Source organism: Pseudomonas sp. NPDC088322, from assembly GCF_044740745.1.
GTDB lineage: Bacteria > Pseudomonadota > Gammaproteobacteria > Pseudomonadales > Pseudomonadaceae > Aquipseudomonas > Aquipseudomonas shirazensis.
This window is the reverse complement of the sequence record NZ_JBIURK010000004.1, coordinates 113442-228381: the sequence shown is the minus strand read 5'-3', so window position 1 is coordinate 228381 and position 114940 is coordinate 113442. Positions and strand designations below refer to the sequence as shown.

Sequence of the window (114940 nt, the reverse complement as noted above, 5' to 3'; positions counted from 1 at the left end):
GAAGCACAGCACCTGATCGCCCACATGGTAGGCAGCGTTCGGGCAGAAATCGCTTGAAGCAATCACCGTGGCGCCTTTGGGCAGCTGAGTGACCTGATCCTGGTGGCTGATCAGCAGGGTCAACTCGGTTACCTGCGGGTCCATCCATGGCGCATGCGCAGCCAGGGTGTAGCGGTGCACGCCCACGCCCCAGCCACGGTCGGCACGTTCGGCCTTGCCGCCGAGCACCAGCGCCAGCAGTTGGTGGCCAAAGCACACACCGAGCAACTTGTCGCCACGCTCGTACAGCTTGAGCAGGTACGCCTTGAGGGTCTGGATCCACGGATCATCGCCGAATGAGTCGGCCTTGCTGCCGGTCACCAGATACGCATCGAAGCGCTCGTCCTCGGGGGGATAGTCGCCGTTCATCACGTTGTACACACGAAACTCGGCCTGGTTGACCGACTGACGCAAGAACAGCTGCTCGAACATCCTGCCGTAACCCTGGTACTGCGCCGTCAGCTCTGGCCGCAGGACGTCGGTTTCAAGGATGCAGATGCGTAACGACATAGCGATAGTCCTGAACGACACAAGGAGGGTTTGGCTGTAGAGACTGCCGCGAAAGACACGTACAAGCAAGTAGGCTGTACTGACGAACGGTAAGGGGTGTCACCCTTGGTAACCCCCATCGCGCAGCGGTCTAGCCCAGACATATCGGGCTGCTGGCAAGTGGCCTTAAATGAAACTTGAATGACAAAGCCCGAACTTAGAACAAAGGGTTCTCAAACATGCATAACCTACACCCTACTGTTGGATGTATACCCAAAAGCAGGAGGCCAGCAGAACCGGCGTGTAGCCACGCCGCTGTGATCGACCCGACCCGGCAAAGGGAAGCCAACGGCTATTCAGGAATAACAACAAGAAGGCGGTCCGCCATGTTCAGACAATCAAAAGTACGCCAAGCCGGACTCATATTGTTCGCTACCACCTTGCTGCTGATCTTGCCGAACCTTTCTCGGCTGTTTGGCTGACAGCTTGTGTGGCTATTTCAGACACTGCATAGGTAATCTGCCGATCTCACCGGTTGGAGATTACCTATGCGCATCACCTTCGCCCTGCTGGCACTGCTGCTCAGCCTGCCCGTGGCTGCGGCGCAGCTGAACCTTGAGCTGGGTGAGCGCACGCGCCATTGGCAAACTGCTGAGCTGCTTGCCCATCCGCAGGCACGTGATATCGACATCCCGGCAGACGTCGCCTACAAGCGGCCCATGCATTACCGTGTAGTGCCCTTGGCTGTGTTGCTCGAGGGCGTGCAGCCAGGCGAACACCTGCAGGCCATTGCGCTGGATGGCTTTGCTGCCGAGATGCCCGCTGCGCCGCTGTTGGCCAATGGCCCCGCGCAGGCGTGGCTGGCGGTAGAGGACAGCGCCAAGCCATGGCCCGCACTGGGTAAAGACCAGCCGAGCGCCGGGCCGTTCTATCTGGTCTGGAGCAACCCTAAGGCCAGTGCCATCCGCCCGGAGCAATGGCCCTTCCAGATCGCCACCATTCGCCGCCTGGCAGCGGTCGAGCAACGCTTCCCGGCACTGCTGCCCGAAGCCGGCCTGCCCAGTGACGACCTGGTACGCCAGGGCTTTGCCCTGTATCAACAGAACTGCATGGCCTGCCACCGCCTCAATGGCGCCGGTGATGCGCAGTTCGGTCCGGACCTGAATCGCCCCTACAATCCTACCGAGTACTTCCAGCCGGCGTTTTTGCGCAAATACATTCGCGACCCACAAAGCTTGCGCCAGTGGTCGCAGGCAAAAATGCCTGGCTTTGCCGAAAGTGTATTGAGTGAACAGGAACTGGACGCGCTGCTGGCGTACCTGACGCACATGAGCAAGCGCAAAGGGTGAGCCGCAGGTAGAGCCATTCGCGAGCGCACTCGCGAATGGCCATGGCACTTAAGCGGTTTGCCGCTCGTGCTTGACGCCCCAGCCTTCGACTTCGCCACCGAGGGGTGAAACCACCCCCTCGAAGGCCTCTTCGAAGGCACCGATGCCGCGGTAGGTTGCATACATGATCTTGCTCAACTCAAGGTTCCAGCCGCCATCATCACGTTCTCGTACCTGAGCATTCAACGACTCGCCACGAAACCGCCCGGCCGCCTGGCGGGCGCCGCTTTCATCTGGAAATACCGCATAGAACTCGATGGGGTGGATCTGGGTGAAGTCAAAACCGCCAGCTTTCATCTGGCGCAGGACATTGCTGCTGATGTCGTCGTTCTGGCTGCTCATGAATCGTCCTCCTGAATAATGCAATGGATAGACTTTCCGTGCACTACGCACCTGCCGGCGCCGGTAAGGGCCGCAAACAAGCCGAGCTGATCGAGCTGATGCAAGACGCGAAGAAAACCGCGTCGGCCCGCAGAAGAGGCCGATGCGTGAGACTAGCGTAGTGCTTATCGCAGTACTACGCCAGAGGGGCTGCTCAAGGCAGTTCGCGGATGTCGCTGATGGTTACGCCGTTCTGCTCTTTGAGCCAGCGTGCCGTCGGCGCGTCGCTACGGTCCTGGAAGTCATTCAAATCCAGTTCATTCAAAAGCGGAAAAAGCTTGGTGCGTATTGCGCGTGCCGCCTCTTCATCACTGGGACGCTGATCGCCGGTAAGCAGCAGCGTCGTCGGTTCACCTTTCTGGTCGGCAAAGATGACTTCCCACTCTTTCATCGAATAACCCTCGGTGGATACGGAATTGACTGACATCCGTTCTAGCTTGACCACTGGCTGCAGAAGTTGTTCAGCGCGCTCGCCAGGCGCACATGAAAAAGGGCCCGCCGGTTACCCGGCGAGCCCTTCACGGTGCCTCAGCGCGCCCTATTTGGGCGTGCCGTGGACCACGCCTGCGGTGTTGTCGAGCAGGCTCTTGGTAGCGGTCTGGATGTAGGCTTCGAGGTTTTTCAGCAGTTCGGGCTGATCCGGGCTTTCGATCAGTTCGGCCTTGAACTCGCTGCCCAGCTGGTAGCGGTACATGCGCGGGGTCATGTCCTTGGACTCGATCAGAATGCGGTCGCCCTTCACCAGGCCAACGATCTGCTCGCTGCCCGACGGTTTGATCATGCCCACACCCTGATCGCCTTCCGGCAGGTTGAGCAGGTCACGGCCCCAGCACTGATGACGGGTCTGGCCACCCAGGCGGCCCATGATGGTCGGCACGATGTCGACCTGGGTGCCGACGGTGTGGTCGACCGCGCCGAACTTCTCCTGGATGCCCGGACCGATCAACAGCAGCGGCACGTTGAAGCGGCCCAGATCGAGCTCGGTGACCTGTTGATGGTTACCAAAGCCGTGGTCGCCAACGATGACGAACAGGGTTTCCTTGAAGTACGGCTCTTTACGCGCCTTCTCGAAGAACTGGCCCAGCGCCCAGTCGGAATAACGCATGGCGGTCAGGTGCTCGTCGAGACGGCCCTGGCCGGTCACAGGCTCTACGGGCAGGTCTTTGGGCAGCGCGTACGGCGTGTGGTTGGAAAGCGTCTGCAGCAAGGCGTAGAACGGTTTCTTGCCGTAGTTTTTTGCCAGCTCTTCGGCACCACGGTCGAACATGTCCTGGTCGGACACACCCCAGGTTGGATCGGAGAACACCGGATTGACGAAGTCATTACGGCCGATAAAGGTGGTCATGCCCTGGTTGCCGAAGAAACCGGACTGGTTGTCCCAGGCAAAGTCGCCGTTGTAGACGTACACATCGTCGTAGTCGCGGGCACTGAGCAGCGCCGGCAGGCCGGACAGTTTGTGGCCACCCTCAGGGGTCTGCATCAGGTATTCGAAGCCTGGCAGGTTGGGGAAGCACGCCATGGTGGCAAACATGCCCTGATGGGTATGGGTGCCGTTGGAGAAGAAGCGGTCGAACAGCAGACCCTCCTTGGCCAGCTTGTCGAAATACGGCGTGATGTTGTTGGGGCTGCCCAGCGCGCCCACCGAGTGACCGGCAAAGCTCTCCATCAGGATCACCACGACGTTCTTGATCGGCAGGGTGCGCTCGGCTGGCGGTACGAAATCACGGCGGATCGCAGCTTCGTCGGCATCGACCAGGGTGTCGTGCGGCGTCAGCAGCAGGTCACGCACAGTTTGCTGTGCCACTTGCTGATCGAGCACCGGCTTCCAGACATTGGCGCGATCTTCGCCGAAGCGGCTCTTGGCAGCGTCGATCAGGGTCAGGGTGCCATTGAGGCCCAGCTGGTTGATGAAGTTGGAGTCGGTGGTGAAGGCGTCGCCCCAGCGCATCGGCGGGCCTTGGCGCAGGGTGCCACGGGCGGCAATCACGGCAATCAGCAGGATCACCATGAATACGGCCAGGCGGTAATACCAGGCCACAGGCGGGCGCGGGTTGCCGTGCAGCGCGCCGCTGGCAGGCCGGGTCAGCCGATCGATGCCTTTGAACAATAGGCTCAGCAGCCAGGTGCCGATCACCCAGGCGAGCAGATAGCGCACCACCGGGAAGCCGTACCAGAGCATGCTCAGGACGGTTTTCGGGTCTTCCTTAACGTACTGGAACACCAGTCCGTTGAGGCGCTGGTGGAACTCGCGATAGAAGTCCAGCTCCATCAGGCCAAGGAACATGACCACGCTCGAGGCGATCGTCAGCCACACGCGGAATACACCACGCGCTGCCATCGCGGCCGGGCTGAGGATCGCCAGCAGCAGCGGGATGCTCAGGTACACCACCACCCGCAGGTCGAAGCGCAGGCCATTGAGGAAGCCCTCGGCAACTGTGGAATACGGCGTATCGCCGATCATGTCGCTGTTGTAGGCCAGCAGGCCAAGGCGTACCAGGCTGAGCATCAGCATGATGACCAGGCCGCAGAGCAAGGTGTAGGCCAGGTGCGATTGCAGGGTTGGCGCGGAACGAACCGGCACGGCCCGTTGTTTCAAGGCATCCGTGTTAGCCATGAATGGGGAGATCCTAGGAGTTTGCGGGAAGGCGACAGCGCCCATAAGCCCTGCCAGCGGTCGTGGCGATAGGGCAAACGCGGCATTGTGCGGCGCGGATTCTGGTTAATCCAGTGTGAAAATTGTGTCACGAAGCAGCGACTGCGCAGTCAGCCCCGTGCTGACACGGGGCTGACTGCCGCCAAGGGTCAGACGCGCACGTTGCCGCGCGGCCCGGCGATGGCCCAGATGATCAGGCCCACTACTGGCAGCACCAGAATCAGCAGGATCCAGAGCAATTTACTGCCCGTGGACCCGCCGCTTTTGACCACGTTGATGATCGCCCAGATATCCAGGGCAAGAATGATCAGGCCGATCAGGCCGTTGAATGTCGATCCCATGCAGATACTCCCCATAAAGTCATGTCCGGTGAGCATAGTCGCCTATCACGTCGATAGAAGGGAATCCTTGGCGAGCAAGCGCGGTCACTGCTTAGACTGCTTCATCCATTGCTCAGAGGTTCGCATGCCCCCCGCTCACACCGACAGCGCCGTCGACAGCCCGACCGTTTCCCGCCTGTTCAGTAGTCTGCGCCAGCATGCGCAGGCGTCGCCGTGGCTGAGCTTCGGCCTGGGGGTGGCCTTGCTGGCCATCCTCGGCTTGCTCGGCGCCAGCATGTGGAATGCGGTCAATGGCGATCACTCGGAGAACCTGCACCTGGCCGTCCTAGGTGGCCTCGCCGGCTTTGGCGCGACGGCGCTGGGCGCGGTATTGGCGGTGGTGCTGCGCGATGTCAGCTCTCGTAGCCAGGATGTGATGCTTGGCTTTGCCGCCGGCATGATGCTCGCGGCCAGTTCGTTCTCGTTGATTCTGCCGGGGCTGGAAGCAGCCCGGGAAATTACCGGCAACGGCGCAGCAGCAGCACTGACCGTGGTGGTCGGCATGGGCCTGGGCGTGTTGCTGATGCTCGGCCTGGACCGCTTCACCCCGCATGAGCACGAAACCGTCGGCCGGCAAGGGCCGGAGGCCGAGCGGATAAATCGGGTGTGGCTGTTCGTGCTGGCGATCACCCTGCACAACCTGCCCGAGGGCATGGCCATCGGCGTCAGTTTCACCAATGGCGACATGGCTGTCGGCCTGCCGCTGACCAGCGCGATTGCCATTCAGGATATTCCCGAGGGCCTGGCAGTCGCCCTGGCCCTGCGCGCGACCGGGCTGTCGAACTTCAAAGCGGCGCTGGTTGCCGTCGGCTCGGGCTTGATGGAACCGCTAGGCGCGGTGATCGGCCTGGGCATCTCTACCGGCTTTGCCCTGGCCTACCCGATCAGCATGGGCCTGGCGGCTGGCGCGATGATCTTTGTGGTGTCCCACGAAGTGATCCCCGAAACCCACCGCAATGGCCACCAGACTTCGGCAACGCTGGGCTTGATGGGCGGCTTTGCGGTGATGATGTTTCTTGATACCGCGCTGGGCTAACCCCGGCGCGCGGTCCCCGGCTCAGACGTGGACGGCGACCTTCAAGGCTTCCAGTGCCGGCTCGACCTTGATATTCAGTTGCTGGCCCAGCTCCAGCACCCGCGCCAGGTCATGCTGGCCAACCATGACCATCTGCAGCTCCTCGTCCAGTAACTGGCTGAAGTTGAGCAGTACATAGCCGCCGGCTTCCTTGTTCAAGGCAGCCATCTGCACCTGAATGCGGTTGAGCGCAGTCAGCGCCTCGGTCTTGGCCAGTTGCTTGGGCTTGAGGTTGAGGGCGACGCTGCTGTCGAACGACTCGCTGATCGCCTGGAACAACTCCTGATAGCTGTCACCGATGAACACCACCGTCTCCGGCAAGCTGCCGAGCACGATCCACTCGCCCAGCGGCATCGGGTAGCTGTCGTCGTAGTTGATGTCTGGGTTGGCAGCGAGGAATGCGGCGGGGTCGGCGTAGGCCTGAGCGGCCTCGTCGGCAATGCGCTCGATCTCGTCATCGGGCATGCAGCCGGCACCGATGAGGCTGATGAATTCGCGCAGTTGGTCTTTCATGTGGGGGCTCTGCAAGGTGAAAAATGTCACCAAGGATAGCCGCAAACGCCCCCTGAGGGTTAGCCGGCGAGCGCCTGCAAGCGTGCTGCGGTGTCGGCCGCACCCATGGTCTGCGCTGCTGCCAGGGCGTTGGCACCGCGCACATCCTGGCGTACCGGGTCTGCGCCCTTGGCCAGCAGGAACTCAAGAATTTCGCTGCGGTTGAACATTGCCGCCAGCATCAACGCCGTACGCCCGTCGGCAGCGGCGGCATCCACCGGTACCCCATGCTCGATCAGCAGCTCGATCATCGGCAGGTCACCCTTGAACGCCGCGCCAGCAATCGGCAACTGGCCGTTGTCGTTGGCAATCAGCGGATCGGCGCCGTGCTCGAGCAGCACGCGCACGGCCTGATGATGGCCGTGGTAGCTGGCAAGCATCAGCAGGGTATCGCCCTTATGGTTACGCAGGTTGACCGGCAGGCCGCTGTCGAGCAGGCGCCCTAACATGTCGGCGTCGCCACGGCGGGCGCGGTCGAACACCTCGTCGGCAAATGCGGCTGCTTCATCGTCATTCATGGTGGCGGGCTGTTGGTCGGACATCTGTAACCTCCTGGCAAAATGGATGGCCCAAGTGTTGGTGAGGCACTGCCAGTGGGTCAAAGGTTCAGATTCTATGGGGGCAAGAGGCTGCGGCTATGACCTTGCAAAATGCACTGTGCAAATTGCATGACCTTGCACACTGCACGAGGCGCAAAATCAATAATAGGTTCAAGCTGCTGATTTTAAAGGGTTTTTTCACATGGCAAAAGCTGGCACGGTCACTGCAACCATCAACTCAACGTCTGCACACACATTCAGCCAGGAGTTGATATGGACCTTATTCAGCAAAAATTCGCCTCGGTCTTTTCCGCCTACTCGGTCAACACTCAGCCACGCCCTGACGGCGGTATCCTGCTGACCCTGCGTGCTGCCGATGGCAAAGTTACCCGCCGTGTACTGACCTACGGTCAAATGCACAGTGCCGAGCAGCTGTCGTGGGCCATCAGCGCTATCCGCCGCGACCTGGCTGAACAAGCCAGCGAACTGCCGATGATCAACATGCTGCAAAGCCAGCAGCGCTTTGCACTGCCGACTTATCGCTAAGCAAAAGCACCTGCGCGAAGCTGATCCTGCACAGCCTGTTCAGGCCTTACAGGAGCAGCCTTGCAGCGCTGGCGAGGGCGCAATCCTCGCCAGCACTATCCTTCAGAGTTCGTCCATCCCCAAAAATTCCCTTGCTTCCGGATCCCCGGTGAATTGTGCTTGCACACCTTGCTGATCGCGGAACAATCGCGCCGCCAGGCAAAACGGCGAGTTACCCAGATCAATCCAGCGTCGCGTCTGTGCCGGCACGTGCAACACATCGCCCTTCTCACATACCACCGCAAAAACAAATTCGCCTAGACGCAGAGCCATTTGAGCACGTCCGCTGATTACGGCGAACAGCTCGTCGCTGCTGTGCACATGCTCGTCGCGCAGGTCGATCTGCGACTCGATGGCACCTGCCTGATTGAGCAGGCTGACCGCGCTGAAACCGTTGGCGGTCAGCAACTGATCGAGCGGCTCACGCCAGGCATCGAGCACCTGATCATCCGGCGTACCTGGACGGATACGTACATCTGCAGGTTGCCGGGCAAAATGCACGCCGTGCTCGGCCAAGGTGGCGGCGATGTCGTCGTGGTGGGTCAGAACCTTGTTCGGCTGGCCGGGGCTGGCGGGGTGGAAAACACTGAGGATGCTCATCAGGGGCTGTTCCTGCTATCGGTCATTCGAGTGGCAATGATACCGGCTGCGGCAAAGGCTGCGACGCTGGCCATACCAAAGGTGAAGTTGGGGCCCAGCAGGTTCCAGCTGTAGCCCGCATACAATGCGCCAAGCGCGCCGCCAGTGCCGGACAGCGCCGCATACAGCGCCTGGCCCTGGCCTTGCTGGCGGGCGCCGAAGCTGGCCTGGACGAAGGCGATCGAGGCGGCATGGAAGCAGCCGAAGGTGGCCGCGTGGAGCAACTGCGAAACGATCAGCACGCCAGCATGGTCGGCCAGACTACCTAACAGCAGCCAGCGCAAGCCCGCCAGAACAAAGCTGACCAGCAGCACCTGGCGCACCGAGAAGCGCGCGAACAGTCGGCTCATGGCCATGAACATCAGCACTTCCGCAACAACCCCGAGTGCCCACAGCAAACCGATGCTGCCGCGGCTGTAACCCAGATGCTCCAGGTGCAGGGTGAGGAAGGTGTAGTACGGGCCGTGGCTGAGCTGCATCAACGCCACGCACAGATAAAAGGCAATCACCCCTGGCGCCAGTAGCTGGCGACCGAATCCCCCTGCCCTGCTGCGTTCGGCGTTCTCCACCGGCTGGGCGTTAGGCACCCACAGGCTGGCGCCGAAAATCCCGGCCATGATCGCCACCAGCGCCAGCGGGTAGATATCCAGGCTCAACCATTCAAACAACTGGCCCAGTCCCACCACCGCCAGAATAAAGCCGATCGAGCCCCACAGCCGCACCTGGCTGTAGCGCGAGGTCTGGCCATGTAGGTGGGCCAGCGTAATCACCTCGAACTGCGGCAGTACCGCATGCCAGAAGAACGCATGCAGGGCCATCACCAGCGCCAGCCAGGCGTAGCTCTTGCCGAAGAAGATCAACGAGAAACTGGCCAGGGTCGCCAGCGCGCCGAGGCGCACGATCAACAGCCGCTGACCGCTGCGATCACCCAGCCAACCCCACAGGTTGGGCGCCACGCAGCGCATCAGCATGGGGATCGCGACCAACTCGCCAATCCGCGCCGGAGAAAATCCCAGATGATCGAAATACAGCGCCAGAAACGGCGCAGTAGAGCCGAGCAATGCGAAGTAACAGAGGTAGAAACTGGACAGGCGCCAGTACGGGATGGGCGGCATGGGCGGGGTCGTCATGTACTGCCGTTGGCGGCCCGCACGCAGGCCGCCCGTGGCGAGCGAAATTTACAGCTGGCGCAGGACCGGGGTCGTTACCTGCACATTGGCGTTTTGCGCGCGGTGGCGCAGCAGATGGTCCATCAGCACCAGGGCCATCATCGCCTCGGCGATCGGCGTGGCGCGGATGCCAACGCACGGGTCATGGCGACCCTTGGTGATGACCTCCACCGGATTGCCATGGATATCGATCGACTGGCCTGGGGTGGTGATGCTCGAGGTCGGCTTCAAGGCCAGGTGGGCGACAATCGGCTGGCCCGAGGAGATTCCGCCGAGAATGCCGCCGGCATTGTTGCTGAGGAAGCCTTGCGGGGTCAGCTCGTCACGGTGCTCGGTGCCGCGCTGGGCGACGCTGGCAAAGCCGGCGCCGATTTCCACGCCTTTGACCGCGTTGATGCTCATCAGCGCGTGGGCGAGTTCGGCATCGAGGCGATCGAAGATCGGCTCGCCCAGGCCAGGCATGACGCCTTCGGCAACCACGGTGATCTTGGCCCCGACCGAGTCCTGGTCGCGGCGCAGCTGGTCCATGTAGGCCTCGAGCTCCGGTACTTTGTCCGGGTCGGGGCTGAAGAAGGCGTTGTCTTCGACGCTGTCCCAGGTCTTGAACGGGATTTCGATCGGGCCGAGCTGGCTCATGTAGCCACGCACGGTGATGCCAAGGCCGGCCAGGTATTTCTTGGCGATGGCACCTGCCGCTACACGCATGGCCGTTTCGCGGGCCGAGCTGCGCCCGCCACCACGGTAATCACGCTCACCGTATTTGTGGTGATAGGTGTAGTCAGCGTGGGCCGGGCGGAACAGGTCCTTGATCGCCGAGTAGTCTTTGGACTTCTGGTCAGTGTTGCGGATCAGCAGGCCGATCGAGCAGCCGGTGGTGCGCCCTTCGAACACGCCGGAGAGGATTTCGACTTCGTCCGGCTCCTGGCGCTGGGTGGTGTGACGGCTGGTGCCAGGCTTGCGCCGGTCGAGGTCGCGCTGCAGGTCGGCCTGGGAAATTTCCAGACCTGGCGGACACCCATCGACAATGGCGACCAACGCCGGGCCATGGCTTTCGCCAGCGGTGGTAACAGTGAACAGCTTGCCGTAGGTATTGCCGGACATGGACGCTCCGCGAAATCAGCCTGAATGGGGTGCAGCGGGCAGTATACGGAAAGCAGCCGCCCTGCGACGAGTCTGCGGGCTGATTTGTTGCCTGCAGCCGCCAGAACCTTCGTCAGAGCGCTGGGTCAAACCCTCAACTCACTACGAAGCCCTGCCCATGCTGCGCCTCACCGCCCTGCTTCTGCTGCTGTGCAGCACCCTCGCCAATGCCGCCGCCCCGACCGTTCTGCAACGCCCGATCGAACTCGATACTGGCCATGGCGTGCTGTACGGCAGCCTGCTGTTGCCACAACAGGACACCCCGCCGCCGGTGGTGCTGATCATTGCCGGCTCCGGGCCGACCGACCGCGATGGCAACAACCCGGCGGGCGGGCGCATCGACAACCTCAAGCGGCTGGCCTTGCTGCTGGCCGGCGAACACATCGCCAGCGTGCGCTTCGACAAGCGTGGCGTCGCCGCCAGCCAGCCGGCGACTCCAGACGAACGCAACCTCAGCGTCGAGGCATATGTGGCCGATACCGTGGCCTGGGCGCACAAGCTCAAGGCCGACCCGCGCTTCGGCCCGCTGATTCTGCTCGGCCACAGCGAGGGCGCGCTGATTGCCACCCTGGCCGCTGAGCAAGCCGGCGCCAGCGCCGTGATCAGCCTGTCCGGCAGCGGGCGACCGGTGGCCGAGGTCATCCGTGAGCAACTGGCCCAGCGCCTGGCGCCGGCGCAACTGGCCCAGGGCACCGCATTGCTCGACAGCCTGCAGGCCGGGCAGACCAGCCTCAACGTGCCGGTGCCACTGCGCCAGGTGTTCCGCCCGACCGTGCAGCCATACCTGATCTCGCTGCTGCGTCAGGACCCGGCCGCAGCGTTCGCCCAACTCAAGGTGCCGGCGCTGATCATCCAGGGCCGCAACGACGTGCAGGTGGATGTGGCCGACGCCGAACTGCTCAAGGCGGCCAAGCCCGATGCGCAACTGGTGTTGATCGATGGCATGAACCACACCCTGCGCATCAGCCCGCGGGACATCAGTGGCCAGCGGGAAACCTACCAGAATCCAGAGCTGCCGCTGGCGCGCGAACTTGGCCAGCGGATCGTCGCTTTTATCCGGCAATTGCCACCAGCCTGAGTAGATCGCCCTCAGGTCTTGCCTGCGCCTGCCGATAAGCAGGCATTGGCCCGCGTTTGACTGGCCGACCCCGATTCGAGGACGACCGTGATGACCGATGCCCCAGCCGCCGAGGCGACCGCAGAGCCGCAAGCCCCGGAGAGCGCCCCGCTGCCTTGGGCGGATCTGGCCGCCGAGCACTTCCAGTTGCTGCGCCTGGCGCCATTGCCCACCGACCGCCACACCGGCCCGCGACCGCTGCGTTTCGTGCAGTTTGGCTATGCCGAGCGCCACAGCAAAGAGCACAGCCTGCTGCGCATGCAGATCACCCTGCCGGGACAAAAGGTGCGCAAAGAGCAGAATCAGCTCGACATCCGCGTCGATCACCAGCTGCAACGGGTCTCGATTGGCAGCGAAAACGGGCTGCAGATGGAGCCGCTCAACCGCGGCCTGGGCCGGTTTCTGTTTGCTCAGGCGGTGCAGTGGCTGCAGGCCAACTGGTCGCACTACCAGATCGAGACGGTGGCACTGCCAAACAAGGACGCACTCAACGAAGACACCCGCCTGCGCCGCGACAATGTGCTGCGCTGCGTCGGTGTTGAAGTCGAGTACGTAGAAGGGCAACTGCTCAAAGGGCGCACGCCCGCGCTTGCCGTCAGCCAGCTCAAGGGCGGCTGGAACACCGAGAAAGTCCAGCGGGTGGACATCCTCGAGTCGGCCGGCATGCTGCAACAGGCCGAGCAGACCTTGCTGGAGAAAGAAGCTCAGATCCGCGAGCGGGATGAACGCGTGGCCAAGTACCGTCGCGAAGACGGCGGGCTGCGCTTCACCATCACCTGCCTGGTGGCCTTTGCGGTGTTCCAGGCAGGCCTGCTGATCTGGATCGCTACACGCTGATCGGCTAGCCAGGCGGGGCCGCAAAGCGGCCCCAAAACAATCAACTCAGACCCGCGCCTGGAACAGCTCCTGGTGCTGACGGCACTGCTCGGCAGTCAGCATGAACACGCCATGGCCGCCCCGCTCGAACTCAAGCCAGGTGAAATCAACCTCGGGGTACAGCGCCTCGACGTGGACCTGGCTGTTGCCCACTTCGACAATCAGCAAGCCCTTGTCGGTCAGGTGCTCGGCCGCTTCGGCGAGCATGCGCCGCACCAGGTCCAGGCCATCGTTGCCGCAGGCCAGGCCCAACTCCGGCTCGTGGTGATATTCAGCCGGCATGTCGGCGAAGTCTTCGGCATCGACATACGGCGGGTTGGACAGGATCAGGTCGAAGCGCTGCCCCGGCAGACCGGCGAAACCATCGCCCTGCACGGTGAATACACGCTGATCGAGGCCATGCCGCTCGATGTTCTGGTTGGCCACTTCGAGAGCGTCGAAGGACAGGTCGGCCAGCACCACCTCGGCCTCGGGAAACACGTCAGCCGCGACGATACCAATGCAGCCAGAGCCGGTGCACAGGTCGAGAATGCGCGCAGGCTCCTGCGCCAGCCATGGCTCGAAGCGCTTTTCCAGCAGCTCGCCAATCGGCGAACGCGGCACCAGCACGCGCTCATCGACAATGAACGACATACCACAGAACCACGCTTCGCCGAGCAGGTAAGCGGTCGGCACGCGGTCTTCGATGCGGCGCTTGAGCAGGTGCAGCAGGCGCACGCGCTCATCGTCTTCCAGGCGGCAGTCGAGGTAGCTGTCGGCGATTTCCCACGGTAGATGCACCGAGCCCAGCACCAGCAGGCGGGCTTCGTCCCAGGCATTGTCGGCACCGTGGCCGAAGAACAGCTCGTTCTCGTGGAAGCGGCTGACCGCCCAGCGAATATGGTCGCGCAGAGTGCGCAGGCGTGAAGTGATCACGGGGGACTCCTTTTCAGACAGCCTGAAAGTCTAACAGGCCCACTCGCTGAAATGTTCCACCAACGCCCTGCCGGTGGGACAGATGCCAGTAATTGCATCGCTTGCGATGTCAACCATTCCCATTGGCCGCCAAGCAGGGGACAATAGCCCGACAAAAGCCCTGCTCAAGGAGCCCTTGATGTCTGTTCCAACCACGATGTTCCGCCTCAGCGGCCGCGACTATCCGCCGGCCAAGCTGGGCAACGCCAGCCTGATCATCATCGATGCGCAGAAGGAGTACCTCAGTGGTCCCCTGCAACTGTCGGGCATGGACGAGGCCGTGGCCAACATCGCCAGGTTGCTCGACGCGGCGCGCAAGGCTGGCCGGCCGATCATCCATGTGCGCCACCTGGGCACCGTTGGCGGCCTGTTCGATCCACAAGGCCCGCGCGGCGAGTTCATCGAAGGCCTGGAGCCACGCGGTGACGAGATCGTCATCGAAAAGCGCATGCCCAATGCCTTCAAGAACACCTCACTGCACGAAACCCTGCAGAACAAGGGCCATCTGGACCTGATCGTGTGCGGCTTCATGAGCCATTCCAGCGTCAGCACCACGGTGCGCCGCGCCAAGGACTATGGTTATCGTTGCACGCTGGTCGAAGATGCCTCCGCCACGCGCGATCTGGCGTTCAAGGACACGGTCATTCCAGCGGCACAGATTCACCAGGGCGAAATGGCCGTGATGGCCGACAACTTTGCCTGTGTTGCACCGACTGCCAGCCTGGTCTGAGCACGGTTAGGCGCCTGCCGGGCGGGCGGAACCGGGTGACTGCAGGTGGGTCGAATGGCCGATAGCGCAGAGGAAATCCGCAATGAAGCTTTCTGACAGTTTCGACGCCAAGCGCCTGCGCTCGCGCCCGCCGCGCAACTGGACGGCGCGGTTGGGCGCTGGCCTGTCTGTGCTGATCGCGACCTTGGGCATCCTGTTGATGATGGCCGGGTTTGCCGGTTTGCTGGGCAACTATGCAGCGCTGGCGGATTTGAATGCCAACCGGCCGCTGGCAGCGACCGTGCTGGGTGGCGGCGTGTTGTTGCTGTGGCTGGGGGTTTGGTTGTGGCGGCGCAGCCGGATTAGGTTGCGCCGTGGCCGTGAATTGAACATTGCCCCGCACTTGATGAAGAAGCACGACTGACGTTCCTCGGGGCCGCTTTGCGCCCCTTTCGCGACACAAGGCCGCTCCTACAGCGACCGCGTCAGGCTGGGTGGACGCGGCCCCTGTAGGAGCGGCCTCGTGTCGCGAAAGACCAGCAAAGCTGGCCCCTGCTGCCTCCCGCTGATCCGCAGACTCGCGTAAACTCCCCGGCCCACGTGGAGGCCTGCATGCAAGACGATGACTTTTCCCTGTTCCATGCCGAAGTGCGCGGCGTAAAGCCGATCAAGCATGACCGCGCCGAGGTCGGCAAAGCCAAGCCTGACCGCAAGCAGCTGGCCGGCCTGCGCCAGTCCGCCACGGTACGCAGTGATCAGCCGCTGGTGGTTGACGGCATGTCTGACCAGTTCGTCATTGACGTAGCCGCCGAAGACGAGCTGTCATGGCGCCGCGATGGCGTGCAGGAAAGCCAGCTGCGCAAGCTCAAGCTCGGCCAGATCGCCTTTGAAGGCAGCATCGACTTGCACGGCATGAGCGTCGAGAAAGCCCGCGAGATCCTCTGGGCGTTTCTCGCCGAAGCCACCAAGCTGGAAGTGCGCTGCGTGCGTGTGACCCACGGCAAGGCGGCGCGCCTGGACGGCAAGCGGCCGATGATCAAGAGTCACGTCAATACTTGGCTGCGCCAACACCCCCAGGTACTCGGCTTCACCTCATGCCAGGCGCGCCACGGCGGCACTGGCGCGGTATACGTGATTCTGAAACGAACCATGCTCGACGGCCGCGACGAATAACGCCGCGCTTGCAGCGCCGTCGTTGCCGCCGTACCCTTGCGTATTTGCGTTTACTCCCACAGGTAGATCCATGTCCCTGGAACAGAACTACACCGAGATCCTCAGCCAGATTGGCGAGGACGTCTCCCGCGAAGGCCTGCTCGACACGCCAAAGCGGGCCGCAAAGGCCATGCAGTACCTTTGCCGCGGTTATCAACAGACCCTGGAAGAGGTCACCAACGGCGCGCTGTTCACCTCCGACAACAGCGAGATGGTGTTGGTGCGGGACATCGAGCTGTATTCGATGTGTGAACACCACATGCTGCCGTTCATTGGCAAGGCGCATGTAGCCTACCTGCCCAAGGGTAAAGTGATCGGCCTGTCCAAGGTCGCGCGGATCGTCGACATGTACGCCCGCCGCCTGCAGATCCAGGAAAACCTCAGCCGCCAGATCGCCGAGGCGATCGAGAAGGTCACTGGCGCTGCCGGCGTGGCCGTGGTTATCGAGGCCAAGCACATGTGCATGATGATGCGCGGCGTCGAAAAGCAGAATTCGAGCATGATCACTTCGGTCATGCTCGGTGAGTTCCGCGCCAATGCCGCGACTCGCAGCGAGTTTCTCAGCCTGATCAAGTGATCGGCTGGTGATCCCGAACCGACCCTGATGGGTCGGTTTTTTATTTGTTCAGGAGTTGCCCATGATCGTCAAAGCCCTGCGGGTCGGCCTCGGCCAGCTTATCGTGTTCGGTGACTTGATCAGCCGCCCAGCCAAGCGCAAGCGCAATGCCGCTGCCCAGGCTGCGGTCGAGCAGCAGGCCAAGGGCCTGGCTTTGTACCAGTTTCATGCCTGCCCATTCTGCGTGAAGACCCGGCGTAACCTGCATCGGTTGAACGTGCCGGTGGCGCTGCGTGATGCCAAGAACGACCCGCAGCATCGCCAGGCGCTGCTCGAAGGCGGCGGCCGAGTCAAAGTACCGTGCCTGCGCATCGAAGAAGCCGGGGAAGTGACCTGGATGTATGAGTCCAAGGCGATCATTGCCTATCTGGATCAGCGCTTCGGTACAGTCTGAGGCTGCCGGGGCTGGTTCGCAGCCCCGATCTACGCTGCCCTCACTCCCCCATCGGCACATGCCGAGGATGCTCGGCCACCCGCGCCAGCCACTCGCGCACCGCAGGGTAGCCAGCCAGGTCAAAGCCGCCCTGATGCGCCACGTGGGTGTAGGCATACAGCGCCACATCGGCAATCGAATACTGCTCGCCGACCAGGTATGGGGTCATCTCCAGCTGCTTGTTCATCACCTTGAGCGCCTTGTAGCCGCCCTTGTGCAAGCCTTTGTATTCTTCCAGGCGGTCATCCGGCAGGCCCAGGTAGTACTGAATGAACCGCGCCACGGCGATGTACGGCTCATGGCTGTACTGCTCGAAGAACTGCCACTGCAACACTTGCGTTCGCAGGCGCGGCTCGGTCGGCAGGAACTCGCTGCCATCGGCGAGGAAGTTGAGAATCGCGTTCGACTCCCACAGGCAGGTGCCGTCTTCAAGCTCGAGCACCGGCACCTTGCCGTTAGGGTTCTTGGCGAGAAACTCCGGGGTTTCGGTCTCGCCTTTGAGAATGTCCACCGGGTGCCATTCAAATTCATGCCCGAGCAGGTTCAGCATCAGCTTGACCTTGTAGCAGTTGCCCGATTTGTAATCGCCGTAAACCTTGTACATCGCCCCTTCCCCTCTGCGCAGTTGTCGACCGTGGGCCAATAGTTGGCGACTGTACGGCTAAAAGCAATGGTCGCTGTATGGCAAGGATCAAGCTTGGCCGCGTTAGCCTGCAAAAAATACTTACATGTACAAGGACAGCACCATGACCGATGCCACCTCAGCGCGCCTGCGGCCCTTGGCAGACAGCTCCCCCTCCGCGGTGGTCGCCGGCTTCATCGCCATGCTTACGGGCTACACCAGCTCGCTGGTGCTGATGTTCCAGGCCGGCCAGGCGGCCGGGCTGACCACCGCGCAGATCTCATCGTGGATCTGGGCGCTGTCGATCGGCATGGCGATCTGCAGCATCGGTTTGTCGCTGCGCTACCGCACACCGATCACCGTGGCCTGGTCGACCCCGGGCGCCGCGCTGTTGATCACCAGCCTCGGCGGCGTCAGCTACGGCGAAGCCATCGGCGCCTACATCACCTGCGCGGTGCTGGTGCTGATCTGCGGCCTGACCGGCAGCTTCGAGCGCCTGGTCAAGCGCATCCCGGCATCGCTGGCCTCGGCGTTGCTGGCAGGCATCCTGTTCAAGATCGGCAGCGAGATCTTCGTCGCCGCACAACACCGTACCCTGCTGGTGCTGGGCATGTTCTTCAGCTATCTGCTGGTCAAGCGCCTGTCGCCGCGCTACTGCGTGCTGGCTGCGCTGGTGGTCGGCACGGCGTTGTCGGGGGCGTTGGGCCTGCTCGACTTCAGCCACTTCAACCTGCAGGTGGCTACACCGGTGTGGACCACTCCAAGCTTCTCGCTGGCAGCAACCATCAGCATCGGTATCCCGCTGTTTGTGGTGGCGATGACCTCGCAGAACATGCCCGGCGTGGCCGTGCTGCGCGCCGACGGATACCAAGTGCCGGCCTCGCCGCTAATCACCGCCACCGGGTTCGCCTCACTGCTGCTGGCGCCGTTCGGCTCGCATGGGGTCAATCTGGCGGCCATCAGTGCGGCAATCTGCACCGGCCCGCATGCCCATGAAGACCCGAACAAGCGCTACACCGCGGCAGTCTGGTGCGGGATTTTCTACGGCATTGCCGGGGTATTTGGCGCGACCCTGGCCGCGCTATTTGCCGCCCTGCCCAAAGAGCTGGTGCTGTCGATTGCGGCACTGGCGTTGTTTGGCTCGATCATGAACGGCCTGAGCGTGGCCATGAGCGAGCCACGTGAGCGCGAGGCGGCGTTGATCACCTTCATGGTCACCGCCTCGGGGCTGAGCCTGTTCTCGATCGGCTCGGCGTTCTGGGGGATTGTTGCCGGGGTGATTACCCTGCTGATCCTCAACCCGCGCAGGGCTTGATACGGCCTGTCTTCTTGAATGCCGGTCAGCAATGCTGGGGCTGCTGCGCAGCCCTTCGCGGGCAAGCCCGCTCCCACAAGGTTCGCGGAGCCCTGCCGCTCTCGGGCAATGCAATACTCTGTGGGAGCGGGTTTACCCGCGAAGGGTCGCAAAGCGGCCCCGACGATCTCAAGCCATTCAGGAGAACCTACAAACGGAAATGCCCAACCATCCCCTTGAGCTCATCGCCCAACTGGGCCAGCTCGACACTGGAACGGGCATTGCCCTGCATCGCCAGCGCGGCCTGATCGGCGCTGCCGCGGATCTGCGTGACGCTGCGGCTGATCTCGTCACTGACCGAGCTCTGCTGCTCGGCGGCAGCGGCAATCTGCTGGTTCATCTGCTGGATCTGTGACACCGCCACCGCGATGCTGGCCAGGGCGCTTTCAGTCTGCAAGGTGTCGGCAACCGCCAGGCGCACCAGCTCGGTACTGCCACGAATCTGCGCCACCGACTGCTCGGCATTGCCGCGCAGACTGGCGACCAAGCGCTCAATATGCTCGGTGGATTGTTGCGTACGCTTGGCCAACGCCCGCACCTCATCCGCGACTACCGCAAAACCGCGACCCTGCTCGCCCGCCCGCGCCGCCTCGATGGCGGCATTCAGCGCCAGCAGGTTGGTTTGCCCAGCAACGCTCTTGATCACTTCAAGCACATCGCCAATGGTATGAATCTCGGCACTCAAACTGTCGATGCCGGCGCTGGCCGCTTCTGCCGCCACGGCCAGCTGCTCGATGCGCTGCAGGCTCTGACGCACCACCTGCTGGCCCGAGTCGACCTTGCCGTCGGCGACTTCGGCCGCCTGCGCCGCCTGTTCGGCATTACGCGCGACATCGTGCACGGTCGCGCTCATCTGCTGCATGGCGGTGGCGACCTGCTCGGTCTCCTGCTGCTGGCTGCCAACTTCACGATTGGTCTGTTCGGTGACCGCCGACAACGACTGGGCGCTGCCGGCCAATTGCTCGATACCCTGTTGCAGGCCGCTGACAATGCCACTCAAGCCCGCCGCCATCTGCTGCATCGCCAGCAGCAGTTGACCGACCTCATCGCGGCGCGGCGGCTCAGCCTCGCCGGCCAGGTCACCGGCGGCGATCCGCTGGGCGCGACCGATGACTCGCTGCAACGGGCCGACGATCGCCCGGGTGATCAACCAGGCCGCCAGCATGCCGACCAGCAGCGCCAGCGCGGTGGCAATGGCAATCGCCACGCCGTTGCGCTTGAGCTCGCTGTGCATGGCCTGCTCCTGGCTGGCGTAGGCCTGGTCGACCGCGCTGGTGGCCTGGTTGGCGCGCGCCTGCAACTGCGCCTTGATGCCCTGCTCTTGCGCAAGCAGGTCGGTGTATTCATTGAGCTTGTCGGCAAAGCTGGCGATATGCCCGGCGACCTCAGCGAGCACACCTTGATAGCCGCTGTCGGCAACTGCGCTTCTGAGTTGCTCGACCAGGCTGGCCGCCTCGACGGTCTGGGCGATGCGGCCACTGTTGACCTCCTCGCCTTTGCGGCTTTGCTCCAGGCGCACACGGGCCTCGTCCATCGCCTGCAGCATCAGGCGCGAGACGGCTGCCACCTGCGTGGCCTGATCGAGGAACTCGCTGCCTTGCTGGCCCTGGGATTGTTTCAGGGTGTAGGCGCCGTCATCAGCCAGGCCGGCCTGGAGCACGTCGAGGTTGTTGGCCACGCTTGAGACCGACCAACTGGCCGTGTCCAGCGCCAGCTCCTTGGCCTGCACCGCCTCGACAAAGGCGTCGAACGCCTGGCCATAGGCGCTCAGATCCGCTTCGGTGGCGCTCAACTGGGGCACGCCGCGGGCTCGCTCAAGAAGATTTTGCAGGCCGCTGCGCAGTTTGTCGGCCTCCTCGCTGTCGGAACGCAAGGCAAAACCCTGCTCATGCTGGCGCAGGCGCAGCAGGTCGCTGTTGAACTGAGTCATCTGCCGCAGGCTGTCGAAGCGCTGGCTGACGCTGTACAGCGAAGCCACGCCAATCGCCGCCACCGCCAAGGTCAGCAGCAGCACCAGGGCAAAGCCCAGGCCGAGTTTGCGGGCCATGCCCAGGTTGGCCAGAACACCGTGCTTGCTCGCCGTCATTGCTCATCCCCCGGTTGCGAAGGCCAAGAGTGACAACGCCGCCAGCCCCCTCACAAGGGATTGACGCCACAATAGTGTCAAATAGCTATGTGATGTCGCCCGGAGCATGATCGAGGTCGCCTTTGGCCTCACCCGCCGCGCGCAGGAACCCCTGGGCGCGCACGTCCTGAGCATAGGCGACATTGATCCGCAGCCAGTCGCTGCTGTACCCCTGATAATTGAACGCAGCACCCGGCGTGAGCAGCACCGAATGCGCCAGCGCCAGGCGCTCGAGGCTGGCAAAATCGTGCCCGGGCGCCCGCAACCAGACGAACATGCCGCCATTGGGCTCGGCGAACACCTGCCAGCCATATGCCTCGAGCTGAGCCAACAGCCTGGCCCTGTGCTGACCCAGACGCACACGCAGACGCTGGGTGCTCTTGCGATAACTGCCGTTGGCCAGCATCTGCGCCAGCACCTGCTCGGCAAACCGCGAAGTGCCGATGCCGCTGACCATCTTCAACTCGGCCAGGCGCGCGATCAACGCTGCATCGGCGACCACATAGCCGACCCGCAGCGAACTGCTCAAGGTCTTGGAAAAGCTCGCCAGATAGATTACCCGCTGCTCACTGTCGAGGGTCGCCAGCCGTGTCGCCGGGCCTTCCTGAAAGTCGGCATAGATGTCGTCTTCGATGATCCGCAGGTCATGCTCGCGGGCCAGTTCCAACAGGCGGTAGGCGATCTTGGGCGTGAGGCTGGTGCCGGTCGGGTTGTGATACAGGCTGTTGATGAACAGGCAGCGCGGCCGGTGCTCGACCAGCAGGCGCTGCAGCGCGTCCAGATCCGGCCCATGGACGGTACGCGGCACGGCAAGCATGTTTACCTGGTGGCTGCGCAGCAGGTTGAACAGGTTGTAGTACCCTGGGTTTTCCACCAGCACCGTATCGCCCGGACGCAGCAACGCGCGCACCAGCAGGTCGAGCGCCTGACTGGCGCCGTGGGTGGTGACAATGCGCTCGGTGCCTGCGGCGATATCCAGCCGTTCCAGACGCTTGTGCAACTGCTCGCGCAGGCTGGCCAGGCCGAGCGGCGGCGCGTAGTCGAACAGGTCGGCCGGGTTGCCACGGCTGACCTGGCGAATGGCCTGGGCCAGTTCATCTGCGGCGCGCCAGGCCGACGGCAACCAGCCGCAGCCGAGCTTGAGCAGTGCCTCCTGGCCTTCATCGAACTGCCGCCACTTACCATCGACCGTCTCGCCCCACAGCGCTGCGTCCTGCTCAGGCAGCCCGGCCTTGCGCTCGGCGACGAAAAAGCCGGTGCCGTGGCGCGCCTCCAGCCAACCGCTGGCCACCAGCCGATCGTAGGCCTCGATCACACAGGCGGCGCTGACCCCGTGGGTTTTCGCCAAAGCCCGGATCGACGGCAGCCGCGCGCCCGGACGCAGGCGTTGCTGCTCGACCCACGCTTGCAGCTGGGTGGTGAGTTGCTGAACCAGCGACACGGCGCTGAGGCGATCGAGGGTGAGGTGCATAGATCAACTGTTCGCGATTTTTATGCGAACAGTTAAGCATAAATGGCTGCCCGCTGTGCCTTGTTGCGCGCCCACAGCAAGCGCAGCCTGCAGCCAGTACCCGTTCAATCAAGGACCTGCGTCAATGCGCGACCGCCACGCCCCCGCCCTGCTCGCCTTCGCCCTGTGCATCATCACCCTTGCAGTCAACCTGCAGGCGCCGCTCTACACCACCTATGCCGACCTCTCCGGGCTGGGCGCGACGGCTACCGCCGTGGCGTTTTCCGCCTATGTGCTGGGCGTGCTGCCGGTGCTGCTGGCTCTGGGCGGGCTTGCCGACCGGATTGGCCGGCGGCCGATGATCATCGCCGCGTTGAGCTTGTCGATCATTGCCACCCTACTCGCGCTCAGCCTACCCAGCCTGTACAGCATTGGTGTCGCGCGGCTGCTGCTGGGTATCGGCACCGGCCTCGCCTCGGCTACCGCTACGGTGTACATGAGCGAACTGCTGCCTGCCGAGCGCAGCAGCAGCGCCGCCAGTTGGGTCACTGCCAGCACCTCACTGGGCTTTGGCCTGGGCGCTGCGCTGACCAGCCTGTGCCTGCTACGCGGGCCCAGCCTGAGCCCGGCCAGCTTTTATCTGCACATGCTGCTGGCCGCGCTCGCGCTGATACTGGTCTGGCGCCTGCCGGAGCCACGCCAGGCAGCACGCGCGGCCATGCTGCGCCTGCCTTGCTACCCGCCCGGCAGCCTGGTCTATGGCTGCGCCATTCTGCTCGCCTGGGCCTGCGTCGGGCTGGTCACCGGGCTGCTGCCGGCAGTACTGCGTCAGCATGATTTGAGCGCCTGGTCAGGGTTTTCCACGTTCTGCGTGATCAGCTGCGGTGTGCTGTTTCAGCCCTTGGCCAAGCGCCTGCCAAGTGCCACGGCGGTGCTGCTCGGGCTGGCCATCCTGCCCTGCAGCTATGCGCTGCTGGCCTGGGGCGCAGAACGCGGCGCGCTGCTGGCAGTGCTGCTCGGCGCCGTCGCCGCCAGCAGCGCCTGTTACGGCTTTATCTACCTGGGCGGGCTGGCGGCGGTGAATGAACTGGCCAGCGAAGAAAAGACCCGCGCCACTGCTGGGTTCTTTTTGTTGGCCTATGTCGGCTTCAGTTTGCCGGTGATCGTTACCGGCTTGATCGGCGACTGGCTGGGCATGCGCATGGCGTTGATGCTGTTCGGCATGGCATTGCTGGCGGGCAGTGTCGCTATCGCCGTCGCGCTGGCTCGGCAACACAGCCATCGTCTTGGATCCAAAAAAGAGCACAGTGCCTATAGGACAAATCTGAAAGAAATGTGAAAATAGTGTGAATGTTTGTAAAACCGATCTATTCAGCAAGGATGCAGTGTGTCACCGGACCCAAGTACCTGGCCAAAAGAGTACCCCTACACTCTCAAGCATCGCCGGACCACGCTGCACTTCCAGACGCCACTGGCAGAGCACACCCGTACGGCCCTTGAACGCCTGGTCGAGCGCGCCCGCGTGCCCGGCGCCAAGCGCATCAGTGCACCGCTGGACTGTGAGCGCAGCCAGCTGTTCGCCAAGCGCGAACAGCTCGACAGCCTGAAGAAAAAGTGGCGTGTGCAGCGCGGCGCGGCGCGCAGTGATGGCACCTATGACTGGGCCGTCGAAGAAATCATCAATACCTACAAGGCCCATCAACGCGGCGCCCCGGTGCCCGAGCTGGTGGGCTTTGGCTACACCCGCTCCCGGCTTGGGCTGGTGCAGGACCTGTTCGTCATCACCCGCCTGCTGCAGGGCTACAGCGATGGCCTCAGCGTGCTGCAGCAAGACCCCAGCAGCGTCTACCGTGTGCTCGATGCCTCGACCGAACTGATGTTCAGCCTGCACAAGCAAGGCATCACCCACATGGACTTGTGGGCCGGCAACGTCATGCTCTGCGACAGCCAGGAAGGTGCACCCGTAGCCATCGACCTGGAAAACAGCTTCTTCGTGCCCAGTGCATTCGCCAGTGAAACCCTCGGCTTCCAGTTTGCTTTTCTCTACCTGCGGGAAATCTACCGTTACATCACCGAAGCCAAGTACGACGCGTGGGTGGACATTGCGCTGAACAACTTTGCCCCGGAGATTGATAAGGCCGCCTTCCGCCGGGTTTATGAATACGCCAAGCATGAGCACATCGGGCGCCTGGATCGTCGCGAGATCTTCCTTAGAGGCCAGGTGGCCGGCTGCTGAGCAGCGTTTTCAGACTTGTTTGTCGGAGCACTCCATGCGTCACCTCAAGCACCTGACTGGCGCTTTCACGCGCCAGCGTATTCAGGGCAACACCTTTCATCTCGATCCGAGTCAGAGCCAACCACTGGCCTCTGCGATCACGGCGTTTCTGGCAGCGCCCGAGCAACACCAGACGCTCGATATCCCCGAAGCCACCCGCGGCGTTTACCTGCTGCACGGCGAACGCAAATGGGTGCTCAAGCACAACCGCCTGCAGCACTGGAAAAAGCGCCTGCAGAACTATCTGGGCCTGAAAAAGAGCTACGGCCTGCACGACCTGACCAACGAGTTCATCAACCTCTCGGTGGCCGGCAGCAAGTCGCAACTGGTGCCCAGGGTAGCCGCCTTTGGTTACCAGGCGCGCTTCCCATTCCTGCGCGACGAGTACCTGCTGATCGAGTTTCTCGACGACCACAGCAACGTCGATGAGCGCCTCAGCGCCCAGCCCGAGGCGGCGACCACACTGCTGCCGCAGGTGTTCGCGCTGTTCAGCCAGATGCTTGCCGATGGCTTCGTGCACATGGACCCGCACCCGAAGAACATCCTCATCAGCCCGAGCGGCGAGCTGCGCCTGATCGATTTCGAGTGCTGTGCGCACACAGTGATCGACCCGGACTTCAGCCTGGGCTTTCTGATGGGCTACTTCTATCACTTCTGGATCAAGCGTTTTGTCGCACTGGACGACTACCGCGCGTACAGCGAGGCGTACCTCGCAGCCACTCAACCGCACTTGAACAGAGCGGTATTCGAGCCCGTCTTCGAACGCTTTCTGACTGACAAGGTCTCTCGTACCACGCGCTATTCGATCCTCACCAGCGCGCCCGCGCAACTGGCATTCAAGGCCAGCCTGCGCGGTTGAGCCACGCGCACAGGTTGCAGCGGGGCCGATACCGGCCATCACCCTGATGGATCACCGGCCATTCGCCCCGCGCACAAGCCTTGCCAGCGGCTCCCCGTACCTCTATCAAAGGTAGTGTCCTTTTTTCAGTGAGAGTCCCCATGACCCAGACCAACCGCCGCTTCCTGCTCGCCAAACGCCCTGTCGGCGCCGTCACCCGCGAAGACTTCAGCTTTGAGCAAGGGCCCGCCGCCGAGCCTGCCGAGGGTCAGATCCAGGTCCGCAACCTGTACCTCTCGCTCGACCCGGCCATGCGCGGCTGGATGAACGAAGGCAAGTCCTACATCCCGCCGGTGGGCATTGGCCAGGTCATGCGGGCCCTCGGCGTCGGCGAAGTAACTGCCTCCAAACACCCTGACTTCAAGCCCGGCGACCACGTCAGCGGCGCCCTTGGCATCCAGGACTACTTCACCGGCGAGCCGCAGGGCCTGCACAAGATCGACCCCAATCTCGCCCCCCTGCCCCGTTACCTGTCGGCACTGGGCATGACCGGCATGACCGCCTACTTCGCCCTGCTCGACGTCGGCCAACCGAAAGAAGGCGAAACCGTAGTCATCTCCGGCGCTGCCGGCGCGGTTGGCAGCATCGCCGGCCAGATCGCCAAGCTCAAAGGCTGCCGTGTAGTCGGCATCGCCGGTGGCAAGGACAAGTGCCAATACCTGCAGGATGAACTCGGTTTTGACGGTGTCATCGACTACAAGGCCGAAGACGTGCTGGCCGGTCTCAAGCGTGAATGCCCGAAAGGTGTCGACGTGTACTTCGACAACGTCGGCGGCGACATCCTCGATGCCGTGCTCAGCCGCCTGAACTTCAAGGCCCGCGTGGTCATCTGTGGCGCTATCAGCCAGTACAACAACAAGGAAGCGGTCAAAGGCCCGGCCAACTACCTGTCGTTGCTGGTCAACCGTGCGCGGATGGAAGGCTTTGTGGTGATGGACCACGCCAAGGAGTATGGCAAGGCCGCACAAGAGATCGCCGGCTGGATGGCCAGCGGCAAGCTCAAGAGCAAAGAGCATGTGGTCGAGGGGCTGGAGACCTTCCCGGAAACCCTGCTCAAGCTGTTCAACGGCGAGAACTTTGGCAAGTTGGTGTTGAAGGTCTGATCAAGTAGCCACTGGATGGCGGGCGAAGCGCCTCTGGGCGTTACCCCGCCATCAGCTGCTGCTGGGGATGCTCAGCGCTGAGCGACCTTGGCCTGGCACCACCCTTGCGGAAAACCATCAAATGCGCTTGCTCGACAGTGATCTTTGGGATCACCGAAGCCGGGATGCGTGACGCTGCAGACAGGTTGAACACGGCAAAACGCTCGTCCACCACCCTCTCGGCCATCAGCTTGAGTGACGGCAATACCCGCCCTTCATAATGCTGATCAAGCCCACAGGGCGACTTGGCAGAATCGGCTGTTTCATAGAAGCGTCCAGCGGCCTGGTTCAAGTCCACCCCGACCAGGAATACCTTGCTGAAGCCCAGATGATAAGCGAGCTGCAACGCCGCATATGCCACTGTGCGCGCATCGAAAAAGCCTTCACTGAGGTCCTTGCTGAAACCGATCGAGCGTGCACGCGCATTCCAAGCAAAACGAGGGCGCACGCACGCGGACTGGCCTTGCGACATCGACTGTTTCAAGGAAAATCCGGCGGCTTTCTGCAGCGGATACAGTTTGGCAGAGCAAGTACCGGCCACCTCGGCGATCTGCTCCGACCACAAGGCTACATGCTGGCTGCTGCTCAACGCCTGGGAGAATAACTCGGGCTGCTGCTTGGGGAAGCTGGTGTCGGTGCAGATATAGAAGAACGGCTTGATCGCCGTGTCGGCGAACATCGAGATGGCGCCGTTCATGGTGATTACCGGCACACCGGCGAAGCGCTCCAGCGGGAAGTCCTTGGCGGAGCTGCCCGAGGCCATGATGATGACCGAGCCCTTGGCGATGTTGCGCACATCAGCAAAGTCACCAATGACTGGCTTAGAAGTCTCAGTACCGCCCGATGTAGCCGTCAAAGTGTCTGCCTCAATCCGGATTTTCGGATAATTCTGACAGAAAAAACGGCACGGAGTTCAGGCGCTGGTCGTAGTTCCCCCCGGAGACTATGAAATAAAACTCATCTACCGGGGGGCTGTGCAGGGCTTTATTCAGCCGCGAATCTCGGCAACAACTGCCGCAAGTGCCTGGGCGGGATCGGCCGCTTGGCTGATCGGGCGACCAATAACCAGGTAATCAGACCCAGCATCCAGTGCTTGGCGCGGGGTGAGAATGCGGCGCTGATCGTCTTGTGCGCTGCCGGCAGGACGAATCCCCGGGGTGACCAGTTGCAGCGACGGATGGGCCGCTTTCAGTGCAGTGGCTTCCAACGCCGAGCAGACCAGCCCGTCCATACCGGCCTTCTCTGCCAATGCCGCCAGACGCAGCACTTGCTCCTGTGGCTCGATATCCAGACCAATACCGGCCAGGTCCTCACGTTCCATGCTGGTCAGCACGGTCACACCGATCAGCAACGGCTGCGGCCCACTACGCTTATCCAGCACATCGCGGCACGCCGCCATCATGCGCAGACCGCCCGAGCAGTGCACGTTGACCATCCACACGCCCATCTCGGCGGCGGCCTTGACTGCCATCGCCGTGGTATTAGGGATGTCATGGAATTTGAGATCGAGGAACACCTCGAAGCCCTTGGCGCACAACGTCTCGACGATACCCGAAGCGCTGCTGGTGAACAGTTCCTTGCCAACCTTTACCCGGCACAGTGCAGGGTCGAGCTGGTCGGCCAACTGCAGGGCAGCTTCACGGGTAGGGAAATCCAAGGCGACGATCAGGGGCGTCTGGCAAGCAGGCATTGGCAGGGTCTCATGGCGGGTCGTAAACGGCGCGCATTGTAAACCAAGTGGGGTGCGCTTTGCAGGCCGCAGGTCACGAGAATGGCAGGGTTTGCGAGGGCTATAATGGAACCAAAGGGCGTTGCGTCCGCTCGTAATTGGTACTAGCGACGCTTTTTACTGCCCGTAGGAGAATGACGATGCCTTGGTATGCCTGGTTGATATTGGTCGTTGCCATCGGCTCGATCGTGGGTGGTTTGATGATGCTGCGGGATACAGCGAAGAAGCTGCCGTTGACAGAGGAGCAGCTGCGCAAGGTGCATGAACGTAACGCGCAGATGGATGCCAAGGAATCCAAAGACCTATGAATGATTGATGGCCGGCGCAAGGCCGGCCATCGCCTGCGGGTCTACTCCAGGGTTAGCCTGTCGCGGTTACGCTCCATCAGGGCGTTACCGATTCCCTTGATCTCCAGAAGCTCATCAACTGACTGGAACGGGCCGTTTGCCTCGCGGTAGGCGACGATGGCTTGCGCCTTGGCCTGGCCGATGCCGTTGAGTTCGCGCTGGAGGGTGGAGGCGTCGGCGGTGTTTAGGTTGGTTTTGGGGTGTGCTGTGGCGGCCTGAGCGACGATTGGGATGGGTTCACCAGGCGCTCCCGGAGCCGCACTTACGGAGAATGAAAGGCCTGCGAAGAGCGGGAGTAGAAGATAGGAAAGGATGGTATTGCGCATTGTGGACACTCCTGTCGTTTGAGACGTTTTGGTGCAGCGTTCCTTGGCTGCACGTAAACGATAGACAACAGGAAGCACTTGGTAAAATTATGCTTTTTAACTATATATTACTGAGCATAACTGTCTTTGGTTACGAGCGTAATGGCCGATGCGAATAGCGCGGTCAGACTGTAGGATACTGAAAGACGGCCAGGCTCGGGAGCTATCAGTTGCTCCAGCGCGTAGTAAATTCCCACTCTAACTACGCTGAGCGCTAGAGAGACCATTGCGGTATAGCCTTTCACGAGTTTGTTGAACCGCGTGACTCTCATCGCGTTACCTTTCAAACTGCCAAAGATGCGATCGATGATGTAGCACCCTTCGGTACTCGGGTCGATCAAAGAGTATGGACAAGCCGGCACGGGGTGCGTCTCATTTAACGCAGCAGAATGATAGGTCGGATATTGATTGCAGCACCGGCGTAGCACTCCGATGTCGTAGAACTTATCGGCAAGCACACATTTGTCGATTTTGCACGCTCGGCTACGCTGACTTGAGGGCTGCTAACATGATCCAGCGATCCTCGGTCATAGCGAATGTCACGAGCTTGGCGGCGAAACCGAGGAAGCGCAGCTGTACCCCGTAGGCCGCGCGCTAGAGCGTGAACTGCAGGCTCGTCAGGCTCTGCAGTCCAAGCACCTGGAAAGGCTCAGAGTTGCCCGGACAGCAGTTCAGTCGAATCAGGATCTTTAAGTCGATCAAACCGTCATAATCCAACCTCACTCAGCTTTGAGCGTGCGTCCACCTGATCAAGCGTCCTCGACTTCGCTCATCCCGAGAACGTTGGCACATGGCTGAACGCGTTCCGATAAGGTCCGGCATATCTCTCCACGCGATTTCGATGAAAGGACCGAAGATCAAACCTCAGGACTCGCCCTAAAGTTTATAATGTTATCCTATCGCACAGCTTACCTTACGCGAATAATTGATAACTTCACGAAATATCAGAACTAGATGGGCGACGATTGGACTTCGCGGAATTTCGTGGAGACCATAGATAAAAGCACGTAGGCTGAGATAAGAATCGATCATGCGTCAGCCGCTATATATGGGCAGCACTGCTCCGAACGTAACACGCTGGAGCCGCTACCCTGTCTAAAGAATTCAGCATAAAATATCTACAACCCATCACCCACTCAAAACTATGCTCTCCTAAGTAGAGTCAGAAGTTCACCTAACGCAAAAACATGAAAAATATAAATTCCATGTTGAAAAATGCTAGGCAATTCTCGCTTTTTCCATCACTCGGCGCATAAAGCGAGCCAAACCGACACGCTTGTAAAAACTGTAAACATCTCGCCAATAAGCTTTCTTCAAGGTAGCCTTCGAAGAATCAATTAACGTGCGGGCAATAAGCTTTTTCTGCAACTTTGATTGCGCTCTGATTTGTTGGTGATTGAAGTGCATGTAAGTCGCGAGGTCAATCTGCTGTGGCCTAGCAAGTACTCTACGATAAACAACCTCGCACTCACGTGCTACGACGACCGGATCGTGGGTATCACAGCAATACCGATAGCCACGCTCTGCGATGTCCTTACGCAACTCATAAGACTCAACCAAATCCCGAAGCACTCGCTCAATGGATTCTGGATTAGCGACGGCAACGGGAGGCTGGCCTTCGAAGTGACTAAGAAGATCATCTCGCACATATGAAACAACGGTTTTACCAAGCGCCATTGCTTCAACAGCCAGTACTCCATACCATCCGATACGCAACTGATCAACAATAATGTCAGCTCTCTCGAATATAGCGCGAGCCTCGACTTGTGATAAATTTTCAACCAGCTGAAAATCAAAACTCAACCCCTGAGAGCGCATCGACTCCACGGCCTTGAGAACGTGTTCCGTGCCTTTGACGCCGCGACGACTAGGGGCATGCACGACTAGCGGTCGATCGTTCGGCTTGATGCCCACATAACGCCAGGTGTTAAAATCGATCACTCGTGGAATAACACTTGCGCCGGTTACATAAGTTGCTAATTCCGGATCTGAAACGACCAACTCGTCAGCCAGCGCACGACACATAGCTACATACGCGACCTGACTCGCCTCAGGAAATTTCGCCATTAAGCGTTCAGGGTCGTCATCTACGTAGTGATATGGATTATTGGCCGCAAACAAACTTGCCATTCGGATCTCACTTCCGCGGAAGTGCACCACAATACGTTTGCCCGCTGCTTTTAATGCAAGAAGGTCGGTCCCCATCGGAAAGTGCGCCGAACCCTTATTGAAAAAAGGTGTAATGGCGTGAATATGTATAACATCAGCCTCACCACCAAACTCCGCCAATACACGGCATTTTTCGGCTGGGCCAGCGTCCGGGAAATTAAAGTCGGCGGGATATGCGAACTTATTATACCCCATAACAACATTATAAGCGTCGACCCCAATGTCCCTTAGAGCATTAGCCATCATTGCTGGCTGACCTGCCGAAGGGCCAAATCCATGAAGCACCCTGTAGTCCTTTTCGTTCATATGACCCTCACGCTAATAAACATTGAATATGGAATAATCAGACGCCGTCCAACGCTTCATACGGCTCAACCTTGGGCGACAGAACGTCCCCTTCAAGGCATGCACGTATTGCCGGCAGAAACGCCGCAGCCTGAACAAACGATCCGAAAAATTTACCCATGATCCCGACGTACGACTGTAGCAGCACTAGTACCAAAAAAACTTCTCTGATACCAATCTCCAAAATTCCGAATTCTTGCACCACTACCAGAACCAAGCAAAACAATATAGAAAAAACGGCAGGTGTTAGCCCAAAAATAGAAGAAAGAAATATACGGTTGAAGTAGGATTTATAATAGCCCTGAACATCAACGCAATAAGGAACATCTACATCCAATTTCCAGGCCGCCATCTTCTTCGCATTCTCAGCCAGTCCCCGAGAAGAGGTTGCCATGACAATGGACAGCGACTGCATGGCCACAAAAAGCCCAATAGCACACAGCAGCAAAAAAGCAACAACTCCCAGCAAGTAAGCTAGCGGCAACATAACAATCATCGCGCCAAAACTCGCGACCAACAACAACACCATACTTACTGCCTTCATACTTGCTGAGGACATGCGACCGTAATAATTTGATGCGCGACTAACATTACCACTAGGTTGCTTTGGATCCTCTCTGAGCTTCTCAGCAAACCATTTCTCTCTAGATATAACCACTTGCGCCTCAATGAAGACCTGTGACAGCCTTGAGGCGAGCAGGATAAGCGAGACAAAAAGGGCAGAAACAATTAATAAGTTTTTATCAGAAAAGAAAGAAAAATCCCCAACTCGATCAGCAAGCCGAAAAATATCCATACCAAAATAAAAAGCTATCAAAGCACTAAAAGCTAGTGTCGCAACTATGACAACTAGACCAGCAAGCGCATGTACTGCTACCAAACACTTATTGTTGACGGCGCTACCTAAAAAAATCGACCATTCGACTTTATTCATAGCCTATAATACCTCACGATTAGCGACTGAGCGCTATCGCTGCTTGGTTAAATCCGGTTAAATCCCCGCGCGCCAAACACTTTACAAATCATCTAGCACACACTTGAAACTCAATAAATCTTGTAAATTTCAAGCAGAACATAACATATAAATTTAAACATCAGAAACAACAAATTCGCAACTATAAGAAATAGAAACGAAATAATGATTGAACCACTACGACTTATTCACCCGTCAATAACTGCAATGCACGCACCGCAACACCCTCATGTATCTGCAAAATAAATTAAACTGCCACCATCAAAATTCACTTGACATTGGCCCCTAAAAGATACACCCGCAGGTCGAAAATAACAACCTAAAACCTAAAAAAACGTCGCGATATGAGCAGATAAGCACCTGCGCAATTGTTATCCCCTGCAAAGACAGAAATTAACCTACGTAATAGCTTGAAAAAAAAGGAAATCTGAGCCGAAAGCCATCCGTCGCATTTATCATTTTGAGATGATTGCCTCACCTAGGCTTAGTACGAAAGCGACGTCGCAGACACACATGGAACGATTCAGCGATGCAAAAGCTGTATAGATCATCACGCGTTTCGTTAGCGAGTCACAATCCGGACGCTCGACTTCAGGCAGCGAGATAGATGACGACATGCTTCTATTAGGCTCGCAGTTGCGCGCCACGCTGCGCTACCCCAATCCTAGTTAGGATGCAACCATTTGGAGCGTTAACGCGGGGAGACACGTTACATCGACAGAATGCTGACCTCGTTGAAAGCGGTTTGGCATGACCACCAGCAGAGAGGAGGAAGCGCAAAAGTATGTCGCTTGGGTCACAGAAATAGTTATCCAGCGGAGCCTGGGGCCCAGGATGTAATCGACAGGTTCATCAGCCCCCCATTTTGCGGAGCCTATGGCGACTCGGATTGCTTTACAGCAGTAGTGTGAGCCATCAGGTGCAGGTAGACTCTTCGTCATTCAACCTCGGGTCCAAACAGCTGATCATTTGATCGAGCGTACGTCGGTCTAGCTATTCCCAGAATCGTTGGCACACCGTTGACCATGGGCCGAAGCAACTCTGCATATCTCGCCATGCTAAACGGGACAGAGCAGTTAGAGCGCGCCCGTGTGTGTCGATGATATCATCGGCAACCGCAGTCCATTCCTCATCCAAGAGTTCGATGACGCATTGGGACCGGCAAGTTCATTTGCGCTAATGGCGGCTGACTGCACACATTTTCAGCACAACGTGAGCGCCGATGTGCCTCCCCTGTATTACATGGAGCGCTTTCGTAAAAAGCAGCTCACTCGCACCGACAACTGAGCGTGGACCCGAATAGACTAACTAAAGTATAGCTCCCCCGATTCAACTGAAAGCGATACTATCTGGCAAGCGAGCTCGAGCTTAACTATGCTCATCCTCGTACTATGGAAGGCAGAAACTTTATGGAAAAATCCATTCGAGAACACACTCTAAGCCAACTATGTGCCTAAATCATACCAACTGCACACCAGGGATTCTTATAAACAAACAGCACGAATGACTTAATTTTATGGATAAAAAAACCGAGGGCATATGTATGCAATTTGATTCAAATTCGTCTCGATCGCAGAGATTATACAGCAGCGGAGCAAAACTGTTTATAGCCATATTATTGTTAATAATAGCAACAAGTGCTGCCACGCTCATTTACATTATAGCTGAACATTATCAATAAGGAACTAGAATGCTGACAGAACAACTAGACACCCCATAAATAGCTACTGATAAACTGCGTGCTCGGAAAAGCTGGTGGCCGAGACTTGGGCTGCCTCGTAACTGACCGTTCTTATTGATAGAAATTAACTCGAAAATCGACATTGAGCCATGGATACTAAACCCAAGGAGCGCCGAGGCACTCTGTTGCCTACAGTAAGATTCAACTCTACAGCAAAAATTTATATCAATGAACTAGTTATATAAGGGGTGGAAGAGCGACATTACAAGCGCTCTTCACATGCCAGAGTCAGAAATCCTGACGGCGCTGTTGGTATACCAAATCCACAATCTCTCCCTCAGGACTGTAGCCGCTGATAACCTCCCTGAGTAACTGTCTGACCCTATTAAAATCTTGCCGTTCCACAGCTTTAATCATAAAGTCAAGGTGATCGTTGAGTTCACTCCACGCAAGATATTCCTCATTTGCCTTCATTATCATCGGATGAGGTGTGGCAGAAACATTATCACCTATCAATAACTCCTCATAAAGCTTTTCGCCTGGCCGTAAGCCTGTGAATTCTATGGCGATATCGCCATACGGATTTAGGTCTGACTTAACGCTCAATCCTGACAGATGTACCATTTTCTCTGCGAGCGCAGCAATCCTCACTGGCTCCCCCATATCAAGAACGAAGACATCCCCCCCCAGCCCCATCGAGCCAGCCTGGATGACCAACTGCGCCGCCTCAGGAATGGTCATAAAGTAACGTGTGATTTTTGGATGAGTAACCGTGAGTGGACCACCCGCCTTTATCTGTTTATGAAACAGCGGGATAACAGAACCTGAAGAGCCAAGGACATTGCCAAATCGGACCATAGTGAACCGAGTATTGTTCTCTTGAGGTAGTGAAGCAGTATCTCCATAAAGAACCGGCGTACTTTCTTTACTCAACGCTTGCAACACCAGCTCTGCGTAACGCTTAGTGCTGCCCATAACATTAGTCGGACGAACAGCTTTATCCGTTGAAATAAGTACAAAATTCGATACATTGGCCTTCAGTGCCGCCTGGGCCGTATTAACTGTTCCGATAATATTATTTAGTACACCCTCGGCAATATTGTGCTCAACCATAGGAACATGTTTGTATGCAGCCGCATGATAGACAGTATTCACGCGCCACATAACCATGGTATCGAGGAGATGCTTCTGATTACGAATTGAGCCTAAGAACGGTAGCAAATTCACCGGAAGTGACTCACGATGGATACGTTGCTTAAGCTCGCTGTGAATGCTGTATAGATTAAATTCACTGTGCTCAAACAGCAGTAAGGCTTTGGGCTTGAGCATCAAAATCTGGCGACACAACTCAGAACCAATCGACCCGCCCGCCCCCGTGACCATCACAACCTGCCCAACGATGCAGTGAGCCAATAGATCTTGCTGTGCGGGTACAGCATCACGTCCCAGCAAGTCCGCGATATCAACCTCCTGAATATCGTCGACTTTTACGCGACCGCTAGCCAGATCCATGATCCCAGGAATGCTGCGAACGTGCAGTGGAAACTTTTCGAGAAAACCTAGAATTTCTCTACGCCGTGCGCGCGTTGCAGAGGGCACAGCTAGAAGCACCTCCTCCGCCCCAGTAGTATCAATGAGCCGCTGAATATCTTTGCCTCTGAAGACTTGAAGGCCAGAAATAACACGATCAGCTACGCCTTCGTCGTCATCTATAAATGCTACGGGCCGCATCAGCCGCCCCATTCGAAGTGCTGCAACTAATTGATTGCCAGCGGCGCCCGCGCCATAAATAACTACCTTAGGCAACCCGTTATCACGAGTTGCAAAAGGAACATGCTGTTTTGCTGCAAACCAGTCGCCTAGGAAATACTGCCGCATGATCAGCCGGAGGCCGCCAATCATTATTAGGCTGAGCCACCAATAGTTGAATATAATGGAACGTGGCACTACAAATTTGTGATTAGCATACCAGTACACGATCAGCGCTAATATCAACGCAGAGAGGCTAACCGCTTTGATAATTGTGATGAGAGCATCATTGCCGAAGTACCTCATTACCGCACGGTACATTCCAAATCGGATGAATATCGGAATCGCAACCAGCGGAGCCGCGACAAAAAGCCAAGGGTGACTTACCAGCGGATTGACCATCTCGTCTATGCCAAGCCGTACCGCGAAAGCGAGCCACAGAGCGAGCACCACCAGCAGGACATCAATAACCACCTGCAGCGCCCTTTTATATCGTCGCGGGAGTGCTAGCATGCGCGTTCTAATACTGTCCATCTGTCTCAAAAAACCCCTCACTTTCCTGTATTTCCGAGATACCCCAAACCGCTAACCTGTAGCACCGGCGGCTGACTATGAATGCAGACGCGCCCCTGATAAGTTAGCTTCAGTGCATCATTCTTCAAGCTCGCCTGCATGGTATTTCACCGCAAGACCGATCAATGGTAGATAAGCAATCATTACACCAATTACGCCGGACAGCCAGCCCATAGCTACAGCGACGGCAACTGGAAGGAGCCAAATAGCATTAATCAGAAAAACCGCACGCGTAACCGTCAGATGATTGCCGTAGAGACGGGATGCAAACTGGTAAGCATGACTGCGATGAGCCTCGTGGGCTTTCTCTCCTCGTGTCAACCGACGTATGAGGGTCAAAGTGGCATCCACTATGAAAACGCCGAGTAAAATCAACCATGACCAGAAAATCGTGGATGACGCCCACGCGCCTTGAATTGACAATCCGCCGAGCGTAATACCAAGAAAACCGCTGCCGCCGTCGCCCATGAAAATTTTCGCTGGTGGAAAGTTCCAGTATAGGAAGCCTGCCACAGCCAAACCAAGCAAAATTGGCGCCATGACTAATTGGTCAAGATCAACAAGCCAGTAGATGAAAGCAATACCAAACAAAGTTGTCAAAGCTTCAACGCTGGCTAGACCATCAATCCCATCCATGAAATTGTAGAGATTCAGAAGCCAGACAAGATAAAAGATAGCAAAAATCGCCAGCAGCCACTGCCCTTCTATTCGTACACTCAGTACTTCAAGTGCAGGGAAGCCTCCCAGCCAAGTAAGTACCCACAGAGCGCCGCAGAAATGACCAAGTAACCGCCAACGAGCAGCAATGTGACCGTGATCGTCCATGAATCCAATAACGGCTGTAATCAACCCTGCACCAGCGACTCCGACTGATGCTCCCAAGGGAGCGTACCCAAGGATCACCAGCGTTAGGAGACTTGCGGTAAAGGAGATTACTATCGCAATGCCTCCTCCACGTGGAGTAGGAACGGAATGCGAACTCCGAGCATTCGGAACATCGATAATAGATTTCGCTAGAGCGTATTGACGAAGGAGGCCGGTGACCATCAGCGCCATAGTGAATGCAATGCAATATAGTAAGATTAAACTCACGGTCTCAACCCTCTAGGTTGTCATCGTACCTGCCCACAAAGTCTCTACCTGCTGCAGCCAACGCTTTCTCAGGGGAAACCGGCGCAGTCCAACCAAGCAGCAATCTGGCTTTGGTGGAGCTTACTACCAATGACTTACATAATTGACTGTACATAGCCTTACGATTTATAACAGAAAATCCTATCCCAATTAATGATACCGGAAAAGCGAAAAGTCGATTAGGTCTTCCCATGCCGTCCGCCAGTAACTGAATTATTTGCGGAGTTGCCAGATCCTTACCGTCCGAAATTACAAAAGTTTGATTCGCAGCAAGAGGATGTCTAATACATGTATGGATGAAGTCGATCAGGTTCTCTAGCGCTATCATACTGCGACGGTTATCAACACTTAGCAGTGGAATGGGTATACCGCTTCTGACCAGGCTCATAAGACGTCGAAAGTTGCCTGGAGCCCCTCCAGCGTAGACAAGTGGAGGACGTATAATCACGAGCTCCATGTTTCCATCTTGTGCGAGTTGGATCAACTCCCTCTCGGCATTCTTCTTGCTCACCGCATAGTGCTGCGACGGTAAACAAATACTGTTTTCGGAGAACTCCTCGCCCTCACTCGTCTCAGAGCCGATGACACCGATGGAGCTGAGAAATATAAAACGTCTTACTCGTTGTTGAATCGCGGCTTGTGCCAACTTAGTGACCACATGGACGTTCGCATTATTGAAAGCTGTAAGCGGGTCATCCGACTTGTCATTGAGAATATGAGCTCTGCCCGCCAGGTGGACAATCGTATCCACTCCTGCACAGAGCGTGTCTAGGTCATCGTTACTCTCAAGGTCTAGACGAACGTGCTCCGTTACCTCTCCAGGTACTTCACCGCTGCGACTCACAGCTCGCACTGATGATTGCTGAGTCATCAACATTACGCACAATGCAGTGCCGATAAAACCTGAAGCACCAGTCACCAAAATCATGTCGCTTCCTGTGCTCATGTCAATATTCTGCAGGCAATAGTACTATACTCAAAGTTGGCAAGTAGGTATTCGCGACCACGTGCCCCCATTGAGCTCAACTCTTCACTGCGCGTCATGCTTAGTGAATATAAGGCCAGCGCCAGCTCACGAGATTGATCAGGTTGGACCGTCAACCCACACTTTGCATCGGCGATGGGATCGTTGTAGGCATGATAAGCACCAACAACAGGCAACGCCATCGCCATATAATCATATAGCTTATTTAGACTAACGCCGAATCGATAAATTGGTAAATCATGCATTACGAGAAAGCCGGCATCAACCTGCCCAAGCGCCGCCAGGATCACACTCTTATCGACCTGATCATAGAAACTCACAAAATCATATCTCGCCTCCACACAGCGACGCTTAAGCTCCTCGCCCTGCTCACCCTTGCCAACAATAACAAAACGCAGTTTCCGCTCAGGTGAACTAGGTAGATATTCCAGTGCATCGAGAAATTTGTGCATTGCATTTGGCTCACCGAGCGCACCGGCATAAAAATAGATAAATTCGCCATCTTTACGGTAACGTTCTAGCTGCACCAGCAGTGGGTGGCTACATAAGGCCACAGCTTGCGTGTTCAGTGAAAAGCCGTTAGGGGCATAGGTAAATTTCTCAGACTCTAAGCCGTTTGCCTGCATGTGTGCCAACGCACCGGGAAGCAAGGAAATCACTCTATCGGATTTACGATAAGCAAGACGCTCTATCCAGTGAAGTAAATACACGATGGGGTGGCGTTTACTTATGCCAGCTACTTCGACAAGGCTCAACGGCCACAAATCTCTTACCTCGAAGTAAATCTTGGCTCGGTAGAGCCTGGCCATCATGAAAGCACTAGGGAAAGCGAATGGGTGTGCGGACGAATAAATGATCAAATCAGGTCTGCACTTGCGTGGTAGCCGAGCAAGAAACAAGAGCACCGTCAATGCGAAACTCAGCATGGACAACAGCCTCTTCATACCGTTGCCAGCGTACCTAAATGCAGGTAGAAAATTATAGTTAACACCACCGTGGGTGGCGGGTCCGGTAGCCATCCCCTCACCGTCCATGAGATGGTGATATGCAGGCGTTACTACAGTTACATCGTGACCAGTACCTTGCCACTCTCTAGCTAAGTAAAAAGCTCTCCAATAGCGCCCTACTTCTGGCCCTCCGGCATAAGGATTGATGTACATAATCTTCATGTAAAGCTCACACGTAATTAATTTAAACCCAAGCGTTGGTGAGTACTGTATTGATGGAGTCGCACATGAAAACCTACTGTAAATTAATTAGCAGCTAAACGCTACGATGCTCGGCTGACCATTTACTGGCGGCGCATGTGCCGTAAGCGTTAGGTTTAACACATCCGAATGCAGTGACTAATACAATAGTTGATTATAAAGCCGCACCAGCTTTTCTTCTTCATTGGCCCAGTTATAATGTGATAAAATTGCCGCTCGACCGTTGCGCCCCATCCGCTCTGCTTCTTGCGGATTGTCGACCAAATAGTCGATCGCCTTCGCAATAGCCTCAGGATTCATTGGATTAACACATAGACCGCAGTCATTTTTCTCAATAATACTCTGCCAAAGAGGAAAGTCAGACGAAATGACCGGTAAACCGATAGCCATATACTCAAACATCTTAACGGGCAAAGCGTCCAGATAATTAGGGATCGGGTGAAGCGTAACTAGGCCGGCCACTGATTCCTCCAGTGTCCGCTTAACGCCGGTTCGATCCAGCCACCCCAAGTGGTTCACTTTGTACCAACCGACCTCTTGCATCACGGCTGCTTCAAATCTCGGCTCAGTGAACACCCCACCAATTGCAAGCCTAACATCCGAGGTAGTGCATGAAATTGCTTTCACTATTTCATGAATACCACGCACTTCACCCAAGCCCCCTATGTAAGCAACCTGTTTCTTTCTATTAGTCCAGCTTATTTGACTAAGAGATAGCTCATCTAAGATTGGGTAGTTATTAACATCTAGCGTACGCACCCCCATCTGCACAAATTTGTCGCGAATGTATGGAGTCGCAGCTACCACCGCATCGAGCCTCCGGCATACCCATCGTTCGAAAACGGCAAATATCCTAGATAATGCAATTTTAGCGATACGATTCAGATAAGGTTTACCTAACAGCTGCTTAGGCACATCTTCATGGGCGTCGAATATTACGATCTTACCGCTAGCCTTCAGTTTCAGAGCAATGGGCAGCAACTCTGGGTCGTGCAGATGGTAGATAGCAGCATCCAATTGAAACGCCTTACGTCCGATGTTCCTCGTGGTGCTAAAGATTCGTTTTAGACGTCCACTTAATTTACCGACATCTAGAATTTTTACATCATCTATTACTTCATCGCCACGGCCATCCGCTACAATTAAAGATACATCATAGCCAGCACGAGCAAGCGACTTACATTGCTTATGGTAAATACGGACATCAAATCGGGGATGAGCTGATGTTAAATGAACGACTTTGGTCATCACGTCGCCGCCCGCTCAAGAATAAACATTGATACGTCTTCCCAGCGCACGCTGGACCACCAATTGCATATTCTTCGCGAACTTTTGGCGAGCCCCCCAATTAGCGAATTCTTTATAATCGTGAATTGGCGCTCTCATAAACTCCTCAAACTGCTCACGCGTGACTCTCATTTTCTTGCAAAAATACTCGATATCAAGCGCCAATTCCTCAGCAGCATATAGAGGCTCTGCAAGTTTGGCCATAGCCTGTTCCCGCGTCATTTGACGAGAAAGTATCATACTGGAATAATGCAACTTTCTCTTGTCATATCCGAACTTGGTAGGCAAGTAATAATTCTGGAATAACTTAGTAAATGCGGATTCGCCATGTTTGCGTGCGTATGAACGATATCCAATGGTTTCGCGCAGGTAACTTTCAGCAACACCCTTGTCGTAGTCCATATAATTTAGCGGACGTACGGTTCGCATGCCTTTGACAAACGGGTACCAGAAGTAGTACTCAAAAAAACTGATCGTCTTATAATCACGTAGCGGCCGCGCGCCGTACTTATTATGAATAGCATGCAAATTTATAGCATCCATTGCGCTGCCATGCCACCCTTCAGGAAACACTGCCTCGGTGGCAAGATTTCCGCCACTGAGAATATAGCGAATGTCGTTTTTTACTGCAAAGTGGTACATACTAGAAAAATAGGCATGATCCTGCGGCACGTCTTGATTAGCAACAGCGGCCTTCATATAAGCTAGCTGTAGATCCCTAACCTCCTCCCAATTCATCACATGAGTATGTAAATCGTAACCGCAGTACTTGATAACTTTCTCAATATTACTAACTGCGAGTTCAGTATTCCAACCTGCGTCAACGTGAACGACCAGTGGACGCAGACCTAAGTCCTTGACTTTGAGAGCGAGAAAGGAGCTATCAACACCTCCGCTTAGACCGATGATGCAGTCATACTCTTTATCGGCCCCCTCTCGTTTAATTTGGTCTACAATTTCTGCCAATCGCTGCTGGCCATCAACACCGCTAAATAGTTGCGCCGACTGCAAACTGTCAAACTTGTGGCAGTGATTACATACGCCCGCCTCATCAAATACGATTTCAGCGTCCGAAGTATCCATAACACAACGTTTGCATACCTTGATCAAGGTCAATCTCCTAACCCTATGATTTCTACCTGAATTTCATCACCTTGAATTCAGGTTTAAGATCTTGTCCCACTTTGCTACATGCTGAGGGAATTAACGCCTTGCCTACACGGCGACTATCTTCTGCCTAGAGTGCTCACACTAGGGTAGCTTATCAGTACCGCCCTGTGTTTACCGTGAAAAACAAAAAGGCTCCCCGCCGCTGCCGCCGAGACGCCGGTCTGATCGAATAGGTCGGTAAGGTCGCTCACCGCGCCCGCACCACCACAAGCAATTACCGGCACATGTACGCCTTTGACGATGCTGTCAATGAGCCCTGCGTCAAAGCCTCTCTGAGTACCATCTTGGTCTATCGAGGTGATGAGGATCTCACCGATACCAGCGCTTTCGAGGGTTTGAGCCCATTCGACAGGGGATCGCTTGGTGTTCGAAGCCCCACTAGCAGCATAAACCGAATACCCCCCAAAAAATCCTTTCTTACAATCGATCGAGCCAACCACACTCTGCGAGCCATATTTTTTGGCTATATCAGTGATGATAGAAATATCAGCTAGCGCCGCCGAGTTGATCGAGATTTTTTCCACTCCCAGCCCAAACAGTTTATCGGCATGCGCCAGAGTCCTGATCCCGCCACCATAGCAAATAGGCATGAAACACTCGCCGGCAACTTCGGCGATGAGTTGATAATTGGGCTCCTGCTTGAGCATGGAGGCTTCAATATCCAACAAGATCAACTCGTCGACCTCTTTCTCATTGAAGATCCTGATCGCATTGATCGGATCGCCAACATATTTAGGGTCTTTGAACTTAACAGTCTTCACCAGCCCTCGGTCCTTCAGCAAAAGGCACGGAATAATGCGTTTTCTGAGCATCAGATCAGCTCCACGAAATTCTTGAACAATTGCATACCGAATTTGTGGCTTTTCTCTGGATGAAACTGGAAACCGAACACGTTGTCTTTGACAACCGCGGCAGCGAACACCTGGTCGTAGTTGGCGCTTAACAGGATGTTGCTGTTATCGCGCGGGCTCATGTAATAGCTGTGTACGAAGTAGAATCTGCTGGGGTTCTCCAGATCGGTGAGGCCATGCAGGATCGGATGCTCATGGGCCGCGACAGTCTCGTTCCAGCCCATGTGCGGAATCTTGCGATGCTCGCGTGGTTCGAAGCGGACGATGTCCATGTCGATCCAGCCCAGACCAGGCTCACTGCCCTCTTCCGAGCGCATACCCAGCATCTGGCTGCCGAGACAGATACCCATCACTGGCTTGCGCTTGTCCATGGCATGTTCGGTCAGAACGTCAACCAGGCCACTCTTGCGCAATGTTTGCATCCCCGCATCGAACGCTCCGACGCCAGGCAATATCAGCTTTTCAGCCCTCTCGATATCCGACCTTCTGTTGGAGGCCATAGCACTGGCGCCCAGGCGTTTCAACATGTTCAAAACCGACGCGATGTTTCCTACACCGTAATCAACAACGACGATCACTTGGCTTCTCCCTTAGCGCAGTGGAAGGATATCCAGAAATAGATGAAATACATAAACGCGTAACCCGCTGCGTAAAAGGTCAAGACAGATTCAACACTGCCCGGGAGCATGAAACATGCAACGGTCATCGCCAGCAGAGTAAATTGCCAGAGCAGATCAAGGTTCTGCCGCTGGGCAATGTAAATAGTGTAGCTCAGTGGGCTGACCACGAAACGCATGTAGAACAGCGGGATCAGCAGCACAGCATAGCGGCCCGACTCCATCCATTCGGCGCCAAATATCAAGGCAAATGCAGACTCTGCAAAAAAACCAATAATGATAAAGGGTGGCAACGCCAGCAGCGCCAACACCTTGAACGTGGACAAGAACAGCTTTCGGCAACTGCCTAAGTCACGATACTCACGGGCAGCCTGTTCTTTGAATACATCCAGCACCGAGGCGGCAAGTAGGGATATCGGAGCGCCCATCATCCTCAGGGTCAAGGCAAACCAGCCGGCGATTTCGCCCCCGAACTTACTGGCCAGAAGAATGACTGGTAACTGACTGGATACAGTATTGATCAAGTCTGCCGGTAGTGAGTACTTGGGGAAGTTTGAATAGCTTCGCGCCACCTCTGCCACTTCCTCGAGGGTGGCACTCAGGCTGTGCACGAGCAACGATTTGCCTACCCATAAGACAGCCAAACCGGTGGCCAGCAAAACACCAAATGTCTGACCGTAAACCAGGCCTTTTTCGCCCTCCAGCAGGTACGCAGCAGCCACCTGAGAAACCGCAATGCAAGCGGCCAAACTTATACGTGCAAGACCAAGCTTGTTAAACGCTTGCTGATATGTCAGAACGCAAAGCAGTAACTTATTAATGGCGAGTCCTGCGGCAACTACCGTGAGAGCGAACCAATAATGACTAATTTCAACGGGAAGCCGTGAAGTCGCATAAGGAGTAACCAGCAACAGTCCGGTAACAGCAACCGACAAACCTAAAACAAGAAAAATAACTAGCTTGATGACTGCGGACAACTCAGAGCTTTGCCCAGTAGAGAAGAGCGCGAGCTCGTAACGCCCTGTCAACAAGACCGAGATGATTGTCGCCGCAGACACCCAAACGCTGAAATCACCTATCTCGCCTGGGGTGTAGAGACGCACCAGCAATAACATGACGCCGATTGTAATCAATTGCGCGCCGAACGTACCCAATAGCACGCGTACAATTCGGCCAAAAAACACCTTGCTCACCTGGCTGCCCTCATACCCAATTGAAAGGGTAGCGAGATGAGTACAAGCGAAATAACCATGACGAAACCACCTGCCCCTAACAATACGGTTAAAAGCGACTGCTCTATTATCTTCGTCGCAATCAGTAGCGCTATAGGCATTGCTAAAACCGCGCCATACCGCGAATATAAAAAATTCAGCAGCATGGTAATCCCGGCGACAAATAGTGATTCGACAACCACCCCAACGTATTTGAGCTGCATAAACGCAACCGCTATGAAATTTACGTTTGCGTTCATTTTCGAATTTTCAAACATTTCTACGCCCAGCCTAAACGTTATCGGATCAGACCGCCCCTGTCCGAATATCGCACCCAGCAAAGTATCGCCATAATTATTACGGCCAAACTGCATGACAAAAGCGTCTGTAGCCCCAAGCAAGGTGGACGGGACAACATACACACGGCGTAAAAGATAGTCATTTAGATAAGAGTACCCAAGCATCTCATGCTCAATGACACCGAGCAAAATCACTAATAAAAGAGCACCTATCAACCATGACAACTTAACCACACCAAACTTACGGTAGTACAACATGATGAAGTAAATTAGAAAAATCAAAACAACGGGGTACTTTTGACCAAAAGCCCCCCACACCACGATCACATTGAAGATACCTAGGGCTAAAAAACTGTTCTTTTGTTGGTAGACGCCCCAGGCAAACAGTACCGGGAAAAGTGCTTGCGTCCCGATCGATGCTAAGTAGGCACCAAGTGTACCTGCTGCGAAAATCTCCCTCGCAAGTGCGCGCCTAACATAGTGAGTACTGAGATCAAGAGAGAAATAATCTGCACTCTTGAGTAAGATGTAAAGTAATACAGCCAGATTGAGCAGCGACAGAAGTACTAGAACCCTCTTACCCTGTTCGACAGGAACATCATCAACTCGCTGATAGAATCGTACCTTATTTGCCAAACAAATGATCGATACACCAATCACTATAGCAAGCGTCACGCCCGAGAACAGATCACCCTCTGGTGAAAAACGGTTTGCACCATTCAAAACCAGCCCATGCGGTACGACTAATAGAATAAAACAAGCAACCAGCAAATCACCAGGTCGCTCTATCCGTCCAACTGCCAGCAAAGCACATACTGTCGCAAGCAAAAACAGATACAGTATTCGCACGAAATCCAAGGGCCGTGCTGCAGCCCCCATATAACCGTACAGCTGGTGGATGTAGCTGTTGTTCACCCAGACCAGTGCCAAAAAATAAGCGAACAGCAGCACTACATTCAGCAGTACCGACTTGTCGATCCGGGTGGCTAGGTACATTCCTATGAGGCCAGCGCGGCACTGATATCAGCCACTGCCGCCTGATCCAGATACGGATGCATCGGCAAGCTCATGACCTTGGTCGCCACGTCATCGCCAATCGGCAACACAGCGCTTTGGTCCATGACCGCCGGTTGCTTGTTCAGCGGAATCGGATAATGAACTGCGGTAGGGATCCCGGCAGCTTTGAGGCGCTCTTGGACAGCGTCTCGCTCGTGCACTTGCACGGTGTACTGGGCATACGCACTGATGTTGCCCTCAGCGATGTAAGGCGTGCCCGACACACCAGCATGTTTCAAGGCAGCGTCATACCAGGCCGCCACTTGCTGACGCAGGGCAATCTCTTCCTCGAATATCTCCAGTTTCGGCAACAGGATTGCCGCCTGCAGGGTATCCAGCCGGCTGTTCACGCCTACCCGAATGTGATGATAGCGACGGTCCTGGCCATGTCGCGCCACCTGGCGAATCACTTTCGCCAGCTCTTCGTCATTGGTGAAGATCGCGCCGCCATCACCGTAGCAACCCAGCGGCTTGCTCGGGAAGAAGCTGGTGCACGAAACCGTAGTCAGGTTGCAAGAGCGTTTGCCCTTGTACGAAGCACCAAAACTCTGCGCCGCATCCTCGATCACCGGGATACCATGCTTGGCGGCAATGGCGTTGATTGCATCATAATCGGCGCACTGGCCGTACAACGAGACAGGGATGATGGCCTTGGTCCGCGGCGTAATGGCGGCTTCAAGCAAGGCGGGATCAAGGTTGTAGGTACGTGGGTTAATGTCCACATACACCGGCTTGGCACCGAGAAGCGCAACAGTTTCTGCGGTGGCGATGTAGGTGAAGCCCGGCGTGATGACTTCGTCGCCCGGGCCGATACCGAACGCCATCTGCACGATCTGCAGGGCGTCGGTGCCGTTGGCGCAGGTGATGCAGTACTTTGCGCCGACAAAGGCGGCTAGGCGCTCTTCGAGTTCGCTGACTTCAGGGCCGAGAATGTATTGGCCATGGCTCAGTACCCGCTGGATGCCAGCATCGATCTTGTCCTTGATACGCGCCTGCTGGCTCTTCAGGTCAATAAATTCAATCATGCTCACGCGTCCACCTTGCTCAGGATCTTGCCATTAAGTACGTAACGCACGCCGGAATGCGAGCAGATCGCTTCGCTGTTGTCATCCAGTTGCAGTTGTTCGCCAAACTCGCTCATCCAGCCGATCTGCCGGGCCGGCACGCCGACCATCAAAGCGTAGGCCGGGACATCCTTATTGATCACCGCGCCGGCACCGACAAAGGCGTATTCACCTACTGTTACGCCACAGACAATGGTGCAGTTGGCGCCGAGGGTGGCGCCCTTTCTGACCAGCGTGTCGCGGTACTGATCTTTGCGCTCGATCAGCGAGCGCGGGTTGTAAACGTTGGTGAAGACCATGCTCGGGCCACAGAATACGCCCTCTTCGAGGGTCACGTTGTCGTACACCGAAACGTTGTTCTGGATCTTGCAGCGGTCACCAATGACAACCTTGTTGCCGACGAAGACGTTCTGGCCCAGCGATACTCCTGCGCCAATCTGTGCACCGGCACAGACGTGGACGAAGTGCCAGACGCGGGAATCGCTACCGATCTGCGCGCCGTCGTCGACGATCGCGCTTGGGTGTTGATAATAACTCATGGCTTGAAACTCACACTGGATTTAGGTTGATCGAAAAACCGCTGTAACTGGACACCCGCAAAATGCCCGTAAAGGCGAGCACCCAGCTCGTTTAGGTGATGGTTATCTCGATAGATAATTTGACCATTCTGATATGGGGCACTGGCGAAGAAGCTACCACTAGAAAAATCTACGAACTGTACATTCGCCATACCGCCAATAACTTCTTTCAACTGCTGATTAGCGTTCTTCCATTGCCTGTTGGGAATCACGGGCGCCGACAACCCAAGCTCAGCAAAACGGCGTATACGCTGAACGTTTGATTCGAACATTGGGATCTGCGCCAGCACCAGTACCTGCTTTCCAGCATGGCTGACGTCCACGAGGAAGGCTCTCATCGCTTTAATAAAGATCGGGCTCTGCATTTGGTACTGCCACATGCCCGCCACAATGACCTTGTCGAATGCAGGCATCAACTGCGCCACTGCAGCAATCTGCGCCATGCAAGCCTTCCGCGACGACTTTGGCAAACGATCGTAATCGAAACCTGGAATCGGTACGCAACTACTGCCGCTGAGTACCCGATAGGACACACCTGTTTCGTCACCGGCAACGTCAAAGAAGTAGTTCAGCTGCGCAGCATGGCTGTCGCCGATCACCAGCACCGTCGGCTGAGCATCGATCTTGCCCCGCTTGCATTCGCCGACCTGAGTGCCGTGGCAGATCAACTCGGGGGCAGCGTAACGTGTCAGTTGCAAGGGCGCAGGGGTGACCACCCGCAGATTCAACTGCGAGCCGGCAAACAGCACCACGGCTACAATGGCAGTGGCCAGTGCCCACTTCGGCGACTGCTGACGCAGCCCTGCGGACTTCCTGATCGGCGTTTCAATATAACGATAGGATAACCAACCCAACAGCAGCGACCCGCTGACAAACAACAACAAGCCAGCGCCATCAAGTTCGTACTGGCCTGTGTAATAGCGGATAAAAGCCAAGATAGGCCAGTGCCACAGGTACAACGAGTAGGAGATGCCGCCGATCCACACCATCGGCCGGCTGGCCAGCAACTGACTGGCCGGGCCGCGGCGGGCGGCGATCAGCAAGCCGGCACCAGCGCAGGGCAGGATTGACCAGTAGCCGGGGAACTTCTGCTTGTCTATCAGCAAAAACGCGCAGACCAGCGCAAGCGCCCCGAGCAAGCCCAAGGCAGTCGACAGTTTGCCGGGCAACTCACGGTTCTGCAGTGCCAAGGCAACAACGGCGCCGACCATGAACTCCGGCACGCGCGCGCGTAACGCAAAGTACAAGTTGTCCTGCTTGCCGCTGGTAACCAGATAGCCACTCCAGGCAAACAAGGCCAGGCCCAGCAACGCGAATACCGGCAGCCGCCACTGGCGGGGCAGGCACATGAACAAAATGGGGAAGAATAGGTAGAACTGCATCTCAATCGCCAGCGACCAGGTATGCAGCAACGGCAGCTCGTCGGCACGGGGGGCGAAGTAACTGCCAAAATCGGCAAAGTAGCGATTGCTGGTGAAAAACGCCGACGACTTCAGGCTTTTTTCGAAGAATCCATAGTCCGCTGGCAGAAACAGCACAGCCGAGACTACACACACGACCGCCAACATGACGAAGTACGCCGGCAGGATGCGCTTGATCCGCCCCGTGTAGAACTCGACCAGATTGACTTTTTCAGTGCGCCCGGCCAGCAGGGCAGTGATGATGAATCCGGAGATGACGAAGAACACGTCGACGCCGACAAAGCCTGCATGCAACCAGGCGCTGTTGGCGTGGTAAGCGAGCACAGCCAGCACCGCGACGGCGCGCAGACCCTGCACATCCAGACGCATGTCTCTGAGCTGCCTTGGCACGCCGACATCACTCAGCGGATTGTAATTATTGTTCGACACGCTGAAGACCGATCCTGCGCTAACGTGTTGTAGACGGGTGGCCGCACCGGGCCACCCATGGCATTGGTGCTGCTTAGCGGGTCAGCGCCGCAACGAACGGATGGCCTTCGTTGTCAGCGGCCTTGACGATGGCGGCACTGCGGATGGTGTTGACGGTTTCGACACAATGGCGCGCATCTTCGATACCGTAACCGCGACCCGCCAGAATCTCTTCATAGCTGGTGGTGTGCAGGTCGGTGAAACCTTCAGAGAACTCCATTTCCTCGCCGTTGACGGTGATCGAACGGTAGGTAGGCTTCTTGCCCTTGACCGATTCCGGCAGGTCGTTGGCATCGACCGAAAGGAACCAGCGTACGCGGGCTTTCTCGTACTCGAGGTAACCGGCAGCTTTATGCTCGGAAGTGAAGTGCACGACGTTACGCTGCAGTTTGCCGAAGATGAAGTGCAGCATGTCGTAGAAATGCACGCCGATATTGGTGGCCACACCGAATGACTTGCGCGGGTCACCTTTCCAGCTCTTCAGGTACCAGTTACCGCGGGAGGTGATGTAAGTCAGGTCGACTTCATACTTGTGCGGGTTGTTCTCACGGGCAACCTTGTCTTTCAGGGCGATGATCGCCTGGTGGTGACGCAGTTGCAGGATGTTGAATAGACGCTTGCCGGTTTCCTGTTCCACCAGCGCCAGCTGGTCGAGCATCTCTGGGGTTGGCACCAGCGGCTTTTCGCAGATTACATCGCAGCCCAGGCGCAGGCCTGCCGCAATGTGTGGGTAGTGCAGGTAGTTTGGCGAGCACACCGCAACGTAATCCAGGGCCGTGGCTGGATCACGTTTGAGGTTGCTGGCGTGATCGAGGAAGAACTCGAACTCGGTGAAAAACTCGCTCTGCGGCGAGATGCTGTCAATGATGCCGACCGAGTCGTTGATGTCGTAGGCAGACACCAGACGGTTGCCGGTGTCCTTGATGGCGCGCATATGGCGAGGAGCGATGTAGCCGGCGGCGCCGATGAGAGCGAAATTTTTCATGGTTGATCCTGTAAAAACGTAAGTATCCGCTCGCGGCAAGCGCAAGCGGATCGACGTGACGAAGCCGGTAATCAGGCTTTGATGATATGCGCTGTCGGCGTGCGGTACTTGCCGCGGCTGTCGACGATCAGCTTGGCCTTGCTCTCGATCAGGGCATAGTCAAACTTGTCGTGATCGGTCGCCAACACAACAGCATCGAAGCTGGCCAGGTTTTCAGCGGTCAGTGCTTCGCTGCTCAATTCGAAGTGGTGCTCGCGCATCTTCGGGAACACCGGTACATGCGGATCGCTGTACGCAACCACGCCGCCCTTGGCTTCGATCAGCTCCATGATTTCTACCGACGGCGATTCGCGCATGTCGTCTACGTTTTTCTTGTAGGCAATACCCAGGACCAGCACGCGGCTGCCCTTGAGCGCTTTGCCTGCATCGTTGAGGCCGTCCATCAGTTTGCCGAGCACGTATTCCGGCATGGCCTGGTTGACTTCGCCCGAAAGTTCGATGAAACGGGTATGCAAGCCGTATTCACGCGCCTTCCAGGTCAGGTAGAAAGGGTCGATCGGAATGCAGTGGCCACCCAGACCTGGGCCAGGGTAGTACGGGGTGAAGCCAAATGGTTTGGTCGCTGCGGCGTCTACCACTTCAAAGATGTCGATACCCATGCGGTCGGCCACGATCTTCATCTCGTTGACCAGGCCAATGTTGACGGCGCGGTGGATGTTCTCCAGCAGCTTGGTCATCTCGGCAGCCTTGGTCGAACTGACCTGAACAACCTGATCGATCGCTTGCTCATACAGGGCGACGCCCACTTCAAGACACTGAGCGGTGTGACCGCCAATGACTTTTGGAATGGTGCGGGTTTCGAAGTTCGGATTGCCCGGGTCTTCGCGCTCAGGCGAGTAGACCAGATAGATGTCCTGACCGACCACCAGACCGCCTTCCTGCACTCGAGGTAGTAGCTCTTCTTCGGTGGTGCCTGGGTAGGTAGTGCTTTCCAGCGAGACCACCTGCCCAGCACGCAGGTATGGCTTGAGCGCATCAGTGGTGTTGATGACGAAGCTCATGTCCGGTTCGCGGTACTTGTTCAACGGGGTCGGTACGCAGAGGATCAGTGCGTCACATTCGCTGACACGGGTGAAGTCGGTGGTAGCTTCGAAACCGGTTTCGCGAGCCTTGGCAACATTGGCAGCGGAGATATGTTCGATATAGCTCTGGCCGGCATTTAGCTTATCCACTTTGAAGGTATCAATATCGATGCCTAGTACATTGAAGCCAATGGCATTGTATCGGAGCATCAGTGGAAGGCCGACATAACCCAGGCCTACTATACCAATCAAAGCCTTCCGGCTTTTGAACTTCTCTACCACTGCATTAATGTCTGTCATATTTTCCAACTCACCATGAATTTTTCTGCCCGTCATCGTGACAGTACAGCGGGTACTAAAATCTTGGACGACTCATTACCAGCCGAGTGAATCGATCCGCTACTAAGCTCGGTGCCGTCGCCATAGTGAAACCGCATGTCCGCCGCTAAAGACATCGAAGCGGCTCGCGGACTGCGAACATCAAGGCGCTGCAATGATATGGCTTTCATCACCGAGGTTCCATCAGATATTTCAGTGTGTGGGATCATTGCTGCAAACGCCGAGCCTTCGCTTTGGCTCAAGCGCGGCTGCGCCACACTGCTTGATACCCCGCAGCGGGCACGAAAGGCTCGCTTGCCAAGCCCCCCTCAGCATCAGTGCTGAGCCGCCACTGGCGAGCAACCATGCGTCGAGGTGGAAGCTAGCAGCAGCCTCAAACGCTATGTGCGTGAGTGATGCCAGCTGTCAACGATGCTAGCAAACCGCCCACGCACTCGCAAAAGTGTACCCGGGCGTTGCCTACACAACCTTTTCTTGCGAAGTTTATTTGCCATCCCTAGCAATAATTTTGTCAAAAATGCTGAACCGCCCTCACACAGCCCTCCCAAGCCGCTTCAAAAAGATTGATCATAGTTCATTAACAAAGTGGGTCTCCATGCTTTCACAATAACTCTTGAAGAAAACATTCCTACAGACCAGGCCAATTTAAACCCTAACACTCAAGACTCAGGCTCTAACATTCAGATCCGACCGAAATTATGTGAAGCATAGCCATGCAAACAACTATCGGACCCGGAAATATCTCTAAAAAATAAGAATAATCGAAAGACATAACAAAACCGACTAAAGCACTCACCTCCGTGACTCCACCTAGACCAGAATGCAACCAACTAACCACCAAATAAACGTGCATAATAACTAAAATTGGTCACTTAAGATCATCACTCGGAGACCTGCACGTCGATCAAACCGCTCAAAGAGACACGACATCAGCACTACCACTCTCCCTCTGCTTTCGGAATAATCAGTAATCTGTAGCGACCAATACTCAAATACTCATAGCCATCGCAAGACAGGCGAGCCAAGACAACACCGACTTAGGATCCAAGCGTAATATCTATCCATCCAACTGGCTGAAGATATGCCAGATTGAACAGCATAACTGAACTATTAACGCCCCGCGCCCAACATCGTACGTCTACGCGCCTATCTGCGATATATTCTCAAGTGGTTGCACGATGCTTAATCCACTGACTTCTACCAATTGCAGCCAAGCCCCCCAAACTTACCCCTACGATCGTTGCGATGAACAAGATCAATGCTTTTCGGGGCTTTATCGGCTTATCGGGCTGCTCGACCGCCCCGTCTTGCTGATACACAGACACGCCAGATGGGTCAACGCTAATGCTTCTATACAGACTCAGTTTCTCCTGCCTCACACGTAGCTCGGGGATGAATGGATCATCAGATATACGCGATTTTAGTGTATCGATTTCCGCTCGCAGTGCGTCGCTACCTCGCATATAAGTCAGACTACCCACCGTACCAGCAGATACTTCAGCGGGCAAATTGCTCGTAATTATCGACGGTTTTTTCAAACCTATCGACTCCGCAACGTCAAGTGCCTCCTCCAGTTGCGCGATCCGATCCTCTCGCTGCTTGCGCGCTCCGGCTTGAGCAGACATGATCTGCCGTTCTAGGTTATTAGCCATGATTAAAATATCACTATGGGTTCCTGTAAGCACTTCATGCTTGGCACGAACGGAGGCCATTTCAACATAGGTAGTGACCCACTGTGCCGCACGTTTAGGATCTTCAAGGTTTGCTGTTACCACGTAGCGAAGGGGCATATCCTTGCCCGCCTGTGTCACTTTCAGAAGTGAATTGAATTGACTATACAGGGCATCGCGAGAGCCACGGCGTTGATCATCGTCGAGCGAAGGTAAATATTCGCTACGAAAGAATTTTTTGCGTAATGCCTCGGACTGCAGAGCCTTCAGATATATCTCGTAAACTTCCTTAACGCTGTAGGTCGGCAACCCCGAGTCCCCGCCTCTCGCATTATTAAGCTGAGCAATTTCGTTCTGAGATGGTGGCTGAACATATAGCTTAGCCTCATACACCGGCGGAGCCAGTATGACATAGAGCAAGCTCACCCCGATTATTGGCAGTGCGACCAGTACGATCCATATCTTTTTGCGCCAAACGCCTTGCATCAAATCAACAAGGTCAATTTCACCCTCCCCACTACGGCGCTGATGTTCATTGGCCATTTATTTTCCTTTGAATCTGTCTGGTTACTGCCTGAAGCAGGCCTGATATGTGCCATTACCTACCCCGTTGCCCACCAAAATCAAGCGTAGCGGCAATCGGCTGAGATGCCCGCCCATTCGTACATCTTTAGCATCTATCAAACTAGTCGAGCCTGAGCATGAACCTCTAGGAAGTAAGCCGGACTCCGCCCTCAACCGAGCCGTTAAGCAGGAATTGTGACACCCACACACCAGCCGAGCTCATCATATTTTTGCGCTAACGCCTCAGCCAACGCCAGCTTCGCCCTACCCTCTCCATGCACCAGCACCACCCGTTTCGCCGCACTCCCCGCCCCCAGCGCAAACTCGACCAAGCCAGCCTGATCGGCATGAGCCGAATACCCGCTCAGCGTGGTCACCTTCACATGCAGCTCATAGCCATCCCCATCCAGCTCAACCCACTGCGCACCGGCCTGCATCAACGCCCCCGGCGTACCTTTGACCTGATAGCCAACAAACATGACTTCATGCCGCCTATCACCTAGCATAGCTTTAAGGTAATTGACGATGCGTCCGCCTGAGCACATGCCATTGCCGGCAATCACAATCGCTGGCCGGCCAGTACTCTTTAGATAATTGACCACTTGCTGGTGCTTGGCGTGGCTATCCACACACACCAACTGGGAAAAGCCAAGCGGCTTGCGCCCTTCGCTCAAGCGTAGTCGGGCTTCGTCATTCCAGTACTGATGCAGCGCCCGGTAGACCTGGGTCACGCGCTGAGCCAGCGGCGAGTCGAGGATGATCGGTAACTGCGCCCAGTCGACCTGATCATCGCTGGCTGCCGCGCCCGAGGTGTCGAGCAGGCCTTTAAGGTGAAGGACCTCTTCAATCTCATAGAGCAACTCTTGCGTACGACCGAGACTGAATGCGGGGATCAGGATCGTGCCCTGGTCAGCCAAGGCACGATCTATCGCTGCTTCCAGACGCTGGCGCCGGTCGCTGCGGTCAGGATGCAGGCGGTCGCCATAGGTGCTTTCGAGCACCAGCACATCGGCGCGCTCTGGCGGCTGGACTGGACGCAGCAAGGGGCTGTAGGGCGCGCCGATATCGCCAGAGAACACCACACGGGTGCTGCACGATTGCGCAGGGGTACTGATGTCACACTCGACGTACGCTGAACCGAGCAGATGGCCGGCACGCTGCAGGCGGATGCGACATTGCAGGTGCCCTTGCTCGATCAGACTGTGCCACTGACCAAAGGCGATCGGCTCAACCAGACTTTTCAGCAGATGCAGAAAACGCGCTACCTGCGCGGGCTCGCTACTGATGCCGAGTTTGAAGGCATCTTCAAGAACCAGCGGGAGCAGCTTCGCGGAAGGCACGCTACAGAAGATCGGACCGCGAAAGCCTGCGGCCAGCAGTGCCGGAATGCGACCGACGTGGTCGAGGTGCACATGGGTGATCACCAACGCCTGGATGCCGCTGATAGCGAAGCCCAGCGCGGAGGAATCAGGGCGGGCGTCGGCGCCTTGCTCAAGCCCGCAATCGATGAGCAGGCTGGTGGCGGAATCTAGGTGCAGCTGATGACAGGAGCCCGTGACGCCGCGGGTGCCACCATTATGCGTGATAACGGGGAAAGTCATGCTGCTGAAGCCCTGCGCAGGGTTGAAAACGAAGCGGGCTATTACTCCATTTTCTTCGCAGATTTCATATCAGCTATGTCTGCTAAAGCAGTAGGACGCTTCCTCAGCTCTCTGCCAAGGCCGCCTGACGTGCCGATGCACGAATCCTGCGTTTGCTGCGCATAACGCCGTAGGCGCCAAGCAATGGACCGAGGGCCAACCCCACCACCAAGGCGGCGAGTACCGGCAGCGCTACAGGCACTGCAGGGGCAGTCCAGCCGAACAATACCAGGGCGACGGTTTGCTGGTTCTCCAGCACGAAGAACATCACCACTGCTGCCAGCAGCAGGACGAACAGCAGCGCCAGGGCGCGCTTGAGGTTACTCATCGGTCTGATCCTTTGATTGCACTCAGGCTTCGGTTTCGTGCTCTTCTTCGTTGACCCGGTCGCGCAATTCCTTGCCCGGCTTGAAGTGCGGCACGAACTTGCCTTCAAGGCTTACCGACTGGCCGGTCTTGGGGTTGCGACCTACGCGAGGTGCGCGATAGTGCAGCGAGAAGCTGCCAAAGCCGCGGATCTCGATGCGATCGCCCGTTGCCAGGCACTGGGCCATTTGCTCGAGCATGGTCTTGATGGCCAACTCGACGTCCTTGGACGAGAGTAAACCCTGATGGGTGACAATACGTTCGATCAGCTCCGACTTCGTCATGTTTTTCCCTTCGTTATCAAGCAGCTAGATCATTGCTTAACCAGTTTGTAGCACGCTCAGGAGGATTTGAACAGGGCGGTTCTTGACTTAATAAAAAAATTCAAGATTGGTGCGCGGGGAACTTTTTCGGTGCACCGGGTTGGGCAGCGCTGGGTAGAGGGGTTTGCACCAGTTGGGCTGAGACGCCGCGGGCACCGGCGCAACCCTCTGAAAACAGGCGACAAATCGCAGGCAATAAAAAAGGGCGACCTAAGTCGCCCTTTTTCTACCGATCAAGCAGAACTTAGTTCTGTTTGGCCATTGCTTCGCGCAGCAGCGCAGCCATGGTGGTGTCGGCAGCAGCTGCCTCAGGAGCCTGCTTCAGGCTCTGGATAGCTTCACGCTCTTCAGCATCGTCTTTCGATTTGATCGACAGGCTGATAACGCGCGACTTACGGTCAACGCTGATGATCTTGGCTTCGATCTCTTCGCCTTCCTTCAGAACGTTACGCGCGTCTTCAACGCGGTCACGGCTGATTTCGGAAGCTTTCAGAGTAGCTTCGATGTCGTCGGCCAGGGTGATGATGGCGCCTTTGGCGTCAACTTCTTTGACGATACCCTTGACGATTGCACCCTTGTCGTTGACAGCAACGAAGTTGGAGAACGGATCGTCTTCCAGCTGCTTGATGCCCAGGGAGATGCGCTCGCGCTCTGGATCAACCGACAGGATGACAGTTTCCAGCTCGTCGCCCTTCTTGAAACGACGTACAGCTTCTTCGCCGGTTTCGTTCCAGGAGATGTCGGACAGGTGAACCAGACCGTCGATGCCGCCATCCAGGCCGATGAAGATACCGAAGTCGGTGATCGACTTGATGGTACCGGTGATCTTGTCACCCTTGTTGAACTGGCCGGAGAAGTCTTCCCATGGGTTGGACTTGCACTGTTTGATGCCCAGGGAGATACGACGACGCTCTTCGTCGATGTCCAGAACCATAACTTCCACTTCGTCGCCAACCTGAACGACTTTCGACGGGTGGATGTTTTTGTTGGTCCAGTCCATTTCGGAAACGTGTACCAGACCTTCAACGCCTTCTTCCAGCTCAGCGAAGCAGCCGTAGTCGGTCAGGTTGGTAACGCGAGCTTGTACGCGAGTACCTTCTGGGTAACGAGCAGTGATAGCTACCCACGGATCTTCGCCCATCTGCTTCAGACCCAGCGAAACGCGGTTGCGCTCACGGTCGAACTTCAGGACGCGAACATCAACTTCGTCACCAACGTTGACGATTTCCGACGGGTGCTTGATACGCTTCCAAGCCATGTCGGTGATGTGCAGCAGGCCGTCGATGCCGCCCAGATCCACGAATGCGCCGTAGTCGGTGAGGTTCTTGACGATACCTTTGACTTGCTGGCCTTCTTGCAGAGTTTCGAGCAGAGCTTCACGCTCGGCGCTGTTCTCGGCTTCGAGGACGCTGCGACGCGAAACAACGACGTTGTTGCGCTTCTGGTCCAGCTTGATGACCTTGAATTCCAGCTCTTTGCCTTCGAGGTGGGTGGTGTCGCGCACTGGGCGGACATCAACCAACGAACCTGGCAGGAACGCACGGATACCGTTAACGTCGACAGTGAAGCCGCCTTTAACCTTACCGTTGATAACGCCCTTGACAACTTCTTCGGCAGCGAAAGCAGCTTCCAGAACAATCCAGCACTCGGCGCGCTTGGCTTTTTCACGGGACAGCTTGGTTTCGCCAAAGCCGTCTTCGACCGCGTCCAGCGCAACGTGAACTTCGTCACCGACCTTGATGGTCAGCTCGCCAGCTTCGTTGTAGAACTGCTCGAGCGGGATGACGCCCTCGGACTTCAGGCCAGCGTGTACGGTAACCCAGTCGCCGTCGATGTCGACAACGATACCGGTGATGATCGCACCCGGCTGAAGATTGAGGGTTTTCAGGCTTTCTTCAAAGAGTTCTGCAAAGCTTTCGCTCATTTTAATTCCTGTAGATTTGGGCGAAGAAGACGCCCCTAACCACACTCCAGACAATGTGGGTTTCGTTATTTAAAGGAAAACCGGCAAGACGTTGACTGGTGCCCCTGCCTGCTTTCCTGATCATCAGGCGATACCGCGAAGTGCGATCTCGCTTTTGATGCGTTGCAACACCTGCTCGATGGACAACTCGGTAGAGTCCAGCTGAATCGCGTCGGCCGCCGGTTTAAGCGGGGCCACCGCACGCTGGGTATCGCGCTCATCGCGCGCACTAATCTCATCTAGCAGACTCGCCAGCCTAACATCGTCGCCTTTCGCTTTCAACTGCAAATAACGACGTCGCGCCCGTTCCTCGGCGCTGGCGGTCAAAAACACTTTCAACGGCGCGTCCGGGAACACCACAGTGCCCATGTCGCGGCCGTCTGCGATCAGCCCCGGAGCCTCCTGAAACGCGCGCTGGCGCTGCAGCAGGGCATCGCGCACCGCGGGCAGCGAGGCCACCATCGAGGCGCCGGCGCCGACTGCTTCGGTACGGATGTCGAGGCTGACGTCGTCACCCTCGAGCATGATGCGCTGCAGCTTACCCTCCTCGGCCGGGTAGAACTGCACATCCAGATGAGCGGCCAGCTTGGTCAGCAGCTCTTCGTTGGTCAGGTCGACGCCATGGTTGCGCGCGCTGAAAGCGAGCAAACGGTACAGCGCGCCGGAATCGAGCAGGCGCCAGCCGAGCTCACGTGCCAGCAGCCCGGCTACGGTGCCTTTGCCCGACCCGCTCGGGCCGTCGATGGTAATGACCGGGGCCTGGGCGTTCACGATTTGGCCTCTTCGGCCACACGAATGCCGACTTCGGCGCACAGCGCGAGGAAGTTCGGGAACGAGGTGGCAACGTTGGCGCAGTCATGGATACGCACCGGCGCAGTGGCCCGCAGCGAGGCGATGCTGAAAGCCATGGCGATACGGTGGTCGCCGTGGCCGTGCACTTCGCCACCGCCAATCGGGCCGCCGTCGATGATGATCCCGTCCGGGGTCGGTTCGCACTTCACGCCCAGGGTGATCAGGCCGTCGGCCATTACCTGGATGCGGTCGGATTCCTTCACTCGCAGTTCTTCGGCGCCACGCAGGATGGTCCGGCCTTCGGCGCAAGCCGCGGCGACGAACAGCACCGGGAACTCGTCGATAGCCAGTGGTACCAGCTCTTCAGGGATCTCGATGCCTTTGAGCTTGGCGCCGCGCACACGCAGGTCGGCTACCGGCTCGCCACCGACTTCACGCTGGTTCTCCAGAGTGATATCGCCGCCCATCAGGCGCAGGATGTCGATGACACCAGTGCGGGTCGGGTTGATGCCGACGTGCTCAAGCAGCAGGTCGGAGCCTTCGGCGATCGACGCGGCAACCAGGAAGAACGCAGCAGACGAGATATCTGCCGGCACTTCGATACGGGTTGCGGTGAGTTTGCCACCCGCTTGCAGCGAAGCGACCGGGCCGTTGGACTCGACCGCATAGCCAAAGCCGCGCAGCATGCGCTCGGTGTGGTCGCGGGTTGGCGCAGGCTCGGTGACGGTGGTCACGCCTTCGGCATACAGGCCGGCCAGCAGCAGGCAGGATTTGACCTGGGCACTGGCCATTGGCAGCGTGTAGTTGAGTGCCTTGAGTTTTTGCCCGCCACGAATGGTCAGTGGTGGCCGGCCATCGGCGCCGGTTTCGACCACTGCGCCCATTTCCCGCAGCGGGTTGGCGACGCGGCCCATCGGCCGCTTCGACAGCGAAGCATCGCCAGTCATGGTCACGTCGAACGGCTGGCCGGCGAGCAGGCCCGACAGCAGGCGCATCGAGGTGCCGGAGTTACCGACGTAGATCGGCCCGGGCGGGGCTTTCAGGCCGTGCAGGCCGACACCGTGAATGGTGACCTTGCCATGGTTGGGGCCTTCGATGACCACACCCATGTCGCGGAAGGCCTGCAAGGTCGCCAGAGCGTCCTCGCCTTCAAGGAAGCCTTCGACTTCAGTGGTGCCTTCGGCCAGCGAGCCGAGCATGATCGAGCGATGGGAAATCGACTTGTCGCCTGGAACGCGGATCCGTCCGGACACGCGGCCACCAGGTTGGGCCAGGAAAATCAGATCGTTGGCGTTCATAGCGTCCACATAGGCCCGGCGGGCCAGGATTTTACTGAAATGCTCGCGGGCAACCCGTGCGCGGGTAAATACCCCCAGCAGCTGGTGCCCATCCCCTGCATCGACCGCGTCGCGCAAGGCGTCGAGGTCGCTGCGAAATGTATCTAGCGTGCGCAGCACCGCCTCGCGGTTGGCGAGGAAGATGTCATGCCACATGATCGGGTCGCTGCCGGCGATTCTTGTGAAATCGCGAAAGCCCCCTGCAGCGTACCGGAAGATTTCGAGGTTTTCATTGCGCTTGGCCAGCGAATCGACCAAGCCGAAGGCCAGCAGGTGTGGCAGGTGACTGGTAGCCGCCAGCACTTCGTCGTGACGCTCGACCGTCATGTGTTCGACATCGGCGCCCAATGCGCGCCACAGGCGGTCGACCACGGCCAGTGCGGCAGGGTCGGTTTCAGCCAGTGGCGTAAGAATGACTTTATGCCGGCGGAACAGCGCGGCGTTGGAGGCCTCTACCCCGCTCTGCTCGGAGCCGGCGATTGGGTGGCCGGGAACGAAGCGCGGCAGATTGCTGCTGAACACTTCGCGGGCGGCACGCACGACGTTGCACTTGGCGCTGCCGACGTCGGTGACGATGGCATTGCCAAGGTCGAGCCTGGCCAGCACGGCGAGCAGTTTTTCCATGGCCAGGATCGGCACGGCGAGCTGAATCACGTCGGCGCCGATGCAGGCGCTGGCGAGGTCTTCTTCGCAGCGGTCGACTACACCGAGGGCAACCGCCTGCTTGCGCGACGGGGCATCGAGATCGACGCCGACCACTTCGCGGCACAGGCCGCTTTCACGCAGGCCCTTGGCGAACGAGCCGCCGATTAGGCCGAGGCCGACCACGACCAGGCGGCCGATAATCGGCGCGGATTTGTTTGCTACCACATCAACCACGAGTGCGAACCCTGTTCAGAACGGCAGCATGTGCCGGATCAAACCATGCTGATCGATTGCCGCACCGGGGCCGCTGCGCGACCCTTCGCGGGCAAGCCCGCTCCCACAGGGTTTTGCGTCGATCACCCGTGCGGGCTTGATGCAAATCCTGTGGGAGCGGGCTTGCCCGCGAAGGGCCGCGCAGCGGCCCCAGTAGCGCAGAGACCAGCTTCAACCTCAGAGTACTGCCTTCGGATACGAGCCCAGCACTTTCAGCGCAACGGCTTCCTGGCTGATCTGCTCCAGCACAGCCTTGATCAACGGATCACGGTGGTGCCCGACAAAATCAATGAAGAACACATAGGTCCACTTGCCACTGCGCGACGGCCGGGTTTCGATCCGGGTCAGGTCGATGCCGTTGTCGTGGAACGGCACCAGCAGCTCGTGCAGCGCGCCCGGCTTGTTGCTCATCGACACAATGATCGAAGTCTTGTCGTCGCCGGTCGGCGGCACTTCCTGGCTGCCGATCATGAGGAAGCGCGTGGAGTTGTCCGGGCGGTCTTCGATTTTCTCGGCAATACGCGTCAGGCCATACAGGTTGGCTGCCATATCGCCGGCAATCGCCGCCGAGTTCCATTCACCCTTGACCCGCTTGGCCGCTTCGGCGTTGCTCGACACCGCCACCCGTTCAACATTCGGGTAATGCGCATCGAGCCACTTGCGGCACTGGGCCAGCGACTGGGCGTGGGAATAGATGCGGGTGATGCTGTCTGTCTTGGTGCTCTCGCCCACCAGCAGGTGATGGTGAATGCGCAGCTCGACTTCGCCGCAGATAACCATGTCGTGCTCGAGGAAACTGTCGAGGGTGTGGCTGACCGCACCTTCGGTGGAGTTTTCCACCGGCACCACGCCAAAGTTGACCGCACCAGCGGCCACTTCACGGAACACTTCGTCGATGGCCGCCATTGGCCGACTGATCACCGCGTGGCCGAAGTGCTTCATCGCCGCAGCCTGGGTGAAGGTACCTTCAGGGCCGAGGTAGGCGACCTTCAGCGGCTGCTCCAGGGCCAGGCACGAAGACATGATTTCGCGGAACAAACGCGCCATCTCTTCGTTGCCCAGTGGGCCGCCGTTGCGCTCCATGACGCGCTTGAGCACGGCAGCTTCCCGCTCGGGACGGTAGAACACCGGCGCCTCGCCTTCGGCCAGGTTGGCCATCTTGACCCGGGCCACTTCCTGGGCGCAGCGGGCGCGCTCGCTGATCAGCTCGAGGATCTTCTCGTCGAGGCTATCGATGCGTACACGCAGGGCTTTGAGTTCGTGCTCGACCATCAGGCGTGCTCCTTCTCGAATTCAGCCATGTAGCTGACCAGAGCTTCAACGGCGTCCTGACCCAGGGCGTTGTAGATCGATGCGCGCATGCCGCCCACCGAGCGATGGCCCTTGAGGTTGAGCAGGCCGCGGGCGTCAGCACCGGCGAGGAAGGGTTTGTCCAGGCGCTCGTCGGCCAGGCGGAACGGCACGTTCATCCACGAACGGGCGTTGACGCTGATCGGGTTGCTGTAGAAATCGCTGGAGTCGATGAAGCCGTACAGGCGATCTTTTTTCGCCCGGTTGCGCGCTTCCATGGCTTCGACACCGCCCTGCTCCTTGAGCCACTCGAAGACCAGCCCCGAGAGGTACCAGGAATAGGTTGCCGGCGTGTTGTACATCGAGCCGTTATCGGCCGAAACCTTGTAGTCGAGCATGGTCGGGCAGCTGCTGCGGGCGCGACCGAGCAGGTCTTCACGCACGATCACCACAACCAGGCCGCTTGGGCCGATGTTCTTCTGCGCGCCGGCGTAAATCAAGCCGAACTGGGACACGTCGGTCGGGCGCGAAAGGATGTCCGAAGACATGTCGACCACCAGCGGTACGTCACCGGTCTGCGGCACCCAGTCGAACTGCAGGCCGCCGATGGTTTCGTTGGACGCGTAGTGGACGTAAGCGGCGTCCTTGCTCAGGGTCCAGTCGTTCTGGCCGGGGATAGCGAGGTAATCGTAGGGCTTGGCGCTGGCAGCAATGTTGACGTTGCCAAAGCGACGCGCTTCTTCGATGGCCTTTTTCGACCAGATGCCGGTCTCGATGTAGTCCGCGGTGCCGTTTTCCGGCAGCAGGTTCAGCGGGATCTCGGCAAATTGCTGGCTGGCGCCACCTTGCAGAAACAGCACTTTGTAATTGGAGGGGACGGACAGCAGGTCACGCAGGTCCTGCTCGGCCTTTTCGGCAATGGCCACGTAGTCATCGCTGCGATGGCTCATTTCCATCACCGACAGACCTTTGCCATTCCAGTCCAGCATTTCCGCCTGGGCGCGCTGCAGGACTGCTTCAGGAAGCGCAGCAGGGCCTGCGCAGAAGTTAAAGGCTCGTTTGCTCACATCCACTCTCGCTCTGCTCTGGTCAGTAAGCGGGGCGACCATGGCCGCCCCGCTCGGGTTGTTGCGCTGTTTATTCCTGCGGCGCCTCTTCGGCGGCGCCGGCGTCATCATCTGCCGCCTCTACCGCGTCGAGTTCGACGCCCTCTGCGCCCTCCTCGCCTTCGAGCAACTCCTCGAGGTCTTCGGATGGCTCCTGGATCCGCTCAAGGCCCACCAGGGTCTCGTCGCTGGCCAGTTTGATCAGGGTCACGCCCTGGGTGTTACGACCCAGGCTGGAGACTTCGCCAACGCGGGTGCGCACCAGCGTGCCCTGGTCGGAGATGAGCATGATCTCTTCACCTTCCTGCACCTGGATCGCGCCGATCAGCAGGCCGTTACGGCCCTTGGTGCCCATGGCGATCACGCCCTGACCACCACGACCGCGCCGTGGGAACTTGGACAGCGGGGTACGCTTGCCGAAGCCACGCTCGGAGGCGGTAAGGATCTGCGCACCAGACTCGGGGATCAGCATCGAGATGATGCGCTGGCCTTTGCCCAGCTTCATGCCGCGCACACCGCGAGCGGTACGGCCCATTTCACGCACGACGCTTTCAGCGAAGCGGATGACCTTGCCGGCGTCGGAGAACATCATGACTTCCTTGGCGCCATCGGTGATGGCGGCGGCAATCAGGGTGTCGCCTTCTTTCAGCTTCAGCGCAATCAGGCCGCTGGTACGTGGACGCGCAAACTGCGCCAACGGGGTCTTCTTGACGGTACCGGACGCCGTCGCCATGAAGATGTAGGCACCGGTAGGCTCTGCAGCCCACTCGGCAGTATCGCCGTCTTCTTCGTCGACTTCTTCGGCTTCGACCAGCTCACCCTCGAGCACGGTGTCGTCGCCGTCCTCCAGCTCTTCATCGACATCGGCGCTCTGCTGCAGGGCTTCGAGGTCGATCTGCAGCATGGCGGTAATGCGTTCGCCGTCTTCCAGCGGCAGCAGGTTGACCAGCGGACGGCCACGGGCAGCGCGCGAGGCTTCCGGGATGTCGTAGGTTTTCAGCCAGTAGACCTTGCCCTTGCTGGAGAACAGCAACAGCGTGGCGTGGCTGTTGGCAACCAGCAGGTGTTCGATGTAGTCCTCGTCCTTGACGCCGGACGCCGACTTGCCTTTGCCGCCACGGCGCTGGGCCTGGTACGCAGTCAACGGCTGGGTCTTGGCGTAGCCGCCGTGGGAGATGGTCACCACGCGCTCTTCTTCCGGGATCATGTCGCCGTAGCTGAGGTCGTGACGGGCATCGAGGATCTCGGTGCGGCGCACGTCGCCGTATTCGGCACGGATCGCTTCGAGTTCTTCGCGGATCACTTCCATCAGGCGCTCGGCGCTGCTGAGGATGCGGATCAGCTCGCCGATCTGCTCGAGAATCTCCTGGTACTCGGCCAGCAGCTTTTCGTGCTCGAGGCCGGTCAGGCGGTGCAGACGCAGGTCAAGAATGGCCTGGGCCTGCTCTGGCGACAGGAAGTACTTGCCATCGCGCATGCCGTACTGGGCATCGAGGTTTTCCGGGCGGCACGAGTCGGCGCCTGCGCGCTCGACCATGACCTGCACCGCGCTCGATTCCCACGGCATCGCAACCAGGGCTTCCTTGGCTTCGGACGGGGTCGGCGAGGCCTTGATCAGGGCGATGACCGGGTCGATGTTGGACAGTGCGACAGCCTGGCCTTCAAGGATGTGGCCACGTTCACGGGCCTTGCGCAGCTCGAATACGGTACGACGGGTCACCACTTCACGGCGGTGACGGACGAACGCTTCGAGCAGGTCCTTGAGGTTGAGCAGGCGCGGACGACCGTCGATCAAGGCGACGATGTTGATGCCGAACACGCTCTGCAGCTGAGTCTGCTGGTAGAGGTTGTTGAGCACGACCTCAGGCACCTCGCCGCGACGCAGCTCGATGACCACGCGCATACCGTCCTTGTCGGACTCGTCGCGCAGCTCGGTGATGCCTTCGAGCTTCTTCTCTTTGACCAGCTCGGCGATCTTCTCGATCAGGCGAGCCTTGTTCAGCTGGTACGGCAGCTCGGTGATGACGATCTGCTGACGGCCACCGACCTTGTCGATGTCTTCGATCTCGGAGCGGGCGCGCATATAGATGCGGCCACGACCGGTGCGATAGGCCTCGATGATGCCGGAGCGGCCGTTGATCAGGCCGGCAGTCGGGAAGTCCGGTCCAGGGATGAACTGCATCAGCTCATCGATAGTGACTTCAGGATTGTCGATCAGCGCCAGACAGCCGTCGATCACTTCGCCGAGGTTGTGCGGCGGGATGTTGGTCGCCATGCCCACGGCGATACCGCTGGAGCCGTTGACCAGCAGGTTGGGGATGCGCGTTGGCATTACCGCCGGGATCAGCTCGGTGCCGTCGTAGTTGGGTACCCAGTCGACGGTTTCTTTGTGCAGGTCAGCCAGCAGCTCGTGTGCCAGCTTGGACATGCGCACTTCGGTGTATCGCATTGCCGCAGCGTTGTCGCCGTCGACCGAACCGAAGTTGCCCTGGCCGTCGACCAGCAGGTAGCGCAGCGAGAATGGCTGGGCCATACGCACGATGGTGTAGTAGACCGCAGTGTCGCCGTGCGGGTGGTACTTACCGATAACGTCACCGACCACACGGGCGGACTTCTTGTACGGTTTGTTCCAGTCGTTGCCCAACTCGCTCATCGCAAACAGAACGCGGCGATGCACGGGCTTCAAGCCGTCACGCGCATCGGGCAGTGCACGCCCGACAATCACGCTCATCGCGTAGTCGAGGTAAGACTGTCTCAGTTCGTCTTCGATATTGACCGGGAGGATTTCTTTGGCCAGTTCGCCCATGAGAAGCCTGATTCCTTTTTCTGGTGAAACCTCGTCCAAGTCCCCAGAGGACGAACGAAGCTCGTCGCCGCAGCGCACAGTGGTGCGACGACTTACGACAAATCAATAGGTTGTGCCTTGGATCTGCGCAATGAAGACCGCATAAACGGGCGGCCTTGGAAACTGCCGGATGGTACCACAAAAATGCATCAGGCTTAAGCCTCAAGCTGCAACAAGAAGCGGCGCTGCCAAGCAATGGCCGCTTTGCCCCGACAGCTGCGTCCTGAGCGGCGCGGTGGCGCTCAATGCAGGCGCTTGCGGCACATTAGCTGGGCGATCTTGGCGGTGTCTGGGCGCTCTACCACGCCTTTTTCGGTCACGATCACGTCAACCAGGTCAGCCGGAGTCACGTCGAACACTGAATTGAACACCTCGACCTGTGCGGCAACCCGATTGCCGGCAACGTCCAGCAGCTCGTCTGCTTCGCGCTCTTCCAGCGGGATATCGTCACCGGTTGCCAGGTTCAGGTCGATGCTGGTGCTTGGCGCCACCACCATGAAGCGCACGCCGTGGTGCATGGCCGCTACCGCCAGTTGGTAAGTGCCGATCTTGGCCGCGACATCGCCGTTGGCCGCGATGCAGTCGGCGCCCACCACGACCCAGGTGATGCCCTTGACCTTCATCAGGTGCGCCATCGCCGAGTCAGCGCAGAGGGTGACCGGCACGCCTTCCTGCGCCAGCTCCCAGGCGGTCAGGCGCGAGCCTTGCAGCCAAGGCCGGGTCTCGCCGACGTAAATCCGCTCGACCATGCCCTCAAGGTAAGCTGCACGCAGCACACCCAGCGCGGTACCGAAGCCCCCGCTGCCCAGCGCCCCGGCATTGCCGTGGGTCAGCATGGTCTGCTCGTTGCCTTGCTGGCGGCGGATCAGCTCGATGCCGTACTGGGCCATGGTCAGGTTGGCTTCGCGGTCGCTGTCGTGGATGGCGATGGCCTCGGCCTCCATGGCCGCCAGCAGGTTTTCATTGGGGCGCAGGCGCTGCAAGCGATCACGCATGCGGTTGAGCGCCGAGAACAGGTTGGCCGCGGTGGGCCGCGCCTCGGCCAGATCCAGAAAGTCTTCTTCGATCGACTCTTCCCAGTCGCCCTTCTCGGCAAGCCGGGCACGCAGCGCCAGGACCAGCCCATAAGCGGCGCTGATGCCGATGGCCGGCGCACCGCGCACCGCCATCGAGCGGATCGCGCTCACTACCTGAGACACGTCGGTACAGGCCAGCCAGCGCTCTTGCGCCGGCAGCAGGCGCTGGTCGAGCAGATGCAGGGTGCCGTCACGCCACTGAATGCCGGTCACCTTCTCTGCCGCCAAAAGTCGCTCGCGCATCGCCTCTCCCCGTGCTTTGCTGATCAAAAGCCGGCGATTATAGCGAGCCTCAGCCGCGGGCGCTCGGGTATACTGCGCGATCCGCCCAAACCCTTCAGGTAGCTGCCGCATGCCGACCTCCGTAGCCCCCCTCGACCTGCTCCTGGTGCCGACCTGGCTGGTGCCTGTGGAGCCAGCCGGAGTGGTACTCGAAGGGCACGCGCTGGGCCTACGCGACGGTTTGATCGCCTGGCTCGGCCCGCGCGAGCGCGCGCCGGTGGCGCTGCAGGTGCGCGAGTTGCCCGACTGCCTGCTGTGCCCAGGCCTGATCAACGCCCACGGCCACGCCGCCATGAGCCTGTTCCGCGGCCTGGCCGACGACTTGCCGCTAATGACCTGGCTGCGTGAGCACATCTGGCCGGCCGAGGGCCGCTGGGTCGATCCGGGCTTTGTCCGCGACGGTACCGACCTGGCCATCGCCGAACAGCTCAAGGGCGGCATAACCTGCTTTGCCGACATGTACTTCTATCCGCGCGAAGCCTGCGAGCAAGTCGAGCAGAGCGGCATTCGCGCCCAGGTGGCGGTGCCGCTGCTGGACTTCCCGATACCCGGTGCAGCGACTGCGGACGACGCCCTGCATCAGGCCATCGAGCTGTTCGGCGAGTTGCGCCACCACCCGCGCATCACCATAGCCCTCGGCCCCCACGCGCCGTATACGGTCGGTGACGAGACGCTGGAGAAGATCCGCGTGATTGCCGATCAGCTCGATGCGCCGCTGCACATGCACATCCATGAGACCGCCAGCGAAGTCGAGCAGGCCGTTGCCGAGCACGGCGAACGGCCGTTGGCTCGGCTGGCGCGGCTTGGCCTGCTGGGGCCGAGCCTGCAGGCGGTGCACATGACCCAGATCAGCGACGACGACCTGGCCCTGCTGGTAGAAAGCAACACCAGCGTGATCCACTGCCCGGAATCCAACCTGAAACTGGCCAGCGGCTTCTGCCCGGTTGAGCGTTTGTGGCAGGCCGGGGTCAATGTCGCTATAGGCACCGATGGCGCGGCCAGCAACAACGACCTCGACCTGCTCGGCGAAACCCGCACCGCCGCCCTGCTGGCGAAAGCGGTGGCCGGCTCGGCGTCGGCACTGGACGCCCATCGGGCCTTGCGCATGGCGACCCTTAATGGCGCCCGCGGCCTGGGTCTGGACACACAGATCGGCTCGCTGGAGCTGGGCAAGGCCGCCGACCTGGTGGCGTTCGACTTGTCTGGCCTGGCCCAGCAGCCGGTACACGACCCTGTGTCACAATTGATCTATGCCACCAGCCGCGACTGCGCGCGGCATGTCTGGGTTGCCGGCGAGCAGCTGCTCGAAGAGCGCCGCCTGACCCGCATGGACGAGGCAGCACTGACCGCCATGGCCCGCGCCTGGGGCGCGCGCATCGCAGGCAAGGAATGACCACGCGCCAGCTGCGGCTGGCGCTTAGTGACACCTTTTATTCAAGTTTCAGAGGATCTGTTCAATGAGCAACGTCGACCACGCCGAAATCGCCAAGTTCGAGGCCCTCGCCCACCGTTGGTGGGACCGCGAAAGCGAGTTCAAGCCCCTGCATGACATCAACCCGCTGCGGGTCAACTGGATTGACGAGCGCGTCAGTCTGGCCGGCAAGAAAGTCCTCGATGTCGGCTGCGGCGGTGGCATCCTCAGCGAAGCGATGGCGCAACGCGGTGCCACCGTGACCGGCATCGACATGGGCGAAGCGCCGCTGGCGGTAGCCCGCTTGCACCAGCTCGAGTCGGGCGTCGAGGTCGAGTACCGGCAGATCACCGCTGAGGCCCTGGCCGAAGAAATGCCCGAGCAGTTCGACGTGGTCACCTGCCTTGAGATGCTCGAGCACGTGCCTGACCCATCGTCGGTGATCCGCGCCTGCTACCGCATGGTCAAGCCGGGTGGCCAGGTGTTCTTCTCGACCATCAACCGCAACCCCAAGGCCTACCTGCTGGCGATCATCGGCGCCGAGTACATCCTCAAGATGCTGCCGCGCGGCACTCATGACTTCAAGAAATTCATCCGCCCGTCCGAGCTGGGCGCCTGGAGCCGGGTTGCCGGGCTTGAAGTCAAAGACATCATCGGCCTGACCTACAACCCGCTGACCAAGCACTACAAGCTGAGCAGCGACGTCGACGTCAACTACATGATCCAGACCCTGCGCGAGGTGTGAGCATGCGTTTGCGAGCAGTACTTTTCGACATGGACGGCACGCTGCTGGACACCGCGCCTGACTTCATCGCCATCTGCCAGGCGATGCTCGCCGAGCGCGGCATGGCGCCGATCGCCGACAAGCTGATCCGCGACGAGATCTCCGGCGGCGCGCGGGCGATGGTTGCCGCGACCTTTGCCATGAACCCGGAAGACGAAGGCTTCGAGGCATTGCGCCTGGAGTTTCTCGAGCGCTACCAGCGTGACTGTGCAGTGCACAGCAAGCTGTTCGAGGGCATGCCCGAGCTGCTCGACGATATCGAAAAAGGCGGCCTGATCTGGGGCGTGGTGACCAACAAGCCAGTGCGCTTCGCCGAGCCGATCATGCAGCGCCTGGGCCTGGCCGAGCGCTCTGCGTTGTTGATCTGCCCGGATCATGTCAAGAACAGCAAGCCTGACCCCGAGCCACTGATTCTGGCCTGCAAAACCCTGGATCTGGACCCGGCCAGCGTGCTGTTCGTCGGTGACGACCTGCGTGATATCGAGTCTGGGCGCGACGCCGGGACCCGTACCGCAGCGGTGCGCTATGGCTATATTCATCCGCAGGACAACCCCAACAACTGGGGTGCAGACGTGGTGGTGGACCACCCGTTGGAGCTGCGCAAGGTGCTCGACAGCGCGCTGTGCGGCTGCTGATCAATCGCTGAGGGCGCGCCCGCCGCGCCCTGGCTTGCAAAGGATAGACCTATGTTCGATTACACCGCCCGCCCCGGCCTGCTCGCTGGCCGAGTGATCATGGTGACTGGCGCCGGCCGCGGCATTGGCGCTGCGGCGGCCAAGGCCTACGCCGCGCTGGGCGCGACCGTATTGCTGCTGGGCAAGACCGAAGCCAACCTCAATGAGGTCTATGACGAGATCGAAGCCGCTGGCCACCCGCAACCGGTGGTGATCCCGTTCAACCTGGAAACTGCCTTGGCGCACCAGTATGACGAGCTGGCAGTAATGATCGAGAACGACTTCGGTCGGCTTGACGGGCTGCTCAACAACGCTTCGATAATTGGCCCGCGCACGCCGGTGGAGCAACTCTCGGGCGACAATTTCATGCGCGTGATGCACATCAACGTGAATGCCACGTTCATGCTTACCAGCACCCTGTTGCCGCTGCTGAAGTTGTCCGAGGATGCGTCGGTGGTGTTCACCTCCAGTAGTGTCGGGCGCAAGGGCCGGGCTTACTGGGGTGCCTATGGGGTGTCGAAGTTTGCCACCGAGGGCTTGATGCAGACCCTGGCCGACGAGCTGGAAGGCGTGGCACCGGTGCGTTCCAACAGCATCAACCCGGGCGCGACCCGCACTGCCATGCGTGCGGCGGCGTATCCGAGCGAGAATCCGCAGGACAATCCGTTGCCTGAAGAAATCATGCCGGTTTACGTGTATTTGATGGGGCCGGACAGCAAGGCGGTGAATGGGCAAGCGTTCAACGCCCAGTAACATTGCGGCAGCTGGATTGGGGCTGCTTTGCAGCCCCAGATACCGTGATCAACCGGCTGCCAAGCCCAGCCGCGTACGCCCAGCCTGACGCTGCTCCAGCTGCATGCAGCGCTCGAGGAACAGGTACATGCAGTCGTAGCTCTTGCATACCGCCTTGCGCAACTCGGCGCGCAGCAACGGCGTCGGGCTCTCCCCCACCAGTGTGCAGATGATCTCCAGCGCCTCCCAAGGGTGCGCATCGTCATACTGGGCATGCATCTTCAGCCACTTCATGGCGCGCTTGCGGGTCTCTTCCGGGAAGCCCTCGGCATACGCGCCATCCGCACAGACCACCGCCGACCATTCGCCGGTAGCGCCTTCAATCGCATAGTTGGTGGCCGCCATGGCAATCGCCAGCGACTCGGTCGAGCACACCCGCCAGCACCAGTCATTCAAGCCATTAAGTTCGGCTGGCACGTCCTGCGCCTGCAGATCACCCAAGGTCACGCCGTGGGCATGGCACCAGTGCACCCAGTAATCAGCATGGTTGAGTTCGACGCGGATATTGCGCATCAGCCAGCGCCGGGCCATGTCCTCACCAGGGTGGCGGGCAAAGCGGGTCTTGGTCAGACTGTGCGCCATGTACAGGGAAAACTGCTCAACCACTGGCCAGCCACCAATCAGGTACTGGCGAATGGTCGCTTGACGCAGTTGACCATCGCGCAGGCGCTGGTAGAACTCGTGCTCGACTACCCGGCGCTTGCTCTCGCGGCAGTCTTCGATCATTTGTTGCGCCCACTGCGGGTAGCTGGCGGGATCCATCAGCGGCCCAATCCGAACGAATGCGTCACTCACTGTCAGCTCCTTGATTCCCTGTGATTTAGCCGTCCACTCTCAGCGAAACGTCCCTGGCGCGCGCTGCAGCAAAGGCCGTGCTGCAATTCGTTGGCGTTGCAGGCTATCGCAGGTAAACACCTGCGGCCGCTCGATCAGGTAGCCCTGGGCGTAGTCCACGCCGATTTCCTGCAGGGCCTGCTCGATCAACGGCGTTTCAACAAATTCGGCAATGGTGCGTTTGCCCATGACGTGGCCGATGTGGTTGATCACCTCAACCATAGCGCGATTAATCGGATCATCCAGCATGTCTTTTACAAAACTTCCGTCGATCTTCAGGTAGTCCACCGGCAAATGCTTCAAATAAGCGAATGACGACATTCCGGCGCAGAAGTCATCCAGCGAGAATTTGCAGCCCAGCCCTTTCAATTCATTGATGAAGCGAATGGCACTGCCCAGGTTGGCAATGGCGCTGGTTTCGGTAATTTCGAAGCAAATCATCCGTGGCGGGATTTCAAACTCGCTGAACAGACGTTGCAAATAATCGAGAAATTTATCGTCGCCGATGCTCGAACCGGACAGGTTGATCGCAACCAGTGCCAACGGCCCCGGGCGCCCCTCGTTCAGGCACTGGCGGATAACCTGGAATACGTTGCGCACTACCCAGCGATCCAGCGCGGTCATCAAGCCGTAGCGCTCGGCCGCGGGGATGAAGCTGTCGGGCAGAATGGTCCGCCCGCTTTCGTCGTGCAGGCGCAGCAGGATCTCGATATGCCCCGGCCCTCCCTGATCACTGAGGGCGGCAATCTCCTGGGCGTACAAGCAGAAGCGGTTTTCCTCGAGCGCCACATGCAGACGCTGAATCCAGGCCATTTCGCCAAAGCGCATGGATAGCTCGCTGTCGTCAGCGTGGTACACCTGGACCCGATTGCGGCCCTTCTCCTTGGCCATGTAGCAGGCCATGTCGGCAGCGCGCAAGGAGGCCTCAAGGGTGCCGGGCGCTTGCGCCATGCTCACCAGGCCAATGCTCACAGTGGTTATGAACGGCCGCCCCTTCCAGACAAAATGCAGGCTCTGCACCGCCTGGCGCAGTTGCTCGGCGATGCGCTCGGCCTGCTCCTGCGGACAGTTCTCGAGCAGTACCCCAAATTCGTCTCCCCCCAGCCGCGCCAGGGTATCGCCCTCGCGCAGGCCGGACTGCAGCACCGCACAGATATGGCGCAGCAGCTCGTCACCCGCGGCGTGGCCACAGGTGTCGTTGACCAGCTTGAACTGGTCCAGATCGAGAAACATCAACGCATGCCGGCCAGGCTGTCGCGCCAGGCCGTTGAGCGCCTGTTCAAGGCGGTACTCAAACTCGCGGCGGTTGGCCAGCCCGGTCAGGGCGTCATGGGTGGCCTGCCACGACAGGTTGGCGATGTACTGCCGCTCCTGGGTCATGTCATGCAGCACCAGGACGATGCCAGTGGCCTGGCCATCGCTGAGGATCGGTGAGCCCACCAGGTTGACCGAGACCGTGCTGCCATCCAGGCGCTGGATCAACCGTGCATGCTCGGCGCCGCCGCGCAGGCTGCCGGCCAGCACCTGCTCGATCAAGGTGCGCGCATCTTCGTCGCTGTGCTCGTCGAGCAGGCTGAACAGCGCCGACAACGGCAGCCCCTGAGCTGATGCAGCTTGCCAGTGGGTCAGCTGCTCGGCGGCGGCGTTCATGTAGAGGATATTGCCGTCGACGTCGGTGGTGATCACCGCATCGCCAATCGAGGCGAGGGTGATCTGCGCACGGTCCTTTTCGGCCTGCAGTGCACTGGCAAACGCCTGGCGTTGGGACAGCAACTTGCTCGAACGGCGCCAGGCCATGGTAATGAGGAAGATCGCCGTCAGCAGGTTGCTGATCAGCAACACCTTGAGCAGCACCCGCGAGCCTTCGCCCAGGGCGTCGCTGAAGGCCTTGGCGGCCGGCGTCACACCTTCGTTGATGGTGGCGATGCGCGCCTTCCACTCATTGACCTGCTCCGGGGTGGGCTGGCCGCTGCTGAAGCTGCTGTGGATTTCAGTCGCGAGCAGGTCGAGCTGGCGCAGGTAGTCGTCGCCGATATCCCAATAGGCGATGGCCTTCTGCATGAAGCTGATGTTACGAAAGTAGCTGTAGAACCAGATGATCCGACTGACGTCTTCAGGGTGGTTGCCGCCCTGCAGGATGCCGGTGCGAGCTGCAGCATAGTCGGGTGTGGGCTGGTCCAGCGCGATGCGCAGTTCGTGATCGCCCTGGGGCACGGCGATGGCTTGGTGAAAACGCTGCAGAAAGCGCGGCTCAGGCCGCTCGGCGTACAAATTGAGGTAATAGATGGCGTCTTTCTGCGCCTTCGACCAGAGGCTCTCGCCGGCGACATAAGCGCGCACGGCCGAAAGCGTGTACAGGCTCAGGCCGGCCAGCAAGACCTGCAGGATCACCACGGCGACAAACGGCCAGATGATACCCAACAGCCTAGGCGCTTGATGAATATGAGTTCCCTTCATGGAGTCCCTGTCACGGCGGCAGATAAAGCACTAATCAAACCAGACAAGCAGAGCGTAGGCGAGAAACCGCTACTAGCTACACGTTCGCATTGCAAAAAAGTGCAGGATTTTCCTGCTCATGCACCGCCGCCGGCGCCAGCCACTGCTCAGCTTTGCTGCAGATGGCCGTACAACTTGGCGTAAAGCCCACCGTCAGCAATCAATTGCTGATGATCACCGTCTTCGGCGACATGCCCGCCGTCAAATACCAGGACCCGGTCGGCCTGCTTCACCGCCGAAAGCCGGTGGGCGATGATCAGCGTGGTACGGCCACTGAGAAACCGCGCCAGGGCCTGATGCAGGTTGTATTCAGTGGCGGCATCGAGGGCCGAGGTGGCTTCGTCGAGGATCACCACCTTAGGCTCGGCGAGGACCATCCGGGCAATCGCCAGGCGCTGACGCTGGCCGCCGGACAGGCGCACACCAGAGCGGCCAACGACGCTATCAAGGCCCTGCGGCAAGGCACTGATGGTGCTGTCGAGCTGGGCGATGCGCAGCGCCTGCCAACAGGCTTCGTCACTGCATTCGCGACCCATGGTCAGGTTGGCGCGCACGCTGTCGTTGAACAAGGCAGGATGCTGCAGCACCACCGCAACGTTTTCGCGCAGGGTCTCCAGGCCAATCTCCTGCAGGCTGGCGCCGCCGAAACGAATGGTCCCGGCCTGAGCGGTGTAAAGACCCAGCAGCAACTGAACGAGGGTGCTCTTGCCGCCGCCGCTGGCGCCGACAATCGCGACCTTTTCGCCTGGCGCAATCGACAGATCGAGGTGCTCCAGAACCGGTTCGTCAGCGTAGGAGAAACGCAAGTCGCGCACCTCGATGCCAACCGTGTCGCGCCCGGCAAACGGATCGCTGGCAGCGGCGTACTGCGGCTCGTCCTCGCGCGCCAGCAGCTCGTTGAGGCGGCTCAGCGCACCACCGGCGGCGTAGTAGGCGTATTGCAGGTTGAGCAGCTGCTCGACCGGACCGATCATGAACCACAGGTAGCTGAACACAGCGAGCATCTGCCCGATCGACAGGTCGGAGAACAACACGGTGAGCATCGCCGCAGCGCGGAAGATGTCGATGCCGAACTGGAACAACAAGCCGCTGGCGCGCCCGCTGGCATCGCTTTTCCACTGCGAGGCCACGGCGTAGTCACGCACTTCACGGGCGCGCAGGCCAAGCCGACCGAGGAAATAACCCTGACGGTTGCCGGCGCGGATTTCCTGAATGGCATCCAGCGTCTCGGTCAGCGCCTGGGTAAAGCGGCCAGTGCTGTCGTTCTCGAGTTTCTTCAGGTGTTTGACGCGCTTGCCCAGCTGCACGGTGAAGTAGATCACCAGCGGGTTGAACAGCAAAATCAACAACGCCAACTGCCAGTGCATCCACAGCAGGATTGCCGCAGTGCCGGTCAGGGTCAGCATCGCCACCAGGAAGCGACTGAGGGTTTCGCCGACAAACTTGTCCAGGGTGTCGAGGTCAGTGACCAAGTGAGTGGCCACGGTGCCGCTGCCCAGGCTTTCGTATTCCTTGAGCGAGATACGCTTGAGGCGCTCGATCAGGCGAATCCTCAGGCGGTAGACGATGTCTTTGGCCAGGCCGGCAAACAGCTTGGCCTGAACCACGTTGAAGGCCAGCGCGCAAACCCGCAGGCAGAAGGTCACCGCGAGCATCAAGCCGATATAGCCGGTAGCCTGCTGCCAGTGGCTAGGCAGCAGATGATTCATCCACTTGAGTGCAGCGTCGCCGTGGCCCAGCAGCACCTCATCGACCAGCAGTGGCAGCAGCAACGGAATCGGCACGCTGCACAGCACCGCCAGCATCGCCACCAGGTTGGCGCCCCACAAGGCCTTGCGGTGATGCAGTGCCAGCCGGCGGATTTCTGCCCAACTCAGCCGATCAGGGGCGCCATGAGGCTTCCCCGGAACAGGGTCGGGCGACCCCGGCAGGTCAAGCACACGCGGCCTGCTGCAGCCAGCGGCCGAGCAAAGGCTGCAAGCTGGTCAGCGGCTGATAGCCGTTGGTCAGCAAGGCCAGTTGACCGTTACGTTCGGCCAGCAGGGTCGGGAAACCGGCAATACCCAGGTCTTGCACCCAGCTGAAATCAGCGGCGGTAGCACTGCGGGTTTCGCTGCGAATCAGCGCTTCAGCGAATTGCGCGCGGTCAAAGCCGGCCTGCTCGGCCAGGTCGACCAGTTGCGGCGGGCGGGTTACGTCCAGGCCTTGCTCATAGAAACCCGCCTGAATCAGCGCCAGCAACGACCAGGCGCGTGCGGCGTCGAGTTCGCGCGCAGCAACCAGCGCACGGCAGGCCGGCTCGGTGTCATAGACAAAACCATCGGGCAGCGCGTCGTCGAATCGAAACGGCTGACCGGTGGCTTCGGCGACCGCCTGCCAATGCTCGAGGATGTAGCGCCGAGTAGAGACATCCAGGGCGCTGCTGGCCGAGCGCAGGCCGCCCACCACCAGCCGCGTCGGCACGCCGGCATCGGCTGCCTGGGCGATGAGCGCCGCGGCCACCGGGGCGAACCCCCAGCACCAGGAGCACATCGGGTCCATCACATACAGCAGGCGTGCAGACATGCCTCAGGCCTCGGCTTTGTAGTTGAAACCAATCGGGTGTGGCTGGTTGCGCGCCTTGGCCAGTTCGATCTGTTTCTGCCGGTCGATGGCGCTGCGGCGAGTCTTCTCGCTCAGGCTGTCCCAGCAATGCGGGCAACTGACGCCTGGCGAATAATGCTCGGACGCACGCTCTTCGGCGTTGATCGGGTGGCGGCAGGCATGGCACTGGTCGTACTCGCCCTCGGTCAAGTCGTGACGCACCGTGACGCGGTTGTCGAAGACGAAGCAGTCACCATCCCACAGGCTCTCTTCCTGAGGCACCTCTTCGAAGTACTTCAGCACGCCTCCCTTGAGATGATAGACCTCCTCGAAGCCTTCACCGAGCATATAGCTGGAGGCTTTTTCACAGCGGATGCCGCCGGTGCAGAACATTGCCACCTTCTTGTGCTTGCTCGGGTCGAAGTTGGCCTTGATGTACTCGGGAAACTCGCGGAAGGTCTCGGTCTTGGGGTCGACCGCGCCCTTGAAGGTGCCGATCGCCACTTCGTAGTCGTTGCGGGTGTCGATCAACAGCACTTCAGGGTCGCTGATCAGGGCGTTCCAGTCCTTGGGCTCAACGTAGGTGCCCACCTTGTGGTTTGGGTCCACGCCAGGCACGCCAAGGGTCACGATCTCTTTTTTCAGCTTGACCTTGGTGCGGTAGAACGGCTGCTCGTCGCAGTACGACTCTTTATGATCGATGTCGACCATGCGCGGGTCGCTGCGCAACCACTGGAGCAGGCCGTCGATCCCTTCGCGGGTGCCCGAGACGGTACCGTTGATGCCTTCCAGCGCCAGTAGCAGAGTGCCTTTGACGCCGTTGTCGAGCATGGCCTTGAGCAGCGGCTCGCGCAGTTCGAGGTAGTCTTCCAGGGTGACGAATTTGTACAGCGCCGCGACGACGATAGCTTGTGACATGTAACGAGTTCTCCAGGTGGTCACCCTCGTAAGGGGCGGACCGGAATGACAGTTTGAGCGGGTGGCCTTGAAACACACATGGGAGCGGCGATGCGCTGACCCAGGCTGAAAACAGCTCGGGTCAACGCACCACCGCTCCCACGGGGATGTTGCGCAGTTTACCAGAATGCCTGGGAGGTTTCAGTGACCGCCGCCAGCACACACCGGCGATGCCGGTGCTGCGCCAACCTTGGCCCACTCCTCAGGGGTGTAGGTGTGAATGGCCAGAGCATGAATCTGCCCCATCAGATCGGCCATGGTCGCGTACACCCGCTGGTGGCGCTTGACGCTGTTGAGGCCAGCGAACTGCTCGCTGACCAGCACCGCCTTGTAGTGCGTCTCCAGCCCACGGCTGTGCATGTGGCTTTCGTCGAGCACTTCAAGGTGCACGTTGGCCAATGCCACCAGTTGCTGTTCGATGCGTTGCTGCATGTTCATCAGCGTTGGCTCACTTCTTCGCAGGAGCGGCTTTGCCAGCGTTCGGGTCGAGCTCTTTGGTCATGTCTTCAAGCAGCTTGTTGACCACCGGTACCGCTGGCTCCAGGCTCTGCTGGGTCAGCTGGGCCGACTGCTGAGTGACCTTGGGCATTTCGCGCAGGACTTTCTTGCCCAATGGCGACTCGTAGAACTTGACCAGGTCCTGCAGCTCGCCTTCGGTGAAGGTCGCGGTGTACAGGTTGACCATCTGCGGCTTGAGCTTTTTCCAGCCAATGGCGTTGTCCAGAGCAGCGTTGGCCTTGGCCTGGTAGCTGTCGAGCACGGCTTTCTTGGAGGCTGGCGCCTTGGTCTGCTCGAAGCGCTGGGCAAACATCTGCTGCACCTGCATGTACACCGGAGTGCCCAGCTTGTCGGCATTGGCCAGGGTCAGGAACTTCTCGGCGGCTTGGTTGTGCGCAGGGGTTGCGGCAAGGACCGAACCGCTGGCGCAGGCCAGGGCGACGGCGGCACAAAGGACACGGAGACGGGTCATTGCAAATCCTTCAGGAAAGGGAGGCGAGTACCTCAGAGACGAGCATTCTGCGCCGCGCCGGGCGCTCTACTCAAGTAGCACGATGAGCGATTGAACCGCTCGGTCGAATCGGGGCCTAAACTGCGGATTCAGACGATTATGGAGTGAACGCCGCATGAGCCGTATCGAAACAGACAGCCTGGGCCCGGTCGAAGTTCCTCAGGACGCCTACTGGGGCGCGCAAACCCAGCGCTCGCTGATCAACTTCGCCATCGGCCAGGAGCGCATGCCGCTGGCCGTTTCGCACGCCTTGGCGCTGATCAAGAAGGCCGCCGCACGGGTCAACGACCGCAACGGCGACCTGCCGGCGGATATCGCCCGGCTGATCGAACAGGCCGCCGACGAAGTGCTCGATGGCCAGCTGGACGAGCAGTTCCCGTTGGTCGTGTGGCAGACCGGCAGCGGCACCCAAAGCAACATGAACGTCAATGAAGTGATCGCCGGGCGCGCCAACGAGCTGGCCGGCCAGGGCCGCGGCGGCAAGTCGCCGGTACACCCGAATGATCACGTCAACCGCTCGCAGAGCTCGAACGATTGCTTCCCCACCGCGATGAACATTGCCGCGGCGCAGGCAGTGCACGACAAGCTGCTGCCAGCGATTGCCGAGCTGTCGTCGGGGCTGGCCGAGCTGTCTGCGCGCCATCACAAACTGGTCAAGACTGGCCGCACGCACATGATGGACGCCACGCCGATCACTTTCGGCCAGGAGATCTCGGCGTTCGTCGCCCAGCTCGACTACGCCCAGCGAGCGATTCGCGCAGCGCTGCCGGCAGTGTATGAACTGGCCCAGGGCGGCACGGCTGTAGGCACCGGCCTGAACGCACCGCATGGCTTTGCCGAAGCCGTCGCCGCCGAGCTGGCGGCATTGTCCGGGCTGCCCTTCGTCACTGCGCCGAACAAGTTTGCCGCCCTGGCCGGGCATGAGCCGCTGGTCAACCTGGCCGGCGCGCTGAAATCACTCGCCGTAGCCCTTATGAAAATCGCCAACGACTTGCGCCTGTTAGGCTCCGGCCCACGTGCAGGGCTGGCCGAGGTGCGCCTGCCGGCCAACGAACCGGGCAGCTCAATCATGCCCGGCAAGGTCAACCCAACTCAGTGCGAGGCGTTGTCGATGCTCGCCTGCCAGGTGCTGGGCAACGACGTCACCATTGGCTTTGCCGCCAGCCAGGGGCATCTGCAGCTAAACGTGTACAAGCCGGTGATCATTCACAACCTGCTGCAGTCGATCAACCTGCTCGCCGACGGCTGCAGCAACTTCCAGCAGCACTGCGTGGCCGGCATCGAGCCGGATGCCGAGCAGATGGCCGAGCACCTTGAGCGTGGTTTGATGCTGGTGACTGCGCTGAACCCGCATATTGGTTATGACAAGGCGGCAGAGATTGCCAAGAAGGCTTACAGCGAAGGAACGACCTTGCGCGAAGCTGCCCTGGCGTTGCAGTACTTGACCAATGAGCAATTCGATCAGTGGGTGCGCCCGGAAAACATGTTGGCGCCTGGCGCCAAGGGCTGAGTGAGTCGGGGGCTACAAAGCAGCCCTTCGCGGGTAAACCCGCTCCCACAGGACACTGGCCAGCAGGTCAAGCTCAGTCCTCTGTGGGAGCGGGTTTACCCGCGAAGGGGTGCGCAGCGCCCCCATCATTATTAGCGGTCAACAATCCTCAACCAACCTGCAACCGCGCACGCCGCGCTCGCCAACTGGCCAGCAGCGACGGCCCCAACGCCACCAGCGCCGAACCCAGCACTACCGTCACCGCGCCGATATAACCCAGCGCATTGATCTGTTCGGCATGCACATACTCCGGCCACAGCCACGCAGCCAGCGCTACAGCGACAAACGTCACCAAGGGCGTCAACGCCAATGTCGCACTGACCCGCGACGCCTCCCAGTGCGCCAGCGCCTCGGCGAACGCGCCGTAAGCCACCAAGGTATTCAAACAGCAGGCCAACAGCAGCCAGCCTTGCAAGGGGCTCAACTGCAGCGCCTCGAGCGGATGCACCCAGGGCGTCAGCAGCGCCGCGCACCCCAGGTAGATCACCATCATCACCTGCTGCGAATTCCATACGGTCAGCAGCTGTTTTTGGCTAAGCGCATAAAACACCCAGATGCTGGTCGCCAGCAAAATGGTCAAGACACCCGTGGTGTAGGTGCCCAACGACCCCAGCAGCTCGGCCAGGCGCTGATTGAAAAACAGCCCAAAGCCCATCAGCAGCACGACCAGACCCATGCCCTGGCCCCAACTGAAGCGCTCCCTGAATACGAATACGCTGGCCACCAACAACAGCACCGGGCCGATCTGCACCACCAGCTGGGCAGTGCCGGGGCTGAGCAGCTTGAGCCCGATCAGGTACAGCACGTAGTTGCCGAGCAGGCCGAAGATGGCCAGCGCCACCAGGCCGGTACGCTTGCGGCCCAGGCCGGCAAATGGCGGCAGGCGGCGCTTGGCCGACAGCCAGATGAACAACAGACCACCGGATACCAGCAGGCGATACCAGGTCACCGTGACCGGATCCATCACCTGCAGGACCTGCTTCAACTTGATCGGCAGGATGCCCCAGAGCAGCGCGGTCAACAGTGCCAATAGCAGGCCATGGACCCAGCGTCCGGAAGTGGTGTGCATAACGTCCTCGATCAAAGCCCGTGGTGGGGGTGATTGCAGTCTAAGGGCTTGGCGGGTGTGACAGGTCCAAAATGACTGGAAAAAAATGCATCAGGTCATTCCCTGGCGGCATGCCTACCTGCTGCGCGCTGGGCGCGACGCCGCAGGCAGGCCGTTTGCGGTTACTTCTTGTGCTTGGCGAACGCTGCTTCCAACGCCTCGTTGATGGTGCGCAGGACCTTGACCCGCGCCCAGCGCTTGTCATTGGCCTCGACCAGCGTCCAGGGTGCAATCTCGGTGCTGGTGCGGTCGACCATATCGCTGACAGCTTCGGTATAGACGTCCCATTTTTCGCGGTTTCGCCAGTCATCTTCGGTGATCTTGTAGCGTTTGAAGGGTATTTGCTCGCGCTCTTCAAAGCGCTCCAATTGGGTCTGCTGATCGATCGCCAACCAGAACTTGACCACTACCACGCCGGCGTTGCTCAGTTGCTCTTCGAAGTCATTGATTTCACCGTAGGCACGCATCCAGTCGGCAGGCGTGCAAAAACCCTCCACCCGCTCCACCAGCACCCGCCCATACCACGAACGGTCGAAGATGGTGAACTTGCCGCGCGCCGGCACATGCCGCCAGAACCGCCACAGATAAGGCTGGGCGCGCTCGTCTTCAGTGGGTGCGGCAATCGGCACGATGCGGTACTGGCGTGGGTCGAGCGCAGCGGCCACACGGCGGATCGCGCCGCCCTTGCCGGCCGCATCGTTGCCTTCGAACACCGCGACCAGAGCATGCTTGCGCATGTGTTTGTGACGCAGCAAACCGGCCAGGCGCGCTTGTTCGCTGACCAGCTGCTGCTCGTAGTCCTTCTTGTCCAGGCGCTGGCTCAAATCCAGCGCGTTGATCAGGTTGAGGTCGTCGATGCTGCGGCCCAGCGGGGCGACGTTGCCCTTGTGCTTGGCCTTGGGGTCCACGGCCAGCGCGGCCTGCATGCTCTCCAGCAGGATCTGGCCGACGGCCAGGCTGCGGTAATGCGGGTCGGCGCCTTCGATCACGTGCCAGGGCGCATAGTCGCGGCTGGTGCGGCGCAGCACGCGCTCGCCGAAGCGCACGAAGCGGTCGTAGGTCTGCGACTGCTGCCAGTCCAACGGGCTGATCCGCCAGCTGTGCAGCGGGTCGTCGCGCAGGGTCTTGAGGCGCACCTTCATCTGCTTCTTGGACAAGTGAAACCAGAACTTGATGATCAACGCGCCTTCATCGCAGAGCATCTGTTCCAGCCGCTCGGCGCCGGCAATCGCTTGATCGAGCACGGCGTCCTTGAATTGACCATGCACCCGGCCTTGCAGCATCTGGCTGTACCAGTTGCCGAAAAATACGCCCATCCGGCCCTTCGGTGGCAGCGCCCGCCAATAGCGCCAGGCGGGCGGCCGGGCCAGTTCTTCGTCGGTCTGCTGGTCGAAGGTCAGCACGTCGATCAGGCGCGGGTCCATCCATTCGTTGAGCAACTTGACCGTCTCACCCTTGCCGGCGCCTTCGATACCATTGATGAGGATGATCACCGGTAGGCGAGACTGCTGCTTGAGCTCGTACTGAGCGTCGAGCAGCGCCTCGCGCAGCGCCGGCACTGCAGCATCAAAGGTGTCCTTGTCGATGTGGTGACCGATTTGCGCAGATTCGAACATGCTGGCGTGGCTCCTTCATTGGAATGACAAGACTAGCGGATCGGCAGCGATTTATGCGCTTGCGTGCAGCCTAAGACCTGCGCAATGGCTTAAAATCCCGCTTCCGCTGCCGCCGAGCCGACCATGCCAGACCCTACCCTCCCCCAGCACGCCCAGATTGACTGGGACGATCAGGGCCGCCCGCACTCGCGGCAATACGACGACGTGTACTTCTCCACCACTGAAGGCAGCCTCGAAACCCAATACGTGTTCATCGAAGGCAACCGCCTGCGCCAGCGCTTTGCCGAGCTGCCAGCCGATGGCTGCCTGGTGATCGGCGAGACCGGGTTTGGCACCGGGATGAACTTCTACTGCGCCTGGCAGCTGTTTGCCGAGCAGGCCACGGGCGGCGCCCGCCTGCATTTCGTCAGCGTCGAAAAGTACCCGTTGAGCCTTGCCGACCTGAGCCGCGCCGTTAAGCTGTGGCCGGAGCTGGCGGCTTACTGGCAGCCGCTGCTGGACCAGTACGTGGCAGTGCATCCAGGCTTTCAGCAGTTCAGTTTCGACGGCGGCCGGGTGACCCTGACCTTGCTGATCGGTGATGTACTCGAGCAACTGCCGCTGCTCGATGCGCGCATCGACGCATGGTTCCTCGACGGTTTCGCGCCCGCGAAAAACCCTGACATGTGGACCCCCGAGCTGTTCGCGCAACTAGCGCGGCTGTCGCATGCAGGCACCAGCATCGGCACCTTCACCACCACCGGCTGGGTCCGCCGGAGCCTGATCGAGGCTGGCTTCAGCATGAAAAAGGTGCCTGGGCTGGGCACCAAGTGGGAGGTGATGCACGGCCACTACAGCGGCCAGCCGGCGGTGACCGCCACGGCACCGTGGTACGCCCGCCCAACAGCCACCAGCGGCCCGCGCCAGGTGCTGGTGATCGGCGCCGGGCTGGCTGGCAGCGCCAGCGCCGCCAGCCTGGCCGCGCGAGGTTGGCAGGTGACGGTGCTGGAGCGCCATGCTGCGCCTGCACAGGAAGCCTCGGGCAACCCGCAAGGCGTGCTGTATTTGAAGCTGTCTGCCCATGGCACAGCGCTTTCGCAGATGATCGTCGCCGGCTTCGGCTACACCCGCCGTTATCTGGAGCGCATGCAGCGCGGACGCGACTGGGATGCTTGCGGCGTGCTGCAACTGGCCTTCGATGACAAGGAAGCCGCGCGTCAGGCCAAGCTCGCTGGCGCCTTCGACAGCAGCCTGTTGCGCCCGCTGAGCCAGCTCGAAGCCGAGCAGGTGGCAGGGGTCAGCCTGGCCAGTGGCGGCCTGTTTTATCCACAGGGTGGCTGGGTGCACCCGCCGGCGCTGTGCGCTGCGCAATTGCAGCACCCGCGCATTGAAGTAAAGGTGCATCAGGAAGTGCTCGAGCTGCGCCAGGTCGATGGCCTCTGGCAAGCCTGGGCCGGCGCGCGTCTGCTGGCCACTGCGCCGGTGGTGGTGCTGGCCGGCGCGGCCGACGTGCGCGCTTTTGCGCGGTGTGCCGAGCTGCCGCTCAAACGCATCCGTGGGCAGATCACCCGCTTGCCGGCCACTGCCGAGAGCCGTGCATTGAGCACGGTGGTCTGTGCTGAAGGCTATGTGGCGCCGGTGCGTGACGACGAACACACGCTTGGCGCCAGCTTTGACTTCCACAGCGACGACCTGACCCCGACCGTGGCCGAGCACCAAGGCAACCTCGAGCTGCTTGAAGAAATCTCTACCGACCTCGGTCAACGTCTGCAGCTGGCCACACTGGACCCGGCACTGCTGCAAGGGCGCGCGGCGTTTCGCTGCACCAGCCCGGACTATCTGCCGATCGTCGGGCCGATTGCTGACGCTCAAGGCTTCAACGAAGCCTATGCCATGTTGCGCAAGGATGCTCGGCAATTGCCTGCAGTCGACTGCCCGTGGCTGGATGGCCTGTATGTAAACACCGGGCATGGCTCGCGAGGCCTGATCACCGCCCCGCTCAGCGGTGAGTTGCTGGCGGCCTGGATCTGTGGCGAACCCTTGCCGGTGCCGCGGTCGGTAGCTGAAGCGTGCCACCCGAATCGCTTTGCATTACGCGCCCTGATTCGCGGCAAGGCCTGAGCAATGGGCTGCTTGCAGCCCAGCGACCATTCATCCCTTATAACCGATTGATATAAAACTCTCAGAAACCGCTCCGGTCACTACCTAAGTGCCCGTCATCCGGCGAGGCACCTTCCCCAACGGCAAAACCGGTAAGGACTTATGTGCGGATTAGCTGGAGAGTTACGTTTTACCCCGATCAATCAGGCCCCGCGCCCCGCGGATCTGGCTGCGGTTGAGCGCATCACCCACCATCTGGCCCCACGCGGCCCGGATGCCTGGGGCTTCCATAGCCAAGGGCCGATTGCCCTCGGCCATCGGCGCTTGAAGATCATGGACTTGTCCGACGGCTCGGCGCAGCCGATGGTCGACAACAACCTCGGCCTGTCACTGGCGTTCAACGGCGCCATCTACAACTTCCCGGAACTGCGCCAGGAGCTGCTCGACCTGGGTTATACGTTCTGGTCCGACGGCGACACCGAAGTGCTACTCAAGGGCTATCACGCCTGGGGCGCCGCGCTGCTGCCCAAGCTCAACGGCATGTTCGCGCTGGCCATTTGGGAGCGCGACACCCAGCGCCTGTTCCTGGCCCGTGACCGCCTCGGCGTGAAGCCGCTGTACCTGTCGCGCAACGGTGAGCGCCTGCGCTTTGCCTCGACCCTGCCGGCACTACTCAAAGGCGGCGATATCGACCCGGTGATCGACCCGGTCGCACTCAATCACTACCTCAACTTCCACGCTGTGGTGCCGGCGCCGCGCACCTTGCTGGCCAATGTGCAAAAGCTCGAACCTGGCACCTGGATGCGTGTCGACCGCCACGGCGAAGTCGAACGTCAGACCTGGTGGCAGCTCAAGTACGGGCCGAATGCCGACGAGCAGAAGCTCGACCTGGAGGATTGGACCACCCGCGTCCTCGATGCCACCCGCGATGCTGTGGCGATTCGCCAACGCGCTGCGGTGGATGTCGGTGTACTGCTGTCAGGTGGTGTCGATTCGAGCCTGTTGGTCGGTCTGCTGCGCGACGTTGGCGTGGACGACCTGTCGACCTTCTCGATCGGCTTCCAGGATGCTGGCGGCGAGCGCGGCGACGAGTTCGAATTTTCCGACCTGATCGCCCGTCACTACGGCACTCGTCACCACCAGCTTCGCATCGATGAACACGAAATCATCGACCAGTTGCCGGCGGCGTTCCGCGCCATGAGCGAGCCGATGGTCAGCCACGACTGCATCGCTTTCTATCTGCTATCGCGTGAAGTCGCCAAGCACTGCAAGGGCGTACAGAGCGGCCAGGGTGCGGATGAGCTGTTTGCCGGTTACCACTGGTACCCGCAGGTCGATGGCGCAGCGGACCCGTACTCGGCCTACCGCGATGCGTTCTTTGACCGCAGCCATGCCGAATACCGCGAGACGGTGCAGGCACCGTGGCTGCTGGACAACGACGCAGCCGGTGATTTTGTTCGCGAGCATTTCGCCCGCCCTGGCGCGGCCGATGCGGTAGACAAAGCGTTGCGTCTGGACAGCACGGTGATGCTGGTCGATGACCCGGTCAAACGCGTCGACAACATGACCATGGCCTGGGGCCTGGAGGCGCGCACGCCGTTCCTCGATTATCGCCTGGCGGAACTCTCGGCGCGGATCCCGGCACGCTTCAAGCTGCCCGATGGCGGCAAGCAGGTGCTCAAATCGGCCGCACGTCGGGTCATCCCGCACGAGGTGATCGACCGCAAGAAGGGTTACTTCCCGGTCCCTGGCCTCAAGCATCTGGAAGGCGCCACCCTGGGTTGGGTGCGCGACCTGCTGACCGACCCAAGCCAGGACCGTGGCCTGTTCAACCCGGCCATGATCGACAAGCTGCTGAGCAATCCGCATGGCCAGTTGACCCCACTGCGCGGCTCCAAGCTGTGGCAGTTGGCGGCACTGAACCTGTGGCTCAGTGAACAAGGAATCTGATCGATGAAAGCCCACGAAACAGCCTACGGCCAGCGCTTGCTGCGCGGCCAGGCCCCCTCCTACGCGCGGCTGCAGGCGCGCCTGGCCGAAGACGGCAGCGAGCCGCACGACCAGCCGCGAGCAGTCCACTGCGGCTGGGGCCGGCTGCTGATCGGCCATACCTACCCGGACCCCAGCTGCCTGGCACAGGCGCTGCTGGAAGAAGCCGCCGGTGAACGCGACATTGCCCTCTACGTGGCGGCGCCGCATCAGGTACTGGCGCACGCTCCGCAACAGCTGTTTCTCGACCCCTCGGACACCCTGCGCCTGTGGTTCAGCGACTACCGCCCGGCGCAGCGGGTGTTCCGCGGTTTTCGTATTCGCCGGGCACAGAGCGAAAGCGACTGGCAGGCGATCAATGCACTGTACCAGGCGCGCGGCATGCTCCCGGTCAACGCCGAGCTGCTCACCCCGCGCCATCAAGGCGGGCCGGTGTACTGGCTGGCCGAGGATGAAGACACCCATGCTGTGATCGGCAGCGTGATGGGCCTCAATCACAGCAAGTCGTTCGATGACCCCGAGCATGGCAGCAGCCTCTGGTGCCTGGCCGTCGACCCGCGCTGCAGCCGGCCTGGAGTTGGCGAGGTGCTGGTACGGCATTTGATCGAGCACTTCATGAGCCGCGAGCTGGCCTATCTGGATTTGTCGGTGATGCATGACAACCGCCAGGCCAAGCGCCTTTATGAAAAGCTCGGCTTTCGCAACTTGCCGACCTTTGCCGTCAAGCGCAAGAACGGCATCAACCAGACCTTGTTCCTCGGGCCTGGGCCTGAGGCCGAGCTCAACCCGTACGCGCGCATCATTGTTGACGAAGCCCACCGCCGCGGCATCGAAGTGCAGGTCGACGACGCCAAGGCCGGCTTGTTCACCCTCAGCCTGGGCGGGCGCCGGGTACGCTGCCGCGAGTCGCTCAGCGACCTCACCAGCGCCGTCAGCATGACCCTCTGCCAGGACAAGCGCCTGACCCAGCACGCGCTGGAAAAGGCCGGGCTGAAGGTGCCGGTGCAACAGCTGGCGGGCAATGCCGACGACAACCTGGCGTTTCTGGAAGAGCACGGCGCGGTAGTGGTCAAGCCGGTCGATGGCGAGCAAGGCCAGGGGGTAGCGGTCAATCTGACCACGCTTGAGGAGGTTTCCCAGGCCGTCGCACACGCCCAGCGTTTTGATAGCCGGGTACTGCTCGAGAGCTTCCATCCGGGGTATGACCTGCGCATCGTGGTCATCGGCCACGAAGTGGTGGCCGCAGCCATTCGCCACCCGGCACAGGTTATCGGTGACGGCACGCACAGCGTCAAGGCGCTGATCGAAGCCCAGAGCCGCCGCCGCGAGGCTGCCACGGCCGGCGAAAGCCGCATCCCGATGGACGAAGAAACCGAGCGCACCGTGCGTGCGGCAGGTCATGAGTACGGCGATATTCTGCCGGCAGGCGAGCGCCTGGCGGTACGCCGTGCGGCTAATCTGCACACCGGCGGCATTCTCGAAGATGTCACCGAACGTTTGCATCCGGCCCTGGCCGATGCCGCCGTGCGCGCGGCGCGGGCGCTGGATATTCCCGTGGTCGGCCTGGACTTCATGGTGGGCGATGCCAGCCAGCCCGACTACGTGATCATCGAAGCCAACGAGCGCGTTGGCCTGGCCAACCATGAACCGCAACCCACGGCCGAGCGCTTTGTCGATCTGCTGTTTCCGCACAGCCGGGCGCCAGCCTGAATCACCCAGGGGGCCTGCGCGGTAACCGCGTCAGGCCACCCTGCCCCACCGCCGAGGAGTGACTATGTCTGTACCCCACCCCGAACCGGATCTGGACTACCTGAAACGTGTCCTGCTGGAAATGCTCGCCATCCCCAGCCCGACCGGCTTTACCGATACCATCGTGCGCTATGTCGCCGAACGCCTGGATGAACTGGCCATTCCTTTCGAGCTGACCCGCCGCGGGACTATCCGCGCCACCCTCAAAGGTCGGCAAAGTTCGCCTGACCGCGCTGTATCAGCCCACCTCGACACCATCGGCGCCAGCGTGCGCCAGTTGCAGGACAACGGCCGCCTGGCCCTGGCGCCGGTCGGCTGCTGGTCGAGCCGGTTTGCCGAGGGCAGCCGGGTCAGCGTCTTTACCGACACCGGTGTGTTCCGCGGCAGCGTGTTGCCGCTAATGGCCAGCGGGCATGCATTCAACACCGCCATCGACCAGATGCCGATCAGCTGGGACCACGTTGAAGTGCGCCTGGACGCCTACTGCGCGACCCGCGCCGACTGCGAGGCGTTGGGGATCTCGATTGGTGACTTCGTCGCCTTCGATCCCCTGCCCGAGTTCACCGAAAGCGGCCATATCAGCGCCCGCCATCTGGACGACAAGGCCGGTGTGGCCGCGCTGCTTGCTGCGCTCAAGGCGGTGGTGGAAAGCGGCCAGCAGCCGCTGATCGACTGTCACCCGCTGTTCACCATCACCGAAGAGACTGGCTCTGGTGCTGCAGGTGCATTGCCGTGGGACGTCAGTGAATTTGTCGGCATCGACATTGCGCCGGTTGCACCTGGGCAGGCCTCCAGCGAGCATGCGGTGAGCGTGGCTATGCAGGATTCGTCGGGGCCGTACGATTACCACCTGTCGAGGCACCTGCTCAAGCTTGCCAACGACCAGCAACTGCCGGTACGCCGCGATCTGTTCCGCTACTACTTCAGCGATGCGCACTCGGCGGTTACGGCGGGCCATGACATCCGCACGGCGCTGGTGGCGTTTGGTTGCGATGCCACCCACGGGTATGAGCGGACCCATATCGACAGCCTGGCAACCCTCAGCCGGCTGCTCTCGGGTTACCTGCTCAGCCCACCGGTGTTTGCCAGCGATTCGAACCCGACCAATGCTTCGCTGGAGCGCTTCAGTCACCAGATAGAGCATGACGCGCAGATGGAGAGCGATACCCGTGTGCCGCCGGTCGACAGCCTTTTGGGTAACAAGCTGTGACGCCTGTGGTGCGCGAATCGCGTAGCATGGCGGGATTGTCGATCAATCTACGAAGTTGCCCATGCTGATCCCTTACGACCAACTCGAAGCTGAAACCCTGACCCGCCTGATCGAGGACTTCGTGACTCGCGAAGGCACCGATAACGGCGATGACACGCCGCTGGAAACCCGTGTGCTGCGGGTGCGCCAGGCGTTGGCCAAGGGTCAGGCGTTTATCCTGTTTGATCTGGAAAGCCAGCAGTGCCAGCTGCTGGCCAAGCATGATGTGCCCAAGGAGCTGTTCGAGTAATGCTGTGGGGGCTGCGAGCCGGTCCCCCTTTTTACTGCTCCCGCACTTCGCGGGCTTTGATTCGCTTGTAGATTTCACAGCGGTGTACGGGTAGGTCGCGTGGGGCGTCGATGCCCAGGCGGACGATGCCGTGGTCGATCGCTACTACCACGATCTGGATGTCATCGTTGATGGCGATGACCTGGCCAACTTCGCGAGTCAGTACCAGCATGCTTTGATCCTCCTCGTTCCAGGGAAGATTGGAGACTGCACCGGGTACATTCGCCTACACAACGTTGCTTCTGCTAAATAGATCGGTCCTACGCTTGAGGGTAAAAATCCCTACAAGTTTGGGGTGGTTTTGGGGTGGTTGGGGGGCGGGTGTTTCAGGGTTATTGTGGGCTTATCCGGTTTATCGATGGGTGGGACTGGCCCCTTTCGCCCTTACTGCGAGTTACTTTTTGGCAAACGCCCCAAAAAGTAACCAAAAAGGCCTGGCTCCCACTTACGGCCCCTGCGCTGCGGGGTTCCCTCACTCCGGCATTGCTCCCGTGAGGACCTGCGTTCGGCCTTCTGAGGTCGCGGGTAGATCAAGAGCACGCCTCGCTGCGCTGGCGCAGATCAAAAGCGACAGTCAAAAGCTGGGGCCGCTTTGCGGCCCTTCGCGGGTGAACCCGCTCCCACAGGGCTCTGAGGGGTCTCAGGTCAGCATTGATCCCTTTGGTCCAGCGCTGCAGCAGCCTCGCCTCCACGATGACCACACACCCCCGGCCAACGCGAACCCTGTGGGAGCGGGTTCACCCGCGAAGGGCCGCAAAGCGGCCCCCGCTCTTGATCTGCGCCAGCGCAGCGAGGCGTGCTCTTGATCTTGCTCTTGATCTACCGGCGACTCAGGAGGCCGAGCGCAGGTCTTGCGGAGGGAGGTGACGGCCATGGATGGCCGGCAAGCGCTGCGGCCCAGGATGGGCCGTACAGCGCGGTCCTCCCGGGAGCAAGACCGAAGCGAAGGGGCCGGATGTGGAGCCAAGCATTTTTTTGGTTACTTTTTTGGGGCGTCTGCCAAAAAAGTGACTCGCCGTAAGGGCGAAAGGGGCCAGAACTGCATACAAATCAAATGGATAAGCCCACAACCGGATAAGCCCCATTCACCCCTGCTGCAACCGCGGCCCAAACACTATGATCGTGGCCCCAACCACACACAACAGCGCCCCAAGCCAATCGCTGCCCAACGGCCGAACCCGCTCAACCAGTGCCAGCCAAAGCAGCGAAGAAACAATATAGATCCCGCCATAAGCCGCATAAGCCCGTCCCGCGTAGGCGGCCTCGACCCGGGTCAATATCAACCCAAAAACACTCAGGCTGACCAGCGCCGGCACCACCCACCAGGCACTCTTGCCCAACCGCAGCCACAGGTAAAACGCATAGCACCCGCCAATCTCGAACAACGCCGCAAGAAAGAACCAGAAGTAATTGACCACAGCCCACGCCCGTGCAGATTCAAAGCTGCCGAGCATACCTCACTCGCCGACTACTGCCGCGCCTTGGCCCGCATCTTCACCGCCATCCCCGCCATCTCGGCATACAACAATTCCGGCGTCTGGCACTTGAGTTTCCAGGCAGCACGACCCGCCTCATGCGGCAGGATCAAAAACTCATCAGCAGCAATCCGCTCATGCATGTAGTCGGCAATTTCGGCAGCACTGATTGGCGAGCCTTCGAGCAACTTGCCCACCTGAGCTTTCATCGCTGGGTCCGGCCCGCGGAAAGAATCCAGCAGGTTGGTCTGGAAGAACGACGGGCACACCACATGCACCGCTACCTGCACCTGACGCAGCTCGACCAGCAGGCTCTCCGACAACGCCAACACCCCAGCCTTGGCCACGTTGTAGTTGCTCATGCCCGGCCCCTGCATCAATGCTGCCATCGAGGCGATGTTGACGATTCGTCCCTGGCTGCGCTCGAGCAATGGCAAAAACGCCTTGCAGCCTTTGACCACGCCCATCAGGTTGACCGCCAGTTGCCAGTCCCAGTCCTCCAGCGACAACTCGGCAAAAAACCCGCCCGAAGCAACCCCGGCATTGTTGACGATCATGTCGATGCCGGCAAAGCGTTCCTCGCAGGCCTGGGCCAGCGCCGTCAGCTGGCTGTAGTCGCGCACGTCACAACGTTGCACAAAACCTTCGCCACCAGCCGCCTGCACCAGCTCAAGAGTCTCGCGCAGACCGGCCTCGTTGACATCGGCCAGCGCCAGGCGCCAATCCTCGCGCGCCCAACGCAGGGCAATTTCACGGCCGAGGCCAGACCCGGCGCCGGTAATCATCATTCGCTTGTGCATGCTGCAGGCCTTGTTTGGTGGGCAATAGCGCGAGTCTAGCCAAGGCCGGCCAGGGCCTGGTGCGCTATCGAAATGCTGAATGAGCGAACATGCCGCCAAGGCAGATAATCAATTGAATTTTCTTGTAACAGCCGAGGTCGGAAATATAAGCGGCCAGGATTGCCCGGCCCCTTCCCCCACGAAAACACGCAAGGATTCTGCCCATGACCACGATCCTCATCATCATCCTGATTCTGCTGCTGGTTGGCGGCTTGCCAGTCTTCCCTCACTCGCGCAGCTGGGGCTATGGCCCGTCCGGCATCATTGGTGCGGTCCTGGTGGTTCTGTTGGTGCTGTTGCTGCTTGGCATGATATGACCCGGCGCTGGCAGCTTGACCTGCCAGCCGCACAATAAAAAAACGCCCCGCAATGCGGGGCGTTTTTTATTGGGTCAAGCGGTTAGTGAGAAACCGCACCACTGGCGCCCAGGCCGGTTTGCGAACGGACGAACTGTGGGAAGAACAGCGCACGCTCGTTGACCGCTTCCTTGGACTTGTCGGTGACCGAGAAGAACCAGATACCGACGAAGGCAATCAGCATCGAGAACAGTGCTGGGTATTCGTACGGGTAGATGGCCTTTTCATGACCGAGGATCTGCACCCAGATGGTCGGGCCAAGGATCATCAGGCCAACGGCACTGATCAGGCCCAGCCAGCCGCCAATCATTGCACCGCGGGTGGTCAGCTTCTTCCAGTACATCGAGAGCAGCAGTACCGGGAAGTTACAGCTGGCGGCAATGGAGAACGCCAGACCAACCATGAAGGCAATGTTCTGCTTCTCGAACAGAATGCCCAGCCCGATCGCCAGCACGCCGAGGAAGATCGTGGTGATCTTCGACACCCGGATCTCATCCTTGTCGTTGGCCTTGCCTTTGCGCCAGACGCTGGCATACAGGTCATGCGACACCGCCGAGGCACCGGCCAGGGTCAGGCCGGCAACCACTGCAAGGATGGTGGCGAAAGCGACTGCCGAGATGAAGCCGAGGAAGATACTGCCACCCACAGCGTCAGCCAGGTGCACCGCAGCCATGTTGTTGCCACCCAGCAGTGCGCCGGCGGCGTCCTTGAAGTCCGGGTTGGTGCTGACCAACAGGATCGCGCCGAAGCCGATGATGAAGGTCAGGATGTAGAAGTATCCAATGAAGCCGGTGGCGTACAGCACGCTCTTGCGCGCTTCCTTGGCATCGCTGACGGTGAAGAAGCGCATCAGGATGTGCGGCAGGCCGGCGGTACCGAACATCAGTGCCAGGCCCAGCGAGAACGCCGAAATCGGGTCTTTGACCAGGCCACCCGGGCTCATGATCGCTTCACCCTTGGCGTGTACCTTGATCGCTTCGGAGAACAGCGTGTTGAAGTCGAAGTTGACGTGTTTCATCACCATCAGCGCCATGAAGCTGGCACCGGACAGCAGCAGCACTGCCTTGATGATCTGCACCCAGGTGGTCGCCAACATGCCGCCGAACAGCACGTACATGCACATCAGGATGCCGACCAGAATCACCGCAACGTGATAGTCCAGGCCGAACAGCAGCTCGATCAGCTTGCCGGCACCGACCATCTGCGCGATCAGGTAGAACGCTACCACCACCAGCGAACCGGAGGCCGACAGGGTGCGGATCTGTTTTTGCCCGAGGCGATAGGACGCCACGTCGGCAAAGGTGTACTTGCCCAGGTTACGCAGGCGCTCGGCGATCAGGAACAGAATGATCGGCCAGCCGACCAGGAAGCCGATCGAGTAGATCAGGCCGTCGTAACCGGAGGTGAACACCAGCGCGGAAATACCCAGAAAGGACGCCGCAGACATGTAGTCACCGGCAATCGCCAGGCCGTTCTGGAAACCGGTGATCTTGCCGCCGGCTGCGTAGTAGTCCGAGGCTGACTTGTTGCGCTTCGAAGCCCAGTAGGTAATCCCCAGGGTGAACAACACAAAGGCCAGGAACATCAGAATGGCAGCCATGTTCAGGGGCTGTTTCTGCACCTCGCCAGTGAGCGCGTCAGCCGCCCACACAGCGGGTGCGAAGACACCGCAGGCCAATACGGCCAAAGTTTTGGTAGGTCGCATCATTGCTTGGCCTCCGCCAGAATTGCCTTGTTCAGTTCGTCGAACTCGCCGTTGGCGCGACGCACATAGATGGCGGTCAGCACAAAGGCTGAAAGGATCAGGCCGACGCCCAGGGGGATGCCCCAGGTGATGGACGAGTCTGGGCTGATCTTGGCGCCGAGCAGGTGCGGGCCATAGGCGATGAGCAAGATGAATCCGCAATAGAGGCCGAGCATGATTGCCGAAAGAATCCAGGCGAATCGCTCGCGTTTGCTGACCAGTTCCTTGAAGCGCGGACTGTTCTGTATCGAGAGGTAAATGCTGTCGTTCATTGTTTTTGTCCTAGCAGCACAGATTATGGATAACCCACCTGTAACTTTATGCTGCTGTTGGACGCCAACCAGACGACCTTAGTCTTAGATGCAAGAGTGTTTTGCGGTTTTGGTAACAAACCTCAGGCAGCGCAGCGCTTTTTCAGCTGAAAACAGCGCGCCCAAGGTGACGACTCAACCTTGGGCGGCGATGCTGCTATGGCTCGTTCAACGCGTTACTTGGCAGTCCACTCCGCCACGCGCTCAGGGTGTTTGGCGACCCAATCCTTGGCCGCTTGTTCTGGCTTGGCGCCATCCTGAATGGCCAGCATGACTTCGCCGATCTCATCCTTGGACTGCCACTGGAACTTCTTCAGGAAAGCTGCAACTTCCGGGGCCTTTTTCTCCAGGTCCTTGCTGCCGATGCTGTTGACGGTTTCAGCCGCGCCAAACACGCCTTTCGGGTCTTCGAGGAACTTCAGTTTCCACTTGGCGAACATCCAGTGCGGCACCCAACCAGTAACAGCAATCGACTCCTGCTTTTTCTCGGCGCGGCCCAGTTCGGCGGTCATGCCGGCGCCGGAACTGGCCTGCAGCTTGTAACCGGTCAGGTCGTAATCCTTGATCGCCTGCTCGGTCTTGATCATCACGCCCGAGCCTGCGTCGATGCCGACGATCTTCTGTTTGAAGCTGGTGTCGGTCTTGAGGTCTGCGATGCTGTTGGCCTTGACGTACTCAGGCACGATCAAGCCAATCTTGGCGTCTTTGAAGTTAGGCCCGAAGTCGACCACCTTGTCCTTGTTCTTGGCCCAGTATTCACCATGGGTCACCGGCAGCCAGGCCGAGAGGATCGCATCGAGTTTGCCGGTGGCAACCCCTTGCCACATGATCCCGGCTGCTACCGCCTGCAGCTTGACGTCATAGCCGAGCTTTTCCTTGATAACCTCGGCGGCGACGTTGGTGGTCGCAACACTGTCGGCCCAGCCATCGACATAACCGATGCTTACTTCTTTAGCCATGGCCTGCCCAGCGCTCATGGCCAACAACAGGGCGGACCCCACCCCCAGCATACGTCGCATGTTCATCAATGCATCCCCTCGTCAGGTCTCGGAGATAGCATCATCAACCTGCAACAAAGCGCGACCTGCTCCAGCCGCGACCTCTACCTTAACCAGATGCGACAGCACTTGGCCATTAGCGCCATCGGCCGACATTGGCCTGCGCGATCCTTGCATGCCAATGCGTTGGCGCCGGCGATTTGCGGCTATCATCTAGCCCTTTGCGCCTGACGATGGACCGCCCGATGCCCCGCTCCGCCCGCAATCTGCTGCCACTCTTTGTATTCGCCTGCCTGCTCGCCCTCGCCGGGCTGGGCGCGCTCTGGTACGGGCTGGGCAAGCCGGTGCTGCTGCCCGACGCCGCCAGCCCGACGCATAAACTGCAGTGCGCCTCGTACACCCCGTTCGACAAGGACCAATCGCCGTTCGACCAGCCGTTTCGCCTGCGCCCGGCGCGGATGGACGCCGATCTGGCCCTGCTGGCCGAACGTTTTCAGTGCATCCGCACCTATTCGATGACCGGTCTTGAGGCGATCCCGGCGCTGGCGCGCAAGCATGGCCTGAAAGTCATGCTCGGCGCGTGGGTGAATGCCAATCCGGTCGACAGTGACAAGGAAGTCGCATTGCTTATTGCCGCCGCCAATGCCAACCCCGATGTGGTCAGTGCGGTTATCGTCGGCAACGAGACCCTGCTGCGCAAGGAAGTCACCGGCGAGCGCCTGGCCGAGCTGATCAAGCGGGTCAAGGCCCAGGTCACGGTGCCAGTGACCTACGCCGATGTCTGGGAATTCTGGCTGCAGCATCCACAGATCGCGCCGGCAGTAGACTTCCTGACCATTCACCTGCTGCCGTACTGGGAAGATGACCCACGTAGCATCGACCAGGCATTGGCCCATGTCGCCGAGGTGCGCCAGGTATTCGGCGCCCGTTTTGCGCCCAAGCAGATCATGATCGGCGAGACCGGCTGGCCCAGCGAAGGCCGCCAGCGTGAAACCGCGCTGCCCAGCCGGGTCAACGAGGCACGCTTCATTCGCGGTTTTGTAGCGATGGCAGAGCAGAACGACTGGAGCTATAACCTGATCGAAGCCTTCGACCAGCCCTGGAAGCGTGCCAGCGAAGGTGCGGTGGGCGGTTACTGGGGGTTGTACGACGCCGACCGGCAGGATAAAGGCATTCTCGAAGGGCCGGTCAGCAACCTGGCTCTGTGGCCACAGTGGTTGGCGGCGAGTGCGCTGTTGCTGCTGGCGGCACTGCTGTTTGCCGGGCGCCCGGTCAATGCCCGGGCCGCACTGCTGCTGCCGTTGCTTGCAGCGATTGGTGCTGCCAGCCTTGGCTTATGGGGCGAATTGATGCGGACCAACGCACGCTTTGCCGGCGAATGGCTGTGGGCAGTGTTGCTGGCAGGCCTGAACCTGCTGGTGCTGGCCCACGCCCTGCTGGCCTTGGCGCAGCGCCAGGGTTGGCGTGAGCGGCTGTTTGCCTGGTTTGAAGCGCGCGCCGGCTGGCTGCTGCTGGCGGCGGGTTTCGCCGCTGCAGTGAGCATGCTGGCGATGGTCTTCGAGCCGCGCTATCGCAGCTTCCCGACTGCCTCGTTGTTGTTGCCGGCGCTGGTGTACTTGCTGCGACCAGTCGTGGCGCGTCGGGCCGAGGTGGCCTTGCTGGCATTCATCATCGGCGCCGGGGTGCTGCCACAGCTGTACCGTGAAGGGCTGGCCAACCAGCAAGCCTGGGCCTGGGCAGTGGTCAGCGTACTGATGGTCGGCGCGTTGTGGCGCAGTTTGCGTAAGCGCTGACCTTCATGCCAGCCTGGCGCCTTGTGCCTGACGCACCAGGCGCAAGCCGGCCAGGACCACCGCGAACACGGCGATACTGGCGGTATACAGCACCAGCGCGCTGAGCCCGAACAGCAAGCCGACTGCGGCCAGATACCAGCCGGCGCGGCCCTTGAGCAGTTGCGCGAGCACGCTCAGGGCCACAGCCAGCCAGGCAATCAGCTGAAAATGAATCGCCAGGCCCAGCAGCGAGCGCACCTGGCATTGCCAATACTGCGCAGGTACGCCGCACAGGCCAACCCACTGGCCGTCCTCCATCAGCCCGTAGCGCACGCCATAGCTGGCCGCCAGCCACAACGGCAGGCACAGCAGCAGGACAATGACGGGCAATGAACGAGGCATGAAGATCTCCGGGCAAATGTAAACAAACGCCAGCATAATCACTGGCGACATCTGTGCAAGGCAAGATTTCCCGGCAGCCGCTATGTTGCACAGAGCGATTGTTACCGCACTATTCACTGGCGCGGTAAAAACTGGCATAACAAATGGCCATACACCCGGCAACTTTGCCTGCTGGGCCGTGGTCAGAGCCTGCGTACCGTCATGCCTTGCCGAATATTCTGGGGGATTCAATGCTTCGATCACTGCGCCTCGCTGCCCTTCTGGGTGGCTTGCTTATGGCTGCGGCCGCCTCGGCGCGGGATATCGACGCCGCCAGCTATGGCTTTCCCTTAACCAACCCGTTCGAGGCGACGATTGCCACCACCCCGCCTGAACTGCGGCCGACGCTGCCCAGTGATGATGACATCACCCAGGCCGACTACAGCCTCACCCTGCGTCCGGAGCGTGAGTTCACCCTGCCGGACAACTTCTGGCCGGTAAAAAAGCTCAAGTACCGCATGGCCCGCCAGGACCACGAAGCGCCGCTGATCTTCATCATTGCCGGCACCGGCGCGCCCTACAGCAGCTCGACCAACGAATACCTGAAAAAGCTCTACTACCAGGCTGGCTTCCATGTCGTGCAGCTGTCGTCGCCGACCAGCTGGGACTTTATGAGCGCCGCCTCGCGCTTCGCCACCCCAGGCGTGACCAAAGAAGATGCCGAGGACCTGTACCGGGTCATGCAGGCGGTGCGCGCGCAGCACCCGCGCCTGCCGATCAAGGACTTTTACCTCACTGGCTACAGCCTCGGCGCCCTCGATGCGGCGTTTGTCAGCCATCTGGACGAAACCCGGCGCAGCTTCAACTTCAAGCGCGTGCTGCTGCTCAACCCGCCGGTCAACCTCTACACCTCGGTGAGCAACCTCGACAAGCTGGTGCAGACCCAGGTCAAGGGCATCGACCGCAGCACCACGTTCTACGAACTGATGCTGGAAAAGCTCACCCGTTACTTCCAGGACAAGGGCTACATCGACCTCAACGACGCGCTGCTGTATGACTTCCAGCGCTCGCGCGAGCACCTGTCCAACGAGCAAATGGCGATGCTGATCGGCACTTCGTTCCGCTTCTCGGCGGCCGACATTGCCTTTACCTCCGACCTGATCAACCGCCGCGGCCTGATTACCCCGCCAAAGCAGCCGATCACCGAAGGCACCAGCTTGACCCCGGCGTTCAAGCGCGCCCTGCAGTGCGACTTCGAGTGCTACCTGACCGAGCAGGTGATCCCGATGTGGCGCGTGCGCACCGACGGTGGCAGCGTGCTGCAACTGGTCGATCAAGCCAGCCTGTACGCCCTTGAAGGCTACCTGAGCAAAAGCCCGAAGATTGCCGTCATGCACAATGCCGACGACCTGATCCTCGGCCCTGGCGATATCGGTTTTCTGCGTAAAGTATTTGGCGATCGGCTGACCCTGTACCCGCACGGCGGCCATTGCGGCAACCTCAATTACCGCGTCAACAGCGACGCCATGCTGGAGTTCTTCCGTGGTTAAACGACTGCTGCTCGTCACCGCTTTGCTCGCCGCCGGGTATGCCCAGGCCGAGGAGATCGCGCCGCGTACCAGCGTGATCGATGCCAACGTGGCCGATGCGCCGGTCGAGCAAAGCGATGGCTTTCTCGACCCGTTGCGCTCGCTCAAATTCAACCCTGGGCTGGACCAGCGTGAGTTCGAACGCTCGACCCTGACCGCGCTGAATGTCTACGATCCGCTGGAGTCGGTGAACCGGCGCATCTACCACTTCAACTATCGCTTCGATCAGTGGGTGCTGCTGCCTGCCGTCGACGGTTATACCGCGATCACGCCGCGCTTCGTGCGTACCGGGGTGAGCAACTTCTTCAGCAACCTTGGCGATGTGCCCAACCTGTTCAACAGCGTGTTGCAGCTCAAGGCCGAGCGGTCGGCGAAGATCACTGCAAGGCTGATGTTCAACACCATCATCGGTGTCGGCGGCCTGTGGGACCCGGCGACCAAGATGGGCCTGCCGCGCCAGAGTGAAGACTTCGGCCAGACCCTGGGCTTCTATGGTGTACCCGACGGGCCGTACATCATGCTGCCGATCCTCGGCCCATCGAACCTGCGCGACACCACCGGGGTGGTGGTGGACTACGCCGGCGAACAGTCGATCAACTACCTGGACATGGCCAATTTCACCAGCGATCACCCGGAGATTCTGTTCCTACGGGCTGTGGACAAGCGCTACACCACTGCCTTCCGTTATGGCCAGCTGAATTCGCCGTTCGAATACGAGAAGGTGCGCTACGTCTACACCCAGGCGCGCAAACTGCAGATCGCCGAGTAATCAGCATATTTGGGGCCGCTTTGCGGCCCCAAAACTCACAAGCCGAGAAAACGACTCAGCGCCCCACGCTTGGCCAGGGCATCGCGCCGGCCAAGCTCGATCAGCTCGCTGCAATAACTCGCCTCGAACAGCAAATAGCTCAACACCCCTGCCCCACTGGTACGAGTCGCCCCCGGCCCACGCAGGAACATGCGCAAGGCCGCCGGCAGCTGGCGTCGATGGCGAGCGGCGATTTCATCCAGCGGCTGGCTCGGCGCAACCACCAGTACCTCGATCGGTGCCAGGCCCAGCGCCCGCGCATTCAAATGCGCCGGCAGCAGGTGGCTGAGGTGATTGAGCCGTTGCAACAGCTCGATGTCGTCTTCCAGGCTGTCGATGAAGGTGCTGTTGAGCATGTGCCCGCCGATCTGCGCCAGACTTGGCTGGCGACCGCTGAACAGACGCTGGCTGGGCAACGGCGGCGCCGGCCGTTGCGGGTTGCCGCTGACGCCGACCACCAGCACCCGGCTTGCGCCCAGGTGCAAGGCAGGGCTGATCGGCGCCGACTGGCGCACCGCACCATCGCCAAAGTATTCGTCGCCAAGCTTGACCGGGGCAAACAGCAAAGGGATCGCCGAGCTGGCCAGCAAGTGCTCGATGCTGAGCGCGGTTGGCACGCCAATCCGGCGGTGGCGCAGCCATGGCTGAATGGTCTCGCCGCCTTGATAGAAGGTCACTGCCTGGCCCGAGTCGTAGCCAAAGGCGGTGACGGCCACGGCCCGCAATTGCTCGCTGGCCAGCGCCTCGCCAATGCCGTCAAGATGCAGGTGCGCTTGCAACAAGCCACGCAGCGGGCTGCTATCGAGCAACGCCACCGGCACGTCGCCGCCAACACCCAGCAAGCTGTGGCTGACGAAGCGACTGGCCTGGCGAATCACCCCGGGCCAGTCGCTGCGCAGCACCAAGTGGCTGCTGAAGTTCTGCCAGAAGGCGGTCAGGCGCTGCACCGATTCGGCAAAACGAGTTGCACCGCTGGCCAGCGTCACCGCATTGATGGCCCCGGCCGAGGTGCCGACGATCACCGGGAACGGGTTGGCCGCGCCAGGCGGCAGCAACTCGGCAATACCTGCCAGCACCCCCACCTGATAAGCCGCGCGGGCACCGCCGCCAGAGAGAATCAGGCCCGTGGTTGCAGTCATTTGATCCTCCCTGGATGTGCTGGCGTCAGCGCTGCTTCTTGTCGTACAGCCGTGGCGCGCCTTCAGGGCGGGACTTGAAGCGGCGATGCGCCCACAGGTACTGCTCCGGGCATTCACGCAGCACGCTCTCGACCCACTGGTTGATGCGCAGGCAGTCGGCCTCCTCGGTCTCGCCCGGGAAGTCCTGCAGCGGTGGATGCACAACCAAACGGTAACCGCTGCCATCCTCAAGCCGGCGCTGAGTGAACGGAATCACCCGCGCCTTGCCCAGACGGGCAAACTTGGTGGTGGCGGTAACCGTTGCCGCCGGGATACCGAACAGCGGCACGAACACACTCTGCTTGGCGCCGTAGTCCTGATCCGGTGCGTACCAGATCGCGCGGCCGCTGCGCAGCAGCTTGAGCATGCCGCGCACGTCCTCGCGCTCGATCGCCAGCGAATCGAGGTTATGCCGCTCGCGGCCACTGCGCTGGATGAAGTCGAACAGCGGATTGCCATGCTCGCGGTACATGCCGTCGATGGTGTGCACCTGGCCGAGCAGTGCGGCGCCGATTTCCAGGGTGGTGAAGTGCACCGCCATCAGAATCGCGCCCTGGCCATCGCGCTGGGCGGCCTGCAGGTGCTCGATGCCTTCGATATGCGCAAGCTGCGCCAGCCGGGCCTTTGGCCACCACCAGCTCATGGCCATTTCGAAGAAGGCGATGCCGGTGGAGGCGAAGTTTTCTTTGAGCAACCGCAGCCGTTGGTCGGCGGAAAGCTCAGGGAAGCACAGCTCGAGGTTGCGCGCAGCGATGCGCCGACGCTCGCCGGCAAAGCGATACATCACCGCGCCCAGCGCACGGCCGAGCGCCAGCAGTGCCCGATACGGTAGTTGCACAGTCAGCCACAGCAGCCCCAGGCCCAACCACAGGCACCAGAATCGCGGGTGGAGAAAATAACGACGAAAACGCGGGCGTTCCATTCAAGCTTCCGGAAAGACAAAGGCCGCGCATTCTACAACGGATCGCCGCCGGTTGCGGGCAACCCGCGTTCTCGTTATAAGTCAGGGCACTTTTTCCGTTACAAGCCGTCTATGCAGACCATGAGCCCAAACCACACCCCCGAACACGCACCCGCGTTCCAGCTCAAGGGCAGCATGCTTGCCATTACCGTTCTGGAACTGGCGCGCAACGACCTTGAATCGCTGGACCGCCAGCTGGCGGCAAAAGTCGCCCTGGCACCGAATTTCTTCAGCAATACACCATTGGTGCTGGCGCTGGACAAACTGCCGGCCGGCGAAGGCGCCATCGATTTGCCCGGGCTGATGCGCATCTGCCGCCACCATGGCCTGCGCACTTTGGCGATCCGCGCCAACCGTATCGAAGACATCGCTGCGGCGATTGCCATCGACCTGCCCGTGCTGCCGCCGTCCGGTGCCCGCGAGCGGCCATTGGAGCCTGAGCCGGAAGTCAAGAAGCCCGAGCCAGAACCGGCGCCCGTGGTACCCGCCGAGCCGGAAGTGCGGCCGACCCGGATCATCACCACGCCGGTGCGCGGTGGCCAGCAGATCTACGCCCAGGGCGGTGACCTGGTGGTGACCACATCGGTCAGCCCGGGTGCGGAACTTCTTGCCGATGGCAACATCCATGTCTACGGCGCAATGCGTGGTCGGGCCCTGGCGGGGATCAAGGGCAACACCAAGGCGCGCATCTTCTGCCAGCAGATGACCGCAGAGCTGGTCTCGATTGCCGGTCAGTACCGGGTCTGCGAAGACCTGCGCCGCGACCCACTGTGGGGTTCGGGGGTACAGGTCAGCCTGTCTGGCGATGTGTTGAACATCACCCGGCTTTAACGGATACTTGCGGCATTTTTAGAGCAACTTTTTCATCGTTGCCGTTTTGTGCTTTTTCAGGGACTGCTGTCCCGACTATTTTATTTAGGGGTGAAACACCTTGGCCAAGATTCTCGTGGTTACTTCCGGCAAAGGGGGTGTGGGCAAGACCACCACCAGCGCCGCCATCGGTACCGGCCTGGCCCTGCGCGGGCACAAGACTGTCATCGTCGACTTCGACGTCGGCCTGCGTAACCTCGACCTGATCATGGGCTGCGAGCGTCGCGTGGTGTATGACTTCGTCAACGTGGTCAATGGCGAAGCCAACCTGCAGCAAGCACTGATCAAGGACAAGCGCCTTGAGAACCTGTTCGTGCTGGCTGCCAGCCAGACCCGCGACAAGGACGCGCTGACTCAGGAAGGCGTCGAGAAGGTCCTGATGGACTTGAAGAAAGACTTCGAATACGTGGTCTGCGACTCCCCTGCCGGTATTGAAAAGGGCGCCCACCTGGCCATGTACTTCGCTGACGAAGCGATCATTGTGACCAACCCGGAAGTGTCTTCGGTACGTGACTCGGATCGTATGCTCGGTCTGCTGGCGAGCAAGTCGCGCCGCGCCGAGCGTAATGAAGACCCGATCAAGGAACACTTGCTGATCACCCGCTACCACCCAGAGCGCGTAAGCAAAGGCGAGATGCTCGGGGTCGACGACGTCAAGGACATCCTTTCGGTAGATCTGATCGGCGTGATTCCGGAGTCCGAAGCCGTACTCAAAGCCTCGAACCAAGGCGTGCCGGTCATCCTCGACGATCAGAGCGATGCAGGCCAGGCCTATAGCGACACCATCGACCGCCTGCTCGGGAAAAACCTTCCGTTGCGGTTCATCGAAATGCCGAAGCAAGGATTCTTCGCGCGCCTGTTTGGAGGCAAGTAAACCATGAACCTTTTTGACTTCTTTCGTGGCAGACAGAAACAGAGCAGTGCGTCGGTAGCGAAAGAGCGTCTACAGATCATCGTGGCGCACGAGCGCGGTCAGCGCACCACTCCGGACTACCTGCCGGCGCTGCAGAAAGAGCTGGTCGAGGTGATCCGCAAGTACGTCAATATCGGCAACGATGACGTGGTGGTTGCCCTGGAGAACCAAGGCAGCTGCTCGATCCTCGAGCTGAACATCACCCTGCCCGAGCGTTAATCAACGCTGCAGGCACACCTGCAGGAGCGGCCCTGAACCGCGAAGCAGCCACTGACGCAACCAGAACATCTGGTGCCGCCCGTGGCTGTTTTGCGGTTCAGGGCCGCTTTTGTCAGTTTTTCCAGAGAAGACGCAACAATGCCCCTGTCGAACGTGCACATCCTTCATCAGGACGACGCTGTCCTGGTCATCAACAAGCCGACCCTGCTGCTTTCGGTGCCGGGCCGCGCCGACGACAACAAGGACTGCCTGATCACCCGCCTGCAGGAAAACGGCTACCCGGAAGCGCTGATCGTGCATCGCCTCGATTGGGAAACCTCGGGGATCATCCTGCTCGCTCGGGATGCCGACAGTCATCGAGAACTGTCGCGCCAGTTTCATGATCGCGAAACCGAAAAGGCCTACACCGCACTGTGCTGGGGCCAGCCGGCGTTGGACAGCGGCAGCATCGACCTGCCACTGCGCTATGACCCGCCGACCAAACCGCGGCATGTGGTCGACCACGAGCAAGGCAAGCATGCACTGACCTTCTGGCGCATCGTCGAGCGCTGTGGCGACTATTGCCGGGTCGAGCTGACGCCGATCACCGGCCGCTCGCATCAACTGCGCGTGCACATGCTGTCGATCGGCCATCCGCTGCTCGGCGACCGGCTGTACGCCAACCCGGAGGCGCTGGCCGCCCATGAGCGGCTATGCCTGCACGCGAGCATGCTCAGCTTTACCCATCCGGTCAGCGGTGAGCGCTTGAAGTTCGAGTGCCCGGCTCCGTTCTGAAGTCGCTGTGCGCCGACACAAAACGTCGCAGAACTGCGTTAAACTCGCGCCATTGCTGTCTGGAGTGAACTATGCGCGATGTTTTGAACCAGGGCCTGATCGAATTCCTCAAGGCCTCCCCGACGCCCTTCCACGCCACGGCAAGCCTGGTCCAGCGCCTCGAAGCCGCTGGATTTCAGCGCCTCGACGAGCGTGACAGCTGGGCCACCGTGCCTGGCGGGCGTTACTACCTGACCCGCAACGACTCGTCGCTGATCGCGATCAAGCTCGGTTCGCTATCACCGCTGCTGAGCGGTATCCGCATGGTTGGCGCGCACACCGACAGCCCGTGCCTGCGAGTCAAGCCGCAGCCTGAACTGCAGCGCCACGGCTTTTTGCAGCTGGGCGTCGAAGTCTACGGCGGCGCGCTGCTGGCGCCGTGGTTCGACCGCGACCTGTCGCTGGCCGGGCGGGTGACCTTCCGCCGTGATGGCAAGGTCGAAAGCCAGTTGGTCGACTTCAAGCTGCCGATCGCGGTGATCCCCAACCTGGCGATCCATCTCAATCGCACCGCCAACGAAGGCTGGCCGATCAATGCCCAGCTCGAACTGCCGCCAATCATCGCCCAGGTGGCCGGTGACGAGCGGGTCGATTTCCGCGCTGTGCTCACCGAGCAGTTGGCCCGCGAACACGAACTGAATGCCGACGTGGTGCTCGACTACGAGCTGAGCTTCTACGACACCCAGGACGCGGCCCTGATCGGCCTCAATGGTGACTTCATCGCCGGCGCCCGCCTCGACAACCTGCTGTCGTGCTATGCCGGCCTGCAGGCGATGCTGGCAACCGACAGCGACGAGACCTGCGTGCTGGTCTGCACCGACCATGAAGAAGTCGGGTCCAGCTCGGCCTGCGGCGCCGACGGCCCAATGCTCGAACAAACCCTGCAGCGCCTGCTGCCGGATGGCGACGAGTACGTTCGCGTGATCCAGCGTTCGCTGATGATCTCGGCCGACAACGCCCACGGCGTGCACCCCAACTACGCCGACAAGCACGACGGTAATCATGGGCCCAAGCTCAATGCCGGGCCGGTGATCAAGGTCAACAACAATCAGCGCTACGCCACCAACAGCGAAACCGCCGGGTTCTTCCGCCACCTGTGCATGGCTGAAGAAGTACCAGTGCAGAGCTTTGTGGTGCGCAGCGACATGGGTTGTGGTTCGACCATTGGCCCGATCACCGCCAGCCACCTGGGTGTGCGCACGGTCGACATCGGCTTGCCGACCTTTGCCATGCACTCGATCCGCGAGCTGTGCGGCAGCCATGACCTGGCTCACCTGGTCAAGGTTCTGAGCGCGTTCTACCGCACCCGCGAACTGCCTTGAAGGCAACCTGCCGAGGGTCAATGGCCACCCTCGGCGCAGCCGCTATGCTGGATGCATAGTGGCTATCCAGTTACCCCGCAGAAGGATTCTGTCGCATGTCGCCCTTTCTCTCGTTGTTCGTTCCGGTATTTCTGTTCCTGATGCTGCTGACCATCGGCTTCAGCCTGCGCGAGCGCAACGCCGGGGTGCTGATGATGTGGATCGGCACCTTGGGCATTTTCGGCATCATGTGCTGGAAGATCCTCGAGAAACTGCCCACATAAACCTCTACACTCGGTCGATCGATTGTCCTGAGGTAGTTTTTCCGGTGCCTGTCTTCCTGCGTTGCCTGACCCTGCTGCTGTTGCTGTTCATCACGCCGAGCTATGCCGCCGGCATTCCCGGCCTGCTCGGCTCGAGCGCGCCGGCACAACCGCAAGCCAGCGAGCCGCTGGCCAAGTCGCTGGACGAGGTGATCAAGAACCTCGAAAACGACCAGCAACGCAGCAAGCTGCTGGCCGACCTGAAAAAACTCCGTGATGCCAGCAAACAGACCCAGGCCAACCCGGAACAAGGCGTGCTCGGGCTCATCAGCGGCGCCCTGCATGACATTGAAAAGCAGTTCAGCGGCGATGAAAGCCCGTTTCGGCGCTGGTCGCTGGAAATCAATCAGGCCCAGGATGAGCTCAGCGCGCTGATCGTGCCGGTGCAGCAGTGGCCGGCGATTCTGTTCGGCTTCGCGGCTGTGATTGCGGTGTGGAGCTTGCTGGCCATGCTGTTCAACTGGATCGGCCAGCGCGTGCGCCTGCGCTTCGGTCTCAAGGCTGAGCTGCCGCAACACCCGCGCACCGGTGACCTGGTGTTGTTTGCCTTGCGCAAACTGGGGCCGTGGCTGGTGGCACTGATCATCACCGTCTACCTGAGCTTCGCCCTGCCCCCCTCGCTGGGCAAATCGATGGCGATGGTGCTGGCTTACGCGTTGGTAGTGGGCACCTGCTTCTCGGCGATCTGCGTGATTGCCTTCTCCCTGCTCGATGGCCCGCACCGCCACCGCGCCCTGCATATTCTGCGGCATCAGGCGTTTCGCCCACTGTGGCTGATCGGCAGTTTCGCGGCGTTTGGCGAAGCGATGAACGACCCGCGCCTGACCGCAGCGCTGGGCACCCATCTGGCCCACGCTCTGGCGACCCTGGCCAACGTGCTGGCGGCGCTGTGCACCGGATTGTTCGTGCTGCGCTTCCGCCGCCCGATTGCCCACCTGATTCGCAACCAGCCACTGTCGCGTCGGCTGAACCGGCGCACCCTGAGTGACACCATCGAGATTCTCGGCAGCTTCTGGTTCATTCCGGCAATGATTCTGGTGGCGATCTCGCTGGTGGCCACCTTCGTTTCCGCTGGCGATACCAGCACTGCCCTGCGCCAGTCGCTGATGTGTACCGTACTGGTAGTGGTGTGCATGGTGGTCAATGGCCTGGTGCGCCGCCACGCGGCCAACCCGAAGCGGATCAATCGCCGTCAGGCGGTGTATGCCGAGCGCTTGCGCAACTTTGGCTACGCCCTGCTGCATGTGCTGATCTGGCTGGTGTTCATCGAGCTTGGCCTGCGCGTCTGGGGCCTGTCGATGATCGGCTTTGCCGAGGGCGAAGGGCATGACGTCAGCCTGCGTCTGCTCGGCCTGGCCGGTACCCTGATCGCCGCCTGGCTGGTGTGGATCCTCGCCGACACGGCGGTGCATCATGCGCTGGTGCGCTCGCGCCGTGGCCTGGCCAACGCCCGCGCGCAGACCATGATGCCGCTGATCCGCAACGTCATGTTCGTGGCTATCTTCATCATTGCGGTGATTGTCGCCCTGGCCAACATGGGCATGAACGTCACGCCGCTGCTGGCCGGTGCCGGTGTCATCGGCCTGGCCATCGGCTTTGGTGCGCAGTCGCTGGTCGCCGACCTGATCACCGGGCTGTTCATCATCATCGAAGACTCACTGGCCATCGACGATTATGTCGAAGTCGGCGGCCACCTGGGCACCGTCGAGGGCCTGACCATCCGCACCGTGCGCCTGCGCGATATCGATGGCATCGTGCATACCATCCCGTTCAGCGAAATCAAGAGCATCAAGAACTACTCGCGTGAGTTCGGCTACGCGATCTTCCGCGTGGCCGTGCCTCACGGCATGAGTATCGACAAGGCCATCACCCTGATCCGTGAGGTCGGCCAGACCCTGCGCAGCGACCCGCTGATGCGCCGCAACATCTGGTCGCCACTGGAGTTGCAAGGGGTGGAAAGCTTCGAGGCCGGCCAGGCGATCCTGCGGGCGCGCTTCAAGACTGCGCCGATCAAGCAGTGGGAAGTGTCGCGGGCGTTCAACCTGGCGCTCAAACGCCAACTTGACGCAGCCGGCCTCGACCTGGCGATGCCGCGGCTGTCGGTGCAGGTGGTCACGGCCGGTGGCGGCGGGCTGAGCGAAGCGGTTGCCCAGGATGCACCAACAGCGCCGCCGACCCGTTGACTGTTCAAGCTAGCCCGCCTCGGCCCTGATCCGCACTGCATCATGGCGCCAGTACTCCAGGTCACAGTCGATCAGATGATCATGCTGATCGCAGTTGACCCGGGTCACCTGCAAGCCCGGGCTGCCCGCTGAGATCTTCAGCGCACTGGCGGCGGCCAGAGGCAACGCGGTGGGCAGGATCTCGAAGCAGACCCGGCCATATTCAATCTGATACTCGCGAGCGTAGATCTCGGTCAGCGACTGACTGAGGTCCTGCTCGAGAATCTGCGGGAAGTACGCTGGCGCCAGGTAGTGCTCGGTATACAGCACCGCGCGCCCGTCAATCCGCCGCACCCGGCAGATCTGCACCACGCTGGACAACCCCGGCAGGCGCAAGCGCGCGCAGATCGCCGCCGAGGCCGGCTGCAGGCGCGCCGACAACAGCTCGGTGGTCGGTACCCGCCCCTGCTCGCGAACCATCGCGTGGAAGTGGCTACGGGCAATCAGGTCATAGCTTAACCGCTGCGGCGCAACGAACCAGCCACGGCGCTCTTCGCGATAGATCAAGCCCTGTGCCTCCAGCTGCAGCAGTGCCTCGCGCAGGGTGATGCGCGTGGTGGCGAAGACTTCACTGAGCTTGCGCTCGGCCGGCAGTTTGCCGCCCGGCGCCAGCAGGCCGTGTTCGATCTGCTCCTGCAGGGCATGACAGATGACTGTTACCGCGCGCGCTGGCGTCGCTTGCATCAAAGGTTACCTATCTGGACTAGTCCAGCCCCACAACAGGGCAACTGGAGAATAGTGCAAGCCTAGGCACAGGCCATGAACATCCGGTTACAGAAGCCCCCTCAAGGGTGACATTGAAAATGCATCAGGCCAGGCGAATCAAGGCACGGGATCTGGTCTACGCTGTATTTTCAGGCATCCCGGTAGGCCGGCCAAGGCGCTGACCTACATCAAACTGTCACGCTGGCGGCCTACCTTGGCGCAAGGTTTGCTGACCTAGACCACTTACGTCACGCGCACGGTTTGCATCCTCATATCGCCTGCAAGGCATTCCCACCCAAGGAGCTTCGGATGAAACAGTTTTTCATGGCGTCATTGCTCGGTTCGGCCATCGCCCTGTGCACCTCGGCAATGGCCGCCGACGACCTCAAGACACTGGAAGATGCAGCCCGCAAGGAAGGCGCGGTGAATAGCGTGGGTATGCCCGATGCGTGGGCCAACTGGAAAGCTACCTGGGATGACCTGGCCAGCAAGTACGGCCTCAAGCACATGGACACCGACATGAGCTCGGCGCAGGAAATCGCCAAGTTCGAGTCGGAAAAGGACAACGCCAGCGCCGACATCGGTGACGTCGGTGCCGCCTTTGGCCCGATCGCCGTGGCCAAGGGCGTGAGCCAGCCGTACAAGCCAAGCACCTGGGATCAGGTACCGACCTGGGCCAAGGACCAGGACGGCCACTGGGCGCTGGCCTACACCGGCACCATTGCTTTCATCATCAACAAGCAGCTGGTCAAGGAAGGCGAGCGGCCGAAAACCTGGCACGACCTCGAGAAGGGCAAGTACAAGGTCGCCATCGGTGACGTCGGCACCGCAGCCCAAGCGGCCAACGGCGTGCTCGCCGCGGCCATCGCCTACAAGGGTGATGAACGCAACATCGAGCCAGGCCTGCAGCTGTTCACCAAACTGGCTCAGCAGAAACGCCTGTCGCTGGCCAACCCGACCATCCAGACCCTGGAGAAAGGCGAAGTGGAAGTCGGCGTGGTCTGGGACTTCAATGGCCTGAGCTACCGCCAGCAGATCGACCCTGAGCGCTTCGAGGTGTTGATTCCGGCTGACGGCTCGATTACCTCGGGCTACACCACCATCATCAACAAGTACGCCAAAAACCCCAACGCGGCCAAGCTGGCTCGCGAATACATCTTCAGCGACGCCGGCCAGATCAACCTGGCCAACGGCCACGCGCGGCCGATCCGTGCCGAGCACCTGAAGCTGCCGGCTGATGTACAGGCCAAGCTGCTGCCCAATGAGCAGTACGCGCCGGCCCAGCCAATCAAGGACGCCACAGCCTGGGAGACCACCTCCAAGGCGCTGCCGCAAAAATGGCAGGAGCAGGTCATCATCGAGATGGAATGACGCTTGCTTGGGTAATGCTCTGAACAGCTCTCTGCACCGTAACAGCGGGGCAGAGGGCAACCCCACCGTGTGATCCACCTGCCGTGGAGTCTCCATGCAACACAACGTCATTCTGGTCCTGCTCGACGGCCTCAACCACGAGGTCGCCCACCATGCGATGGGCCACCTGCACGCTTACGTCGAGGCTGACCGCGCTGCGCTGTACCGGGTCCAGTGCGAGCTGCCGTCGCTGTCGCGGCCGCTTTACGAGTGTATTCTCACCGGCGTACCACCGCTGGAAAGCGGCATCGTCCACAACAACGTCAACCGCCTGTCCAACCAGCGCAGCGTGTTTCACTACGCCCGCGAGGCAGGCCTGGGCACTGCGGCTGCGGCCTATCACTGGATGAGCGAGCTGTACAATCGCTCGCCGTTCGACCCGCTGCGCGACCGCCATACCCATGCGCCAAAGCTGCCGATCCAGCACGGGCTGTTCTACTACGCCGATCACTACCCCGACTCGCACCTGCTGGCCGACGCCGAGTACCTGCGCCGCCGCCACGCCCCGAATTTCCTGCTGGTACACCCGATGAACATCGACGATGCCGGCCATCGTCATGGCCTCGACAGCAGCCAGTACCGCAATGCCGCGCGCGGTGCCGACATCCTCTTGGCCGACTACCTGCCGCGCTGGCTCGAAGAGGGTTACCAGGTGCTGGTGACCGCCGACCATGGCATGAACAACGACCGCTCGCACAATGGCCTGCTGGCCGAGGAGCGCGAGGTGCCGCTGTTCGTCTTCGGCAGCGCCTTCAGCCTCGACCAGAATGCCAAGCCGCTACAGACCGAGCTGTGCGGAACAATCTGCGAGCTGCTCGGCGCCGCCCATGACAAAAGCGTTTGCCGCGAGCTGCTGTCGTGAAGGCCGGCACCCGCGGGCGCTACCTGGCCATGCTCTGCCTGCTGCCGTTCGCGCTGTTCTTTCTGGTGTTCCAGATCGCGCCGCTGGGCTGGGTGGCGATTCACAGCGTGCAGGCCGAGGGCGGCTGGAGCCTGGACAACTTCAGCAAGGTGTTCGCCTCCAAGTTTTATCTGCAGGCGCTGCAGCGCAGCCTGGAGATCAGCTTCTGGTCGAGCCTGTTCGGCATCATCATCGCCACCCTTGGCGCCTATTCGCTGCGCCAGGTCGACTCGAAGCTGCGCGACTTCGTCAGTGCCTTCGCCAACATGACCAGCAACTTCGCCGGAGTGCCGCTGGCCTTCGCCTTCATCATTCTGCTCGGCTTCAACGGCGCACTGACCTTGCTGCTGAAGCAGATCGGCCTGCTCGAAGACTTCAGCATCTATTCCAAGACCGGCTTGATCCTGGTGTACACCTACTTCCAGATCCCGCTCGGCGTGTTGCTGCTGTACCCGGCGTTCGACGCCCTGCGTGAAGACTGGCGCGAATCCGCGGCGCTGCTCGGCGCCAGCCACTGGCAATTCTGGCGGCACATCGGCCTGCCGGTGCTGACCCCGGCGCTGCTCGGCACCTTCGTGATTCTGCTGGCCAATGCCCTCGGTGCCTACGCCACGGTCTATGCACTGACTACGGGCAACTTCAACGTGCTGCCGATCCGCATCGCGGCGCTGGTGGCGGGCGACATCAGCCTCGACCCGAACCTGGCCAGCGCCCTGGCGATGGTGCTGGTGGGGCTGATGACGCTGGTCACGGTGGTTCATCAATGGCTGTTGAAGAGGAGCTACCATGCGCGCTGAATCCCGCCCTGGCGGCTGGTACCACCGCGCCGTGGTCTACCTGCTGTTTCTGATCCTGCTGCTGCCGCTGGCCGGCACCCTGCTCTACTCGCTGTCGACCAGCTGGTCGGCGAGCCTGTTGCCCAGCGGCCTGACTTTCAAATGGTACGTGGCGCTGTGGAGCGAGCCGCGCTTTCTGGCCGCCTTCGGCCAGTCGCTGCTGGTGTGCGTCGGCGCGCT

The 114940-nt window shown here is 59.8% G+C and carries 105 protein-coding genes and 1 pseudogene (2 of these 106 only partly in view); 41 read left to right on the top strand and 65 right to left on the bottom strand.

All coding sequences use genetic code 11. From position 1 onward, the window contains the following. Nucleotides 1-549 carry the 5' portion of an amidotransferase gene (locus ACIOAU_RS11830; protein WP_401182117.1) on the bottom strand. The gene continues 189 nt to the left of window position 1, outside the view, so only the first 549 of its 738 coding nucleotides appear in the window; the start codon lies at nt 547-549; the stop codon falls past the left edge of the window. A gap of 527 nt (nt 550-1076) precedes the next feature. Between ACIOAU_RS11830 and ACIOAU_RS11825 the strand changes: the two genes are divergently transcribed. Beyond that, entirely contained in the window at nt 1077-1877 is an 801-nt protein-coding gene (locus tag ACIOAU_RS11825; protein WP_401182114.1) for a c-type cytochrome, read from the top strand. Nucleotides 1878-1925: 48 nt separating this feature from the next. On the opposite strand, the gene ACIOAU_RS11820 is transcribed toward ACIOAU_RS11825, so the two are convergent. The 4 genes from ACIOAU_RS11820 to ACIOAU_RS11805 all read right to left on the bottom strand — a co-directional run bounded on the left by ACIOAU_RS11820 (nt 1926) and on the right by ACIOAU_RS11805 (nt 5291). Next, nucleotides 1926-2258 carry a ribonuclease E inhibitor RraB gene (locus tag ACIOAU_RS11820; protein ID WP_101321585.1) on the bottom strand — a complete coding sequence of 111 codons (333 nt, stop codon included), beginning with the start codon at nt 2256-2258 and terminating at the stop codon, nt 1926-1928. Between the two features lie 193 nt (nt 2259-2451). Then, nucleotides 2452-2688 (bottom strand): hypothetical protein, encoded by a 237-nt coding sequence (locus ACIOAU_RS11815; protein WP_101321586.1) that lies wholly within the window; start codon nt 2686-2688, stop codon nt 2452-2454. A 147-nt stretch (nt 2689-2835) separates the two neighbouring features. Next, on the bottom strand, nt 2836-4911 hold the full coding sequence (locus tag ACIOAU_RS11810) for an LTA synthase family protein (RefSeq protein WP_401182111.1): 2076 nt from the start codon (nt 4909-4911) through the stop codon (nt 2836-2838). Between the two features lie 188 nt (nt 4912-5099). Next, nucleotides 5100-5291 carry a PLDc N-terminal domain-containing protein gene (locus ACIOAU_RS11805; RefSeq protein WP_101321588.1) on the bottom strand — a complete coding sequence of 64 codons (192 nt, stop codon included), beginning with the start codon at nt 5289-5291 and terminating at the stop codon, nt 5100-5102. A 124-nt stretch (nt 5292-5415) separates the two neighbouring features. On the opposite strand from ACIOAU_RS11805, the gene ACIOAU_RS11800 reads away from it, so the two are divergent. Further along, on the top strand, nt 5416-6366 hold the full coding sequence (locus tag ACIOAU_RS11800; protein WP_101321589.1) for a ZIP family metal transporter: 951 nt from the start codon (nt 5416-5418) through the stop codon (nt 6364-6366). A gap of 21 nt (nt 6367-6387) precedes the next feature. On the opposite strand, the gene ACIOAU_RS11795 is transcribed toward ACIOAU_RS11800, so the two are convergent. Then, nucleotides 6388-6918 (bottom strand): hypothetical protein, encoded by a 531-nt coding sequence (locus tag ACIOAU_RS11795; protein WP_101321590.1) that lies wholly within the window; start codon nt 6916-6918, stop codon nt 6388-6390. Between the two features lie 59 nt (nt 6919-6977). After that, nucleotides 6978-7499, bottom strand: a complete 522-nt coding sequence (locus ACIOAU_RS11790) for an ankyrin repeat domain-containing protein (RefSeq protein ID WP_101321591.1) — start codon at nt 7497-7499, stop codon at nt 6978-6980. Between the two features lie 270 nt (nt 7500-7769). Between ACIOAU_RS11790 and ACIOAU_RS11785 the strand changes: the two genes are divergently transcribed. Further along, nucleotides 7770-8042, top strand: a complete 273-nt coding sequence (locus tag ACIOAU_RS11785) for a DUF3509 domain-containing protein (protein WP_101321592.1) — start codon at nt 7770-7772, stop codon at nt 8040-8042. 102 nt (nt 8043-8144) lie between these two features. Here ACIOAU_RS11785 and ACIOAU_RS11780 read toward each other — a convergent pair whose 3' ends face one another. The 3 genes from ACIOAU_RS11780 to aroC form a co-directional block, all read right to left on the bottom strand. Beyond that, entirely contained in the window at nt 8145-8681 is a 537-nt protein-coding gene (locus ACIOAU_RS11780; protein ID WP_401182105.1) for an oxidase, read from the bottom strand. Beyond that, complete coding sequence (locus ACIOAU_RS11775) at nt 8681-9835, bottom strand: MFS transporter (RefSeq protein ID WP_101321594.1); 1155 nt, start codon at nt 9833-9835, stop codon at nt 8681-8683. The genes ACIOAU_RS11780 and ACIOAU_RS11775 overlap by 1 nt, the downstream gene beginning before the upstream one ends. Nucleotides 9836-9898: 63 nt before the next feature. Next, nucleotides 9899-10990 (bottom strand): chorismate synthase, encoded by a 1092-nt coding sequence (aroC, locus tag ACIOAU_RS11770; protein WP_101321595.1) that lies wholly within the window; start codon nt 10988-10990, stop codon nt 9899-9901. Between the two features lie 157 nt (nt 10991-11147). Between aroC and ACIOAU_RS11765 the strand changes: the two genes are divergently transcribed. Beyond that, nucleotides 11148-12107 carry an alpha/beta hydrolase gene (locus ACIOAU_RS11765; protein ID WP_401182101.1) on the top strand — a complete coding sequence of 320 codons (960 nt, stop codon included), beginning with the start codon at nt 11148-11150 and terminating at the stop codon, nt 12105-12107. A 90-nt stretch (nt 12108-12197) separates the two neighbouring features. Continuing rightward, nucleotides 12198-12983, top strand: a complete 786-nt coding sequence (locus ACIOAU_RS11760; protein WP_101321597.1) for a hypothetical protein — start codon at nt 12198-12200, stop codon at nt 12981-12983. 45 nt (nt 12984-13028) lie between these two features. Here ACIOAU_RS11760 and prmB read toward each other — a convergent pair whose 3' ends face one another. Further along, the gene (gene prmB, locus ACIOAU_RS11755; RefSeq protein ID WP_101321598.1) at nt 13029-13937 is read right to left on the bottom strand and encodes a 50S ribosomal protein L3 N(5)-glutamine methyltransferase; all 909 of its coding nucleotides are present in this window, start codon (nt 13935-13937) and stop codon (nt 13029-13031) included. Nucleotides 13938-14115: 178 nt separating this feature from the next. Between prmB and ACIOAU_RS11750 the strand changes: the two genes are divergently transcribed. The 5 genes from ACIOAU_RS11750 (at nt 14116) to ACIOAU_RS11730 (ending at nt 16907) form a co-directional block, all read left to right on the top strand. Then, a complete protein-coding gene (locus tag ACIOAU_RS11750) occupies nt 14116-14706 on the top strand; it encodes a cysteine hydrolase family protein (RefSeq protein ID WP_101321599.1) in 591 nt (196 codons plus the stop codon). Between the two features lie 82 nt (nt 14707-14788). Continuing rightward, complete coding sequence (locus tag ACIOAU_RS11745; RefSeq protein WP_101321600.1) at nt 14789-15109, top strand: hypothetical protein; 321 nt, start codon at nt 14789-14791, stop codon at nt 15107-15109. A gap of 188 nt (nt 15110-15297) precedes the next feature. Beyond that, nucleotides 15298-15858 carry a Smr/MutS family protein gene (locus ACIOAU_RS11740; protein WP_101321601.1) on the top strand — a complete coding sequence of 187 codons (561 nt, stop codon included), beginning with the start codon at nt 15298-15300 and terminating at the stop codon, nt 15856-15858. A gap of 70 nt (nt 15859-15928) precedes the next feature. After that, entirely contained in the window at nt 15929-16474 is a 546-nt protein-coding gene (gene folE, locus ACIOAU_RS11735) for a GTP cyclohydrolase I FolE (protein ID WP_101321602.1), read from the top strand. Between the two features lie 61 nt (nt 16475-16535). Continuing rightward, a complete protein-coding gene (locus ACIOAU_RS11730; protein ID WP_188036511.1) occupies nt 16536-16907 on the top strand; it encodes a glutaredoxin in 372 nt (123 codons plus the stop codon). 40 nt (nt 16908-16947) lie between these two features. On the opposite strand, the gene ACIOAU_RS11725 is transcribed toward ACIOAU_RS11730, so the two are convergent. Next, nucleotides 16948-17550, bottom strand: a complete 603-nt coding sequence (locus ACIOAU_RS11725; protein WP_207073721.1) for a glutathione S-transferase family protein — start codon at nt 17548-17550, stop codon at nt 16948-16950. Between the two features lie 142 nt (nt 17551-17692). Here ACIOAU_RS11725 and ACIOAU_RS11720 point away from each other — a divergent pair, with 142 nt between their 5' ends. Beyond that, nucleotides 17693-18883 (top strand): benzoate/H(+) symporter BenE family transporter, encoded by a 1191-nt coding sequence (locus tag ACIOAU_RS11720; protein WP_150571375.1) that lies wholly within the window; start codon nt 17693-17695, stop codon nt 18881-18883. Nucleotides 18884-19070: 187 nt separating this feature from the next. On the opposite strand, the gene ACIOAU_RS11715 is transcribed toward ACIOAU_RS11720, so the two are convergent. The 3 genes and pseudogenes from ACIOAU_RS11715 to ACIOAU_RS11705 all read right to left on the bottom strand — a co-directional run bounded on the left by ACIOAU_RS11715 (nt 19071) and on the right by ACIOAU_RS11705 (nt 22518). Beyond that, the gene (locus ACIOAU_RS11715) at nt 19071-19934 is read right to left on the bottom strand and encodes a methyl-accepting chemotaxis protein (protein ID WP_375140281.1); all 864 of its coding nucleotides are present in this window, start codon (nt 19932-19934) and stop codon (nt 19071-19073) included. Continuing rightward, a pseudogene (locus tag ACIOAU_RS11710) lies at nt 19932-20087 on the bottom strand (HAMP domain-containing protein); the annotation flags it as partial. The gene ACIOAU_RS11715 and the pseudogene ACIOAU_RS11710, both read right to left, overlap by 3 nt. A 1006-nt stretch (nt 20088-21093) precedes the next feature. Beyond that, nucleotides 21094-22518: a PLP-dependent aminotransferase family protein gene (locus tag ACIOAU_RS11705; RefSeq protein ID WP_401182092.1), complete on the bottom strand. Its 1425-nt coding sequence runs from the start codon at nt 22516-22518 to the stop codon at nt 21094-21096. Between the two features lie 124 nt (nt 22519-22642). Between ACIOAU_RS11705 and ACIOAU_RS11700 the strand changes: the two genes are divergently transcribed. The 4 genes from ACIOAU_RS11700 (at nt 22643) to ACIOAU_RS11685 (ending at nt 26773) form a co-directional block, all read left to right on the top strand. After that, a complete protein-coding gene (locus tag ACIOAU_RS11700; protein WP_401182089.1) occupies nt 22643-23836 on the top strand; it encodes an MFS transporter in 1194 nt (397 codons plus the stop codon). Between the two features lie 48 nt (nt 23837-23884). Then, on the top strand, nt 23885-24733 hold the full coding sequence (locus tag ACIOAU_RS11695; protein ID WP_401182086.1) for a lipopolysaccharide kinase InaA family protein: 849 nt from the start codon (nt 23885-23887) through the stop codon (nt 24731-24733). 34 nt (nt 24734-24767) lie between these two features. Then, a complete protein-coding gene (locus tag ACIOAU_RS11690) occupies nt 24768-25631 on the top strand; it encodes a lipopolysaccharide kinase InaA family protein (protein ID WP_401182083.1) in 864 nt (287 codons plus the stop codon). Nucleotides 25632-25771: 140 nt separating this feature from the next. Further along, nucleotides 25772-26773 (top strand): NADP-dependent oxidoreductase, encoded by a 1002-nt coding sequence (locus tag ACIOAU_RS11685; protein ID WP_188036518.1) that lies wholly within the window; start codon nt 25772-25774, stop codon nt 26771-26773. Nucleotides 26774-26813: 40 nt separating this feature from the next. On the opposite strand, the gene ACIOAU_RS11680 is transcribed toward ACIOAU_RS11685, so the two are convergent. Both ACIOAU_RS11680 and pyrF read right to left on the bottom strand, forming a co-directional pair. Beyond that, on the bottom strand, nt 26814-27575 hold the full coding sequence (locus tag ACIOAU_RS11680) for a lipopolysaccharide biosynthesis protein (protein WP_401182538.1): 762 nt from the start codon (nt 27573-27575) through the stop codon (nt 26814-26816). A 225-nt stretch (nt 27576-27800) separates the two neighbouring features. Next, on the bottom strand, nt 27801-28502 hold the full coding sequence (pyrF, locus tag ACIOAU_RS11675; RefSeq protein WP_103438183.1) for an orotidine-5'-phosphate decarboxylase: 702 nt from the start codon (nt 28500-28502) through the stop codon (nt 27801-27803). A gap of 179 nt (nt 28503-28681) precedes the next feature. Here pyrF and ACIOAU_RS11670 point away from each other — a divergent pair, with 179 nt between their 5' ends. Continuing rightward, entirely contained in the window at nt 28682-28849 is a 168-nt protein-coding gene (locus ACIOAU_RS11670; RefSeq protein WP_103438184.1) for a DUF2897 family protein, read from the top strand. Nucleotides 28850-28890: 41 nt separating this feature from the next. Here ACIOAU_RS11670 and ACIOAU_RS11665 read toward each other — a convergent pair whose 3' ends face one another. From ACIOAU_RS11665 to mtnA, 29 genes are all read right to left on the bottom strand, one after another. Then, nucleotides 28891-29214 (bottom strand): ComEA family DNA-binding protein, encoded by a 324-nt coding sequence (locus ACIOAU_RS11665; protein WP_401182078.1) that lies wholly within the window; start codon nt 29212-29214, stop codon nt 28891-28893. 1257 nt (nt 29215-30471) lie between these two features. After that, nucleotides 30472-31728 carry a glycosyltransferase gene (locus ACIOAU_RS11660; protein ID WP_401182075.1) on the bottom strand — a complete coding sequence of 419 codons (1257 nt, stop codon included), beginning with the start codon at nt 31726-31728 and terminating at the stop codon, nt 30472-30474. A 37-nt stretch (nt 31729-31765) separates the two neighbouring features. Further along, nucleotides 31766-32701, bottom strand: coding sequence for a hypothetical protein (locus ACIOAU_RS11655; protein ID WP_401182072.1), 936 nt, complete (start codon nt 32699-32701; stop codon nt 31766-31768). 2008 nt (nt 32702-34709) lie between these two features. After that, entirely contained in the window at nt 34710-36704 is a 1995-nt protein-coding gene (locus ACIOAU_RS11650) for a polysaccharide biosynthesis protein (protein ID WP_401182069.1), read from the bottom strand. 117 nt (nt 36705-36821) lie between these two features. After that, the gene (locus ACIOAU_RS11645; protein ID WP_401182535.1) at nt 36822-37799 is read right to left on the bottom strand and encodes a glycosyltransferase family 4 protein; all 978 of its coding nucleotides are present in this window, start codon (nt 37797-37799) and stop codon (nt 36822-36824) included. A 40-nt stretch (nt 37800-37839) separates the two neighbouring features. After that, a complete protein-coding gene (locus ACIOAU_RS11640) occupies nt 37840-38802 on the bottom strand; it encodes an NAD-dependent epimerase/dehydratase family protein (protein ID WP_401182066.1) in 963 nt (320 codons plus the stop codon). A 14-nt stretch (nt 38803-38816) separates the two neighbouring features. After that, nucleotides 38817-40028 carry a glycosyltransferase family 4 protein gene (locus ACIOAU_RS11635; protein WP_401182063.1) on the bottom strand — a complete coding sequence of 404 codons (1212 nt, stop codon included), beginning with the start codon at nt 40026-40028 and terminating at the stop codon, nt 38817-38819. Nucleotides 40029-40205: 177 nt separating this feature from the next. Further along, nucleotides 40206-41315, bottom strand: coding sequence for a glycosyltransferase family 4 protein (locus tag ACIOAU_RS11630; RefSeq protein ID WP_401182060.1), 1110 nt, complete (start codon nt 41313-41315; stop codon nt 40206-40208). A 15-nt stretch (nt 41316-41330) separates the two neighbouring features. Further along, a complete protein-coding gene (locus ACIOAU_RS11625) occupies nt 41331-42464 on the bottom strand; it encodes an N-acetyl sugar amidotransferase (protein ID WP_401182057.1) in 1134 nt (377 codons plus the stop codon). Between the two features lie 116 nt (nt 42465-42580). Beyond that, nucleotides 42581-43336, bottom strand: a complete 756-nt coding sequence (locus tag ACIOAU_RS11620; protein WP_401182054.1) for an AglZ/HisF2 family acetamidino modification protein — start codon at nt 43334-43336, stop codon at nt 42581-42583. Next, nucleotides 43336-43953, bottom strand: coding sequence for an imidazole glycerol phosphate synthase subunit HisH (gene hisH, locus ACIOAU_RS11615; RefSeq protein WP_401182051.1), 618 nt, complete (start codon nt 43951-43953; stop codon nt 43336-43338). The genes ACIOAU_RS11620 and hisH overlap by 1 nt, the downstream gene beginning before the upstream one ends. Further along, entirely contained in the window at nt 43950-45185 is a 1236-nt protein-coding gene (locus ACIOAU_RS11610; protein WP_401182049.1) for an oligosaccharide flippase family protein, read from the bottom strand. Before ACIOAU_RS11610 ends, hisH begins: the two co-directional genes overlap by 4 nt. Then, nucleotides 45182-46498, bottom strand: a complete 1317-nt coding sequence (locus ACIOAU_RS11605; protein WP_401182046.1) for a hypothetical protein — start codon at nt 46496-46498, stop codon at nt 45182-45184. The genes ACIOAU_RS11610 and ACIOAU_RS11605 overlap by 4 nt, the downstream gene beginning before the upstream one ends. Nucleotides 46499-46500: 2 nt before the next feature. Next, nucleotides 46501-47583, bottom strand: coding sequence for a DegT/DnrJ/EryC1/StrS family aminotransferase (locus ACIOAU_RS11600; RefSeq protein ID WP_401182043.1), 1083 nt, complete (start codon nt 47581-47583; stop codon nt 46501-46503). Between the two features lie 2 nt (nt 47584-47585). Then, nucleotides 47586-48161 (bottom strand): UDP-2-acetamido-3-amino-2,3-dideoxy-D-glucuronate N-acetyltransferase, encoded by a 576-nt coding sequence (wbpD, locus tag ACIOAU_RS11595; RefSeq protein ID WP_401182040.1) that lies wholly within the window; start codon nt 48159-48161, stop codon nt 47586-47588. After that, nucleotides 48158-49990 carry an acyltransferase family protein gene (locus ACIOAU_RS11590; RefSeq protein ID WP_401182532.1) on the bottom strand — a complete coding sequence of 611 codons (1833 nt, stop codon included), beginning with the start codon at nt 49988-49990 and terminating at the stop codon, nt 48158-48160. Before ACIOAU_RS11590 ends, wbpD begins: the two co-directional genes overlap by 4 nt. A gap of 133 nt (nt 49991-50123) precedes the next feature. Further along, the gene (gene wbpB, locus ACIOAU_RS11585) at nt 50124-51074 is read right to left on the bottom strand and encodes a UDP-N-acetyl-2-amino-2-deoxy-D-glucuronate oxidase (RefSeq protein WP_401182037.1); all 951 of its coding nucleotides are present in this window, start codon (nt 51072-51074) and stop codon (nt 50124-50126) included. 71 nt (nt 51075-51145) lie between these two features. Then, nucleotides 51146-52456, bottom strand: a complete 1311-nt coding sequence (gene wbpA / locus ACIOAU_RS11580; protein ID WP_401182034.1) for a UDP-N-acetyl-D-glucosamine 6-dehydrogenase — start codon at nt 52454-52456, stop codon at nt 51146-51148. A gap of 1202 nt (nt 52457-53658) precedes the next feature. Beyond that, complete coding sequence (locus ACIOAU_RS11575) at nt 53659-54708, bottom strand: LPS O-antigen chain length determinant protein WzzB (RefSeq protein ID WP_401182031.1); 1050 nt, start codon at nt 54706-54708, stop codon at nt 53659-53661. A 203-nt stretch (nt 54709-54911) separates the two neighbouring features. Further along, nucleotides 54912-56330, bottom strand: coding sequence for an MBL fold metallo-hydrolase RNA specificity domain-containing protein (locus ACIOAU_RS11570; protein WP_401182028.1), 1419 nt, complete (start codon nt 56328-56330; stop codon nt 54912-54914). Nucleotides 56331-56433: 103 nt separating this feature from the next. Next, nucleotides 56434-56697 carry a LapA family protein gene (locus tag ACIOAU_RS11565; RefSeq protein ID WP_401182025.1) on the bottom strand — a complete coding sequence of 88 codons (264 nt, stop codon included), beginning with the start codon at nt 56695-56697 and terminating at the stop codon, nt 56434-56436. A gap of 22 nt (nt 56698-56719) precedes the next feature. Beyond that, nucleotides 56720-57019 carry an integration host factor subunit beta gene (gene ihfB / locus ACIOAU_RS11560; protein ID WP_101321649.1) on the bottom strand — a complete coding sequence of 100 codons (300 nt, stop codon included), beginning with the start codon at nt 57017-57019 and terminating at the stop codon, nt 56720-56722. A 283-nt stretch (nt 57020-57302) separates the two neighbouring features. After that, nucleotides 57303-58982: a 30S ribosomal protein S1 gene (gene rpsA / locus ACIOAU_RS11555; protein ID WP_101321650.1), complete on the bottom strand. Its 1680-nt coding sequence runs from the start codon at nt 58980-58982 to the stop codon at nt 57303-57305. Between the two features lie 123 nt (nt 58983-59105). Continuing rightward, complete coding sequence (gene cmk, locus ACIOAU_RS11550) at nt 59106-59792, bottom strand: (d)CMP kinase (RefSeq protein WP_101321651.1); 687 nt, start codon at nt 59790-59792, stop codon at nt 59106-59108. Next, nucleotides 59789-61996 (bottom strand): bifunctional prephenate dehydrogenase/3-phosphoshikimate 1-carboxyvinyltransferase, encoded by a 2208-nt coding sequence (locus ACIOAU_RS11545; RefSeq protein ID WP_401182529.1) that lies wholly within the window; start codon nt 61994-61996, stop codon nt 59789-59791. The genes cmk and ACIOAU_RS11545 overlap by 4 nt, the downstream gene beginning before the upstream one ends. A gap of 249 nt (nt 61997-62245) precedes the next feature. Further along, nucleotides 62246-63340: a prephenate dehydratase gene (gene pheA, locus ACIOAU_RS11540; protein WP_181088712.1), complete on the bottom strand. Its 1095-nt coding sequence runs from the start codon at nt 63338-63340 to the stop codon at nt 62246-62248. Next, complete coding sequence (gene serC / locus ACIOAU_RS11535; protein ID WP_401182019.1) at nt 63340-64425, bottom strand: 3-phosphoserine/phosphohydroxythreonine transaminase; 1086 nt, start codon at nt 64423-64425, stop codon at nt 63340-63342. The genes pheA and serC overlap by 1 nt, the downstream gene beginning before the upstream one ends. Before the next feature lie 70 nt (nt 64426-64495). Continuing rightward, on the bottom strand, nt 64496-67270 hold the full coding sequence (gene gyrA, locus ACIOAU_RS11530) for a DNA gyrase subunit A (RefSeq protein WP_401182016.1): 2775 nt from the start codon (nt 67268-67270) through the stop codon (nt 64496-64498). Nucleotides 67271-67551: 281 nt separating this feature from the next. Then, the gene (gene mtnA / locus ACIOAU_RS11525; protein WP_101321655.1) at nt 67552-68628 is read right to left on the bottom strand and encodes an S-methyl-5-thioribose-1-phosphate isomerase; all 1077 of its coding nucleotides are present in this window, start codon (nt 68626-68628) and stop codon (nt 67552-67554) included. Nucleotides 68629-68737: 109 nt separating this feature from the next. Here mtnA and ACIOAU_RS11520 point away from each other — a divergent pair, with 109 nt between their 5' ends. The 4 genes from ACIOAU_RS11520 (at nt 68738) to ACIOAU_RS11505 (ending at nt 72289) form a co-directional block, all read left to right on the top strand. Further along, nucleotides 68738-70060 carry a TRZ/ATZ family hydrolase gene (locus ACIOAU_RS11520; protein WP_401182012.1) on the top strand — a complete coding sequence of 441 codons (1323 nt, stop codon included), beginning with the start codon at nt 68738-68740 and terminating at the stop codon, nt 70058-70060. Between the two features lie 64 nt (nt 70061-70124). Continuing rightward, nucleotides 70125-70823 (top strand): bifunctional 2-polyprenyl-6-hydroxyphenol methylase/3-demethylubiquinol 3-O-methyltransferase UbiG, encoded by a 699-nt coding sequence (gene ubiG, locus ACIOAU_RS11515; protein WP_101321657.1) that lies wholly within the window; start codon nt 70125-70127, stop codon nt 70821-70823. Nucleotides 70824-70825: 2 nt separating this feature from the next. Next, entirely contained in the window at nt 70826-71497 is a 672-nt protein-coding gene (gene mupP / locus ACIOAU_RS11510) for an N-acetylmuramic acid 6-phosphate phosphatase MupP (protein WP_101321658.1), read from the top strand. Nucleotides 71498-71548: 51 nt separating this feature from the next. After that, nucleotides 71549-72289: a YciK family oxidoreductase gene (locus ACIOAU_RS11505; protein ID WP_101321659.1), complete on the top strand. Its 741-nt coding sequence runs from the start codon at nt 71549-71551 to the stop codon at nt 72287-72289. Between the two features lie 48 nt (nt 72290-72337). On the opposite strand, the gene ACIOAU_RS11500 is transcribed toward ACIOAU_RS11505, so the two are convergent. From ACIOAU_RS11500 to ACIOAU_RS11470, 7 genes are all read right to left on the bottom strand, one after another. Next, the gene (locus tag ACIOAU_RS11500) at nt 72338-73123 is read right to left on the bottom strand and encodes a TenA family transcriptional regulator (protein ID WP_401182008.1); all 786 of its coding nucleotides are present in this window, start codon (nt 73121-73123) and stop codon (nt 72338-72340) included. Nucleotides 73124-73162: 39 nt separating this feature from the next. Continuing rightward, nucleotides 73163-75619, bottom strand: a complete 2457-nt coding sequence (locus tag ACIOAU_RS11495) for an EAL domain-containing protein (protein WP_101321661.1) — start codon at nt 75617-75619, stop codon at nt 73163-73165. A gap of 146 nt (nt 75620-75765) precedes the next feature. Next, a complete protein-coding gene (locus ACIOAU_RS11490) occupies nt 75766-77598 on the bottom strand; it encodes an ABC transporter ATP-binding protein (protein ID WP_101321662.1) in 1833 nt (610 codons plus the stop codon). Continuing rightward, nucleotides 77591-78223 (bottom strand): DsbA family protein, encoded by a 633-nt coding sequence (locus ACIOAU_RS11485; protein ID WP_101321663.1) that lies wholly within the window; start codon nt 78221-78223, stop codon nt 77591-77593. Before ACIOAU_RS11485 ends, ACIOAU_RS11490 begins: the two co-directional genes overlap by 8 nt. Nucleotides 78224-78226: 3 nt before the next feature. Next, nucleotides 78227-79159: a rhodanese-related sulfurtransferase gene (locus ACIOAU_RS11480; protein WP_101321664.1), complete on the bottom strand. Its 933-nt coding sequence runs from the start codon at nt 79157-79159 to the stop codon at nt 78227-78229. A gap of 180 nt (nt 79160-79339) precedes the next feature. Beyond that, complete coding sequence (locus tag ACIOAU_RS11475) at nt 79340-79636, bottom strand: BolA family protein (RefSeq protein WP_401182002.1); 297 nt, start codon at nt 79634-79636, stop codon at nt 79340-79342. Between the two features lie 10 nt (nt 79637-79646). Continuing rightward, nucleotides 79647-80168, bottom strand: a complete 522-nt coding sequence (locus tag ACIOAU_RS11470; protein ID WP_101321666.1) for a DUF2059 domain-containing protein — start codon at nt 80166-80168, stop codon at nt 79647-79649. Between the two features lie 154 nt (nt 80169-80322). On the opposite strand from ACIOAU_RS11470, the gene ACIOAU_RS11465 reads away from it, so the two are divergent. Further along, on the top strand, nt 80323-81717 hold the full coding sequence (locus tag ACIOAU_RS11465; protein WP_101321667.1) for a class II fumarate hydratase: 1395 nt from the start codon (nt 80323-80325) through the stop codon (nt 81715-81717). A 148-nt stretch (nt 81718-81865) separates the two neighbouring features. Here ACIOAU_RS11465 and ACIOAU_RS11460 read toward each other — a convergent pair whose 3' ends face one another. Further along, nucleotides 81866-82825 carry a DMT family transporter gene (locus tag ACIOAU_RS11460; RefSeq protein ID WP_150570905.1) on the bottom strand — a complete coding sequence of 320 codons (960 nt, stop codon included), beginning with the start codon at nt 82823-82825 and terminating at the stop codon, nt 81866-81868. A gap of 161 nt (nt 82826-82986) precedes the next feature. Then, entirely contained in the window at nt 82987-84480 is a 1494-nt protein-coding gene (gene pap / locus ACIOAU_RS11455; protein ID WP_401181997.1) for a polyphosphate:AMP phosphotransferase, read from the bottom strand. Between the two features lie 123 nt (nt 84481-84603). Between pap and mnmC the strand changes: the two genes are divergently transcribed. The 5 genes from mnmC to ACIOAU_RS11430 all read left to right on the top strand — a co-directional run bounded on the left by mnmC (nt 84604) and on the right by ACIOAU_RS11430 (nt 91796). Then, nucleotides 84604-86580 (top strand): bifunctional tRNA (5-methylaminomethyl-2-thiouridine)(34)-methyltransferase MnmD/FAD-dependent 5-carboxymethylaminomethyl-2-thiouridine(34) oxidoreductase MnmC, encoded by a 1977-nt coding sequence (gene mnmC, locus ACIOAU_RS11450; RefSeq protein WP_401181994.1) that lies wholly within the window; start codon nt 84604-84606, stop codon nt 86578-86580. Between the two features lie 141 nt (nt 86581-86721). Beyond that, nucleotides 86722-88509, top strand: a complete 1788-nt coding sequence (locus tag ACIOAU_RS11445) for an N-acetylglutaminylglutamine amidotransferase (protein WP_103438222.1) — start codon at nt 86722-86724, stop codon at nt 88507-88509. Between the two features lie 3 nt (nt 88510-88512). Then, nucleotides 88513-90258, top strand: coding sequence for an N-acetylglutaminylglutamine synthetase (gene ngg, locus ACIOAU_RS11440; protein ID WP_101321672.1), 1746 nt, complete (start codon nt 88513-88515; stop codon nt 90256-90258). A 64-nt stretch (nt 90259-90322) separates the two neighbouring features. Next, nucleotides 90323-91507 carry an osmoprotectant NAGGN system M42 family peptidase gene (locus tag ACIOAU_RS11435; RefSeq protein ID WP_401181990.1) on the top strand — a complete coding sequence of 395 codons (1185 nt, stop codon included), beginning with the start codon at nt 90323-90325 and terminating at the stop codon, nt 91505-91507. Nucleotides 91508-91568: 61 nt separating this feature from the next. After that, nucleotides 91569-91796: a YheU family protein gene (locus ACIOAU_RS11430; RefSeq protein ID WP_101321674.1), complete on the top strand. Its 228-nt coding sequence runs from the start codon at nt 91569-91571 to the stop codon at nt 91794-91796. A gap of 31 nt (nt 91797-91827) precedes the next feature. Here the strand turns inward: ACIOAU_RS11430 and csrA are convergent, their stop codons facing one another. The 3 genes from csrA to ACIOAU_RS11415 all read right to left on the bottom strand — a co-directional run bounded on the left by csrA (nt 91828) and on the right by ACIOAU_RS11415 (nt 94110). Then, nucleotides 91828-92007 carry a carbon storage regulator CsrA gene (gene csrA / locus ACIOAU_RS11425; RefSeq protein WP_101321675.1) on the bottom strand — a complete coding sequence of 60 codons (180 nt, stop codon included), beginning with the start codon at nt 92005-92007 and terminating at the stop codon, nt 91828-91830. A 913-nt stretch (nt 92008-92920) separates the two neighbouring features. Then, nucleotides 92921-93253 (bottom strand): YnfA family protein, encoded by a 333-nt coding sequence (locus tag ACIOAU_RS11420; protein ID WP_101323088.1) that lies wholly within the window; start codon nt 93251-93253, stop codon nt 92921-92923. Nucleotides 93254-93303: 50 nt separating this feature from the next. After that, entirely contained in the window at nt 93304-94110 is an 807-nt protein-coding gene (locus ACIOAU_RS11415) for an SDR family oxidoreductase (RefSeq protein ID WP_259078945.1), read from the bottom strand. A 197-nt stretch (nt 94111-94307) separates the two neighbouring features. Here ACIOAU_RS11415 and ACIOAU_RS11410 point away from each other — a divergent pair, with 197 nt between their 5' ends. Beyond that, nucleotides 94308-94466 (top strand): DUF3309 family protein, encoded by a 159-nt coding sequence (locus tag ACIOAU_RS11410; protein WP_178080836.1) that lies wholly within the window; start codon nt 94308-94310, stop codon nt 94464-94466. A gap of 82 nt (nt 94467-94548) precedes the next feature. On the opposite strand, the gene ACIOAU_RS11405 is transcribed toward ACIOAU_RS11410, so the two are convergent. The 3 genes from ACIOAU_RS11405 to ACIOAU_RS11395 form a co-directional block, all read right to left on the bottom strand. Then, entirely contained in the window at nt 94549-96213 is a 1665-nt protein-coding gene (locus ACIOAU_RS11405; RefSeq protein WP_259078944.1) for a cation acetate symporter, read from the bottom strand. Beyond that, a complete protein-coding gene (locus tag ACIOAU_RS11400; RefSeq protein ID WP_259078942.1) occupies nt 96210-96521 on the bottom strand; it encodes a DUF485 domain-containing protein in 312 nt (103 codons plus the stop codon). Before ACIOAU_RS11400 ends, ACIOAU_RS11405 begins: the two co-directional genes overlap by 4 nt. A gap of 215 nt (nt 96522-96736) precedes the next feature. Beyond that, complete coding sequence (locus ACIOAU_RS11395) at nt 96737-97585, bottom strand: glycine betaine ABC transporter substrate-binding protein (RefSeq protein ID WP_150572549.1); 849 nt, start codon at nt 97583-97585, stop codon at nt 96737-96739. Nucleotides 97586-97791: 206 nt separating this feature from the next. On the opposite strand from ACIOAU_RS11395, the gene ACIOAU_RS11390 reads away from it, so the two are divergent. Then, nucleotides 97792-99351 (top strand): beta (1-6) glucans synthase, encoded by a 1560-nt coding sequence (locus tag ACIOAU_RS11390; RefSeq protein ID WP_150572548.1) that lies wholly within the window; start codon nt 97792-97794, stop codon nt 99349-99351. A 3-nt stretch (nt 99352-99354) separates the two neighbouring features. Here the strand turns inward: ACIOAU_RS11390 and ACIOAU_RS11385 are convergent, their stop codons facing one another. Beyond that, nucleotides 99355-99732: a hypothetical protein gene (locus ACIOAU_RS11385; protein WP_259078940.1), complete on the bottom strand. Its 378-nt coding sequence runs from the start codon at nt 99730-99732 to the stop codon at nt 99355-99357. A gap of 230 nt (nt 99733-99962) precedes the next feature. Between ACIOAU_RS11385 and ACIOAU_RS11380 the strand changes: the two genes are divergently transcribed. Both ACIOAU_RS11380 and ACIOAU_RS11375 read left to right on the top strand, forming a co-directional pair. Next, nucleotides 99963-101261: a serine/threonine protein kinase gene (locus ACIOAU_RS11380; RefSeq protein WP_150570913.1), complete on the top strand. Its 1299-nt coding sequence runs from the start codon at nt 99963-99965 to the stop codon at nt 101259-101261. Then, nucleotides 101254-102069, top strand: coding sequence for a VacJ family lipoprotein (locus ACIOAU_RS11375; protein ID WP_101321683.1), 816 nt, complete (start codon nt 101254-101256; stop codon nt 102067-102069). The genes ACIOAU_RS11380 and ACIOAU_RS11375 overlap by 8 nt, the downstream gene beginning before the upstream one ends. 35 nt (nt 102070-102104) lie before the next feature. On the opposite strand, the gene ACIOAU_RS11370 is transcribed toward ACIOAU_RS11375, so the two are convergent. Together ACIOAU_RS11370 and ACIOAU_RS11365 are read right to left on the bottom strand one after the other, a co-directional pair. Beyond that, nucleotides 102105-103247, bottom strand: coding sequence for a patatin-like phospholipase family protein (locus ACIOAU_RS11370; RefSeq protein ID WP_101321684.1), 1143 nt, complete (start codon nt 103245-103247; stop codon nt 102105-102107). Between the two features lie 25 nt (nt 103248-103272). Beyond that, nucleotides 103273-104208 (bottom strand): lipid A biosynthesis lauroyl acyltransferase, encoded by a 936-nt coding sequence (locus ACIOAU_RS11365; protein ID WP_401181981.1) that lies wholly within the window; start codon nt 104206-104208, stop codon nt 103273-103275. A gap of 111 nt (nt 104209-104319) precedes the next feature. Between ACIOAU_RS11365 and minC the strand changes: the two genes are divergently transcribed. From minC to ACIOAU_RS11330, 7 genes are all read left to right on the top strand, one after another. Then, nucleotides 104320-105078, top strand: coding sequence for a septum site-determining protein MinC (gene minC / locus ACIOAU_RS11360; protein ID WP_150572547.1), 759 nt, complete (start codon nt 104320-104322; stop codon nt 105076-105078). A gap of 100 nt (nt 105079-105178) precedes the next feature. After that, entirely contained in the window at nt 105179-105991 is an 813-nt protein-coding gene (gene minD / locus ACIOAU_RS11355; protein WP_101321687.1) for a septum site-determining protein MinD, read from the top strand. 3 nt (nt 105992-105994) lie between these two features. Then, nucleotides 105995-106249: a cell division topological specificity factor MinE gene (minE, locus tag ACIOAU_RS11350; RefSeq protein ID WP_101321688.1), complete on the top strand. Its 255-nt coding sequence runs from the start codon at nt 105995-105997 to the stop codon at nt 106247-106249. Between the two features lie 138 nt (nt 106250-106387). After that, nucleotides 106388-107023: an RluA family pseudouridine synthase gene (locus ACIOAU_RS11345; RefSeq protein ID WP_101321689.1), complete on the top strand. Its 636-nt coding sequence runs from the start codon at nt 106388-106390 to the stop codon at nt 107021-107023. A 71-nt stretch (nt 107024-107094) separates the two neighbouring features. Beyond that, nucleotides 107095-108384, top strand: coding sequence for a M18 family aminopeptidase (locus ACIOAU_RS11340; protein WP_101321690.1), 1290 nt, complete (start codon nt 107095-107097; stop codon nt 108382-108384). 95 nt (nt 108385-108479) lie between these two features. Further along, entirely contained in the window at nt 108480-108647 is a 168-nt protein-coding gene (locus ACIOAU_RS11335) for a hypothetical protein (protein WP_178080787.1), read from the top strand. Nucleotides 108648-108691: 44 nt separating this feature from the next. Continuing rightward, entirely contained in the window at nt 108692-110869 is a 2178-nt protein-coding gene (locus ACIOAU_RS11330; RefSeq protein ID WP_220632409.1) for a mechanosensitive ion channel family protein, read from the top strand. A gap of 9 nt (nt 110870-110878) precedes the next feature. Here the strand turns inward: ACIOAU_RS11330 and ACIOAU_RS11325 are convergent, their stop codons facing one another. Then, a complete protein-coding gene (locus ACIOAU_RS11325; protein ID WP_401181975.1) occupies nt 110879-111592 on the bottom strand; it encodes a UTRA domain-containing protein in 714 nt (237 codons plus the stop codon). A gap of 330 nt (nt 111593-111922) precedes the next feature. Here ACIOAU_RS11325 and ACIOAU_RS11320 point away from each other — a divergent pair, with 330 nt between their 5' ends. The 4 genes from ACIOAU_RS11320 to ACIOAU_RS11305 form a co-directional block, all read left to right on the top strand. Then, nucleotides 111923-112984 (top strand): ABC transporter substrate-binding protein, encoded by a 1062-nt coding sequence (locus ACIOAU_RS11320; RefSeq protein ID WP_101321693.1) that lies wholly within the window; start codon nt 111923-111925, stop codon nt 112982-112984. Between the two features lie 94 nt (nt 112985-113078). Continuing rightward, nucleotides 113079-113885: an alkaline phosphatase family protein gene (locus tag ACIOAU_RS11315; protein ID WP_101321694.1), complete on the top strand. Its 807-nt coding sequence runs from the start codon at nt 113079-113081 to the stop codon at nt 113883-113885. 29 nt (nt 113886-113914) lie between these two features. After that, nucleotides 113915-114721 carry an ABC transporter permease subunit gene (locus ACIOAU_RS11310; protein WP_312388446.1) on the top strand — a complete coding sequence of 269 codons (807 nt, stop codon included), beginning with the start codon at nt 113915-113917 and terminating at the stop codon, nt 114719-114721. Beyond that, nucleotides 114711-114940: the 5' portion of an ABC transporter permease gene (locus ACIOAU_RS11305; protein ID WP_101321696.1), read on the top strand. 565 nt of this gene lie beyond the right edge of the window; the window shows 230 of its 795 coding nt (coding positions 1-230); it begins with the start codon at nt 114711-114713; the stop codon falls past the right edge of the window. Before ACIOAU_RS11310 ends, ACIOAU_RS11305 begins: the two co-directional genes overlap by 11 nt.

Bases quoted from the DNA above. Each gene is read 5' to 3' on its own strand.
- ACIOAU_RS11655 (WP_401182072.1), bottom strand. From the start codon at position 32,701: ATGAATAAAGTCGAATGGTCGATTTTTTTAGGTAGCGCCGTCAACAAT.
- ACIOAU_RS11670 (WP_103438184.1), top strand. From the start codon at position 28,682: ATGCCTTGGTATGCCTGGTTGATATTGGTCGTTGCCATCGGCTCGATC.
- ACIOAU_RS11805 (WP_101321588.1), bottom strand. From the start codon at position 5,291: ATGGGATCGACATTCAACGGCCTGATCGGCCTGATCATTCTTGCCCTG.
- mtnA (WP_101321655.1), bottom strand. From the start codon at position 68,628: ATGCGCGAGCGACTTTTGGCGGCAGAGAAGGTGACCGGCATTCAGTGG.
- ACIOAU_RS11380 (WP_150570913.1), top strand. From the start codon at position 99,963: ATGCTTCGATCACTGCGCCTCGCTGCCCTTCTGGGTGGCTTGCTTATG.
- ubiG (WP_101321657.1), top strand. From the start codon at position 70,125: ATGAGCAACGTCGACCACGCCGAAATCGCCAAGTTCGAGGCCCTCGCC.
- ACIOAU_RS11430 (WP_101321674.1), top strand. From the start codon at position 91,569: ATGCTGATCCCTTACGACCAACTCGAAGCTGAAACCCTGACCCGCCTG.
- ACIOAU_RS11790 (WP_101321591.1), bottom strand. From the start codon at position 7,499: ATGTCCGACCAACAGCCCGCCACCATGAATGACGATGAAGCAGCCGCA.
- ACIOAU_RS11820 (WP_101321585.1), bottom strand. From the start codon at position 2,258: ATGAGCAGCCAGAACGACGACATCAGCAGCAATGTCCTGCGCCAGATG.
- ACIOAU_RS11640 (WP_401182066.1), bottom strand. From the start codon at position 38,802: ATGATTTTGGTGACTGGTGCTTCAGGTTTTATCGGCACTGCATTGTGC.
- ACIOAU_RS11785 (WP_101321592.1), top strand. From the start codon at position 7,770: ATGGACCTTATTCAGCAAAAATTCGCCTCGGTCTTTTCCGCCTACTCG.
- ACIOAU_RS11795 (WP_101321590.1), bottom strand. From the start codon at position 6,918: ATGAAAGACCAACTGCGCGAATTCATCAGCCTCATCGGTGCCGGCTGC.
- ACIOAU_RS11750 (WP_101321599.1), top strand. From the start codon at position 14,116: ATGTCTGTTCCAACCACGATGTTCCGCCTCAGCGGCCGCGACTATCCG.
- ACIOAU_RS11415 (WP_259078945.1), bottom strand. From the start codon at position 94,110: ATGCACAAGCGAATGATGATTACCGGCGCCGGGTCTGGCCTCGGCCGT.
- pap (WP_401181997.1), bottom strand. From the start codon at position 84,480: ATGTTCGAATCTGCGCAAATCGGTCACCACATCGACAAGGACACCTTT.
- ACIOAU_RS11465 (WP_101321667.1), top strand. From the start codon at position 80,323: ATGAGCCGTATCGAAACAGACAGCCTGGGCCCGGTCGAAGTTCCTCAG.
- ngg (WP_101321672.1), top strand. From the start codon at position 88,513: ATGAAAGCCCACGAAACAGCCTACGGCCAGCGCTTGCTGCGCGGCCAG.
- ACIOAU_RS11400 (WP_259078942.1), bottom strand. From the start codon at position 96,521: ATGAACGACAGCATTTACCTCTCGATACAGAACAGTCCGCGCTTCAAG.
- ACIOAU_RS11700 (WP_401182089.1), top strand. From the start codon at position 22,643: ATGCGCGACCGCCACGCCCCCGCCCTGCTCGCCTTCGCCCTGTGCATC.
- ACIOAU_RS11645 (WP_401182535.1), bottom strand. From the start codon at position 37,799: ATGGCGCTGATGGTCACCGGCCTCCTTCGTCAATACGCTCTAGCGAAA.
- gyrA (WP_401182016.1), bottom strand. From the start codon at position 67,270: ATGGGCGAACTGGCCAAAGAAATCCTCCCGGTCAATATCGAAGACGAA.
- rpsA (WP_101321650.1), bottom strand. From the start codon at position 58,982: ATGAGCGAAAGCTTTGCAGAACTCTTTGAAGAAAGCCTGAAAACCCTC.
- ACIOAU_RS11315 (WP_101321694.1), top strand. From the start codon at position 113,079: ATGCAACACAACGTCATTCTGGTCCTGCTCGACGGCCTCAACCACGAG.
- ACIOAU_RS11635 (WP_401182063.1), bottom strand. From the start codon at position 40,028: ATGAAGATTATGTACATCAATCCTTATGCCGGAGGGCCAGAAGTAGGG.
- ACIOAU_RS11485 (WP_101321663.1), bottom strand. From the start codon at position 78,223: ATGTCTGCACGCCTGCTGTATGTGATGGACCCGATGTGCTCCTGGTGC.
- ACIOAU_RS11520 (WP_401182012.1), top strand. From the start codon at position 68,738: ATGCCGACCTCCGTAGCCCCCCTCGACCTGCTCCTGGTGCCGACCTGG.
- ACIOAU_RS11470 (WP_101321666.1), bottom strand. From the start codon at position 80,168: ATGACCCGTCTCCGTGTCCTTTGTGCCGCCGTCGCCCTGGCCTGCGCC.
- ACIOAU_RS11320 (WP_101321693.1), top strand. From the start codon at position 111,923: ATGAAACAGTTTTTCATGGCGTCATTGCTCGGTTCGGCCATCGCCCTG.
- ACIOAU_RS11740 (WP_101321601.1), top strand. From the start codon at position 15,298: ATGCAAGACGATGACTTTTCCCTGTTCCATGCCGAAGTGCGCGGCGTA.
- pheA (WP_181088712.1), bottom strand. From the start codon at position 63,340: ATGGTCGAGCACGAACTCAAAGCCCTGCGTGTACGCATCGATAGCCTC.
- ACIOAU_RS11405 (WP_259078944.1), bottom strand. From the start codon at position 96,213: ATGATGCGACCTACCAAAACTTTGGCCGTATTGGCCTGCGGTGTCTTC.
- wbpB (WP_401182037.1), bottom strand. From the start codon at position 51,074: ATGAAAAATTTCGCTCTCATCGGCGCCGCCGGCTACATCGCTCCTCGC.
- ACIOAU_RS11650 (WP_401182069.1), bottom strand. From the start codon at position 36,704: ATGGACAGTATTAGAACGCGCATGCTAGCACTCCCGCGACGATATAAA.
- ACIOAU_RS11725 (WP_207073721.1), bottom strand. From the start codon at position 17,550: ATGTACAAGGTTTACGGCGATTACAAATCGGGCAACTGCTACAAGGTC.
- ACIOAU_RS11480 (WP_101321664.1), bottom strand. From the start codon at position 79,159: ATGTCACAAGCTATCGTCGTCGCGGCGCTGTACAAATTCGTCACCCTG.
- ACIOAU_RS11590 (WP_401182532.1), bottom strand. From the start codon at position 49,990: ATGCGTCTGGATGTGCAGGGTCTGCGCGCCGTCGCGGTGCTGGCTGTG.
- ACIOAU_RS11760 (WP_101321597.1), top strand. From the start codon at position 12,198: ATGACCGATGCCCCAGCCGCCGAGGCGACCGCAGAGCCGCAAGCCCCG.
- ACIOAU_RS11495 (WP_101321661.1), bottom strand. From the start codon at position 75,619: ATGAAGGGAACTCATATTCATCAAGCGCCTAGGCTGTTGGGTATCATC.
- ACIOAU_RS11715 (WP_375140281.1), bottom strand. From the start codon at position 19,934: ATGGCGGCGGGCTTGAGTGGCATTGTCAGCGGCCTGCAACAGGGTATC.
- ACIOAU_RS11445 (WP_103438222.1), top strand. From the start codon at position 86,722: ATGTGCGGATTAGCTGGAGAGTTACGTTTTACCCCGATCAATCAGGCC.
- ACIOAU_RS11745 (WP_101321600.1), top strand. From the start codon at position 14,789: ATGAAGCTTTCTGACAGTTTCGACGCCAAGCGCCTGCGCTCGCGCCCG.
- minE (WP_101321688.1), top strand. From the start codon at position 105,995: ATGAACCTTTTTGACTTCTTTCGTGGCAGACAGAAACAGAGCAGTGCG.
- wbpA (WP_401182034.1), bottom strand. From the start codon at position 52,456: ATGACAGACATTAATGCAGTGGTAGAGAAGTTCAAAAGCCGGAAGGCT.
- mupP (WP_101321658.1), top strand. From the start codon at position 70,826: ATGCGTTTGCGAGCAGTACTTTTCGACATGGACGGCACGCTGCTGGAC.
- ACIOAU_RS11775 (WP_101321594.1), bottom strand. From the start codon at position 9,835: ATGCCGCCCATCCCGTACTGGCGCCTGTCCAGTTTCTACCTCTGTTAC.
- ACIOAU_RS11660 (WP_401182075.1), bottom strand. From the start codon at position 31,728: ATGAACGAAAAGGACTACAGGGTGCTTCATGGATTTGGCCCTTCGGCA.
- csrA (WP_101321675.1), bottom strand. From the start codon at position 92,007: ATGCTGGTACTGACTCGCGAAGTTGGCCAGGTCATCGCCATCAACGAT.
- ACIOAU_RS11365 (WP_401181981.1), bottom strand. From the start codon at position 104,208: ATGGAACGCCCGCGTTTTCGTCGTTATTTTCTCCACCCGCGATTCTGG.
- ACIOAU_RS11825 (WP_401182114.1), top strand. From the start codon at position 1,077: ATGCGCATCACCTTCGCCCTGCTGGCACTGCTGCTCAGCCTGCCCGTG.
- wbpD (WP_401182040.1), bottom strand. From the start codon at position 48,161: ATGAGTTATTATCAACACCCAAGCGCGATCGTCGACGACGGCGCGCAG.
- ACIOAU_RS11665 (WP_401182078.1), bottom strand. From the start codon at position 29,214: ATGCGCAATACCATCCTTTCCTATCTTCTACTCCCGCTCTTCGCAGGC.
- ACIOAU_RS11570 (WP_401182028.1), bottom strand. From the start codon at position 56,330: ATGACTTTCCCCGTTATCACGCATAATGGTGGCACCCGCGGCGTCACG.
- pyrF (WP_103438183.1), bottom strand. From the start codon at position 28,502: ATGCCTGCTTGCCAGACGCCCCTGATCGTCGCCTTGGATTTCCCTACC.
- ACIOAU_RS11370 (WP_101321684.1), bottom strand. From the start codon at position 103,247: ATGACTGCAACCACGGGCCTGATTCTCTCTGGCGGCGGTGCCCGCGCG.
- folE (WP_101321602.1), top strand. From the start codon at position 15,929: ATGTCCCTGGAACAGAACTACACCGAGATCCTCAGCCAGATTGGCGAG.
- ACIOAU_RS11810 (WP_401182111.1), bottom strand. From the start codon at position 4,911: ATGGCTAACACGGATGCCTTGAAACAACGGGCCGTGCCGGTTCGTTCC.
- ACIOAU_RS11340 (WP_101321690.1), top strand. From the start codon at position 107,095: ATGCGCGATGTTTTGAACCAGGGCCTGATCGAATTCCTCAAGGCCTCC.
- ACIOAU_RS11575 (WP_401182031.1), bottom strand. From the start codon at position 54,708: ATGGCCAATGAACATCAGCGCCGTAGTGGGGAGGGTGAAATTGACCTT.
- ACIOAU_RS11680 (WP_401182538.1), bottom strand. From the start codon at position 27,575: ATGGCCTCGGGCAGCTCCGCCAAGGACTTCCCGCTGGAGCGCTTCGCC.
- ACIOAU_RS11310 (WP_312388446.1), top strand. From the start codon at position 113,915: ATGCTCTGCCTGCTGCCGTTCGCGCTGTTCTTTCTGGTGTTCCAGATC.
- ACIOAU_RS11730 (WP_188036511.1), top strand. From the start codon at position 16,536: ATGATCGTCAAAGCCCTGCGGGTCGGCCTCGGCCAGCTTATCGTGTTC.
- ACIOAU_RS11600 (WP_401182043.1), bottom strand. From the start codon at position 47,583: ATGATTGAATTTATTGACCTGAAGAGCCAGCAGGCGCGTATCAAGGAC.
- ACIOAU_RS11335 (WP_178080787.1), top strand. From the start codon at position 108,480: ATGTCGCCCTTTCTCTCGTTGTTCGTTCCGGTATTTCTGTTCCTGATG.
- ACIOAU_RS11720 (WP_150571375.1), top strand. From the start codon at position 17,693: ATGACCGATGCCACCTCAGCGCGCCTGCGGCCCTTGGCAGACAGCTCC.
- ACIOAU_RS11565 (WP_401182025.1), bottom strand. From the start codon at position 56,697: ATGAGTAACCTCAAGCGCGCCCTGGCGCTGCTGTTCGTCCTGCTGCTG.
- ACIOAU_RS11620 (WP_401182054.1), bottom strand. From the start codon at position 43,336: ATGCTCAGAAAACGCATTATTCCGTGCCTTTTGCTGAAGGACCGAGGG.
- ihfB (WP_101321649.1), bottom strand. From the start codon at position 57,019: ATGACGAAGTCGGAGCTGATCGAACGTATTGTCACCCATCAGGGTTTA.
- ACIOAU_RS11395 (WP_150572549.1), bottom strand. From the start codon at position 97,585: ATGAACATGCGACGTATGCTGGGGGTGGGGTCCGCCCTGTTGTTGGCC.
- ACIOAU_RS11605 (WP_401182046.1), bottom strand. From the start codon at position 46,498: ATGTACCTAGCCACCCGGATCGACAAGTCGGTACTGCTGAATGTAGTG.
- ACIOAU_RS11325 (WP_401181975.1), bottom strand. From the start codon at position 111,592: ATGCAAGCGACGCCAGCGCGCGCGGTAACAGTCATCTGTCATGCCCTG.
- ACIOAU_RS11385 (WP_259078940.1), bottom strand. From the start codon at position 99,732: ATGCCTCGTTCATTGCCCGTCATTGTCCTGCTGCTGTGCCTGCCGTTG.
- aroC (WP_101321595.1), bottom strand. From the start codon at position 10,990: ATGTCCGGCAATACCTACGGCAAGCTGTTCACTGTTACCACCGCTGGC.
- ACIOAU_RS11475 (WP_401182002.1), bottom strand. From the start codon at position 79,636: ATGAACATGCAGCAACGCATCGAACAGCAACTGGTGGCATTGGCCAAC.
- ACIOAU_RS11705 (WP_401182092.1), bottom strand. From the start codon at position 22,518: ATGCACCTCACCCTCGATCGCCTCAGCGCCGTGTCGCTGGTTCAGCAA.
- ACIOAU_RS11435 (WP_401181990.1), top strand. From the start codon at position 90,323: ATGTCTGTACCCCACCCCGAACCGGATCTGGACTACCTGAAACGTGTC.
- ACIOAU_RS11390 (WP_150572548.1), top strand. From the start codon at position 97,792: ATGGACCGCCCGATGCCCCGCTCCGCCCGCAATCTGCTGCCACTCTTT.
- ACIOAU_RS11505 (WP_101321659.1), top strand. From the start codon at position 71,549: ATGTTCGATTACACCGCCCGCCCCGGCCTGCTCGCTGGCCGAGTGATC.
- ACIOAU_RS11780 (WP_401182105.1), bottom strand. From the start codon at position 8,681: ATGAGCATCCTCAGTGTTTTCCACCCCGCCAGCCCCGGCCAGCCGAAC.
- ACIOAU_RS11630 (WP_401182060.1), bottom strand. From the start codon at position 41,315: ATGACCAAAGTCGTTCATTTAACATCAGCTCATCCCCGATTTGATGTC.
- ACIOAU_RS11800 (WP_101321589.1), top strand. From the start codon at position 5,416: ATGCCCCCCGCTCACACCGACAGCGCCGTCGACAGCCCGACCGTTTCC.
- ACIOAU_RS11815 (WP_101321586.1), bottom strand. From the start codon at position 2,688: ATGAAAGAGTGGGAAGTCATCTTTGCCGACCAGAAAGGTGAACCGACG.
- ACIOAU_RS11690 (WP_401182083.1), top strand. From the start codon at position 24,768: ATGCGTCACCTCAAGCACCTGACTGGCGCTTTCACGCGCCAGCGTATT.
- ACIOAU_RS11765 (WP_401182101.1), top strand. From the start codon at position 11,148: ATGCTGCGCCTCACCGCCCTGCTTCTGCTGCTGTGCAGCACCCTCGCC.
- mnmC (WP_401181994.1), top strand. From the start codon at position 84,604: ATGCCAGACCCTACCCTCCCCCAGCACGCCCAGATTGACTGGGACGAT.
- ACIOAU_RS11345 (WP_101321689.1), top strand. From the start codon at position 106,388: ATGCCCCTGTCGAACGTGCACATCCTTCATCAGGACGACGCTGTCCTG.
- ACIOAU_RS11460 (WP_150570905.1), bottom strand. From the start codon at position 82,825: ATGCACACCACTTCCGGACGCTGGGTCCATGGCCTGCTATTGGCACTG.
- ACIOAU_RS11685 (WP_188036518.1), top strand. From the start codon at position 25,772: ATGACCCAGACCAACCGCCGCTTCCTGCTCGCCAAACGCCCTGTCGGC.
- minC (WP_150572547.1), top strand. From the start codon at position 104,320: ATGCAGACCATGAGCCCAAACCACACCCCCGAACACGCACCCGCGTTC.